The sequence below is a fragment of the Aeromonas sp. 25-AL00135 genome (assembly GCF_054052385.1).
In genome coordinates this window covers 1-114,838 of record NZ_JBSTYQ010000012.1, presented here as the reverse complement: position 1 = coordinate 114,838, position 114,838 = coordinate 1, and the positions used below count along the sequence as shown (strand labels likewise).

Sequence of the window (114,838 nt, the reverse complement as noted above, 5' to 3'; positions counted from 1 at the left end):
GGCCGGTGGAGAAACAGCGGGTGATGGAGGAGTTCAAGGCAGGCATACTGCAGCTGCTGGTCGCCACCACCGTCATCGAGGTGGGGGTGGATGTGCCCAACGCCAGCCTGATGATCATCGAGAACCCGGAACGGCTCGGGCTGGCGCAGTTGCACCAGCTGCGCGGTCGGGTTGGCCGGGGGGCGGTGGCCTCTCACTGCGTGCTGCTCTATCATGCCCCCTTGTCCAAGACGGCCCAGAGCCGACTCGGGGTGCTGCGGGAGACCAACGACGGCTTCCTCATCGCCCAGCGCGATCTGGAACTGCGCGGCCCGGGGGAACTGCTCGGCACTCGCCAGACCGGTCTGGCCGATCTCAAGATCGCCGATCTGGTGCGAGATCAGCCGCTTATTCCGCAGGTACAGAAGATGGCGAGATTCCTGATGGATCGTCATCCCAACCATGTTGAACCCTTGATCCGCCGCTGGCTCGGTCTGCGAGACCACTACTCAAACGCCTGACAACCAATCCCAAAACAGGAGGAAAGCACCCATGAATTCCTGGCTACGCGGCCTGCTCTACACCTTCGCCTTCCTGCTGCTGTTTGTCTGGGTTGCCCTCGGCCTGTTCGACGCCGAGCGCGCCAAAGGCCCCATTGCCAGCTGGATCAGCCAGCAGACCGGCGTGCCGGTCACCATAGGGCGGCTGGTGTTCAACCCGCTGCACCCTTACACCCTGCTGGCAGAGCAGGTGCGTTACGGCGATGCAGTCTCACTCGACAAGATCTATCTGGAAATCGAGAGCATCGACTGGCTGAGCCGCGACGTGCGCATCGCCCATCTCGATCTCATTCGTCCCGCCATCAAGCTGCCGCTGCCCAACCAGCTGCCGAACCTGCCGGTGCACTCCCTCACCATCAGTGACAGCACCATAGACCGGCTCAGTCTGGAGAGCCCCGAGCTGACCCTGCGCGGCCTCAATGCCACCCTGAGTGACTGGGAGCTGATCGACCCGAAACGGCAGCCACAGGCCAACCTGAGCCTCAACATAGGCCAGCTGGAGACCCCACAGTTCACCTTCGCCCGCCTCAGCCTGCAAGGAAGGCTGGAAGGGGAAGTGCTGCGCACCGACAAGCTGGTGACCAACCTGTTTGACGGTCTGCTGGAGAGCGGCATGGTGCTGGACTGGCCCGCTCGCACCCTGCAACTGCACGATCTCAAGGCACGCGGCATGCGGATAGAGCTGGGTGATCTGACACAGCAAGGCTTCCCGCAGCGCTTCCCGTTGCAAAGCGTGTCGCTGGATCGCGGTCAGCTGGACGGCATCAGCCTCAACGACATCAATCAGGAGCTCTCCTTCAACAACTTCAGCGGCCAGCTCACCGCCTTCAACTGGCAGGCGGGCAACCAGCCCACCGGCTATCTGAGCGGCACCCTGGGCGACATGGGTCGTGGTCTGTTCCAGCTGGAGGAGATCAAGGGCAAGCTCGCCTTCTCGCCCCAGCAGATCGACGGCGAACTGCAGGGCAAGGCCTATGAAGGGGAGTTCAATGTCGAGCTCTCCCTCGATAGCCAGCAGCAGAAGCTGACCCTGAAAGATGTGGCGCTGAGCGGCATGGATATCAGCCTGCCGCAAGGGTGGTGGCAGGATTGGCAGAGCTGGCGCCCGCAGCAGGTCGATATCCGCAAGCTGGCGTTCGACAAGCTCAAGGTGCTCTCCTTCGACGATTCCATCTCTCTGTCGCTGACCGGCTGGCAGCTCTATCTGAGCGATCTCGCCCTGCGCGATAACCAACCCGGCCCGCTGCTCGGCCGCGCCCGTATCGAGAGCAAGTGGTTCGAGCTGGTGTGGGATGGCCTCAGCGCCCGCAACGGCGAGCTGGATGGGGAGCTGACCCCCAGCTCCTGGCAACTGGGAAAACTCACCAGCTCGCTGCCGGATGAGGGTACCTTCAACCTGAGTGGCCAGTGGGGCCGCGAACCGGGCCAGAGCAGCCGCCTCCAACTGCAGGCGACCAAGCTGGATCTGCAGCAATGGGGCAAGATATTCCACTCCCCTGTCTCGTTCGCTGGCAAGGCGGACGTGAGCGCCGACCTGCAAGCCGAACATGGCAAAACGGCGGGCGAGTGGCGCCAGACCCTGCAGGGCAGCTTTGCCCTCGATGCCGACGAGCCGTTCTGGGACAAGGTGAAGATAGATCCGCTGCTGGATGAGTGGTTCAAGGGCGCGACCCCGCCCACCCTGACGCCGGATCAGCTGTGGCAGGCGATGCAGGAGGGTGACACCCCCTTCTACCGCATCAAGCTGCAGGGCAAGATCGACAAGGGGCAACTACAAGTCGAGCAGGCTGGCGCCTCCACCATCACCCATCTGCTGGCGCTGCAAGGGGGGATCGATCTGGTCAACGAGCAGTGGCAGCTGGATCTGGGGATCCTCAATGGCAACCGCTGCGCCGAGCTGCTCGGCCAGTGGCGCGGGCCGCTGACGGAACCCACACTGGCCTGGAGCTTCCCGCAGAAGCAGGACGCCTGCGGCTGGGAAGTGGGAGTACGCTATCCGCCGCAAGGCAACAGCGCCCCGCTCTGGCGACCGGCTCCCGCAACGAAAGCCCAAGCCCAAGTGCAGACCCAAGCCGGGCAGACAAGCGACAGCCAGCAAGGGTAAAAACAGACAAGGCCTCATGATGAGGCCTTGTTGTTTGATGGGGAAACGATGCGGTTACTGGCCCGGACGATGGGGCGGCTGCACCACGTAGTGGCCGCAGAACTCCGCAGCCAGTTTGCTGCCGCTGAACAGCTGGATCTTGAGGCTGAAGGTGGCAGGCTCACCCCGTTTGAGCGGCTGCAGCACGGCGGGCATCCCCTCGCGGGCCACTCGCGCCTCGGGCTCCTCATCGACCGGGCCATGATATTTGATGGAGCTCTCGGCCAGCACCGGCTCGCCCACCAGCCCCTCCTCTTTAAGCTGCAGCCAGATCAGCCCCCAGCCCGCCAGCACGCACTGGCTGTAGACACTGCCGGCAAACATGCTGCCATGCACGTTGAAGTTGGCCGCTAGATTGGCCTTGAGATGGAAGGTCTGGCCATCGTAGTGGCTGATGTGCATCCCCATCTTCTCGCTGATGGGCACCCCGCGCGACCAGCGGGTGGTGAGATCCTGACACCACTCCGGCCGGTACTGGATGGTCTGCAACGGGCTCAGGGATTTGATCATCTGGCGATGGGGAATCCGGCCAAAGGAGACGGGGCCGCCCCCCACTTCGAGAAAGCCGCACTTGCGATAGAACTCCACCGCCTCCTGACGGGCGTTCATCACCAGCCGTTTCACCTTCTCGCTGCGGGCCAGCTGCTCGAGATCCTCCACCATTTTGGCGCCCAGCCCCTGACCGCGATATTCCGGACGCAGCGCCATAAAGCGGATCTGCGCCTCGTCGCCGCCGATAAAGAGGCGCCCCACCGCGATGGGGGTACCATCGGGTGCCAGCATCAGCCGGTGAATGGCAACCGTGTCGTATTCGTCCCGCTCGGAACCGACGGGCAGATTGAAGGGTTTACGCAGAAGTTCCCAGCGCAACTGGTAGTAGGCATCCAGCTCGGCGACTGTCTGAGGGGTGACTACCCGGTACATAGTTTCATCCTTGAGTTACACTGGTCGGAAACCATCTTGCCGTGCAAATTCATGGACTTCAATCTGCAAGCGTACCAAGCCGATCACTTGTTGCACCTCAGCGTCAAACCCCAGCGCCGCCTCACGGTACAGGAAAATGACCAGCACCGCTGGCTGGAGATAGACGGCGTGGTGCAATCCGCCATGTCGCTCGCCGACCCCGCAGCCCTCTGTCTGCCCCATCAACGGGTCATCGCCTGCCTGCTGCCTGAACAGGCCGGGCAGATCCTCGAACTGGGGTTGGGTGGCGGCGATCTCACCCGCCATCTGAGTCAGCGCTGGCCCGATGCCCACCACGAGTGCGTCGATCTCGACGAAGAGGTGCTGACCGTTTATCAGCAATTTTTCCAGCATCAGGAGAGCGATGAACGCGCCGCTCCGGCACTCCATCAAGCCGATGCCCTCGCCTTTCTGGAGCAGAGCGAGCAGCAGTACGACCTCATCCTGCTCGATCTCTTCAGTCAGGATGGCAACCCGCTGCTGCTGTTTCAGGAGCGGCTCTACCGGGCGCTGGCTCCCCGCCTCTGCGGCACTCTAGTCATCAACCTGTTGCCGCGCACCGAACTGGAGCTAACCCACGCCCTGACGCTGATAGAACAGTGGATTGGCCCGGCTACCCCCTATCCGGTCGCAGGTTTCATCAACGTGATCGTCCACGTCATACCGCGGGATCAGGCATCCTCAGACCTGTAGCCAGAAGGTAACCGGGCCGTCGTTGACCAGCGCCACCTTCATGTCGGCGGCAAAACGCCCGGTTGCGGTCGGGATGCCGCTGGCAGCAGCCTTCGCCACGAAGTAGTCATAGAGGCGTTCGGCCTCGCTCGGGTGGGCACCGCTGGAGAAGCTCGGGCGCATCCCGCTCTTGGTGTCGGCCGCCAGGGTAAACTGGGAGACCACCAGCAGGCTGCCACCGATCTGGCTGACATTGAGGTTCATCTTGCCATTCTCGTCACTGAATACCCGATAGCCGCTCACCTTGTGCAGCAGTTTGTCGGCCTTGGCCTCATCATCCCCCTGCTCCACCCCGAGCAGCACCAGCAGTCCCTGACCGATGGCGCCGGTCACCTCCCCCTCGACAGTCACGCTGGCCTCGCTGACCCGCTGAATCAGTGCAATCACATCCCTCTCCTCTCAAAACAGAACGACCGCCCCGGCTCGATTGCAGGGGCGGTCGTCGATGCTACCAATAAACCGGTGGCCAAGGCGATGGCTTAGCCCAGCTCCTCGCTCGCCGGCTTCTCGTACTCGCCGAGGCAGGCGGTAGTCTCCGCACCAAGCAGCACCACCAGCCAACTCAAATAGACCCAGACAAACAGGATCGGGATGGTGGCCAGCGCACCGTAGATGGCCTGATAGGAGGGGAAGTTGGTGATGTAGATGGCAAAGCCGCGCTTGGCCAGCTCGAACAGGGTCGCCGCCACCAGCGCGCCGATAAAGGCGTGTGCCAGCCGCACCTTGCAGTTCGGCACCACGGTATAGACCAGCAGGAAGGTGAGCACCGAGAAGAGGAACGGCAAACCGCGCAACAGCAGATAACCGATACCGAACAGGCTCTCGGCGCCAAACAGCCGCAGCGAGAAGATATAGGAGGAGATGGCGATACTGGCCCCGATAAGCACAGGCCCCAGGGTCAGGATCATCCAGTACATGGCGAATGCCTGCGCCAGCGGGCGGCCCTGGGTCGAGCGCCAGATGTAGTTGAGGTTCTTGTCGATGGCGGAGATCAGCATCAGCGCCACCACCACCAGCGCCCCGATCCCCACAGCCGTGGTGTTGGTGGCATTGGCGACGAAGCCGTCGATGTACTCCTTGAGCATATCGCCCGCGGTCGGCACAAAGTTGTGGTAGACGAACTGCTCCATCGCCTGCTTGAGGCTCTGGAACACCGGGAAGGCGGACATCATGCCAAAGACCACGGCGATCATCGGCACCAGCGAAAGCAGGGTGACATAGGCCAGATAACCGGCGGTGACCGTCAATCTGTCCTGCTGGAAACGGCCCCAGACAAACTGGGCAAAGTGGCGACCATCATGGCGCAAGAAGGAGAGGGCGTGGGCCAAACGGCCGCTGACAGGCTGCTGCATCTTGATTCTCGTTAGCGTCATAGTGGCAATATTGTGTCAGAGGAGAGCGCTGTTTGACCACCTTTGCACCCGATTTGCCTCGATCTGCCCCAACCTGTCACCCAGTAGGCGTCTCTGGCTGTCGCCAGAAGCAGAAATAAAAACGGCCCCGCTATGGGGCCGTTTGCAATGCCGGATTACAGCATGTAGTCCGCGGGTAGCTCGATGCGGGCGACACCGGAGGCCACCGCTGCCAGCGCCACGGCGCGGGCTACGCACGGCAGCAGACGGGCATCCATCGGCTTGGGAATGACGTAATCCTTGCCGAAGGCGAGCTCGCTCACCCCGGCGGCGGTCAGCACCTCGGCTGGCACCGGCTCCTTGGCCAGCGCGCGGATCGCCTCGACCGCAGCAATCTTCATGGCATCGTTGATGCGGCTGGCACGGGCGTCGAGGGCACCGCGGAAGATGAAGGGGAAGCAGAGCACGTTGTTGATCTGGTTCGGGTAGTCGGAGCGGCCGGTCCCCATGATGAGGTCGCTGCGCACTGCGTGGGCCAGCGCCGGCTTGATCTCCGGGTCCGGGTTGGAGCAGGCAAAGATCACCGGGTTGGGCGCCATCAGGGCGACAGCTTCGGCGGGCAACACGTCGGGGCCTGAAACACCGACAAACACATCCGCCCCTTCGATGACATCCATCAGGGTGCGCAGCGGGGTCTCGTTGGCGAAGCGCTGCTTGTACTTGTTGAGATCGCTGCGGCCGGTGTGGATAACACCCTGACGATCCAGCATAAAGATGTTGTGCGCTCTGGCGCCACACTTGATCAGCAGATCCATGCAGGCGGTCGCGGCAGCCCCCGCCCCCATGCAGACGATGCGGCTGTCACTGATCTGCTTGCCCTGCACTTCCAGCGCGTTGAGCAGACCGGCTGCGGTGACGATGGCGGTACCGTGCTGGTCATCGTGGAACACCGGAATGTCGCAGCGCGCGATCAGCGCCTCTTCAATCTCGAAACACTCAGGCGCCTTGATATCTTCCAGATTGATGCCACCGAAGGTATCGGCGATGGCCGCCACCGTGTCGATGAACTGCTGGCTGGTCTCGTGCTTCACCTCGATGTCGATGGCGTCGATGCCGGCGAAGCGCTTGAACAGCAGAGCCTTGCCCTCCATCACCGGCTTGGAGGCGAGCGGCCCCAGATTGCCCAGACCCAGAATGGCGGTGCCGTTGGAGATGACGGCCACCAGATTGCCCTTGCCGGTATAGCGATAGGCATCGGCCGGGTTGGCAGCGATCTCGCGCACCGGCTCGGCAACACCCGGGCTGTAAGCCAGCGCCAGATCACGGGCGGTTTCGGCAGGCTTGGTCAGGGCGATGGCAATTTTGCCCGGTACAGGCAGGGCGTGGTAATCGAGTGCTTCTTGACGCAGATCGGACATGGGGGACCCCGATGTGGTTGGTGCAAATGAGGTGCCGACAGGGGGCACACAGAAGGGCGGGGATCATAAAAGAAAGCGGTGGGCATGCCCAGCAGATCATGCTACCGCCAGCCAGATCAGACCAGTTATTTCAGCACCTTACCCCACCCACACCTACCACTTTAGTTATAGATCCTGCTGTATGGGGTAAAAATGGTGCAAAAAGGGCGGCAAGTTGGCCTTGCCGCCCTTTCTGTCAGAGCTGTAGACCTGACTCAGTTGCCCAGATAGACCGGCAACAGATTTGCCATCGACAGGAAGTGGAACAGCGCGGTCGCCAATCCGAACAGGATCAGCAGCCAGGCCATCAGCTTGCCGCCGGGGGTGACGAAATGGGGGGTCACTTCGCCCCGCTCGGCCCGCGCCCGGGTGCGCAGCACCAGCAATGCCGGGATGATGCAGGTCCAGATGGTGGCGGCGGCACCGGCATAGCCGATGGCCAGCAGGAAGCCGAACGGGAAGAGCAGGGAGAGCACCAGCGGCGGCAGGAAGGTGACCGCCCAGGTCTTGCAGCGACCGGTGCGGCTGTTGTCGAACTTGAACAGATCAGCCAGATAGTCGAACACCCCGAGCCCCACTCCGATAAAGGAGGAGAGGATCGCCGCCATGGAGAAGCCGTTGATGGCGCTGGCCACCTTCTCCGATTCGATCACCCCTGAAAGCGCGGAGAGCAGCACACTCACGTCACCCCCCTTGGCAATCACCGGAGCAAAATCCTGACGGGGCAGGTTGCCGAAGATCCCCAACAGCCAGAGCACGTAGAGCGCCAGCGCGATCAGGGTTCCCCCCAGAATGGCCCATCTGGCCTGCTGCTCGTTCTGGTAGTAGGCACGCAGGGAGGCCACCGAGTGGTGATAGCCGAACGAGGTGAGCGCCACCGGCAGCATCGCCATGGCATAAGGGGCATAGCGACTCTCGCTGCCCGCCAGATCGAGCAGGGTCGGCAGCTTGATACTGCCGAGCAGACCGGCCACACCGAGGGCGAAACTGAGGATCATGAAGGCGATCAGCACCACCGAAATACGGTCAACGGCGCGGGTCGAGTGCCACACCACCGCAGAGAAGAGCGCCACAAACAGCACGGATGCAAGCTTGCTGTCGATCCCCAGTATCCCCTGCAGGATGGCACCGGAAGAGGTGATATAGGCGTAGAGCAGAATACCGCCAACAAAGTAGACCGAGAGGTTGTTGAGGAGATTGAGCTTCTCCCCCAGCAGCTCGCGAGTCACGGTATTGAAGGAGACCCGCATGTCGTGGTGCTGGAAGGATTCCAGCAGCATCCAGCCGGAGAGGGTCATCATCACCATGGTGACGGTCAGCGCCAGCACCGACCAGAGGGTCCAGGCCCCCGCCCCCGAACTCGGCAGACCGAGCATGCCAGCTCCCACGCAGACGCTGGCAATGATGCAGGCGCCCCCCAAAATTGACGGTTTTTTCTTCATAATCCCTTCTTTTTCTGACTGATTATCTATCCGCGGTAAACAAGACCGCGGCATGATGCCAGCCTTTGCCATGAGACGCCTACCACTATCTGCCATAACCGGGCATGGCCGCCGCATAAAAAGTGCCCCGAACGGGGCACTCTATCAGCGGGGATGGTGTGAATAGGGGTTAATCCATCACCGGGATACCTGCCCTCGCCTCAGCCTGACGGGCGATGGCCTCGGTCATCCCCTGAAAGATAAAGAGGTGGAACGGCAGCATGGCAAGCCAGTAGGCCAGCCCCCAGGCGCCCTGCGGGTGCCAGTGAGCGGTGACCCGGATGCGGGTCAACCCGGACTCCTCCGGCAGGATGTTGAACTCCAGCCGCCCGACGCCCGGGGCCTTCATGTTGAACAAGAGATCGAGCCTGCGCCCCTCATCCACACCGAGGATCTGCCAAGAGTCGAGCATATCTCCCTTCACGAAACGATCCGGATTGGTGCGGCCACGGGTGCGGGCCGGGCCGCCGATCAGGTGATCCATCCATTCGCGCACCACCCACAGCTCGTTCATGTAGAAGTAGCGCTGCTCCCCCCCCAACTGCTGCAACACCTGCCACACCACCTCGGGAGAGGCGAGGCAGATGGCCTCGCCGCTGGCGGTACGGTCGTAGAAGCCATATTCGGGATGGCGCCAGCGCAGGCCGAGCGGCGTCTCCTGCCCCTGCTGCTCGGCACCCAGCTTCTGCTCCAGCGCCAGACTCTCCGCCAGCGCCTCGTCGAAGCTGAGCAGAGTCTGCGGCAGCAAGGTGCGCAGCGGGCCATCATCGGCCGGGATATCGTGCTTGAGACCGCCCACCAGCGCCTTGGCCACCGGCTGCGGCACCGAGGTGACAAACTGCAGCCACCAGGCGGAGAGGCGCGGACTCAGAAACGGGATGGGAATGATGGGGCAGCGCTTGCCGATATGGGCGGCGAACTTCTGCAACTGCTGTTGATAGCTGAGCAGCTCGGGGCCGACCGCGTTGAAGATGCGGCCATCCACCTCGTCTGCCTCTACCAGCCCGCCCAGATAGTGCAGCAGGTTGGACAGCGCAATCGGCGGCGTGCGCGAGCGCACCCATTTGGGCGTCACCATCAGCGGCAGGTTGAACACCAGATCCCGCATCACCTCGAACGCCGCCGAACCGGGCCCGATGATGATGCCAGCGCGCAGCTCCACCGTCGGCACACCGGAGTCACGAAACAGCTCGCCGCAATGGCGGCGGGAGTTGAGATGGCGACTGTTGCACTGCTCCGGCTGGATTGCCCCGAGATAGATGATGCGACGCACCCCGGCAGCACGGGCGGCGGCAGCGAAGTTCTTTACCCCCTGCTGCTCCAATCGGTGAAAATCGGCCCCCGCCCCCATAGCATGTACCAGATAGAAGACGGTATCGATGCCCGCCAGCGCAGGCAGCAAAGTGATGGGTTTGAGGCTGTCAGCGAGGCGAAACTCCACCCCCTCAGGCAAGCGGCAGGGACGGCGCGCCCCGGCAATTACCCTGTAGCCCAAAGTTTGCAGGTGAGGCACTAGATAGGAACCGATATAGCCTGCCGCCCCCATCACCAGACAGTTACGCATGAGTGCAGCCCTCAGCATCATTGATGCAAGGAGCGCCAGACAGGAATCCACCATAGCCCGCCACACCCATCACCAGACAATTTCTCATGTAATTCTCCCTATCCTCACCGATGCCACTTGTCAGCCAGAGTGCGCAGCGCTACCTGAAAATGTTCAACCACTGCGCCACCATCCAGTCTCTTGCCATCCTGCCACGTCACCACCTTGCAACCTAGTACTAACCACCTCCCTGATTAGTCCGATTTGGTGTTAAGCCCTGCTCATCAATTGGTCGATAACTGACCAGATGTATAGCGCCGAGGGCGAACGTATGCGCATCGATCACTACGACCTCCAGGGGGAGGTGCAATACCGGCAACAACAGGCCCAGAGCCGCAAGGTGCGCAACCTCGGGCCAGTGCCACCCGCCGTCAATCCACCGGAGGGCAACAATACGGCAGCGGCCGGCGAACGCAACAGCCCCCTGACCCTCACCAGCGCCCTGACGCTGCAAACCGCAAGGCAATCCGCCCCCAGCCAGCAAGCGACAACACCTCCCGCCCCGCCCGCAGCGGACGTCGGCAAAGAGCAGGATGGTATTCCCGACGATGGACTGGATAACCGCCAGCGGCTGATCAAGCTGATGATCGAGGCGATGCTGGGCCACGAAATCGAGCTGCCCAAGCCGATCAACCCCTCCGAAGAAGGAGGCGATGGAGTGACCCAAGGAGACGGCGCGGCTCAAGCCGCCGAGCCGGATCAACTGGTGGAGGTGACTGACACCCTGCTGCAACAGGAGCAGCTCAACGTGGTGGCATCGGCCACCGTAGCGACTCGGGATGGTCAGACTATTCAGCTCGATCTCGGCTTTGTGCTCGACTGGCGCCAGCTGGAGGTGAGCCAGCGGCGCACCACCCTCAATGCCCTCAAGGATCCGCTGGTACTCAGTCTGGATGGCAAGATTGCCGATCTGACCGAGGCACGGGTCACTTTCGATATCGATCAGGATGGCAAGGAGGATAGCCTGCCGGGTCTGCGGGAAGGGAGCGGCTTTGTGGCGCTGGATCGCAATGGCAACGGCACCATAGACGATGGGGGCGAGCTGTTTGGTGCACGCTCCGGCAATGGCTTCGACGAGTTGGCAACCCTGGATGAGGATGGCAACGGGGTGCTGGATGAAGGGGATAGCCAGTTTTCAGCCCTGCAGTTCTGGCATCCGGAGCACGCACCTATAGCTCTGGTCGAACTGGGGATCGGCGCCATCCTGCTGCGCCCCCTCGACACCCCCTTCAACCATCTGGGGGAGAGCGGCAATCAGGGGGTGCTGCGCCAATCCGGCCTCTATCTCACCGAACAGGGTAAAGGAGGCTGGGTGCAGCAGATCGATCTGCGGGTCTGAGCCTTGAAATGAAATCACCCATCGGTCGCTGACGATAACTGCCAGCGACCGGCGCCGGTGCCACCATCAACTCAGCTCGGTGGGGTCGATATCCAGACTCCAGCGCACCCTTTTGGTCTCAGGCCAGCCTTCCAGCTCCTTCACCGCCCAATCCAGCAGTTGGGCCAGTGGTGCTCGATTCGGCCCCTGCACCAGCAACTGCATGCGAAACTTGCCCGCCTTGCGCTCCATAAAGCCGCTGATGGGCCCCAGCACCTGAACGTGGGGATAGCGGGCGCTGCGCAGGGTATCGGCGAGGCGGGCGAGGAACAGCTGCACCTCGTCACGGCCATTGGCCTCGGCGCGGAACAGCCCCTGATAGCTGAAGGGCGGCAGCCCCAGCAGACGACGCTCTTTCAACGCCGTATCGGCGAAGTGGCCGTAGCCATTCTGGGTCAGATCCTGCAGCAGGGCGTGCTCCGGATGGTGGCTCTGCAGCACCACCAGCCCGGGTTTGCTGGCGCGACCGGCGCGACCCGCCACCTGGGTGTAGAGCTGGGCAAGCTTCTCGGCGGCGCGAAAATCGGCGCTGAACAGGGCACCATCCACATCCAGCAGACCCACTAGCGTCACGTCCGGGAAGTGGTGGCCCTTGGCCAGCATCTGGGTGCCGATCAGGATCTTGTACTTGCCCGCCTTGATGTCGCCGAGGTGAGTCTCCAGCTCCCCCTTGCGGCGGGTGTTGTCCCGATCGATGCGCACCACCGGATATTGCGGGAACACTGTGGTGAGCAGCTGCTCCAACTGCTCGGTGCCCACTCCCGATCCGATCAGTTCGTTGCTGCCACATTCGGGGCAGTGGTGGGGTAGCGGGCGTACACTGTCGCAATGATGGCAGTGCAGCCGCCGTCCGGCCTGATGCCAGGTGTACCAGGCATCACAGCGCTCGCAGGCCGCGCTCCAGCCACACTGATGGCAGATAAGGGCCGGGGCATAGCCACGACGGTTGAGAAACAGCATCACCTGATTGCCCGCCGCCAAATGCTCTGCCATCAACTGCTCCAACTGGGGGGAGAGCCCGGCCTGCAACCGCACGTTCTTGATATCCAGGATCACCTGACGAGCGGTCTGGGCATTACCGGCGCGGCGGGTCAGGGTGAGGTGGTGATACTTGCCGGTGCGGGCGTTGTGCAGCGTCTCCAGCGATGGGGTAGCCGAGCCAAGCAGGATCGGAATACCGGCACGATGGGCCCGCATCACCGCCAGATCCCGCGCGTGGTAGCGAAAACCGTCCTGCTGCTTGAAAGAGCCGTCGTGCTCTTCGTCGATGATGATGATGCCGAGGTTGTGAAACGGGGTGAACACCGCGGAGCGGGTGCCGATCAGGATGGCGGCGGCGCCGTCACGGCAGGCGAGCCAGGCGTCGAGCCGCTCCCTGTCGTTCATGGCGGAGTTCATCGCCACCACCGGCACGTTGAAGCGGCGGCGGAAGCGGTTGATGGTCTGCGGGGTGAGGCCGATCTCCGGCACCATCACCAGCGCCTGCTTGCCCGCCTTGAGCAAGGGCTCAAGGATGCTTAAATACACCTCGGTTTTGCCGGAGCCGGTGATGCCATCCAGCAGGAAGGCACCGAACTTGTCGCTCTGGCTGGTAACGGCAGAGACAGCCAGCGCCTGTTCGCCGTTGAGGCGCAGCCCCTCACCCGGCTCAAAGCGGGCGGCCCAGTCGCCGTCATGGCTCGGCTCCAGCGAACGCTTCTCCAGCAATCCCTTCTTCTCCAGCGCAGTGAGTGCGGCACTCTGGATCTCCTCCTGTTTCAGGGCGGAGGGGGTCTGCGGCCCCTTGCGCAGCAGGGCGAGCGCTTGCTGCTGCTTGGCCGCCCGCTTGAGCTCGTTAAGGTCGATGGCCATGCCAGCCTCAGTTGCAAACCAGAACTCCAGTTCACGATAAGCGGCAGGCTCCCCCTTGCGCACCAGCACTGGCAGGGCGTGGGGCAGCACCTCACCCAACGGATGCTGGTAGTAGCTGGCGCTCCAGTTCATCAGCGCCAGAATATCCGGCCCCAGCACCGGCGTCGCATCGAGTACGCGCTTGATGGGCTTGAGCTTGTTGCGGGGCACCTGGCTGTCGGCCGGATGATCCACCACCAGCCCGACCAGGGTCTGGGGACCGAAAGGGATCTCGACCCGGCAACCGGGGGCAGGTAACGGCAGGGGAGAGAGATAGTCGAAGTGACGGCGTAACGGTACCGGGACAGCGACACGAACCAGATCCAGCGTTTGGGAAGAATTCACCAAGGGTTGCCTATTTTTTCTGCGAAGCCACTTGCCTGATCTCAGGCATTTCCTATATTATTCGCAGCCTTTGAAACTGTGTTCAACAATCGTGTGGTGTCCGACAAGAGATCGGATGGCGACACGGCCTATTAATTGAGGTTGTCCATGAAAGCTGGTATCCATCCTGACTACGTAGCCATCACCGCCAAGTGCTCTTGCGGTAACGTCATCAACACTTTCTCTACCATCGGTAAAGATCTGAACCTGGACGTGTGCTCCGAGTGCCACCCGTTCTACACCGGCAAGCAGAAAGAAGTTTCTAGCGGCGGCCGCGTAGACAAGTTCAACAAGCGTTTCGGTGCGATGACCACCAAGAAGTAATTTTACTTCTGAAGAATTCTGAAAAAGGCGCCCAATGGGCGCCTTTTTTACGATCCCTGTTTTTCATCCTTCATGTTCCCGCAGCCAGACGCACTCTCCCCTACTGGCCAAATCCTTTGGAACGACGCAAATAGACATACCCCTCACCCGGGCTACCCCAGCGCGGACTCCCTGCGTTGTCATAGGCGCGATCCAGCAATCTGACGCTATCGGGGCCAATCCAGATATGCTGCACCAGCGTTGTGGCACCACCAAAATCGGTGGAGCAATGGCCCACCCGGGTATGACCGGCATATTCGCCGGAGGGGGTACGGGTCAGCCAGATCTCGCAACCGTGGCGCAAGGAGAGCTGCTGCGGGGTCAGACTGTCGAGCAGGGCGGGATCATGCCAGGCACCGGCAAAATCGGTGGCACGGGGCATAGTCAGCTCTGCCATCAGGATCCGCCCGTCAGGAGCAGGTGAGAAGCGATAGATGCGCTGGCGGAAAGGACGGACGGAGCGCATGCTCAGATACTGCTCGGCATAGACCCAGCGATAGCCCTGATAGCCGGGCCAGATCTCCATCAAGCGCAGCTCGGCACTGGTAAAGCGGCTGTCGTAACTGGCCTGCTCCCGGCTCGTAAAGGCCCCGTTGAACCAGCTGAGTAGCGGCTCCATACCGGGCTTGAGTGGGGTAGCCTGAGGCGCCGATCCTGCCAACACCAGACAGGAACAGAGCAGCCCGAATACGGCCACCAGCAACTTTGCCATCGAATCCTTCCGAATCATCATAGTGGCGGCGATTATATGAGCGAATTTCCCCAATAACAGCCATTACGATCAAATCATTGCCACTCTGGTGCAAAAACCTCATAAGGATGCCAGTCCGCTCACTAAACCCGATATTTTGCCACCGCCTTGTTGAGCAGCTGGGCCTGCTCGTTGAGGCCCTCGCTGGATCTCGCATTTTCCTCTGCCATGATGCTCGACTCCTGGGCGATGTCGCGGATGTTGTTGACGTTGCGGTTCACCTCGTTGGCCACCAGACTCTGCTGTTCGATAGCCGCAGCAATCTGGGTGCTCATGTCCATGATGTTGGTAACATCCTGAGTGATCTGCCCCAGCAACTCCCCTGCGGTACTGGCCTGATCCGAGCTGCGGTTGCCTTGCTCGCGGCAGGTCGCCATTACCTCGACGATGCTGCCGGTCTGTTTCTGCAGCGAGCTGATGATGCCGGCAATCTCCTGGGTCGATTTCTGGGTACGGATGGCCAGATTGCGCACCTCATCGGCCACTACCGCAAAGCCACGTCCCTGATCCCCTGCCCTGGCTGCTTCTATGGCCGCGTTGAGGGCCAGCAGGTTGGTCTGCTCGGCAATACCACGGATCACATCGAGCACGGAGCCGATGGTTTCGCTCTCTTTTTGCAGTTGGCTCACCTCGCGGGATGAGCTCTCCAGATTGCCCGCCAGCGAGCGGATCTGCTCGACAGTATTCTCGACCGCAGTCCTCCCCTCCATCGCCTTGTTGTTGGTCGCCTGCGCATTGTTGGCCGCCTGCTCGGTGTTGCGAGCGATCTCTTCGATGGTGGAGCCCATCTCGGTGGACGCGGTCGCCACCATGTCGGTCTCCTGCAGCTGACGCGCCGCCCCTTCACTGGTGCGCTTGACGTTGGCCGAGAGGTGATCAGCCGCTTCGGTCAGGGTGTGCACGCTCTGCTTCACATCGCCAATCAGGTTGCGAAACCCGCCCAACATCACGTCGAGATTGCCTGCCAACTGGGCCATTTCATCTGCCCCGCGCAGCTCTATCTTCAGGCGCAGGTCATTATCCTGACGAATGCGGTTGACGGTATCATTCACCTGAGTAATGGGACGGTCGATGCTGCGCCCCAGCAACACGCTCATGATGCCGATCAGCACCACAATCACCCCGCCACAGACCAGCATCAGGCTGTTGAGGCGAGCGCTCTGCCGCTCCAGCTCAGCGACAATGTGCTGATCGACGGCGGCAAACCCCTGTTCGGTCTGATGCACCAGATCCCGCATCTGGTTGCGCAGCCCCTCATCCTCTTTCAGCCCCAGTACCTGCATCCCCTGCACCAGCGCCACAAAGTCCTGCCGGTACTGCTTGCTGGCCTGCTCCAGCTTGCCGCGACCCGCCTCCGGCAAAGTGGCAAGGCTATCCTGAAAACTCTTGTGCAAGGTTTCGAAACGCTCCAGATACTGGATATCGGAACGCAGCATGAAGTCTTTCTCCGCCCGCCTCAGTTGCAGCATGGTGATGAGCAGCCCCTGCTGATCCAGCTGCTTGAGCCCATTCTCCACCTCATGCACCGCCGCCCGCAGCTTGCCATAGAGCCCCTCCTCAGGCCCCAGACCAATCTTCTGCTGCTGGGCCACCAGATCGTTGAAGGCTTTGCCATAACCGCTGATCTGCTGATCCAGTCTGGTCAGCTCCCCCTCGACGGCCGCCAGATTGTCATCGGTCAGCAGCTCCCGATTGTGCTGGTGAAAGTCAGACAGCCCCTGATTGAAGCGCTCAACGAAGGTCATATCCTTGCGGATCAGAAAATCCTTCTCGGCCCGCCGCAGGTTGAGCATGGCGATCTCCAGCTGGTCGATATTGCGCTGAGCTTCGGTCAGGTGACGGTGCACCTGGCTGGAATAGATAAACAGGCCGCTCAGTACCAGCATGGCAACGGCAACCAGCACGGTATTCAGGATCAACTTATGACGGATAAGCACGATGGACCTCTCGCAAACAGGCAGTGAACTGCATTGAGCTTATGCAGAAAAGCGGCGACAGGTGATCTGTGCAAGGAATATTCATTGAAATGCCACACCCACTCCTTATACTGGTTGCACCTGTTTCCAGCCGTGGATTTGACACTATGGAATACAATACTTCTGAACTGTGCGACATCTATCAGGACATGGTGGATGTGCTTGAACCCATGCTCTGCTCCTTCGGCGGCCGTGCCTCTTTCGGCGGCGTCATCACCACCGTCAAATGCTTCGAATCGAATGGTCTTATCCGTGAACTCGTCAAAGAGAACGGACTGGGACGTGTCTTGCTGATCGATGGCGGTGGCTCCATGCGCCGAGCTCTGATCGACAGCGACATCGCCACCACGGCGGCCGAGAATGATTGGGAAGGGATTGTCTGCTACGGCTGCGTCCGCGAAGTCGATATTCTGGAAGATCTGGATATCGGCATTCAGGCACTGGCAGCCATTCCGGTCGGTGCCGACAGCAAGGATGTGGGGGAGACCGATCTGCCGGTCAACTTCGGTGGCGTGACCTTCCTGCCTGACGACCACCTCTACGCCGATACCACAGGGGTGATCCTCTCCCCCGAGGCACTCGATATCGAGTAAGCCACAGACAGCGTGACGACGGGAGCCTTGGCTCCCGTTTTTTATGCCTGCAACTTGCTGAAAAATGACAAAAAAAGAGGGCCAGATAAACTGGCCCTTAACTGGAAGCAATGTGAGCAATGTCGTGCCTTCACAAGAAGTCCATCACGTTGGAACGAATGAAGTCTTTCCCGGAAAACAAGTTAACAATAATCATTCTCATTTGACTAGGCAAGCGCTATTTGCAGAAAGTGCAAAAAAATTGACCACCGCAAAGGGTGGTCAATCTGGTCAGGCTTGCCGGGTGGCCGTTTGCAGGCTGGATAATCCGGCCTCGCCCACCAGCTTGCGGCTGAGGTAGCGCAACAAGACACCGTAGAGCGGCACGAATAAACCAAGGCTTATCAGCAACTTGAATACGTAATCGACGGTTGCGATCTCGACCCAGTGCTCTGCCATGAAAGGATCTGTGGTGCGCCAGAAGGCCACACTGAAGAAAGCGATGGTATCAACCAGATTACCGAACAGGGTGGAGGCCGCTGGCGCAATCCACCACTGCTTGAGCAGACGCAGGCGGTTGAACACCACCACATCCATGAACTGCCCTACCAGATAGGCCATAAAGCTGGCCAGTGCGATACGCGCCACGAACAGGTTGAACTCGGACAGATGACCAACGCCCTGGAAGCTTCCTTCGAAGAAGAGCACGGAGAGCGCATAGGAGACCGCCAGCGCAGGCAGCATCACGGTCTGGATAATCTTGCGCGCCAGACCGGCACCGAAGATCCGCACCGTCAGGTCGGTCGCCAGGAAGATAAACGGGAAGCTGAACGCACCCCAGGTGGTATGGAAGCCAAACACGGTGATCGGCAGCTGCACCAGATAGTTGCTGCTGGCAATGATCAGAATGTGGAACAACGACAGGCGAACAAGCGCCGTTTGGTACTGCGCAGGGGTCAGATTCATCTTGTGACCTTTTTGGTTAATGGGGTTAGGGAACCCATATCGCCACCATTGGCGATAATCGAGGGGCGAGATTATACGCCCCAAAACCGATAGTTCAATCTTTATGCGATTACGCTTGTCCAGGTTGGCCAGCGGCAGAGCAGGCCTTGTGGACGATAGTCACAGCTTGTGCTGTCTGGCGAGCCAGAGCAGCGCCTCCCGATCCGCCGGGCGCACCGCCTCCAGCCAGCAGCCGCTGTAGTGTTCGTACTCCAGCCGAAACTGGCTCCCTTCAAACTCCAGCAACCAGCTATGGCGGTCGGCCCCCGCATCCTGCTCGAGCGGCTGCAGCTCCCACTCTCGCAGCAAGGCCTGCGCCAACAGCGGAAAAGTGTCCCACTCGAGCGCCGGACAATCCAGCGTCACTACGCCAGCTTCGCTATCTACCTGTTTGATTTGCCAACTCATGCCCAATCTCTCAGCTACTGCAGGAGAGCTCACCACCGCAATACCATGCCGGAGTCGGGGTGGCGAGATCCTCATATTCGGGTTGTTCATCATAGGGGCGCTGCAAGGCGGTGAACAGCCGCTCAAACGGCTGCATATCCCCTGCGTCGGCGGCATCTATCACCTGCTGGGCCAGCGCATTGCGCAGCACATACTTGGGATTGATGCCATCCATCTGCGCCTTGCGCACGGCATCCTCGCTGCCTTCGCGCATCAGCCGCGCCCGATAGCGCTCCAGCCACGCCTGCCAACCCCGTGGTTCAGGCAACAGGGCCAGCAGAGATGCAGGCCACGCCCCCTCTTGCGCCACCTCACCGAGACGGCGCAGGAACAGGTGGTAATCCACCTTGTGGGCCGCCAGCAACCGGAACAGCTCGCGGAACAGCGCCGGGTCATCCTCCTCCCACACCGCCAGCCCGAGCTTGGCCCGCATCAACTCGGAGTAGTGCAACATCAGCTGCTGCTCGTACTGGGCCAACGCTGCAGCCAGCGCATCACCGTCTACATGGCCAGCCAGCGCCTGCGCCAGTTTTTGAAGATTCCAATAACCGACCGCAGGCTGCTGATCCAGCGCGTAGCGGCCCGCAGGGTCCGAGTGGTTGCAGACAAAATCGGGCACGTAGGCATCGATAAAGCCGTATGGCCCGTAATCCAGCGTCAGGCCGAGCAGCGACATATTGTCGGTGTTCATCACCCCGTGACAGAAGCCCGCCGCCTGCCATTTGGCAATCAGCCGCGCGGTGCGGCGCACTACCTCGGCAAACAGTTCGGCACCACTCTCCTGTTCGGGGAAGTGGTGGCGCAGCAGATAGTCGATGAGTGGCGGGATCTTCTCTCCCTGCCCGCTCCAGGCGAAATACTCGATATGGCCGAAGCGCAGATGGCTGGGGGCGGTGCGCAGCACGGTCGCTCCCGTCTCCACCTGCTCGCGGTAAACGGGCTCCTGACTCCCCACCAATACCAGCGCCCGCGTGGTCGGGATGCCGAGGGCATGGAGCGCCTCGGAGGCGAGATACTCGCGAATGCTGGAGCGCAGCACGGCACGACCGTCACCAAAACGGGAAAACGGCGTCTTTCCTGCCCCCTTCAGGTGCAGATCCCAGCGCTGACCATCCGGCGCCTGCTGCTCACCCAACAGCAGCGCACGACCATCTCCAAGCCGGGGGCTATAACCCCCGAACTGATGGCCGGCATAGACCTGCGCTACCGGCTGCATACCGGGCAGCACTTTTCCCTCGCCACAACAGGCGATCCAGTCAGCCTCGCTGACGCCTCCCAATCCCAGCTCATCCAGCAAAGTCCGGTTGAGATGAAGCAACCGGGGTTGCTGCAGCGGCTGGGGGACCACGGGTTCACAGGCCCAAGGCAGCTCGGTCGCAAAAGTGTTGATCAACTTCATGGTTGTGCCATTCGTCCCTGCGTATGCTCGTGTCACTCTTTATACTGCCGTCAGCCATGCTTGTGCTCACTGGCAACCATCATTTTTCAATTCAAGGAGAAGAAGATGCAAAAATGGGTATATGCCCTGCCCTTGCTGGCACTGGCGTGGGGTCATCAGGCCAAGGCTGCCGATATTGAAGCCGGCAAAGCCAAGGCGGCGGTCTGTGCCGCCTGTCACGGCGTGGAAGGCAAGGCGATGATCCCCAACTATCCCCATCTGGCGGGTCAGAATGCCGCCTATCTGGTGAAACAGTTGAAAGCGTTCAAGGATGGCACTCGCAAAGAGCCCTTGATGGACCCCTTCATGGCGCCGCTGACCGATGCGGATATCGACAATCTGGCCGCCTTCTACGCCAGCCTGAAATAACCTCGCGTCTGACCCCAGGTTCTTCCGAGCCGCGCTTACCCTGGTCGATTAGGCTGCCTAATCGACCCTAACGACGGCAGTAGTCGATGATCAGATCCATAAAGGCTTCGCCAAAGCGCTCCAGCTTGCGGTGCCCGACACCGTTGATAGCCAGCATCTCGTCTTCGGTCATCGGCATCAGCTGAGCCATCTCCACCAGAGTCGCATCGTTGAACACCACGTAGGGCGGCACCTCTTCGTCCTCGGCAATCTGCTTGCGCAGGCCGCGCAACTCCTTGAACAACCGCTTGTCGTAGTTGGCGTTATCGAGCAGACCGTTGCGCTTCTCCTTGCGGCTGGAGATAGGCTGCAGGCGGGGTACCGCCAGTTCCAGCTTCACATCGCCACGCAGTACCGGACGGGCCGCTTCGGTCAACTGCAGCACCAGATTGCGAGTGATGTTCTGGGTCAGCAGCCCCTTGTGGATCAGCTGGCGGATCACGCTCATCCAGTATTCGTGGCTCTGATCCTTGCCGATGCCGTAGGTCGACAGCTTATCGTGGCCATGATCCTTGATGCGCTGGTTCAGCGACCCGCGCAGCACCTCCACCACATAACCCACCCCGAAATTCTGGCCCACCCGCCAGACGCAGGAGAGCGCCTTCTGGGCATCTTCAGTGCCGTCATAGCTCTTGGGCGGATCGAGACAGATATCGCAGTTGCCGCACGGCTTGTCGTTGTACTCGCCGAAGTAGTTGAGCAGCACCTGACGGCGGCAGGTTTGCGCCTCGGCAAACGCCGCCATCACGTTGAGCTTGTACTGCTCCACCTGCAACTGCTGCGGGTTCTCGATGTTGTCGAGCAGGCGGCGCACCCGGCCGATATCGGCGGGATCGTAGAGCAGCAGCGCCTCGGCGGGGGTGCCATCGCGACCGGCGCGGCCGGTCTCCTGATAGTAGGATTCGATGTTCTTCGGAATGTCGTAGTGCACCACGAAGCGTACGTTGGGCTTGTCGATACCCATACCGAACGCCACCGTCGCCACCACTATCTCGATGTCATCCTTGAGGAAGGCATCCTGGGTCTGCTGGCGCAGCTCGAGCGGCAGCCCCGCATGATAGGGCGCCGCCTTGCAGCCGTGGCGGGATAACCGCTCGGCCACCTCCTCCACCCGGTTGCGACTGGAGCAGTAGACGATGCCACAGTTGCCCTTCTGGCTCTGCACGTAACGCAGCAGCTGCTCGGCCGCCTTGAACTTCTCCACCAGGCTGTAGCGGATATTGGGGCGATCGAAGCTGGCAGTGTGAATAAAGGGATCGTTGAGCTCCAAACGGTGGAGCATGTCGCTGCGGGTCGCCTCGTCGGCAGTGGCGGTCAGCGCCACCACCGGCACCTGCGGGAACCACTGTTTTAGCCGCCCCAGCGCCGCATACTCAGGCCGGAAATCGTGGCCCCACTGGGAGACGCAGTGCGCCTCGTCGATGGCGAACAGCCCGAGCGGCAGCTCGGCCAGTCGATCCATAAACTCGTGCTGCAACAAGCGCTCGGGGGAGACATAAACCAGCTTGATCTCGCCGCGACGCATGGCGGCAAAGTTCTGGATCATCTCCTCCCGACTGAGGGCCGAGTTGATGTAGACCGCCGCTACGCCGTTGGCGCGCAGGCTGTCGACCTGATCCTTCATCAGCGAAATAAGAGGAGAGACCACCACACCGAGCCCGGGCCGCAGCAGTGCCGGGATCTGGTAACAGAGCGACTTGCCGCCGCCAGTGGGCTTGAGCACCAGCGCATCGCGCCCCGCGACGATCTGCTCGATGATTTCGAGCTGACCCGGCCGAAACTGCTGATAGCCGAAGACCGCCTGCAGCAGGGCAAGCGGACTCTCTGGCTGAGGATCTGGCAGGGTTTCGGCAATCGCAGTCATGGGCTCTCCTTTGGGGTCGCCATTCTAAAGCAGCCGCCGCCCACAATAAACCTGCCATTGCGACTGTTAAGGAACTGTTGCAGACTGGCTGGAGTTTTTACTCGGCTTTGATGACAAGGATTGGGATCAGAGAATGAAACAGATGCTCAAGAAGATGGCGCTCAGTGGCATTGCCAACCTGTTTGCCGAGAAGATGCCGTTCAACAAGCTGATCGGCATGCAGGTGACCCACTACGACTTCGACAAGGTGGAACTGCGCATCAAGATGGACGACAAGCTGATCGGCAACCCTTTCCACAACATCCTGCACGGCGGCGTCACCGCCACACTGCTCGATGTGGCGGGCGGCATGATCGTCGCCGCCTCCTGCATCGACGAGCTGGAGGAGTTCTCCCCCAGCTATCTCAAGGAGCGCTTCGCCCGCCTAGGCACTATCGATCTGCGGGTGGATTACCTGCGCCCGGGACGCGGCAACGAGTTTATCGCCACCGCCCACATCATCCGGGCTGGCAGCAAGGTGGCCGTCGCCCGGATGGAGCTGCACAACGAAGAGGGCACCCACATCGCCTTCGGCACTGGTACCTATCTGGTGGGTTGAACCAAGTTAGTGCATAAAAACCACGCGGCTAATCTACTTTTAATCATTAGATTCCTTACCCCCTCTGGCCGAACAAGGTCCATACTGATAGTCGGGATTGTGTGCAGAGGGAGGATTGCAGGCGATGAGTGCGAAACTGGCCATCAAACCATCCAGAGCCTTGTTGACACAGCTCGAGTCCATGCTCGACGAGGTGCAGACACCCGAGTGTCGCCACTGGTTGGAACAGGAGCTTGAGGGGTATTCTCTCTCCTCACCCCTGCCTTGGTATCGCATCGTTCCCTGTCGGCAACGCGGTCACTTTCTGGACCTGAAAACGGGAAAATATTTGACCTGTCATATCAACAGTCAAACGCTATGCCAACGCGATCTGGCCCAAATTCAGTTCATTTATGCCCGTGAACCCGCCGCCCACTATTTGCTGCAACGCAATTCCGGTATTGAACCCTGGCCAGAACAGCTGCTGGAAGATTATCAGGAGCAGTTGATCCCCGGCCATCTATGCCTGCAAGCCTGGCATGAGCCCGTGATTTCATTACGTGCACAACTGATGGAGGGAATAGAACATTTCATTAGTGAGTACCCCAAGCACGCGGCCTTGCTGCCTCAACACAGTTTCAAGGCTTTGCGGCATCAGCACTGGCATATCTGAGTAAGCGCCTGGCGCGCAAGGAGGGCACCATAGACAAGACCCATAGCGAGATTGCCACAATCTAGAGTGCCGGAGTCAGGATCAGACTCCACCGATGGGCCACCGAGCGGTGGCCCTTTTAATGTCTGTGGGCTTGCTTCGACCCTGCATACTGCAAGTCAGATCACTTGGTCAGGTAACAGGTCAGCAGCTAAAGAAAATCGGGAAAACAGGAAGGATAAATGCAAAAAGGCCGCTCTATTGAGCGGCCTTTTCAAATTTGGTCGGTGTGAGAGGATTCGAACCTCCGACCCCTTCGTCCCGAACGAAGTGCGCTACCAAGCTGCGCTACACACCGATGTCTGCGGGACGGGAATTTACCGAAAGCCCAGACCCGACACAAGCCTTTTTTGCATTTGGCAGGAAAAAAAGTGCTGTTCGCTCAACTATTCAGCACTCTTTTCATCCGTTTACCGGGTTGCAGCCAGCTGGTGACATTCCGGCAACCGGCCGTCAGGCCAGGCGCAGGGATGCCGGCCCCAGCAGACGGCGCTGCCAGTCAGCCACAGTGCCATGCTCCAGCCAGTCGGCTGCATGCTGGCGCCAGTTGGGGGAGAGGGCCGGATTCTCCAGCAACATCAGCAGATCTGCTTCATTGCGCACCTGATTGAACAGGATATCCGCCGTGCGCTTCACCGTCAGTTCGGGATAGGGTCTGTCTACCAGCTCCATGGCCTTGTCAGGCGCGATCATGCCCTCCTCCAGCACCCGCAGCAGCCAGCCACAACGGCCATTCAGTTGCATCACCTGCGACATCTGGCCATAGCCAAAGCGCTGGTTGAGCTTGAAGCAGGGAGATCTTGGCTGACTTATCTGGATCAGCGCCTCGCCGAGTCGATAGACATCGCCAATGCAGGCTTGCGCCTCGGTCAGCCCGATACCGGAGAGGTTCTCGCCAAAGGCGGCAGGTTGCCAGGGTGTACGTGGCGCAGGCAAGCCCAGTGCGGTTTGCCAGGTCTGCCACCAGAGATAGTGATCGGCAGGATAGTAGTGGAGCGCCCGATCCGGGCCACCGTGGTGGCGCTGGTCACACTGTTCATCCCCTTCCAGACCGGCAAAGGTACAGCGAACTGGTGCAGAGATCGGTTGCTTGTGAATGGCGCTGGTGAGACCGGGCACCAGCTCGGTGCCACGACCGCTAAAAAGGGAGATCCGCATACTCATCCTCCAGGTTGACGAGAGTAGGCGGATCTTATCATGGCGTCAGACCACGGCCTGCATCTGGGTGGTCATGGCGATCTCGGCGCGACGGCGCTTCTCCGCCCTGGCCATCAGATACCAGCTGCCGAAGGTAAAGAGCGATACCGACAGCAGAATCAGGCTGGCCACCGCGTTGATCTCGGGTTTCACCCCAAGCCGCACTGCCGAGAAGACCTCCATCGGCAGGGTGGTGGAGCCCGGGCCGGAGACGAAGCTCGCCAGCACCAGATCATCCAGCGACAGGGCGAACGACATCATGCCGCCTGCGGCCAGCGAGGGGGCGATCATCGGGATGGTGATCAGGAAGAACACCTTCCACGGCTTGGCGCCAAGATCCATGGCCGCCTCCTCGATGGAGAGATCCAGCTCCCGCAACCGCGCCGACACCACGATCGCCACGTAGGCGGTACAGAAGGTCGTGTGGGCGATCCAGATGGTCAGCATGCCCCGTTCGGCGGGCCAGCCCACCAGCTGGGCCATCGCCACGAATAGCAGCAGCAGCGACAGACCGGTGATCACCTCGGGCATCACCAGCGGCGCCGTCACCATGCCACCGAACAGGGTGCGACCACGGAAGTGGGGAATTCGAGTCAGCACGAAGGCTGCCACCGTCCCCAGCGCCACCGCGGCGATCGCGGTGTAGAAGGCGATCTCCAGCGAGCGGAACACAGACCCGATCAGCTGCTTGTTGTCGAGCAGGCCGAAGTACCACTTGAGTGACCAACCGCCCCACACCGTCACCAGCTTGGAGGCGTTGAAGGAGTAGATCACCATGATGATCATGGGCAGGTAGATAAACAGCAGCCCCAGCCAGAGCATCAGTTTGGCAAAACCGAAACGCTTCATCATGCCTTGCCCTCCAGCTCTTTGGCCTGGTTACGGTTGAAGAGGATGATCGGAATGATCAGCACCGCCAGCATCACTACCGCCAGTGCAGAGGCAACCGGCCAGTCGCGATTGTTGAAGAACTCCTGCCACAGCACCTTGCCGATCATCAGGGTCTCCGGGCCGCCCAGCATTTCCGGGATAACGAACTCCCCTACCACCGGAATGAACACCAGCATGCAGCCGGCGATGATGCCGTTTTTGGAGAGCGGTACCGTGATCTGCCAGAAGCGGGTCAGGTTGCGGGCCCCTAGGTCAGAAGCAGCCTCCAGCAGGCTCTGGTCATGCTTGACCAGATTGGCGTAGAGCGGCAGCACCATGAAGGGCAGGTAGGAGTAAACGATGCCGATATAGACCGCCAGGTTGGTGTTGAGGATCTGCAGCGGCTCGTCGATCACCCCGATCCCCAGCAAGACGCTGTTGAGCAGGCCGTTGTTACTGAGGATCCCCATCCACGCATAGACCCGGATCAGAATGGCGGTCCAGGTCGGCATCATGATCAGCAGCAGCAGAACGGTCTGGGTCTCCTTGTTAGCCCGAGCGATGGAGTAGGCCATCGGATAGCCGATCAGCAGGCAGAGCAGGGTGCTGACGAAGGCCATTTTGAGGGAGCCCAGATAGGCCGCGATATAGAGCTCATCCTCCTGCAGCAGCAGGTAGTTGCCCATATTGAGCAGGATGGTGAGCTGATTGTCGGCCCAGCTCACCACGTCGGTGTAGGGCGGGATCGCCACATCCGCTTCCGCAAAACTGATCTTCACCACGATGACGAAGGGCAGCAGGAAGAAGAGGAACAGCCAGAAGAAGGGGATGCCAATCACCAGTCGGCGCCCCCCGACCCGCTTCAGTCGTTGCAAGAACTTCATGATTGCAGCACCACGCCGCTGTCATCTTCCCAGTAGAGGAATACCTGGTCATCCCAGGTTGGCCGCTTGCCGTGGCGTTCGGCATTGGCGATGAAAGCCTGAACGATTTTGCCCGAGGGCAGCTGGATGTGATAAACCGAGTGACCGCCCAGATAGGCGATGTCATAGACCTCACCCTTGGTCCAGTTGAAGTCCGGGTGCTCGATCTCCTCCGGTTTTTGCAGACTCATCAGCAGTTTTTCCGGCCGCAGGGCGTAGGTCACCTTCTTGTTTTCGGCGCGGGAGCTGATGCCGTGGCCCACATAGATGGGCTGCTCCAGATCGGCGCAGGCGATGGTGGCGTGGTCCTGCTCATCCTCCACCAGCAGGCCGTCAAACAGGTTGACGTTGCCGATGAACTCGCACACCAGCCGACTGGCCGGGGTCTCGTAGATATCCATCGGACTGCCGATCTGCTCGATGCAGCCGAGGTGCATGATGGCGATCCGCTCCGCCATGGTCATGGCCTCTTCCTGATCGTGGGTCACCATGACGCAGGTAACCCCGACCCGCTCGATGATCTCAACCAGCTCCAGCTGCATCTTGGAACGCAGCTTCTTGTCGAGCGCCCCCATGGGTTCATCCAGCAGCAGCAACTTGGGACGCTTGGCCAGGGAACGAGCCAACGCCACCCGCTGGCGCTGGCCACCGGAGAGCTGATGCGGTTTGCGGCGGGCATACTGGGTCATCTGTACCAGCTTGAGCATCTCCTCCACCCGGGCATCGATCTCGGCCTTGGGCAGGCCATCCTGCTTGAGGCCGAAAGCGATGTTCTGGGCCACCGTCATATGGGGGAACAGGGCGTAGGACTGGAACATCATGTTGATGGGGCGTTCATAGGGGGGCATGTCGGTGATGTCGACCCCGTCGAGGAACAGTCGCCCCTCGGTCGGGCGTTCGAAACCGGCCAGCATCCGCAGCAGGGTCGATTTGCCGGAACCGGAGCCACCGAGCAGGGCGAAAATCTCCCCCTTGTGAATATTGAGAGATACGTTATCGACCGCCAGCGTTTCGTCGAACTGCTTGCTTACCCGATCAATTTTCACCAGCACTTCTTTGCGCTGCTGACTGCCCTCGAGGGCTTTCTTGTAGGCACTGGAGGCTATCGCCATTACCAAACTCCCCAACGTGATACCGGCCTTGCGGCCGATTCATAAAAGCGATTTGGCGCCCCCGAACGGGCACCAAGGTTAGGTACCGGACTTGATCTTGGTCCAACTCCGGGTGATTAGACGCTGTACCGAGCGGGGATGTGCTTCCTGCACATAGAGTCGCTCCAGCACGGCCTGAGGGGGATAAACCTCCTCATTGTTGCGCACCGCCTCATCCATAAACTCGCCCGCCCTTGAGTTGGGATTCGCGTAGCCCACATAGTCGCTGACCTTGGCGATCACTTCGGGCTGCAGGACGTAGTTGATGAGGGCGTGCGCCTCTTTGACATTGGTGGCATCGGACGGGATCGCCATCATGTCGAACCAGAGATTGCCCCCCTCCTTCGGAATGCTGTAGGCAATTTTCACCCCCTTGCCAGCTTCATCGGCGCGGGCAGCGGCTTGCAGGATATCGCCGGAAAAACCGGCCGCCACGCAGATGTCACCATTGGCGAGATCGCCGATGTATTTGGAGGAGTGGAAGTAGGCCACATAGGGCCGCACCTTGAGCAGCAGCGCCTCGGCCTGCTTGATATCCCCCGTCGCATGACTGTTGGGATCGAGCCCGAGGTAGTTGAGGGCAGCAGGAATCATCTCGTCGGCAGAGTCGAGGAAGGCGACTCCGCAGCGAGAGAGTTTCGCCATGTTTTCCGGTTCGAAGATGGTGGCCCAGGAGTCAATCTTGTCGACTCCCAGCACCGCCTTGATTTTGTCGACGTTGTAGCCGATGCCGTTGGTCCCCCACAGATAGGGCACCGCGTACTGATGACCCGGATCCACCTTGTCGAGCTGCTTGAGCAACACGGGATCCAGGTTGGCCAGATTGGGCAGCAGGGATTTATCCAGTTTCTGGAAGGCTCCCGCCTTGATCTGCTTGGCCAGGAAATTATTGGAGGGCACCACCAAATCGTAACCGGTCCGCCCCGTCAGCAACTTGCCTTCCAGGGTCTCGTTGGAGTCAAACACGTCATAGACGGTCTTGATCCCGGTCGCCTGCTGGAAGTCGCTGAGGGTGGTCTCACCGATATAGTCAGACCAGTTGTAGAAGTGCAGCACAGGGGCAGCCTGGGCCACATTCGCCAATCCCATGGTCAGGGCTATGGTTAGCAATCTGGTTGTATTCACGGTGTCAGTTCTCCTGTTTCAGTGGTTGACCGTCTGCGCATCCATTCGCGCGGCCCATCCGGATGGATGGCATCACTACCCTCCCGGCCGAACTGCGGACCGGGAGGGGCATTCGTTACTTACTTGCCGGACTTGATCTTGGTCCAGCTGCGGGTCATCAGACGCTGCACCTTGGCCGGCAGATCCGGGAAGGTGTAGATCTTCTGCAGAGTCGCCGCATCAGGGTAGATACCCGGATCGGTGCGGATCGCCTCATCCACCAACGGGGTCGCCGCCTTGTTGCCGTTCGGGAACTGCACCACGTTGGTGATATTGGCGATCACCTCGGGCTTCATCAGGTAGTTGATGAAGGTGTGGGCCGCCTCGACGTTCTTGGCATCCGCCGGAATGGCGATCATGTCAAAGAAGCTGCCTGCCCCCTCTTTCGGAATGGTGTAGGTGAGCGCGATGCCATTCTTGGCCTCGGCTGCCCGCGCCTTGGACTGCTGCAAGTCACCGGAGTAACCGACCGCGACGCAGAGGTTGCCGTTGGCCAGATCCGAGATGTACTTGGAGGAGTGGAAATAGGCGGTATAGGGACGGATGGAGAGGAACAGCTCCTCAGCCTTCTTCAGCTCGGCCGGTTTCTGGCTATCCGGTTTGAAGCCCAGATATTGCAGGGCCGCCGGCAGCATTTCGGTCGGTGAATCGAGGAAGGAGACGCCACACTCTTTCAACTTGGCCATGTTCTCCGGCTTGAACACCAGATCCCAGGAGTTGACCGGGGCATCGGCCCCCAGCACGGCTTTCACTTTCTCGGCGTTGTAGGCATAGCCGATGGTGCCCCACAGGTAGGGGATGGAGTACTGGTTGCCCGGATCGCTCGGCTCGAGCGCCTTGAGCAGGTCGACATCCATATTTTGCCAGTTGGAGAGCTTGGACTTGTCCAGTTTCTGGAACACGCCCGCCTTGATCTGCTTGGCCAGGAAGGGGTTGGATGGCACCACGATGTCGTAGCCCGAACTACCCGCCAGCAACTTGGCTTCCAGTACCTCGTTACTGTCGAACACGTCATAGACCACCTTGATCCCCGTCTCCTTCTGGAAGTTATCCAGGGTATCCGGCGCTATGTAGTCGCTCCAGTTGTAGACGTGCAGCACCTTCTCTTCAGCCATTGCTCCGGCACTTGCCATGACCAGAGCCACAGAGGCAGCGATCACTCCTGTTTTGAAAGACATCATCCTTGTCTCCTAAGCAAATTGTATGCGCATGCCAACCTGCCCGACCCACCTCAACCCTTCAGCTTTGCGGCTGTCAGATCCAGACTGCGCCTGGCCAGATCGACCAATTCATCAACCTGTTCCTCGGTGATGACCAAGGGGGGCGATATGATCATGGTATCGCCTACCGCCCTCATCACCAAGCCATTGTTAAAGCAGAACTCCCGGCAAGTCATCCCCGCATTTGCCTGAGCCGGAAAACGCCGGTTGGTCTGCTTGTCCTCAACAATTTCCAGCGCGGCGACCAATCCTTTGCCACGGGTTTCTCCCACCAGCGGATGATCGGCCAGCTCCGCCCAGCGGCGCTGCAAATAGGGGCCGATAGTATCATGCACTCGCTTAACTATGCTCTCTTTCTGCATAAGCTGGATATTGGCCACCGCCACGGCGCAGGAGACCGGATGGCCCGAGTAGGTGAAGCCGTGGTTGAACTCGCCCCCCTCCTCCAGCAGCCCCTTGGCAACCCGGTCACTGACCATCACTGCGCCGAGCGGCAGATAACCGGAGGTGATCCCTTTGGCCAGACACATCAGGTCCGGCTTGATGCCAAACCCTTCGCTGGCAAACCAGTGGCCGGTGCGGCCAAAGCCGCAGATCACCTCGTCGGCGATCAGCAGGATGCCGTAGTGATCGCAGATGCGCTGGATCTCCGGCCAGTAGCTGTCAGGCGGAATGATGACGCCGCCAGCCCCCTGGATCGGCTCGCCGATAAAGGCAGCCACCTTGTCCACCCCCAGCTCCAGAATCTTCTGCTCCAGCTGACGGGCCCGCTCCAGCCCGAACTCGTGGGCGCTCATCCCCTGCCCCTCACCGAAGTGGTAGGGCTGATCGATGTGCACTATGCCGGGAATGGGCAGACCACCCTGGGCATGCATCCCCTTCATGCCGCCCAGACTCGCCCCCGCCACGGTGGAGCCGTGATAGGCGTTATGGCGACTGATAATCACCTGTTTGTCAGGCTGACCCTTGCTGGCCCAGTAGTGGCGCACCATCCGCAGCACGGTGTCGTTGCACTCGGAGCCGGAGCCGGTGAAGAAGACGTGGTTGAGATGGGCTGGCGTCACCTCGGCCAGCAGGGTCGCCAGCTCGATCACCGGCGGGTGAGCGGTCTGGAAGAAGAGGTTGTAGTAGGGCAACTGCTGCATCTGGCGGGTAGCGGCATCCACCAGCTCCTGGCGGCCATAGCCCATATTGACGCACCACAGGCCCGCCATGCCGTCGAGAATGCGTTTGCCCTCGGAATCTTCCAGATAGACACCGCTGGCTTTGGTAATGATGCGCGAGCCCTTCTTGTTCAGGGCCTGAAAGTCGGTAAAGGGGTGCAGGTGGTGGCTGGCATCCAGTTGTTGCCACTCACGGGTTGTCTGCTGCATTTGTTGCTCCTCGGTTCCTTCGATTTAGCAAGATTCAGTCGTCAAGCAGTCAGGTGGGTAGTCAGGCGGGCTTGCATGCTCGCAGCCACAACTACTCACAGGTGGCAGCCGCCACCTGACTCGCGTTCCGGTCTCTTCGATACAGGGATCGGGGAGGCCGACTCCGGCCTCCCCGTTACAGGGGGATCAAACGTTCAGCAGCAGGAACTCCCGCTCCCAGCGACTGATCACCCCGAAGTAGGTCTCGTACTCTTTGCGTTTGACCGCGACGAAGGCGCGGGTGAAGCGCTCCCCCAGCATCTCCTTGATGGGCTCGCACTGTTCGAGATGGCTGAGTGCCTCCTCCAGCGAGCGGGGCAGGCTGTAGGGCAGGTCATAGGCGCTCGACTTCATCTCCGGCAGCGGCTCCAGCTTCTCCATCATGCCGAGATAGCCACAGGCCAGAGTAGCGGCCAGCGCCAGATAGGGGTTGGCATCGGCACCGGCGAAACGGTTCTCCACCCGCCGCGCGCTCGGGTCGGAGAAGGGCACCCGCAGGCCACAAGTGCGGTTCTCGACCCCCCACTGGACGTTGCGCGGCGCGCTCTCGCCAAAGGTGAGGCGGCGGTAGGAGTTGACGTTGGGGGCCAGCAGGGCGGTCACCGCCGGGGTGTATTTCTGCAAACCGGCGATGAAGTGCATGAACTGTTCGCTGTTGCCGCCGTTCGGGGTACCGAACAGGTTGTAGCCGTTCACATCTTCCAGACTCTGGTGGATGTGCATGGCCGACCCCGGTTCATCGCTCATCGGCTTGGCCATAAAGGTGGCATAAATGCCGTGGCGGTGAGCGGCCTCACGCATGGTGCGTTTGAACAGGAACACCTGATCCGCCAGATCGATGGCATCACCATGCAGGAAGTTGATCTCCATCTGGGCGGCGCCCGACTCGTGGATCAGGGTGTCCACTTCCAGCTCCTGCGCCTCACAGTAGTCATACATGTCTTCAAAGATGGGGTCGAACTCGTTGACCGCATCGATACTGAACGACTGGCGGGCGGTCTCAGGGCGGCCGTTGCGACCGACCGGCGGCACCAGCGGATAGTCGGGGTCTTCGTTGCGGGTGACCAGATAGAATTCCAGCTCGGGCGCCACCACCGGCTTCCAGCCCTGCTTCTCGTAAAATGACAGAACCCGACGCAGCACGGAGCGCGGCGCGATGTCGATCAGCTTGCCGTTGACGTCGAAACAGTCGTGGATCACCTGTGCAGTGGGCTCCAGCGCCCAGGGGACAAAACGGATGGTGTTGGGGTCGGGATAGAGCTGCATGTCCCGCTCCAGCGGGTCGATCATGCTGTCGTCATCCGGATATTCGCCGGTCACCGTCTGGGTGAAAATCACCTCGGGCAGACGCATGCCCCCTTCACGCAAAAACTTGTTGGCTGGGATGATCTTGCCCCGGGCGTTGCCGGTGAAATCCGGGAACAGGCACTCCACCTCCGTGATGCGATTGCTCTCCATCCAGCCTTTGATACTGTCCATGTTAAACCCCGACTTTACGGTTGCCATTGGCAAGGGTGTCTAATATATGGAACACCCTTGTTATAAAATTGTAATCAACATCACCATAAAAGCCCGCCATCAAGGGCAATGTCAAGCGGGCGTGTTTAAAAAACTATAAATAACGGCGCATATAATGACCAAGGCGGCACCAAATACTAAACACTCAAATCCGTACGAAGCCCACCCTTCTCATCGCTGCAAAGGCGATGCCAACAGAGGGTGAGGCTGGCGCCAGATCCCGACCAATCCCCCGCAGGAACGGGCCATTTTTTTGCAAGGGCGCACAATCCTTATCCTATTTGCTTTGCTTGGCTGCATTTTTTTGGTACAAGGCCCGCCCTGATTTGCACTCTCTTGCATGAAACAGGTGCAAATCGGGATACAAGGGCTTGGTCTGTAGGCAGACAGCCCCCATAAACAGGGATAATTGGGTTAGTAAACTGACTGGTAGTTAATCGTATGTGTGATTTCATGACTGAAGACCAACTGGCCTTTTACAAGGGGCAGATCGAGCGACAGATCGTCGAGCTCGAAGAGCGCCTGAACTCCCAGGCCAGCCAGGCCATCGCCACCGACACCAACGAGATGGCTGATGAAATTGACCGTGCCAGTATCGAGGAAGCCCGCCGTCTGGAGCTGAACCGCATCGAGCACGACAAGCTGCACCTGCGCAAGCTGCGGGGCGCATTGAAGCGCATCAGCGAAGGGGATTTTGGTTACTGCGAATCTTGCGGTGACGAGATCTCCCTCAAGCGGCTGCATGCCCGTCCGGAATCCCGTTTCTGCGTCGAATGCCAGAGCACCAAGGAATTTAACGATACCCACGTGTTCCGTCGCGTCGCCTGATTCTTCGAAGAACCGTCACCATTCTGGTGCAACAGACGCCAGCAAGGCAGGGCCCCGCGCTCAAACCTTGCACAACGCCTCGCAGCAAGATGGTGACAAGTTCTGTTAGACTCCGGACACCTTCCGGAATCTACAGGAGAACAGAGAGTGAAATGGCTCATCAAGCTGTGTTTGTGCCTGCCACTGCTGGCACAAGCACAGGTTCTGACGGTCAAGGTCCCCAGCCGTCCCGTCAACAATCTTGACCAGGAGTACCAGTACAAGCTGCTGGAACTGGCCCTGACCCGCTCCGGGCAACCCTTTCGCATCCAGCCTGTCGAACTCGATCTCAACCAGTTCACCCTCCAGCAGCAGCTGAGCAAGGGAAAGACCATCAACGTCTTCTGGATGGGTACCTCCAGCACACTCGAATCCTCCCTGATTGCCGTCCCCATTCCGCTGTTTCGCGGGCTGGAAGGATTGCGGCTGTCGTTCATCCACGCGGATGCCCAAGAGAAGTTCAACCAGATCAATACCCTGGCCGACCTCAAACAGCTGAAGGCGGCGCAAGGGGTCGGTTGGGCCGATAACAAAATTCTGGAAAATGCGGGCATCCCGACCTTCTCCGGCCGATACAGCAGCCTGTTTCGCCTTATCAACGACGGCGACAAGATCGATTTCTTCCCGCGCGCCCTGGTGGAGATCTTCGCCGAGCGCAGCGAGCTGGTGGCGCAGTATCCCAACCTCGCTATCGAGCAGCATCTGCTGATCCGCTACCCCTTCGCCCAGTTCTTCTTCGTCAGCCCCGAATACCCCAAGCTGGCCAAGGCGATTCAGACCGGGCTGGAGCGGGCCTATGCCGATGGCAGTTTTATGAAGTTCTTCAATGACAACCCCAAGATCCGCGAAGCGCTCGCCAGCGCCAACCTCGATCAGCGGGTCACCATCGCCCTGCCCAATCCGGATATGACCTCGTTGCTAAAATCCATTCCGGCCCAATATTGGGAGTATCCACCGCAGGGATAAGCATCCCGAGCGCCTGACCACGAAGGTCAGGCAGCGAGAACACAGTGCGCCAGGGAGGTGCCATGAAAGGAATCCAGGAGTGGTTTGCGCAGTACGGCCAGAGCCATCGCCATCCGATAAACGTCGCCATCCACAAACTGGCGGTGCCGGGCATCTATCTCTGCTCGCTGGCGCTGCTCTGGTGTCTGCCACACGGGCCCTTGCCAGAGCCCCTCAACTGGGCGGCAGTGGCAGCCATTCCGGTGCTGCTGTTCTATCTGCAGCTGTCGTTTTCGCTGTTCGCGGGGATGGCCGGGCTGACCGCGCTCGGGCTGGCCTTCTGCCACCAATGGCAGGGGCCGCTGTTGTGGCCCGCCGTGGCAGCGTTCGTGCTGCTCTGGATAGCCCAGTTTGTCGGCCACAAGATCGAGGGCAAGCGCCCCTCCTTCCTCGCCGACCTGCAATTTCTGCTGATAGGCCCCGCCTGGGTGCTTGCCAGCCTCTATCGTCGCCTGGGCATTCCCTATTGAGGAGTGCCGGGCCAACAGGAGAGACCATGACACATAACCACACGCGACATAACGCCCTGCGCCGCGCCCTGCCCCTGCTGCTGGGGGCCCTGTTTGCTGACCCGGCGCTGGCCGACAAGGCCGACCCGGTCGGTGAAGTGAGCACCGCCTTCAAGCTGTTTGGCCCCAACCACAAGATCCTGGTGGAGGCGTTCGACGACCCGCGCATCGACGGCGTCGCCTGCTATCTGGCGCGCCCCAAGACCGGTGGTGTAAAAGGCGGGCTGGGACTGGCGGAAGATCCCTCCCACGCCTCCCTGTCGTGCCACCAGATCGGCCCCATCACCCTGCCCGAAAAGCTGAAGGCGGGAGAAGAGGTGTTCGATGTCAGCACTTCACTGGTGTTCAAGGAGCAGAAAGTGGTGCGTTTTTACGACAAGAAACGCAATGCACTGGTTTACCTGACCTACAGCACCAAACTGGTGGATGGTTCGTACAAGAGTGCAGTCAGCGCCGTTCCCATTATGCCGTGGGGACAATAACCAGCCGGTTTGTCCGGTGATAGCTGACCCATTTTGTTGTAATTTGACGACACACACGCTGCGGAGCACATACCATGAAAGTCGCCGTATTCAGTACCAAGAGCTATGACAAAGAGCATTTCAACCAGGCCAACAGCCAGTACGGCTTCGACCTGGAGTTTTTCGATGTGCGGCTGGAGGCCAAAACGGCCCGACTGGCTCACGGCTTCCCGGTGGTGTGTCTGTTCGTCAATGACGATGCTGACCGCGAGGTATTGACCGAACTGGCTGCCAACGGCACCCAGGTGATTGCCCTGCGCTGCGCCGGTTACAACAACGTGGATCTGGCGGCTGCCAAAGAGCTGGGGCTGAAAGTGGTGCGAGTACCCGCCTACTCCCCCGAGGCAACCGCCGAGCATGCTGTCGGCATGATGATGTGCCTCAACCGCCGCATCCATAAGGCTTATCAGCGCACCCGCGACGCCAACTTCTCGCTGGAAGGGCTGGTCGGCTTCAACATGCATGGCAAGACCGTTGGCGTCATCGGTACCGGCAAGATCGGTCTGGCCGCTCTGCGCATCCTCAAGGGCTTCGGGGTTCGCCTGCTGGTCAACGATCCTTACCAGAATCCGGCAGCCATCGAGCTGGGAGCCGAGTACGTGGATCTCGATACCCTGTTCCGCCAATCCGATATCATCAGCCTGCACTGCCCGCTGTTCAAAGAGAACTACCACCTGTTGAACAAGGAGGCATTTGCCAAGATGAAGGACGGGGTGATGATCATCAACACCAGCCGTGGCGGCCTGCTCGACTCCAACGCCGCCATCGAGGCGCTCAAGACCTCCCGTATCGGTGCTCTGGGGCTGGACGTCTACGAAGAGGAAGAGGATCTCTTCTTCTCCGACAAGTCCAACGAAGTGATCACCGATGACGTGTTCCGCCGCCTGTCTGCCTGCCACAACGTGCTGTTCACCGGCCATCAGGCGTTCCTGACCCGCGAGGCGTTGCACGCCATCGCCGATACCACCCTCGGCAATATCCGCGCCATCGAGAGCCAGGGCCGCTGCGACAACGAAGTGGAATAAGGGCTCGCCCTCTCTTCGTCACGCGCCGGGTTGGGCGCCCCGGCGCCTTCGGGTAGGCTAGCCCCCCTTTTTTATTCAGGAGTCTGGCGCCCATGTTTATCGGATTTGATTACGGCACCTCCAACTGTGCCGTGGCCGTGATGGAACAAGGTAGCCCCAGGCTGCTGAATCTTGGCGCATCCCGCTATCTCCCCTCCACCCTGCATGCCCCCCACCGGGATGCTATCGCCGGTCTGTTGGCCGAAGGGCTGGCCCCCGCCCAGCAGGCGGAGTACCTCAAGCTGCGTGGCCCCGTGGTCACCCGCGCCCAGATGGTTCGCCGCCAGATGCGCGAAGAGGGACTGATCGACGAGCTGAGCTTTGGCGGCGCTGCACTGGAGCGCTATCTGGAAGAGCCGGACGACGGCTACTACATCAAGTCACCGAAATCCTTCCTCGGTGCCTATGGCCTCAAGGCCCCCCAGATCGCCCTGTTTGAAGACATCGTCTGCGCCATGATGCTCCATGTCCGCCAGCAGGCTGAACAACAGCTCGGTGCACCGATCCGCCAGGCGGTGATCGGCCGTCCGGTCAACTTCCAGGGTCTGGCGGGGGAAGAGAGCAACCAGCAAGCTATCGCCATCCTGACCGAGGCGGCCCGTCTGGCCGGTTTCGAGCAGGTGGAGTTCCTCTATGAACCGGTGGCCGCCGGGTTTGAATTCGAGGCGCGCCTAACCGAAGACGCCGTGGTGCTGGTGGTGGATATCGGTGGCGGTACCACCGACTGCTCCATGCTGCGGATGGGTCCCAGCTACCGCGATCAGTTGGATCGCAGCGGCGATCTGCTCGGCCACAGCGGCCAGCGGATCGGCGGCAACGACTTCGATATCCGCCTGACGGTGGAAGGGATGATGCCGCTGCTCGGCATGCACGAGACCCTCAAGACCGGCAAGCCGCTGCCCCACCCGCTGTTCTGGGATGCGGCCGCCATCAACGACATCAGCGCCCAGAGCCGTTTCTACAGCCTCGACACCGCCCGCCAGCTGCAGGATCTGCAGCTCGACAGCCAACCCGGCAGCAAGCTGGGTCGTCTGGCCAGCCTGCGGGCACACAAGCTGAGCCACCAGCTGGTATGGCGTGCCGAGCAGGGCAAGATCGCCCTCTCGGAGCAGGAACTCAATCGCCAGTCGCTGGCCGAGCTGGAAAAAGGGCTTGAAGCGGAACTGACCCGCGAACAGCTGGCCAACGCCTCGGCCCTGCTGCTGGAGAAGATTGGCGAGCTGATGGACGAAGCGATTGCCGCCGCCGGTGTGCAGCCGGATCGCATCTTCGTCACCGGCGGTAGCGCCCGCTCGCCGCTGATCGCCAGCTTTATCCGCCAGAAGCTCCCCTCCATCCCGCTTGAGGGGGGGGATGACTTTGGCTCGGTGGCTGCGGGTCTTGCCCGTTATGCCGAGCGGCTGTTCGCCAACTGAGCCCTGAGATAGCGTAAATCGATGGCAACATCACCAATGTGTTGCCATTAAGCGACAGTCGTGCGGGACAAGGGGCGACAGAAGCGGTCGGTCGTCCCCTCTCCCGCCCTGCTCCCGACTGCCCAAAAAGGGTATTCTTGACGCTCCCCCAACCGGAGCCCCCTCATGCCCAGATTGCCCTTTTTGCTGATCCCCCTGTTACTGCTCGCTGGCTGCAGCTCGACCGCCTTTGTTCAGCAAGATCTGCAACACCACCACTGGGTACTGAGCAAACTGGATGGCGAACCGATCAAGGCCCCCCGCGACAATCCCCCCGATTTCGAGATCGGCGAGCACTTCACCGTCAACGGCATCGCCGGTTGCAACCGCTACTTCGGTCAGGGCCATCTGGAAGATGACAAACTGTGGGTCACCAGTCTGGGCAGCACCGAAATGGCCTGCATGCCGCCGCTCGACACTATCGAACAGGCCGTGCTGACCACCCTTACCGAGGGTGCAACCCTGAGCGGCACCAGTCAGAACCTGATCCTGCAGGGCAAACAGCACCGTTTGGAATACACCTTGCGCGACTGGGTGTTCTAGCGCTCACAAAGCCGCATCACAAACAGGAACATGTTGTCCGGCTGTGGCACAATATGAGGCAGAGTTCGCAACGGAGGCTGCCTCAGCCATGTCGATGGATCGCCTGTTTGACAAGATCAAACAACTCCCCACTATTCCCAAGCTACTGCACGAGTTGATGCAGAGCTTCAACGACGAGAATGCCCGCATCGACGAGATTGCGGCCAAGATCGCCATGGATCAGGTGATCAGCGTCAAGGTGCTGCGGATGGCCAACTCGGCCGCCCTGCGCCGGGGCAACGAAGTGACCTCCATCGAACAGGCGGTGATCCGGCTCGGCTTCAACCGGCTGCGCTCCGTGGTGGTCGCCTCCGGCATCATCGGTACCTTCAAGGCCCCGCCCAGCTTCGACAAGAACAAGTTCTGGACCGAGACCTTCCAGGTTGCCACCATCGCCAAAACCCTGGCGCAAGAGACCAAGGCACTGGATCCCGAAACGGCCTTTACCTGCGCCCTGATCCACAACATCGGTGAACTGCTGATCCAGAGCACCCTGCCGGAAGAGGCAGAACTGATCAATATGTCGATCCAGAACGGCAGTAGCCGGGTGGAGGCCCAGCGGGAAATGCTCGGCTACGACTATGCCCAGCTCGGCGCCGAGCTGGCGCGGCGCTGGAACCTCTCCGAGGCCTTCGTCGATGCCATCTCCCAACAGCTTGACCCGCTCTCCCACGATCCGGTCAGCAAGGAGGCGGTGCTGATCCGCCTCGCCGTGTTTATCTCCTTCGCCTGGAACGCGGGCGTGCCTGCCCAGGCCATCATCGCCCGCTTCCCCAAACCGCTCGCCGACCAGTTGGGACTGGATCCCAAGTCGCTGGCAGGCCAGCTCGAAACATTGCATGAACAGGGTAATGCCCTCGCCGATCTTCTGACTCAATAAGCATCATGACCCATCCGTTTCTGTTTCATCCCCAGGTGGCGCCCTGGTTCAAAGAGAGCGCCGACGCACTGCAATTGACCCTCTTTAGCGAGCTGGATGCGCCGATCCGCGAGGTATGGCTGCGCCACGAGCCGGATAACGAGGAGTACCTGATCCCGATGACAGCGGTCTCCACCCGCGATCGGCTGCAGGTATGGCAGGCGACCCTGCCGCTCATCAAAGGACAGGATATCCACCTCTACAGCTTCAAGTGCCTCACCGACGAGGAGCAGTGGTGGCTGCACGGGGCGGGCGTCAGCGCGTCCATGCCGCCACGGGAGCAGCATTTTCGCTTCAACAGCCTGCACCAGCCACCGGCCTGGGTGCAGGATCAGGTGTTCTACCAGATCTTCCCCGACCGCTTCTGCAACGGCGATCCGTCGCTGAGCGTCAAGCATCACGAGTACGAGTACCGTGGCAAAGCGGTGATCAGCAAGGCGTGGGGCGAGCCGGTCAGTCGCCACGAAGAGGGCCACGGCGCCTGCGAATTTTACGGCGGCGATCTGGCAGGCATCGATGCCAAGCTCCACTACCTGCAATCTCTCGGGGTGACGGCGCTCTACCTCAACCCCATCTTCGATTCGCCGAGCAACCACAAGTACGACACCCAGGACTACTTCAAGGTGGATGCCCACCTCGGCAGCAACGAGCAGTTCGCCGAGCTGACCCGCAACCTGCACCAGCGCGGCATGAAGATCATCCTCGATGCGGTGGTCAACCACACCTCTACCGAGCACCCCTGGTTCTGCCCGCCACTGGGAGCCCAGAGCAACCCGGACTCCCCGTGGCGCAGCTTCTACACCTTTGACAAAGAAGGGGATTACGTCAGCTGGAAGGGCATTCGCAGCCTGCCCAAGCTCGACTTCTCCTGCGAGAAGGTACAAGACGCCGTCTATCGGGCCGACGACGCCATCCTCCGTTACTGGATGCGCGCCCCCTACCAGATCGATGGCTGGCGCTTTGACGTCATCCACATGCTGGGCGAGCGCGGCACCGCCGAGGGCAATCGCAGTCATGTGCGTGCCATTCGCGGGGCAGTGAAGCAGGAGAACCCGGACGCCTATGTGCTCGGCGAACACTTCTTCGAGGCGAGCCAGTGGCTGCAAGGGGATCAGGAGGATGGCGCCATGAACTACTACGGCTTCGCTCACCCGATCCGCGCCTTCCTGGCGGGGCAGGATATCGCTTACCACCCCATCAAGATCAGCGCCGAAGAGCTGGATCGCTGGCTCAAGCTGGCGCGGGCCCACATCCCGTTCAAGAACCAGCTGGCCCAGTTCAACCTGCTGGACAGCCACGACACTGCCCGCTTCCTCCACCTGCTGGGTGAAGACAAGCAGCGGATGCAGCTGGCCGCCACCCTGCTGCTCACCTATATCGGTGTGCCGTCCATCTACTACGGCGATGAAGTGGGGCTCTCCGGCGGCAACGACCCGGACTGCCGCCGCTGCTTCCCGTGGGATACCACAGACTGGGATCATGTGCTGCACGACCACTATCGTCGGCTGATCCAGATCCGCCGCCAGCGCCCCTCCCTGCGCCGTGGCGATATCCAGACCCTCTACGCCGGGCCCCACAGCTATGTGTTCGCCCGTACCCTGCAAAGCGATCAGGTGGTGGTGGCCTGCAACCGCCATCCGAGCGAGCCGCGCACCATCAGCTTGCCCCTGTGGCAGACCGCCAGCCCTGCCAGCCGCTTCACCGACGCCTTCAACGGTGAGAAGTTTGAAGTGGTGCAGGGCGAGGTGCAGCTCACCATCCCCGCCAACTCGGCGAGAGTGCTGATCTCCAGCTGAGCGAGCAACTGACATGCTGATAAACAAAACCGGAGCCCAAGGCTCCGGTTTTTTATTCCGTTCAATCCACCATGACGTTTGGCTCTTTGCCTGCCGCCATCAGTAGTTGATGCTGACGTAGGGCACTTCCGGCACCTGCCAGCGCTGCTTGAGGTAGACGGTGAGCACGAAGAAGAAGTTGGCCAGCAGGTTGGTGAAGCGATAGAGAATGGGATCGAAGGCCACCTCGCTCTCTTCCAGCCTGACCAGCAGCCGCACCACCTTCTTGCTGCCGCAGCGGCACAGATGGAGGGTGGGAATGGGCTGCGGCCCCTGCGGCAGCACGAAACCGGTGACGCTGCCGCGACTCGCCTCGTTGTAGTGGTCGTAACGGGCCTTGAGCCACTCAAGATCTGCATCGAAGATCCCCAGCTTGCCGCGTACCGAGCCGTTTAGGTTATAGATAAGTCGCTGCAACGCCGCGAGATCCGCCATCACGGGCCGAGTATCCGCATCCGGCGCAAGGTGTGACAGCACTGCCCCGACCTGACAGCAGAGCTCGTCGGTGGCAATTTCAAAATCACATTTGAGCGAGGTTTCGAAGATAAAGGGGTAGCAGAGCTCGCGCTTGTCTCTTGGCTTCTTGGGGTTCATGGGGCAACCGGATTGGATAAAAGGCCAGTTTGCCAGCCCCGGGAAGGGCTGGCAAACGGCAGGACATTACTTGCGTTACGCGCTGTGGCTCAGGCGTTCTTACTGGCGGGCTCGGTGGAGGGCTGGAACTGGTTGATCATCCGCAGCGCCTCCAGCATCCGCCGGTTGAAACTGGTGAAGCGATCGACCTGTGCAGGTTCCCCTTCCCCTCTCGCGGCCAGCACGGCCGGGGTCAGCGCCTGTTGCTGGGATGGTGGCAGCAGGGTATCCGCCTGTTTCTGCACCTGGTCCAGCTTCGGCAGATAGTCGGCAAACGGCTTGATCAGATCCTGCAGGGAGTGCGCCCCCTGATAGGTCTGGCTCAGCTTGACGCTCTGCTTGAGCTTGAGGGAGTAGGAGGCCAGCTGGCTGTCATCCAGTTTCAGCTCGCCCGCCTTGTTCAGCAGATCCTCGAAGTTGCCGGAGAAGAAGTTCCCCGCCAGCTCGTCGATCCCCTTGACCAGCTTGCCGATGGACTCCATCTCGTCGCTGCTGAGATCTCCCTCCAGCGAGAAGCTGAAGCTCTGGCTCGATTTGAGGCTGAACTGGCTGCCGCTCTCGCTGCTCTGGGACTTGGTCTGCCAGCTATCGTTGAAGCGCAGCACCACCTTGTCGCCATCCTTGGTCTGGATCTCCAGATACCCCTGCTGGCGACTGGCCATCTCGGCCTGTCCCATGTCGGTCGGGGAGACCTTGCCGAAGAACTCCTTCTCGAACTCCTCGAGCCCTTTCTGGATCAGCTTGTAGCTCTGATCGATACCGGTTTTGATATCGTCGTTGTCAGTCGCCCACTTGCCGAGTTGCTTCTTCGCCTCGTCAAAGCCCTTGTCGACCCCCTTGCGGGCCTGCTCCATCATCCCGGTCAGGTCGTCGTCGGATTTGCCATCGGCTCGCGCGGCACCAAGCCGCCCGGTCACGAACTGCAGCACGTTGTCAGCCACCGACTGGAAGTCGAACAGGGTCTCCGGGGTGATCTCCTCGGGCTCTTTCACCTTCGGCGCCTGATAGCCCTGGCCGTTGATCTCCAGCGAGAACTGCAATGCCTGCTGGATCAGCACCTGCGCCCACTTGGGCGGCTTGTGCAAGGAGACCGCCTCCTCGCTCTTGACCTGTTTCTGCTCCGCCTGTTGGGGCGATTTGGGAGAAACACCCACTCCCTTGGGTTGGGCTGCGCCCACGCCTTCGATCTGCATAATGTGTCCTCCCACCATGCCTGTAGATCAGCTATCGGCCTGACTGAACACTTCTTGACCACAAAATGCTGGACAATCTGCGGCTGGCTTTTAAAATCGGGCCCCTTTGGGTGGCCTGTTGCCTTCCCCCGATTTCGACCCGGCCCGGCCGGTGTGCATGTGAGGTATTTATGACCCAATCCCAACAGCCTTCCGCGAACGCTCCGGCGCCTAGAGCCGCGGCCGACTATCAGGCCCAACTCGACGAAAAGCGCGCTCGCCTCACCGAGCTGTTTGCCGGCTTCACCCTCCCGGCGCTGGAAGTGCACAGCTCACCGGCGGAGTACTACCGGATGCGCGCCGAATTTCGCATCTGGCACGAAGGGGATGACCTCTTCCACTGCATGTATGCCCCGGCGACCAAAGAGATCATCAAGATAGACCACTTCCCTACCGCCAGCCGCCTCATCAACCAGTTGATGCCGCTGCTGCTGGAGGGGCTGCGCCCACACCCGGTGCTGCGCCGCAAGCTGTTCCAGATCGACTACCTCTCCACCCAGTCCGGCCAGATCATTGTCAGCCTGCTCTATCACCGCAAGCTGGAGGCCGAATGGCAACAGGCCGCCGAAGCGCTGCAGGCCGATCTGCGCGCCAAGGGGTTCGAGCTGCAATTGATTGGCCGCGCCCACAAGCAGAAGATCTGTCTGGGGGATGACTTCGTCATCGAACAGCTCAACGTGGCGGGTCGCCAGCTCATCTACAAGCAAGTGGAGAACAGCTTCACCCAGCCCAACGCCGCCATCAACGAACAAATGCTGGCCTGGGCGCTGGATGTGACCAAGGGGAGCGAAGGGGACCTGCTGGAGCTCTATTGCGGCAACGGCAACTTCTCCATCGCGCTGGCGCAGAACTTCCGCAAGGTGCTGGCCACCGAGATCGCCAAGCCGAGCGTCGACTCCGCCCAGTTCAACATCGCCGCCAACGGCGTCGACAACCTGATCATCCTGCGCATGTCGGCCGAGGAGTTCACCATGGCGATGCGTGGCGAGCGGGAGTTCAACCGCCTCAAGGGGGTCGATCTCAAGAGCTACCAGTGCAACACCATCTTCGTCGACCCGCCCCGCGCCGGTCTCGACGATGCCACCGTCAAGCTGGTGCAGGAGTACGACAACATCCTCTACATCTCCTGCAACCCCGAGACCCTGCAGGCCAACATGGCCGTGCTGGGCGAAACCCACGAGATCGCCCGTTTCGCCCTGTTCGACCAGTTCCCCTGGACCCATCACATGGAAGCCGGGGTCTATCTGCGCCGCAAGGCCGGTTGATTCAGGCAGACAGGAAAACAACAACAGGGCCGGATGGCCCTGTTTTGTTATTGACTCAACATCGGCCTCACTCCAGTCGGAAGTGACCCACGATCTCCCGCAGCCGGTCGTAGGTCTGCTGCATCGCCGCAGAGCTGGCAACCGTCGCTTCGCCATTGTGGGTCAGCTGGCGGATCACTTCAGCGATGGCGCTCATATTGCGATTGATCTCTTCGGCCACCGCGCTCTGCTGTTCCGCCGCCGTGGCGATATGGCTGATGAGATCGTTGATCTCCACCACTTCTCCCGCCATTAGATCCAGCGACTCGTTGACCCTGGTGGTGTTCTCGGCCGCCCCCTGACAGCTCTGCTTGGTGTTGCCCATGGCATCCACCACAGTTCGGGTGCCCCGCTGCAGACTGGCCAGCATGGTCTGGATCTCGGCTGTGCTCTGCTGGGTACGGGCCGCGAGGGAACGCACCTCGTCCGCCACCACCGCAAAACCGCGCCCCTGTTCCCCAGCCCGGGCCGCCTCGATGGCGGCATTGAGGGCCAGCAGGTTGGTCTGTTCGGCAATGCTGCCGATCACCCCGAGCACAGAGCCAATCTGCTGCACATCCTGCTGCATCGCTTCAATGGAGCGGGCAGTGGCTTCCACTTCGTCCACCAGCGCCATCACGCTGGCCATCGCCTGATCCACCACCTGACGGGACTGGCTTGCCAGCTGCTGGCTCTGGCCGGTGAGCTGGGCGGTGCTGGCCGCACTCTCGGAGACGGAGACTGCGGTGCGGCTCATCTCGTTGATGGCAGTCACCACCTGCTCGGTCTCGCGTACATGATCCGCCAGCAGAGACTGGGCGGCACCGGTCTGGCTGGCCAGCCCTTCTATACCACTGTTGAGCTGGCCGCTCGCCTGCCGCACCTCCCCCATCATCTCCTGCAGCCGCTCGATAAAGCGGTTGATCCCAGCCGAGATCTGGCCAAGGTCATCCTTGCTGGTCACCGCCAGCCGGCAGGTGAGATCGCCACTGCCACGGGAGAGCTCCAGCACCAGATCCCGCAACGAGAGAATGGGGCGATAGGCCACGTTGAGCGCCAGCATTGCCAGCACCATCACCACGATCGCCACGCCGCACAGCGCCATGATGATCTGGCCGTTTAGGGCCCGGGTCATGGCCCGGATGTAATCGAGGTCGATGTAGCCGGTCAGCGTCCAGCTGCTGCCACGAATATCCAGCTGGTTGGGGCGCGCTTCACTCTCCCCCTGCGGCTTGCTGTCATAGAGGCTGTTGCCCTGACTGTCGGCCAGCGTGAAGTAGCGGCCATCGCCACTCATCTTCTCCAGCAGGCTCTTGAACTCGCTCATGTCGAGGTAGTAGAGATAGGCGGAATCAGCACCGCGCGGCACCAGAATGGTGATGACCGGCTTGCCATCCACCTGTTGCAGCGGGCTGACGGTGATCTGGTTGTTGGCGGCGGGGATCAGCTTGCGCAGGGCATCGACTTTGGCGCTGTCGTTGATGACCCCGTTCACATCGAAGGCCATGTCGCCGATCACCTTGACGATGTTGTGAAAGCCGGTCTCTTGCAGGGTCTTCTTGACGTTGGTCACCCCGAAGTTGAGGTTGGCGGCCAACAGGATCTTCTGATTGATGTCGCTGGCCAGCTTCTCTTTGACCAGAGTGATCTGCTCGGTGATGTTGTGGGTGGCCTGAGTGCGAATGTAGCCACTGATGAAGTGATTCACGCTGAGTCCGGCGGTGCCGATGGTGACCAGAATGGCCAGTAGCAGCAAGAGGTAAATCTTGACCTTGAATGGCATGGGTTCCCTCCAGAAGAGAGGGCTGGCAACGCCAACCCTCCCTGCCAATCGTTATTTCTTCTTGGCGTACTTCATGGAGTCCAGGGCCACCGCCAGAATGATGATGCCGCCCTTGATGATGAACTGCCAGTAAGGGCTGACGCCGATATAGGTCAAGCCATAGTTGATCAGGGTGAAGATAAGTACGCCGGTGATCACACCCGCGACCGTTCCCACCCCGCCAGCAAACGACACGCCGCCCACCACGCACGCCGCAATGGCATCCAGCTCGTACATGAAGCCGAGGTTGTTGGTGGCGCTACCGATCCGGCCCGCTTCCAGCATGCCGCCGAAGGCGTAGAAGACCCCCGCCAGCGCATAGATCATCACCAGATTGACCGCCACGTTGACGCCGGAGACCTTGGCCGCCTCGGGGTTGCCGCCGATGGCGAAGATGTTCTTGCCAAAACGGGTCTTGTTCCACAGCACCCAGACGAACACGCTGGCGATGGCCGCGTAGAAGGTAAGATAGGAGAGCTTGAATCCTCCTATCCGGATAAACCCTTGGGCGAAGCTGGAGAAGCGGGGATCAAACCCGGCCACCGGCGAGGCCCCTACCGAGTCAAAGTAGAGGGAGTTGATACCGTAGACGATGATCATGGTGCCCAGGGTGGTAATGAACGGGGTAACGTTCAGGTAGGCCACAATGAGACCGTTGACCAGACCAATCAGCGCCCCCACCACACAGACCAGCAGGATCACCGCCGGAATGGGCACCTCTCCCAGCGTCGGGAACACCTTGTTGACGTTGGTCAGCGCCTGCAACATGGTTGCCGCGATGAGTGCCGCCAGACCAACCTGACGACCGGCCGAGAGATCCGTCCCCTGAGTGATGATGATGCCCGCCACCCCCAGCGCTATGATGACCCGCACCGAGGACTGGGTCAGGATGTTGCTGAAGTTGGTGAGGCTCAGGAAGGAGGGCTCCTGGATCACGATGACCATGAGCAGCACCAGCAGCACCAGATAGATGGCGTTTTCCTTGAGCGCCTGCATCAGATTGAAATTTTTAGCCGACTCCATAAATGTCTTCCTGTCTCTAGAGGTACAGAGATGCCAGGCGCAGTATCTCGCTCTGGTCAGTTTCTTTGGTATTGACGATCCCGGCGACCCGGCCGTTGCTCATCACCATGATGCGGTCGGTGATCCCCAGCAATTCCGGCATCTCTGACGAGATGATGATGATCCCCTTGTCCTTCTTCGCCAGCTCCAGGATGAGCTGGTAGATCTCGAACTTGGCCCCGACGTCGATGCCGCGGGTGGGCTCGTCGAGCATCAGGATCTCCGGCTGGGTCAGCAGCCAGCGACCGATGATCACCTTCTGCTGGTTGCCCCCGGAGAGGGAACCTATCTGGGTCTGCTGGGTCGGCGTCTTGACCCGCATGGAGTCGATCACCCACTGGGTATCGCTCTTCATCTTGTTGTCGCTGAGCAGCCCCATGGAGCCCTTGTAGCTGTCCATGTTGGCGATCAGGGAGTTGAAGGCGATATCGAGCCGGGAGTAGATACCGGTGGAGCGGCGCTCTTCCGTCACCAGCGCAAAGCCGTTGCGGATCGCTTCGTGGGCGTTGTGGTTGGCCACCTCTTTGCCGTGCAGCTTGATGCTGCCCTGACTGCGATCGCGAATACCGAACAGGGTCTCGACGATATCGGTGCGCTTGGCCCCCACCAGTCCGGCGATGCCGAGGATCTCCCCCTTGTGCAGGTTGAAGGTCACATCCTGAATGGAGGGCTGGTTTTTCGCCGTCAGGTGTTCGATCTCGAGGATCACCTCTTTCGGCTGGTTGGTCTTTTCCGGGAAACGCTGAGTCAGTTCACGGCCGACCATCATGCCGATGATCTGATCCATGGTCATGCCCTTGAGCGGCTGGGTTGCCACCCACTGGCCATCCCGCAATATGGTGATCTCGTCACAGAGCTGGAAGATCTCCTCCATCTTGTGAGAGATGTAGACGATGCCGCACCCCTTATCCTTCAACTTGTTGATGATCTTGAAGAGGTGGTTCACCTCTTTCTCGGTCAGGGAGGAGGTGGGTTCGTCCATGATGACGATCTTGGCGTCGTAGGAGAACGCCTTGGCGATCTCGATCATCTGCATCTGGGAGACCGACAGGGTCGCGACCTTCACCTTGGGATCGATGTCGATATCCAGCTCATCGAAGATGCGCTTGGTGTCGTCATACATCTTGCCGTGGTCGATAAACCACCCCTTGGTGGGGTAGCGGCCGAGCCACATGTTGTCCATCACGGTACGCTGCAACACCAGGTTGAGCTCCTGATGCACCATGGAGACGCCATTTTCCAGCGCCTCTTTGGAGGAGGTGAAGTTGATCTCCTGCCCCTTGAAGAAGATCTTGCCCTGATCCTTCTCGTAAATGCCGAACAGGCACTTGAGCAGTGTGGATTTTCCCGCTCCGTTCTCGCCCATCAACGCATGCACAGAATGAGGACGGACCCGTAAATTGACATTATCGAGTGCCTTGACGCCAGGAAAGCTCTTACTGACGTCAATCATCTCCAACAGCCATTCTGATTGTTGCTGTGTTGTCATATCAGCCATCACATCTGGTTGAAAAAAGGGCAAGGGGATCTCCCTTGCCCTGGAGGAGGGAATTACTCGAATTGGGACAGGTTGTCTTTATCCACACCGACGTAGGCAACACGTACTACCTTGTCGACGATATTCCACTTGGTGCCTTCACCGGCCGGTTTGCCTTCAGCCAGGTTCTTGGTCAGCTCGAAGGTGGCTTTGGCCTGGTTGGCCGCATCGTTCAGCACGGTACCCGCCATGGCACCGCTCTTGACCATGGCCAACGCTTCCGGCAGCGCATCGACGCCGAATACCGGAATGGCAGTCTTGCCCTGGGCTTTCAGTGACTCGACTGCACCCATTGCCATGCCGTCGTTGTTGGCGATGACCACTTCGATCTTGTTGGCGTTGGGGCCGGAGATCCAGGCGTCCATCTTGTCTTTCGCCATGGCGGTATCCCACATACCGGTATCCATGTGCAGTTGTTCAGTCTTGACGCCGCCATCGTTCAGGGTCTTGACCACGTAGGAGGTGCGCGCTTCAGCATCCGGGTGGCCCGGCTCCCCTTTCAGCAGCACGAACTGGATCACGCCATCCTTGTTCAGATCCCACTCCGGATGGGCTTTCCAGTGTTTGGCAATCAGCTGACCCTGGATGATCCCTGACTCCTTGGAGTCGGTGCCCACGTAGTAGGCCTTGTCGTAGCTGGCCAGATCGGTAGCGCTCGGCTCCTTGTTGTAGAAGACCACCGGGATATCTTCGCCACGGGCTTTCTCAATCACCACCGGTGCCGCAGCCGGGTCAACCAGGTTGATGGCCAGCGCCTTCACCCCTTTGGCCAGCAGCACGTCGATCTGGTCGTTCTGCTTGGACTGGTCGTTCTGGGAGTCGTTCATCAGCAGTTCCACCCCCGGAGTGGCTGCCGCCTCCTTCTCGATGGCCTTGCGCACGACCGCCATGAAGTTGTCGTCGTATTTGTAGACGGTTACCCCGATACGGGTGTCAGCCTGGGCGTTGGCTCCAGCCATCATGCCCATCAGCAGGGCGGCAACTGTGGTCAGTTTTTTCATTATGTGTGCTCCGATGTGTCTATCTGTGTTGTAGGGTGGCGAGCAATTGAGCAAGCGCCAATCAATGTAATCAGTTTGTTGTCATTTCTTCTGTGATCATGACGACAAAATGAAAACGATTACACTCTGTTACATTGAAAATTTGTTTTTATTTTTCAAATACATATAAATTAAAATCAGATTTGAGACTCAATCTTTCCCACAGCATTGAGGCTAGTCGTTACTGGTCTGTTGTCAAAATGGCGCACTGGCTCGACAGTCGCTTCAATAGCTGGATTAACGGAGAGTGCAGCTCCAACGGTAACGGCGCTCAAGCAGTTGATACTCGGGACGCACGCTCTGACTCCAGGAGTCATCCCCGCCCACCCCCATATGGGCGCCATCGAGACAGACCCACAGCCCTGCTTCAGCCACCAGATCGCTCTGGTGACGGGCGGCGGCCAGCTGCTGCTGACTGAAGCGGCTGGCACTGAAATGGAAGCAGCCGTTCACCATCGTGCTGCCCAGCTGCAACTGGCGGGTATCGCAGCGCAAGCCGTTGTCACTCGGGAAGATATAAGGTGTATGCATCGCCTCCAGCGGCAGACTCCAGCGCCCCAGATCGGCGCCCAGCAGGCGATCCGGATAGTTTTCGTGCGGCCCACGCCCCAGCCATTCGGCTCGCGCCGGTACCTCGGCCAGATGAAGCAGCAGGCCAATCCGCGGCAGCGACGGCAGCACCTGTGCCAACTCGGTCTCTATCTCCAGGCTCATGGCACCATCGTCGGTAAAGTGGTGATGCCAGTGACTCACCAGCAGCAGCTCATCGTGGTGGAAGTAGCCATGACTGACCCGGATATCCCCTCCGGCGACCGAAATCCCCAGACAGCGGTGCTGCCACTGACCGAGACCACAGCCCTGCCAGCGAGCAATCCAGGAGTTGGGGTCGGCGTGATCCGCTTCGCTAGTGCCAATGTCGTTGTCGAGCGGTGCGCGATAGAAGTGATCCATGATCGGCGCCAGCAGCTGCTCCTGCCCCGATTTTTGCCAACTGGTGATGCGGCAGCTCAGCTTGTCGAGCCACCACTGGCTGTTTGCGGCAGTGATCCGCCAGCCATCCGGCTGCTCGCTCAGGGTGGCGGCAGCGACCGGCGCTGGCAGGGCAAGGGGGGGCGGCAGGGTGAACTGCTGACGGGCGACCTTGTGATCCGCCTGCGACCAGAGAGTGGCCTGTGGCTGAACAATGGCCAGATCGAGCCAGGCCAGTGAGCCTGCCGCAAAGGCGGGCAGTGTCTCGCTCAGGGTCAACTCGACCACCCCCTGTGGCGCCAGCTCAAGGGAGAACTCCCCCTGCTGCTGCACATGGCCGTTCTCACACAGCTGCCAGCAAAGCCGCTCGTTGTCGGTTTCCCGAAACAGGTATTCGCTCTCGATCCTCACCCGCAGCGGGGTGTGCTCAAGCAGAGTGAAGCGGAACGGCTGCTGGGCACGCTTTGCCTCGCACAGGGCTGGATGGGGGGTGCGATCCGGGAACAGCAGGCCGTTGCAGCAGAACTGGCGATCGTTTTGCACATCACCAAAATCGCCGCCATAGCCCCAGTAGTGGCGGCCATCGGCGGTGTATTTGTCGAGCCCCTGATCGACCCAATCCCAGACAAAGCCGCCTTGCAGACGTGGATGATCGCGAAACGCCTGCCAATAGTGGGCGTAGCCCCCGAGACTGTTGCCCATGGCGTGGGCATATTCGCAGAGGATCAGCGGTCGGTGCTCGCCGGGCAGGCCGATCCACTTGGCCAACGCCCACTTGGGCACCGCCGGGAAGGGCTGATCCTGATGGGTTCTGGCATACATGGGGCAGATGATGTCGGTCGCCGGGGTATCTGCCCCTCCCCCCTCGTACTGCACCGGACGGCTCGGGTCGCTGCGCTTTATCCAGCCATACATGGCATCGTGAGCCGGGCCGTAACCCGACTCGTTACCCAGCGACCAGATGATGATGGAGGGGTGGTTGAAATCCCGTGCCACCATGCGGGTCGCCCGCTCCAGAAAGGCGTTGCTCCAGGCGGGATCCCGCGCCAACCGCCCCATAGGGGTCATGCCGTGGGTCTCCAGATTCGCCTCGTCCACCACATAGAGACCGAGCCGGTCGCAGAGGCGATAGAAGTCGGGGTGATTGGGGTAGTGGGAGCAGCGCACCGCATTGAAGTTGTGCCGCTTCATCAGCAGCAGATCCCGCTCCATGGTGGCGCGATCGATGGCATAACCCTTGGCGGGATGGTGTTCATGACGGTTGGCACCGCGAACAAGCAGCGGCTGCCCGTTGACCCGCAGCAGGCCGCCACGGATCTCCACCACCCGAAAGCCCACATCGCACGCCTCGCTCTCGATGGCGTGGCCCTGCTCGTCCAGCAGGGTCAGAGTCAGGCGACAGAGATGAGGCGTCTCGGCGCTCCACTTGCGCGGCGCAGCCACATCGAGCCACAGCTCGGCGCGATCGTCGTAAGCTCCTTTCTCATCAATTGCTTGGGTGCCGATCGGCTGGCGCAGGGTCGCAACCCGCTCGCTGCCGTCATAGAGATTGGCCTCTACCGAGAGGCCAGCCCCATTGGCGACCTGCAGGGCAATCTTTAGACGGCCATCCCGATAGCAGGCGTCCAGCTCGGGGGTCACCCGCATGTCCATCAGATGGCGGGACGGTTTGTGCAGCAGGCTGACGGAGCGGAAGATCCCCGACAGCCACCACATATCCTGATCTTCCAGATAGGCGCCGTCGGACCAGCGCAGTACCAGCACCGCCAACCGGTTGCGACCGGCTTGCAGATAAGGAGTCAGATCGAACTCGGCGGGCAGCCGGCTGTCCTGGGAGTAGCCGACCCAGCGGCCGTTGCAAAAAAGGTGGAAGGCACTGCTCACCCCGTCAAAGATGATCCGGCTCTGGCCACTGGCCAACCAGTCGGCAGGAAGTTCGAACTCACGGGAGTAGCAACCGGTGGGGTTCTCTGCCGGTACTCGCGGTGGATCGCAGGGAAAGGGGTACTTGATATTGGTGTAGATGGGGCCATCGGTGAGCGGCCGCGCAGCCGGATAGGCGGCATCCAGCTGCCAGTTGCCCGGCACTGCAATGGGGCAAGCATCAACCAGATCCTGCGCCAGCCAACTCTCGGGCACCAATTCGGGAGCGGCAAAGAAGGAGAAGCGCCACTCGCCATCGAGCAAGAGACGGGAGGAAGAGGCCAGATCCCCCCTGGCATCCGTTTCGCTGCGCCAGCTGAACATGGGGGTATGGGCAGCCAGCCGGTTTACCGATGTAATGGCCTGAGTCTGCCAATCCTGACGCGCCACTATCTCCCTGAGCATTCACTCTCTCCCTGCTGATTGGAAAACGTATTCAGTCTAGAGAAGTATGACGCTGGGAACGGCGATCTCGCTCACACAGATGTAAACGATTACACTGATTTTGTTAAGTAAAGCGGAGTAAAAATGATTAAAAATAGGTAAAACAATAACTGTGCAATAAACAGCCTCGAACAGGGCCGCAAAAGGGGGTTATCCGGCCCGAACCGGTGCAACCGAGTGGCGATTGATCAGGGTGGGGGTATAGATCCGGCTCTGGGTCGCGTCACTCTCCCCCGCCGCCAGCTGAATGGCCAGCTTGGCCGCCTGTGCCGCCATCAACTCGATGGGATAGCGCATGGTGGAGAGCTTGGGGCGCAAATATCTGGCATAGATGATGTCATCGAAGCCCACTACCGAGACCTCCTCCGGCACTCGCAGACCGTTGTCCGCCAACACGGAGATGGCGCCCGCCGCCATGGCATCGTTATAGGCAACTACGGCGGTCACCTTGAGCCCCTTGGCCAGCAGATTGAGCATGGCGCGCTCGCCCCCCTCCTCGTTTGGCGTGCCGCTCTCGATAAGCTCGGGATCGGCTGCCAGACCGGCTTCCATCAGTCCATCCTGATAGCCCTGCAGCCGCAAGGTGGCATCCTCGATGGCGTGATCCGAGCTGATAAAGGCGATATGGCGGTGACCCAGTTCGATCAAGTGGCGAGTCGCCGTAGCCGCACCCAGCCGATTGTTGAGAGCGATGCAGCGTCCCTTGAGGGCTGGAATATCGCGGTTGATCAGCACCATACCGGGCACCCGCATGGCGTAGTCGTAAAGTTCCTCGTCGCTAAGCGCCTTGCTGTGCACCACCAGCGCCTCGCAGCGCTTGCCGATCAGCAGCTCGATCGCCTCACGCTCCTGACGCGCCTTGTGAAAACCGTTACCCATCAGCAGGTGGAGGTTCTGCTCGACGGCGATGCCGGAGACCCCCTTCACCAGTGCACCGAAGAAGGGATCGGCCACGTCACCGACCACTACCCCCATGGTGTCGCAGGTCTGGCTGACCAGTGCCCGCGCGTTGGCGTTGGGGGTGTAGCCCAGTTCAGCCATGGCCTTCTGCACCACTTCGCGAGACGCGGCGCTGGCCTTGGGGGAGTTGTTCATCACCCGTGAAACCGTTGCCACTGACACATTGGCCAAACGGGCGACATCCTTGATGGTGCTCATACTGTTTTCACTTCTTTCACTGTGCAATAGAGCGCCATTATACCCAGCAAACCCATTGAAAACAGGGGTGAAACGCATATCTGCCGTCAGGATGACCATAAAAACGGTGTAATCGTTTACACTGTTTTGCAAGCAAGCTCACAGTTTGGTCGCCACACCCTCGGCTAGACTGCTTCCAGACACTTTTCAGTGGAGAGCAAGATGAACGTTCTGGTCACCGGCGGTTGCGGATATATCGGCAGCCACACCTGTCTGGCCCTGCAAGCGGCAGGCATGAATCCCGTGGTAGTCGACAACCTCGGCAACAGCAAGCGCAGCGTGCTGGCGCGAATCGCCGCCATCAGCGGCCAGCAACCCGTGTTTTATCAAGGGGATATTCGCGATGCGGCCCTGCTTGACCAGATCTTTGCCGAGCAGCAGATCGACGCAGTGATCCACTTTGCCGCCCTCAAGGCGGTCGGTGAGTCGACTCGCATTCCACTGGATTACTACGAGAACAACCTCGGCGGCACCCTCACCCTGCTACAGGCGATGAAACGGGCCGGGGTGCACAATCTGGTGTTCAGCTCCTCGGCCACCGTCTACGGTGATCCGGCCAGCCTGCCAATCCGCGAAGATTTCCCCCGCAGCGCCACCAACCCCTACGGACGATCCAAGCTGATCATCGAGGAGATCGTCGAAGATCTGCAGCTGGCGGAGCCCCACTGGAGCATGACCCTGCTGCGCTACTTCAATCCGGTCGGCGCCCACGAATCGGGCACTATGGGTGAAGACCCGCAAGGGATCCCCAACAATCTGATGCCCTATATCACCCAGGTGGCCATCGGCCGTCGCGACTGCTTGTCTGTCTTTGGAAACGATTACCCCACCCCGGACGGCACCGGCGTGCGCGACTACATCCATGTAATGGATCTTGCCGAAGGACACGTCAAGGCGCTGCAACACTGCGTAGGCAAGGGTGGCGTGCACACCTACAACCTGGGCACAGGTCAGGGCCAGAGCGTGTTGCAGCTGGTCGCCGCTTTCTCTGCCGCCTGTGGCAAGCCGCTGCCATTTCGCATCGAACCGCACCGCCCGGGCGACATCGCCGCCTGCTGGGCCGATCCGGCCAAGGCGCAGCGTGAGCTGAGCTGGCAGACGACCCGCAACATCGACGCCATGTGCGCCGACAGCTGGCGCTGGCAATCCGCCAATCCGAACGGTTACGAGGAGTAGGTCTGCCTGCTCCCCGGTAATAAACGACTTTATTTTTCAATACATTATTCAGGAGAGATGATGTTCAACCCCGTCGATCATCCCCATCGCCGCTTCAACCCGCTGACCGGCCAGTATGTGCTGGTCTCCCCCCATCGGGCCAAACGCCCCTGGCAGGGACAGGTGGAGAAGGTGAGTCAGGCCCCCAAACAGGCCCACGATCCCGACTGCTTCCTCTGCGCGGGCAACACCCGGGTCACTGGCGACATCAACCCCGACTACAAGGGCACCTTTGTCTTTACCAACGACTTCGCCGCCCTGATGCAGGATACCCCGGCCGCCGATAGCGCCAGCGATCCCCTGCTGAAACTGGAAGCCGCCCGCGGCACCAGCCGGGTCATCTGCTTCTCGCCGGATCACGGCAAGACCCTGCCCGAGCTGCCGCTGCCCGCCATCGAGGGGGTGATCACCACCTGGATGGCTCAGGTCGCCGAGCTGTCGGCCCAGTGGGAGTGGGTGCAGGTCTTTGAAAATAAAGGGGCCGTCATGGGCTGCTCCAACCCGCACCCCCACGGCCAGATCTGGGGCAGCGACTTCCTGCCCAACGAGATCGCCCGCGAAGAGCAGCACCAGCGTGACTGGCTGGCCGAGCATGGCCGCCCCATGCTGCTGGAGTATGTAGAGCGGGAGCTGGCGGATCGCTCGCGTATCGTGGTAGAGACCGAGCACTGGCTCGCCGTGGTTCCCTTCTGGGCCGCCTGGCCGTTCGAAACCCAGCTGCTGCCCAAGGCGCACGTCCCCTCCATGCTCAACCTGACCAAGACCCAGCAACAGGATCTGGCGGTGGCGCTCAAGGAGCTCACCAGCCGCTACGACAACCTGTTCGAGTGCAGCTTCCCCTACTCCATGGGCTGGCACTTTGCGCCACCCAAATCGGATTGCCCCGAGGCGTGGCAGTTGCATGCCCACTTTTATCCGCCACTGCTGCGCTCCGCCACCGTGCGCAAATTCATGGTCGGCTTCGAGATGCTGGCCGAAACCCAGCGCGACCTTACCCCCGAGCAGGCTGCCGAGCGGCTGCGTACCCTGAGCCCCATTCACTACACCCAGACCAGCCACACCAATGAGGAGGCCCTATGACCCCCAGCCAACGCGTCAGCACCGTTTTTGCCGAGCAATTTGCCAAAGCGCCCGATCTGCTGGTGCGCGCCCCCGGCCGCGTCAACCTCATCGGTGAACATACCGACTACAACGACGGCTTCGTGCTGCCCTGCGCCATCGACTACGAGACCTGCGTCGCCATCGGCCTGCGCGATGACTGGCAAGTGCAGGTGATCGCCGCCGACTACGACAACCAGCGTGACCAGTTCGACCTCGACCAGCCCATTGAACACCACCCCAGCCAGCGCTGGAGCGACTACATCCGCGGCGTGGTGAAGTATCTGCAGGAGCGTGGCTATGCCCTGCGCGGCCTCGATCTGGTGGTCTCCGGCAACGTGCCGCAGGGGGCGGGGCTCTCCTCCTCCGCCTCGCTGGAAGTAGCCATCGGTCAGGCCTTCAAGGAGGCGCTGGGGCTCGACATCAGCCAGGCCGAGATCGCCCTCAACGGCCAGCAGGCGGAGAACAAGTTCGTCGGCTGCAACTGCGGCATCATGGATCAGATGATCTCCGCCAGCGGCAAAACCGATCATGCCCTGCTGCTCGACTGCCGCTCGCTGGGGACCCGTCTCATCCCCATGCCCAGCGATCTGGCGGTGCTGATCGTCAACTCCAATGTGCGTCGCGGTCTGGTGGACAGCGAATACAACACCCGCCGCCAGCAGTGCGAAGCGGCCGCCCATCACTACGGGGTCAAGGCGCTGCGCGACCTCGATCTGGCCGGACTGGAAGCGGGCAAAGCCGGGCTGGATGAGGCCTGCTATCGCCGTGCCCGCCACATCGTCGGTGAAAACGCCCGCACCCTGGCGGCCGCCGATGCACTGGCGAGCCACGACCTGACCCGCCTCGGCGAGCTGATGGCCGACTCGCACTCCGCCATGCGCGATGACTTCGAAATTACCGTGCCCGCCATCGACGGTCTGGTGGAGATCATCAAGGCCAGGATCGGCACCGAAGGCGGTGTGCGGATGACTGGCGGCGGCTTCGGCGGCTGCGTGGTCGCCCTGCTGCGCCCCGAGAAGGTGGCCGAGGTGATCGCCGCGGTCGAAGCCGAGTATCCGACCCGCTTCGGCCTCAAGGCTGACTGCTACGTCTGCTCTGCCAGCGCCGGTGCAGGCAAGCTATGAGCAGCGCCATGACGCCATTCGAACTGGAAAACGAGGAGGGGCTGCGCCTGCGCGGCCTCGACTTCGGCGCCACCCTCACCTCCCTCACCCTGCCGGTAGCGGGCAAACGGCGCGAAGTGCTGCTGGGTTGTGCCGACGACGCCTATCCCACCCAACAGGTGTGGCTGGGCGCGGTAGCGGGGCGTTTCGCCAACCGCATCGGCGGCGCCGAGCTGCTACGCGATGGCCAGCGCTGGTCGCTGGATGCCAATCAGGCACTTAACTGCCTGCATGGCGGGCAGGCGGGCTTTCATCGCCAGCGGTGGCAGATCAAGGAGCTGGAAGCGGATCGGGTCAAACTGACCTTGCTCTCCCGAGCGGGGGATCAGGGATTTCCCGGCAATCTGCGGGTAACCCTGGAGTACCGGCTGGAGCAGAGCGATCTGGTGGTGGATTTCATCGCCAGCACGGATGCCGCGACGCCGATCAGCCTCACCAGCCATGCCTACTTCAATCTCGATGACAACCCGAACGGCGGCGATGTGCGTGACCACCTCATCAGCATCAATGCCGACCACTTCCTGCCGACCGACCCGAGCGGCCTGCCGATCGCCATCACTCCGGTGGAGGGGCCGTTCGATCTGCGCCGCGAGCGCCTGATTGGCCAAGATTGGCTGAGCCATCCCCAGCAGCAACAAGCCAAGGGGTACGATCATGCTTTTGTGCTCAACGGCCCGGCGCAAGAGTGGGCAGCTCGCGTGGTATCGGGTGACAGAGAGCTGGCGATGGAGGTCTATACCAACCAACCTTCGCTGCAGTTCTACACCGGTAACTGGCTGAGCAATACCCGGAACCGCAGCGGCCAGTCGCACCGGGATCACGACGGCTTCTGTCTTGAGGCGCAGCAACTGCCCGACAGTCCGAACCGGCCCGAGCTGGGCAACCCCTGGCTACTGCCGGGCGAGCGTTATCACCATCAGACCCGCTACCGCTTTATCCGCGACTGACTTAAAGGTTTCATGATTTTTACATAGCCTCAGTAGTCACAATCGAGCAAGATAAGCCGCCCCGAGACCCTCTCGGGGCGTTTTTACATCAACGAAGTTAAGGATTGTTTGTTCGATGACTGACACTTATAGCCTGCTGGTCGCCTTTATTCTGGGCGTCGTCGAGGGGCTGACCGAGTTCCTCCCCGTCTCCTCCACCGGCCACATGATTATCGTCGGCCATCTGCTGGGCTTTGAAGGGCCCAAGGCTGCCACTTTCGAAGTGGTGATCCAGCTTGGCTCCATCCTCGCCGTGGTCGCCGTCTTCTGGCGTCGCCTGTTTGGCCTGATTGGCATCCACTTTGGCCAGAAGCCGTCCCGGGATCACGCCACCCTGTCGCTGATCCACGTCATCCTCGGCATGATGCCCGCCATCGTGGTCGGTCTGGCCATCCACAGCTGGATCAAGGCCAACCTGTTTGGTCCGCAAACCGTCATGTACGCGCTGGTCGCGGGGGGCATCCTGCTGATCATCGCCGAGAAGTTCCGCCCTGCAGTCACAGCCGAAACCCTGGATGACATCAGCTACAAGCAGGCGTTCGGCATCGGCCTGTTCCAGTGTCTGGCCCTGTGGCCCGGCTTCTCCCGCTCCGGTGCCACCATCAGTGGTGGCATGCTGATGGGGATCAGCCGTCACGCCGCCGCCGAGTTCTCTTTCATCATGGCAGTGCCCATGATGGTGGCGGCCAGCGGGCTGGATCTCTACAAGAGCCGCGATTTCCTCTCGATGGCCGACTTTCCGATGTTTGCTGTGGGCTTTATCACCGCCTTCGTGGTGGCGATGTTTGCGATCAAGACCTTCCTGACATTGATCCGCCGCATCGACTTCATCCCGTTCGCCATCTACCGCTTTATCGTGGCATTCGCCGTCTATCTGGTGTTTGTCGCCTGACCGACAGCCATGAAATGACAAAAGGGACCAATCTGGTCCCTTTTTCTATGGCGTCATGGTGCTCAGTAGAGGTGCTGGCTGATGCCGTTCAGCAGTCGCGACAGCCCCTTGGTGAACTGCACCGGCGCATCCTGCACCGTGTAGCAGAGGCAGCCATCGGGCGTATGCGGACTATGGGAGTGGCTGGCATCACGCCAGATGAAATCCCCCGCCTTGTAAAGGGTATCGCCATCCTGAATGTTGCCAGCCAGCAGCAGGGTCAGCTCATAGCCCTGATGGGTGTGCTCAGGGATGCGACCGCCCGCTTCGATATGGAGCAGACTGGCACGCGCGCCCATCTCGTCCAGCAGCAGACTCTGCTGACGAATGGCCCCGATATGGCGCCACTTGGGCGAACGATAACGGGCCAGCACCCGCGGCAAACGGTAGGCCTGACCGGCCACCTCCAGCTCGCCGGGCTGGGCTCGGGGCTGGTCATATGTTGGCTCGGAGAAGGGCTCTGCCAGCGGCTGCGCCAGAATCTCCGCCAGCATGGCGTCGAACCCGGCGTCCAGTCCCGCTTCATCGCGGGAGTCCAGCTCGGGCTCTGCTGGCGAGGCAAGATATTGCTGCGCCAACTCCTCTTCGAATGTCTTCAGTCGGGCAGCACAATCGGGGCAGAGTTCACAGTGGGCGGAGAGCCCCACCGCCAGCGGCAGAGGGAGCTCGTCGGCGGCGAAGGCACGCAGCATAGGGTCGGTCGGATGGGCTTTAATCATGGCCTTGCTCCACTTGCTCTTTCAGTTTCTGTAACGCCAACCGGAGGCGGGACTTGATGGTGCCGAGCGGCACGCCGAGTCGCTCCGCCAACTCCTGCTGGGAGAACTCCTGCAGATAGATGCCGCGCACCACCTGCTGTTGCGGCTCCGGCAGGGTGCCCAGATAATGGGCCATCTGACGGGTCAGCACCGCATCCTCCCCCCCGCTCAGATGCTCCTCTTCGGCCTGAAACTCCAGCACCGGCCACAGCTCCTCGGCACAGAGATCCTCCTTGCTGGCGCGACGACGGCGCAGCATGTCGAAGCACTGGTTGCGCATCACGGTGTAGATCCAGGTGGTTGGCGCCCCCTTCTCGGGGTGGTAGAGACGCGCCTTCTGCCACACCAGCAGCATGGTCTCCTGCACCAGCTCCATGGCGTTGGCTTCGCTGCCGAGGTGGCGCAGGCCGTAGCTGCGAATACGCGGCGCAAAGTGTTGGAACAGGCGGGCAAAAGCAGCCTTGTCGGCCTGCTCTGCCACCCTGATCAGCAGAGATTTGAGGTCGCCATCCGGGTTATCCATCACGGGCGAGGTCCTGCGTATGGTCGAGTGTGGTTGGCCAGTATATGCCATTGCGCCATCCCTTTGGTGTGCTGTCGAACATGCTGTGGTGATGACTTGTACGGCGCTGCGGCAGTGGCGGATCAGCGGGTCAGAAAAAATCAGTGGCTGGCCACCAGCACCCCCTTGAGCAGGGCGATGGCGGGCTGATTGTCGGCAGCGGCCAGCAGCAGCTGCTTCTGTTCAGGGGGGATCGGCAGCACCTCCAGCCAGCGCTGGGCCACCCAGTTGCCATCGTCCCAGCGGGGGGCGGGATAGAGGGCGGCGTAGTCGGGATAATCGGCAAACACCTCCCGCAGCGCATCAACCAGCGGTTGCTGATCGGGATGGAGCCGGCGGGGCGGCCAGGCCGTCAGCGGCGTCACCTCGCCGATACGCAGGCCATCCTGCTCCTGCCACAGATCCTCTATCTGCACCCGCTCCATCCCCAGCACCGTGATCCCCAGCATGCCGTCCGGCAGCCGGTCGAAATCGATGATGGTGACTCGGGTGGCGATGGGCAGCATGTTGCGCAGAGCGTCGGGCTGGCGAGGGTCCACCATGCAGAGGGCAAAGCCGGGCTCCCCCGCCTCGGCAATCATCCGCTGGTATCTCGGTTCGAAGATCCGCAGCGGCATGACGCCGCCGGGCAGCAGGTGGGCAGATAGGGGAAACAGCGCCAGTCGCATCGCAAACTCCTCGGTTGGGAACGTATGTTGATACGCTGGGCCAGAGGGAGGAGATCATTCCCGTCAGCGGAAAGGAAAAACCCTTAACAATCAGGGGAAAATAGCCTGGACAAGCCGCTTCGATATGCAGTAGAAATGGATAAGCACCGTAATTTCCGCCCAATATTCTGGAATATGGTGCTAAACGCAGTGAAATATCCGCCCGACAGCGAGCGACGGGTCATCCCTATAGTTTTCTCGGGCCGATGCGGGTAAAATTCACGCCCTTATATATCAGTCATTTTTCGACGCGCAACCTTGGTGGTCAGTTATGAAAGAGCATATTCATCATCTACTTGAACAAACGGTAGCCAATCTCAAGTCAGCAGGCGTCCTGCCGGCGGACCTGGAAGCCCGCGTGCAAGTAGACCGATGCAAGGAAAAAGCTCATGGCGACCTGGCTACCAACCTGGCCATGCTGCTGGCCAAACCGGCCCGCAAGAATCCCCGTGAGCTGGCGGCTGCCATCATCGAGCACCTGCCTGCCTCCGACCTGATCGCCAAGGTCGAGATCGCCGGTCCCGGCTTCATCAACTTCTTCTTCGACCAGCGCTGGCTGGCCGGTCAGGTCGAGGCCATGGTGACCTCTGCCAACGCCAACGTACGGTTGCCCGCGCCACAAACCGTGGTGGTGGACTACTCCGCCCCCAACGTGGCCAAAGAGATGGCGGTGCACCACATCCGCTCCACCGTACTCGGTGACGTGGCTGCGCGCGCGCTGGAGTTCCTCGGCCACAAAGTGATCCGCGCCAACCACATCGGCGACTGGGGCACCCAGTTCGGCATGCTGATCGCCTATCTGGAGAAGATGGCCAACGAGAACGCCTCCGACATGGAGCTGCGCGATCTGGAAGCCTTCTACACCCAGGCCAAGCGTTGCTACGACGAAGACGAAGCCTTCGCCGAGCGCGCCCGTAACTACGTGGTCAAGCTGCAGGGCGGCGACGAGTACTGCCGTACCATGTGGAAGAAGCTGGTCGACATGACCATGGAACAGAACCAGATCAACTACGACCGCCTGAATGTCTCCCTGACCAACAAGGACATCATGGGCGAGTCCATGTACAACGACATGCTGCCGGAGATCGTTGCCGACCTGAAAGCCAAGGGGCTGGCGGTCGAGAGCGAAGGCGCCACCGTTGTCTTCCTGGACGAGTTCAAGAACAAGGATGGCGAGGCCATGGGCGTCATCATCCAGAAGAGCGATGGCGGTTTCCTCTACACCACCACCGACATCGCCTGTGCCAAATACCGTTACGAGACCCTGGGCGCCGACCGTGTCATGTACTTCATCGACTCCCGTCAGCACCAGCACCTGATGCAGGCTTGGACCATCACCCGCAAGGCGGGCTATGTACCGGAATCCGTCCCCCTCGAGCACCACGCCTTCGGCATGATGCTGGGCAAGGATGGTCGTCCCTACAAGACTCGTTCCGGTGGCACCGTCAAGCTGGTTGACCTGCTCAACGAAGCGGAAGAGCGCGCCGCTGCCCTGCTGGAGAGCCGCAACAGCGACCTCTCTGCCGAAGAGAAGGCCAACGTGGTCAACGCAATCGCCATGGGCGCGGTCAAGTATGCGGATCTCTCCAAGAACCGCACTACCGACTACATCTTCGACTGGGATCTGATGCTGTCGTTTGAAGGCAACACCGCCCCTTACCTGCAGTATGCCTACACCCGTATCCAGTCCATCTTCCGCAAGGCTGGCGTCGATGCCGCTACCCTGACCGGCAATGTGACCCTGAACGAAGAGGCCGAAGAGGTGCTGGCCCAGAAGCTGATCCAGTTCTCCGACGCGGTCAATGGCGTGGCCGACAAAGGCATGCCGCACCTGCTCTGTACCTACCTGTACGAGTTGTCCGGCAACTTCATGACCTTCTATGAAGCCTGCCCGATCAACAAGGATGGCGTGGACGAGGCAACCCGTCAGAGCCGTCTGCTGCTTTGCGCCGCCACCGCCAAGGTGCTGAAACTGGGCCTCGGCGTACTGGGCATCCATACCCTGGAGCGCATGTAATAGATGGCAACCCGGGATTATGTCGGCAGCCGCCCACGACGTCGGGCGGGTGGTCGAAACAGCAAGAAAGCGGCCCCTCGCCGCTTTCCTGTTATTCCAGTGCTGCTGGTCGTGGCACTGCTGGCAGGCTTTGGTGGCTTCCTTTACATGATCAATGGCAAGGGCAGCGACGCCCCCACCATCGAAGAGCAGGTAAAGGCCAACAAGCCAAAACCACAGAACAACGGGTTGCCACAGGAGAAGTGGAGCTACATCGAACGGCTTGAGAACAAGCAGGTCGATGTTATCGAGCCACCGCCCCAGCCGGGCGTGCTGCCACCGCCCCCCGCCGATACTCTGACCCTGCAGCCGGAAAAGCTGCCGCAACCGGTACCGACCGACATTCCCCAACCGGGGACGCCCATCGGCCAGTCCAAACCCTATCAGACCAATCCGGCGACCACCCCTTCCACCTCCGGAGCGCCGGTTGCCAGCGCGCAAGAGCAGGTGATCGACCGCAAGGCCGAACGGGAACGGATGGAGCGAGAGATCCGTGCCGAGCTGGAACGGGAGCGCGCCGAAGCGGCCAAGGCCAAAGCGGCCACTCCGCCAGCCCAGACCGCAGCCGCCGACAGCGGTCGCTATATGATGCAGTGCGCCGCCCTGCGCTCGCAGGATTCTGCAGAGTCGCTCAAGGCGCGTATCGCCTTCACCGCCGGCCTCTCTTCCAGCCTGCAGGTGATCAATGGCGCCAACGGCACCGTCTACAAGGTGATGGTCGGCCCCTTCAACGGCAAGGCGGCCGCCGACGCGGCCAACAGCAAGCTGCAGAGCTCCGGCATCAGCGGCTGCATTCCCAAGAAAGGGTAATCCGCTTACCGATGACGCAGGGCCGGGTGGCAACACCCGGCCCTGTTCTTTTGGTGCCACTCGCACCCACGCTCTTTACTACCCCGTTTATCCCGACCAAAGGCAGGGTTGAAAAGCCCGTTTGCCATCCCCATCTTTCTTGCCATGCACAGTCAGGCCGTCATTCGGCTCAAGCGAGGTAAGTAAAGTGACTACCATAGTTTCAGTTCGCCGCAACGGTCAGGTCGTCATCGGTGGCGATGGCCAGGTCTCTCTTGGCAACACCGTCATGAAGGGCAACGCCCGCAAGGTTCATCGTCTCTATAACGGCAAGGTGCTGGCCGGTTTCGCTGGCGGTACCGCCGACGCCTTCACCCTGCTCGAGCGTTTCGAAGCAAAACTGCAGGCCCATCAGGGTAATCTGGAGCGCGCCGCCGTGGCGCTGGCCAAAGATTGGCGCACCGATCGCGCCCTGCGCCGCCTCGAAGCGCTGCTGGCCGTGGCCGACGAACACAAATCCTTCATCATCACCGGCAACGGTGACGTGGTGCAGCCGGAGCACGATCTCATCGCCATCGGCAGCGGCGGCAACTTCGCCCAGTCCGCCGCCATCGCGCTGCTGGAAAACACCGAGCTGGATGCCAGGACCATTGTCGAGAAGTCCCTCAAGATTGCGGGCGACATCTGCGTCTTCACCAACGGCAACCACACCATCGAAGTGCTGGACTATTCGGCGAAATAAGGCCACCAGCCAAACCCCATTTCCCAAGGGGTGGGCACTGCCCGCCCCGGATACAGGAACACCATCATGTCCGAGATGACCCCGAGAGAAATCGTCCACGAGCTGGATCGTCACATCATTGGTCAGGCCGATGCCAAGCGCGCCGTTGCCGTTGCCCTGCGCAACCGCTGGCGGCGGATGCAGCTCAACGAAGAGATGCGCCATGAAGTGACCCCGAAAAACATCCTGATGATCGGCCCGACCGGTGTCGGCAAGACCGAAATCGCCCGTCGTCTGGCCAAGCTGGCCAACGCCCCCTTCATCAAGGTGGAAGCGACCAAGTTCACCGAAGTGGGCTATGTCGGCAAGGAAGTGGACAGCATCATCCGCGATCTGACCGATGCCGCCATCAAGCTGGTGCGCGAAACCGAGATGGAGAAGATGAAATACCGCGCCGAGGAAGCCGCCGAAGAGCGCATCCTCGACGCCCTGCTGCCCAACCCGCGCAACACTTGGGGTGAGGAAGAGAAGGCCGACAACTCCAACACCCGCCAGATCTTCCGCAAGAAACTGCGGGAAGGTCAGCTGGATGACAAAGAGATCGAGCTGGAACTCTCCGCCTCCCCGATGGGCGTCGAAATCATGACCCCGCCGGGCATGGAAGAGATGGCCAACCAGCTGCAGGGGCTGTTCCAGAACCTGGGCCAGAACCAGAAGAAGAAGCGCAAGATCAAGGTCAAAGAGGCCATGAAGGCGCTGATCGAAGAGGAAGCGGCCCGTCTGGTCAATCCGGAAGAGCTGAAGCAGAAAGCGATCGCCGCGGTCGAGAACAACGGCATCGTCTTCCTCGACGAGATCGACAAGATCTGCAAGCGCGGCGAGAGCTCGGGCCCCGATGTCTCCCGTGAAGGGGTACAGCGCGACCTGCTTCCGCTGGTTGAAGGTTGCACCGTCAACACCAAGCACGGCATGGTCAAGACCGACCACATCCTGTTTGTCGCCTCCGGCGCCTTCCAGATCGCCAAGCCGTCTGACCTCATCCCCGAGCTGCAGGGCCGTCTGCCGATCCGGGTCGAGCTGACCGCGCTGACCACCGATGACTTCGAGCGCATCCTGACCGAACCGAATGCCTCCCTGACCGATCAGTACAAGGCGCTGATGGCCACCGAAGGGGTCAACATCGAGTTCACCAAGGATGGCATCCGCCGTCTGGCCGAAGCGGCCTGGCAGGTCAACGAGCGTACCGAGAACATCGGTGCCCGTCGTCTGCACACCGTGATGGAACGCCTGATGGAAGACATCTCCTACGACGCCTCCGAGAAGTCCGGCGAGACCTTTGTCATCGACACCGACTACGTCAACGCCCACCTCGGTGCGCTTGTCGAGGATGAAGATCTGAGCCGCTTTATTCTGTAACAGACTGATCATAATCTGCGGGGTTGAAGATCCTGTAAGCGAACCGCTCAACTCCATAGCAAGACGCCTCCTCCACGAGGCGTTTTTTCTGCCCGCTGCACTGGCCGTCCTTCCCCATAACAAGAGGGGGTAGGTCTGTTATCCTATGGCTATTCGGCCTTATGGCCACCAGCTCAGGAACCTCTTCATGTCTCTTCCCATCAAAAACAGCGCCAGGCAGCGTGCGGAAGACAGATCCCGCATTCTCACCCTGCTGCTGCGCGATGACGCCCTCACCGACAGCCTGCTCGACCCGCAGGCGGTGCAGGATGCCGAACAGCGCGACCAGACCAGCGAGCTGACCCGGCTGGTCAACAGCTTGCCCGCCGCCGACGTCGCCGATGCGCTGGAGTCGCTGCCGCCGGATGAGCGCCACGTGTTGTGGGCGCTGGTGAGTGAAGAGAAGCGCGGCCAGACTCTGGTCGAAGCGTCGGAGACGGTGTGGGACAGCCTTATCAGCGGCATGAGCGACAAAGAGCTGCTCGATGCCCTGCGCACCCTGGATATCGACGATCAGATCTATCTGGGCCAATACCTGCCGCGCAACCTGATGGGACGGCTGCTCACCTACATGGCTCCCGCCGACCGGGATCGGGTGCGCGAGGTGATCCGTTACGGCAAGCACACCGTCGGCGCCATGATGGATTTCGAGATCATCACCATCCGCCCCGAGGTGACACTCGCCACCGTCCAGCGCTATCTGCGGCTGCGCGGCAAGATCCCCGCCAACACCGACAAGCTGTTCGTCATCGACCGGCGCAACCACCTGCTGGGGGAGCTGGCCCTCACCACAGTACTGCTGCACAAGCCCGCCACCCTGGTGAGCGACGTGATGGAGCGTGATCCGGTCACCTTCGATCCGGAGGATAACGACGAAGCAGCGGCTCGCACCTTCGAGCGGGATGACCTGCTCTCCGCCGCCGTGGTGGATGGCAAGGGCAAGCTGATGGGCCGCCTCACCGTCGAAGAGGTGGTGGATCTGGTCTATGAGGAGAGTGACACCGACCTGCGCCGGATGGGGGGTATCAGTGAAGAGGAGGATGTGTTCGCGCCCGTCTCCAAGGCGGTCAAGACCCGCTGGGCCTGGCTTGCCATCAATCTCTGCACCGCCTTTGTCGCCTCGCGGGTGATCGGCCTGTTCGAGCACACCATCTCGCAACTGGTGGCGCTGGCGGCCCTGATGCCCATCGTCGCCGGGATCGGCGGCAACACCGGCAACCAGACCATCACCATGATAGTGCGGGCGCTGGCGCTGCAGCACATTCAGGCGGGCAACCTTTCCTTCCTGCTGCTGCGCGAACTCGGGGTGGCGCTGATCAACGGGCTGGTGTGGGGCGGCACCATGGGGGTAGCCACCTTCCTGCTCTATCAGGATGCGGCGCTGGGCGCCGTGATGACGCTGGCCATGGTGCTCAACCTGCTGGTGGCGGCGCTGATGGGGGTCATTATCCCCATGACCATGAACCGGCTCGGCCGCGATCCGGCCGTGGGCGCCAGCGTGATGATCACCGCCATCACCGACACCGGCGGCTTCTTTATCTTCCTCGGTCTGGCGACCCTGTTCCTGCTGTAAACCGTGCGTTGCAAACAACAAGGGAGCCACTGGCTCCCTTGTTGTTTCAGGCGCGTTTGCCCGCCCCTGCCGTTGGGCTGCTTATCGCTTGTCAGCGGTGATCAGCAGGCCATTGGTGTCGGGGAAGCCGATGACCAGCGCCTCTTTTTTGGCATCCGTGGTAAAGGTGGTGACATAGGCGACGCGGTTATCCATCGCCCGGGCCAGAGCGGCATTCCAGAGGTTTTCGATCGGCGTGGCGGCAGCGGATTGCTTGAAGTTGCACTTGCCAAACCCGGTCATGGTCAGCTTGCTCAACCCGGCAGTGGCACTCCCCTCACCCACCAGCGTACAACCTGCCGCCGGGAACTCGATCGCCACCGTCAGCTTGCCGCCGTTGTTGGTGGTATCCACCTTGCCCACCATGTCGCTGCTGAAGCCATCGCTGTCCGTGGCACTCCAGCTGGCCGTGGTCACCGCTTTGGTGGTCAGGGCCGTCACCGCCACATGACCGCTGAAACCGGAATAGATGGGGGAGTTGTCGGAGAACTTGGTGCCGGTGCGGGTGAAATCAAAAACCCAGCGCTTGATCTCCTTGCCCTGCAGATCGATGACCGGCTGATCCTGGAAGGTGATGAGGTTGTGGTCGTTGGTCACCGAGCTGAGCGCCGTGCTGGTGCCGAGCCGTTCGCTGTTGCGGATCAACTGCACCGGGTAGATCCCGTCTTTGTCGGCTTTCTGGTCAGCCTGACCCAGCCACTGGCTGTTGGTCTCGACCTTGCCCACCTGATGATCCACCCAGACACCCCAGTGCTGCACGGTTTCACCCTTCGGGTAGACCAGCGCCAGACCATCCAGATCCTTGATCATGCGCGGCGTCGCCTTGTCGCCGTCGCGGCTCATCAGATTCGCCTGGTAAAGACCCGCCTCCGGCAGAGCCAGCGGCACCCGTTTGGCGATGCTGTTGGCAGCTTTTTCGCTGTCACAGGCAGACAGGGCCGCAGCGCAGGCGATGGCCAGCAGCGCTTTGTTGTGCATTTTCATGAGGTTTTATTCCTTGCTGTCGCTTTGTAATTTTTTAGATGCAATCAATCGCCGCTGAATTTAAGGGAAAGGTCATCTATCAGTCGAATGGAGATCTGTAACCAACCATTACAGCCTCGCAGAAGCGCTTGGCCACGCAGCTTGCCCCGACCGTATAGCGGTGACGACAGGGTGACTCACGGCGGAAAAGCAGCGAGGGTAGCGAACCCAAAAAACAGATGAAAATCAGAGTCATAACTCTATTAACAGGAGGGTAATTAGCCCGAATTGCCAGCCTGCTCACAATCGGATTCTTTTGCTGTCGATAGAATGCACCACGCTGGCATACCCATAACAAGAGAATCCAACAATGAAAACCACCCTCAAACTGAGCGCGGTGGCAGTTATCTTTTTGCTGTCCGGCTGTGACGACAACAACTCTCAGGCCCCCGGTGATCTCACCCTGCGGCTGATCGAAACCTCTGATATCCACTCCAACCTGCTGAGTTACGACTACTACCAGAACAAGCCGGATGCCTCGCTGGGCTTTGCCCGCACCGCAGTGCTGATCCGCAAGGCCCGCGAAGAGAACGCCAACAACTTGCTGATCGACAACGGCGACCTGATCCAGGGCACCCCGCTGGCCGACTATATCCACGACCAGCAGGTCAAACAGCAGTGGCTGAGCAAGCAGACCCACCCCGCCATCAAGGCGCTCAACACCATGAGCTATGATGTCGGCAACCTGGGCAACCACGAATTCAACTTCGGTCTCGACTTCCTCTCAGAGACCCTGAAAGGGGCCAACTACCCCTACATCAACGCCAACGTCTTCCAGGCCGATGCCTTCAGCCGTGATGGCAAGGGCACCATCGACTGGAGCAAACAGAAGTTCAAACCCTATGTGGTGCTGGATCGTCAGGTGAAGGATGCCAACGGCAATACCCAGACCATCAAGGTCGGGGTGCTGGGGCTGACTCCGCCCCAGATCACCCAGTGGGACAAACGCAATCTGGAAGGCAAGGTGGTGGTGGCCGATATGGTCGAGACCGCCGAGCACTATGTACCCGAAATCCGCGCCAAGGGCGCAGACATCGTCGTGGTCGTGGCCCATACCGGCATCATAGGTGACCCGCGCGAACCCATGATGGAGAACGCCGCACTGCCGCTGGCCAAGGTGAAGGGGGTCGATGCCCTGCTGCTGGGCCACGCCCACCGCACCTTCCCGGGCGACTACCCCAACATGACCGACGTGGACAACGAGAAAGGCACCCTGGCGGGCGTACCGACCGTGATGCCGGGCGTCTGGGGCAATCACCTCGGCATCATCGACCTGCACATGACCTGGAAAGAGGGTCTCTGGGAAGTGGCCTCCAGCCAGTCCCAGCTGCGCAAGATCGACAGTAGCGCCACCAGCACCGAAGATCAGGCGGTAGTCGATCAGGTCATTGCCGAGCACGAGCAGGCCAACCAGTGGCTGGACGAGCCCCTCAGCAAGATCACCAAGCCAATCCACAGCTTCTTCGCACTGGTGCAGGATGACCCCTCCATCCAGATCGTCAGCGACGCCCAGCTATGGCATGCCAAGAAGCTGCAACAGGATGGTCAGCTCAAGGAGAAATGGCCCATCCTCTCCGCCGCCGCGCCATTCCGGGGCGGTCGCAACGGTCCGACCGACTTCACCTATGTACCGGCTGGCGATATCTCCCTGCGCAACGTGGCCGACCTCTATGTCTACCCCAACACCCTGCAGGTAGTCGCCATCAATGGCGCGACCGTACAGGAGTGGCTGGAGAAGAGCGCCGTCCAGTTCAACAAGATCGATGCCGCCAGCACCGCCACCCAGTGGCTGGTGAACGAGAAGTACCGCACCTACAACTTCGACGTGATCGACGGGGTGAACTATCAGGTCGATGTGACCAAACCTGCCCGTTACGATGTGGATGGCAACAAGGTGAGCGACAGCTATCGCATCACCAACCTCACCTATCAGGGCAAGGCAATCGACCCGGCCCAGATGTTCTACGTGGTGACCAACAACTACCGCGCCAGCGGTGGTGGCAACTTCCCGGGCATCAACGCCAAGGTGATCGTCCATGAAGATCAGTTCGAAACCCGCGAAGTGCTCTCCGAATACCTCAAGGATCTGGCAGAGAAGAATCCGGCCGGTTTCGAGCCCCCGGCAGACAACAACTGGCAGCTGGCCCCCCTGCCCGCCAATCTGGATCTGCGCATCTACAGCTCGCCACGCAGCGAGGCGCAAGCCCTGACCGGTGGCAAGCTGAACTATGTAGAGACCCTGCCGCCCACCGATGCCAAACACCCCGGCTTTGGCGTCTACAAGCTGGTGCTGGCTCCCTGAGCCTCAGGGTTAATCCGGCAATAACCTCTGCAACCCCCTCCTGATACGAGGGGGTTTTTGATGGTGTTGGCAAGGGGGTCAACTCTTGTACGCCAGCCGCTCCCCGCAGCAACTCACGTAGCCCCTTTATCCCTTCACGCCACCATCCCCCTCTATCACACCATCCAGATCCCGGCTGGTCTGCCCCATCCCGCCCATAAAAAACAGGCCCACCGAAGTGGGCCTGCAGTTATTTGCGTGGGCGGGAGTATCGCGATAGAGGGCGCTACTCCCGCTCCTTCACATAAGGTGTACCAAGTGCCTTGGGGGCCACCGCGCGGCCGATAAAACCGGCCAGCAGGAACACGGTCAGAATGTAGGGCAGTGCCTCGATGGCCTGCACCGGAATGGCGAAGCCACCGATGCTGACCCCTTGCAGCCGGATGGCGACCGCATCGAGGAAGCCGAACAGCAGACAGGCGGCCATGGCATTCCAGGGGCGCCACTTGCCGAACACCAGCGCCGCCAGTGCCATAAAGCCCTTGCCCGCACTCATGTTGGGGATGAACTGGGCCGTCTGGGCCACCGCCAGATAGGTGCCACCGATACCGGCCAGCAGGCCGCCGATGAGGAGCGCGGTGTAGCGCATCCGCACCACAGAGATACCAGCGGTATCGACCGCTGCCGGCGCCTCACCCACCGCCCGCAGACGCAGACCGAAGCGGGTACGGAACATCACCCACCAGGCCAGCGGCACACAGGCAAATGCCACATACTCCAGCAGGGAGTGGCCGCTCAGCAGCTCGCTGTAGAGCTGGCCGATCACCGGCACATCCCACAGCTCCTTGGCATAGGGCAGATCGATGGGGGCGAAACGGGCATCACCGGAGAGTGCCGGAGTCTGGCCACCCTGATCGAACCAGTAACGGCCCAGGGTGACGGTCAGACCGGCCGCCAGAATGTTGATGGCCATGCCGCTCACCACCTGATCACCGCGGTGGGTGATGGTGGCAAAGCCGTGCATCAGAGCAAACAGGATAGAGACACCCACCCCGGCACCCAGACCTATCCAGGCAGAACCGGAGACCGCCGCCGCCGCACCACTGGCGAACGCTGCCGCCAGCAGTTTGCCTTCCAGCGCGATATTGACCACCCCGGAGCGCTCGCAAAACATGCCCGCCATGGCGGCGAGAATGAGGGGCGGCGCGGTACGGATGGTCGCATCCAGCATCAGGATCAGAATTTCAAACATGATCAGACTCCTTTAGCTTGTGCGGCTGAGCGGTTGGCAAACGCCAGATAGAGCTGCTCGATACGCGGACGCATCATGTGCTCAAGGGCGCCACAGAACAGGATCACCAGGCCCTGCAGCACCACCACGATGTTGCGGTCGACACCGAACTCGAAGCTGAGCTCGGCGCCCCCCTGATAGAGGAAACCGAACAGCAGGCTGGCGATGATGACCCCAACCGGGTGGTTGCGCCCCATCAGCGCCACCGCGATACCGGTGAAGCCGAACCCTTCCACAAAGTTGAGCTTGATCTGGTGCAGCTCACCCTGCAGCACGTTGAGGGCGAAAAAGCCCGACAGCATGCCGGAGATGACCATGGCCAGGATCACCACCTTGGGATAGGAGATACCGGCGTAGGCGGAGGCGCTTTGGCTGGCGCCGACCGAGCGGATCTCGTAACCCCAGCGGGTGTGCCAGATAAAGACCCACACCAGCGCCGCACAGATCAGCGCCCAGAAGAAGCTGATATTGAGCGGGCTGTTGGGGATCTCCATCCCGAACAGGCTCGCCAGCCCGCTCATCTTGGGCAGCCAGCTTGCCTCGGCAAACACCTTGCTCTCGGTCGCCATCGAGCCCGCCGGCTTGAACACCTCCACCAGCAGATAGGCCATCAGGGAGGCGGCGATGAAGTTGAACATGATGGTGGTGATCACGATATGGCTGCCGCGCTTGGCTTGCAGCCAGGCCGGAATAAAGGCCCAGGCCGCACCGAACAGACCACCGGCAATGATGGAGAGCGGCAACAGCAGGGCAAACGGCAGCACATCGCCGAGCATCAGACAGACCAGACCGACACCGAGCCCGCCGATATAGGCCTGACCTTCACCACCGATATTGAACAGACCGGCGTGGAAGGCGACCGCCACCGACAGACCGGTAAAGATAAAGCCGGTTGCGTAGTAGAGGGTGAAACCAACCCCTTCACCTGTGCCGAACGCGCCGTACCACATGATCTTGGCGGCATCGACCGGGTTGATGTCGAGGTAGTAGAACAGAATGGCCGACACCAGGAAGGCCAGCAGGATGTTGACCGCAGACAAGACGCCTACGGAGACCCAGGCAGGAATACGTACTTGGCTCATCAGTGGGCCTCCTTGGCAACTTCGTCCGGCACTATGTTCGCCATCATCAGACCAATGGTGCGCTCATCCGCCTTGGCACCATCCAGCTCGCCGACGATGCGACCATCGGCAATCACCAGAATCCGGTCTGCGAGGCTCATGATCTCGTCCAGCTCCACCGAGACCAGCAGCACCGCCTTGCCCTTGTCACGCATGGCGATGATCTGCTGGTGGATATACTCGATGGCGCCGATATCGACCCCGCGGGTCGGCTGGCCGATCAACAGCACATCCGGGTCCTGCTCCACTTCACGGGCGATCACCAGCTTCTGCTGGTTGCCACCGGAGAAGTTGGCGGTCTTGTGATCGGGATGGGGCGGGCGCACGTCCCACTTCTCCATCTTGGCCTGACAATCCTGCTGGATCGCCTCCTTGTTCTGCAGCCACCCCTTGTTGTATTGCGGACGGCGGTGATAACCGAGAATAAAGGCCTCTTTCGCCTCGAAGCGGTTGATAAGCCCCATCTTGTGGCGATCTTCGGGCACATGGCCGAGGCCGTAGTTGCGCACCAGCTCGGGATCGGCCGGGTGCTCCGCGCTCACCTTGTGCACACCGCTGCGGCTGCTGATGGTGAAGCTGCCCTTGCTCGGCTTGAGAATGCCGCCAAGCAGGCTGAGCAGTTCGGACTGACCGTTGCCGGAGACCCCGGCGATGCCAACCACTTCACCGGCCCGCACCTCGAAGCTGACCGATTTGACCCGCTCCACCTTGCTGGCGTCGACGTAGCTGAGCCCTTCGATCTTCAGCTTGGCGTCACCGGGCTGGGTTGGCCCCTTGTCGACCTTGAGGCGCACCTTGCGGCCCACCATCAGTTCGGCCAGCTGCTCCTTGTCGGTATCCTTGGTGGCGACGTGTGCCACCATCTCGCCACGGCGCATGATGGAGACCTGATCGGTAATGGCCAGGATCTCCCGCAGCTTGTGGGTGATAAGGATGATGGTTGCCCCCTGATCCCGCAGCTTTTTCAGCACCTCGAACAGGTGATCCGCCTCTTGCGGGGTCAGTACCCCGGTCGGCTCGTCGAGGATCAGGATGCGGGCGCCGCGATAGAGCGCCTTGAGAATTTCGACCCGCTGTTGCAAGCCAACCGGCAGATCTTCGACCTTCTCGTGCAACGGCACGTCGAGGCCATAATCCCGCGCCAGTTCGCCAAGCAGCTTCTCTGCCGACGCCACGCTCTGCTGAAGGTGCCAGCCATTTTCAGCGCCGAGGATGACGTTTTCCAATACGGTGAAGTTATTGACCAGCATGAAGTGCTGGTGAACCATGCCCACCCCTGCGGCAATCGCATCTTGTGAGCCATGGGGTTTGAAAGGATTCCCATCGATCAGCATCTCGCCTTTGTCGGCATGGTAGAAACCATAAATGATGCTCATCAGGGTGGACTTACCGGCGCCATTTTCGCCGACAATGCCGTGGATACTGCCTTTGCGAACCTTAAGGTCGATCAGCTTGTTGGCGTACACGTCGCCGAACCGCTTATCGATACCTCTTAATTCGATGGCATAGCGATCTGTCTGGTCCATGATGCAGCCCTGCGTTTCATGAAATAAGACTAAAAACCGGCCCGTGCGGGCCGGTGGTGCGTTGAGAGTCGTAGCAGCTATCTAATTAGTATTTGCAGGTGTTATCGCTCATGTAGTCATGAACTTTGACCTTGCCAGCGATGATTTCAGCCTTGATGGCATCTACCTTGGCTTTCATTTCCGGGGTGATCAGCTTCTCGTTGTCCTTGTCGAGTGCCCAATCCACACCACCTTCGGCCAGACCCAGGTTCTTGATACCCGGCTTCCACTCGCCTTTGGCAGCGTCATCCCAGGTCTGGTAAGCGGCCAGACCCACAGACTTGACCATGGAGGTCAGCATGGTGCCCGGTTGCAGGTGGTTCTGGTTGGAGTCCACACCGATGGCGAACTTGCCGCTGTCCTTGGCTGCCTGATAGACACCGATACCGGTACCGCCAGCTGCGGCGTAAACCACGTCAGCACCTTTGGCGAACTGGGACTTGGCCAGCTCGGCACCTTTCGCCGGGTCAGCAAACGCGGCCGGGGTAGAGCCCGCCATGTTCTGGAACACTTCGATCTTCGGATTGACGAACTTGGCACCCTGCTCGTAACCGCACTGGAATTTGCGGATCAGCGGGATATCCATGCCGCCCACGAAGCCGACCTTGCCGCTCTTGGAAGCGATGGCAGCCAGCGCGCCCACCAGGAAGGAACCTTCATGCTCTTTGAAGATGACGGACTGGACGTTCGGCTTGTCGACCACCATGTCGATGATGGTGAACTGGGTTTTCGGGAATTCGGTCGCAACCTTCTCTACCGCAGAACCCATGTTGAAACCGACCGCCACGATCGGGCCGTTGCCACGGCTGGCCAGACGACGCAGACCCTGCTCGCGCTGGGCTTCGTTCTGGGGTTCAAACTCTTTGACCTTGACGCCCTTGTCCTTGTTGTAGAGCTCGACGCCGTTACGGAACACGGCTTCGTTGAATGATTTGTCATACTTGCCCGCGGTGTCATAAATGACGGCTGGCTCGGAAGCAGCCTGAGCAGAGAGAGCAGCGAGAGTGAGGGAGGCCACGGTGGCCAGCTTGAGCACTTTAGTCACGATCGTATCCTTGATTGTTATTAAGTGAGGGAACTTGCTTGCCTGTCAGAGCAGGCTATCTAGCACGCAGGCTTACTCTAAGTCAGCCCCGATGCGGGTCAAGCAAATGATAAGGGAAAAACGTTTGCGTTAACGGTTTGAATTCTAAGCAAATAACCTTATAAGCAGTTGTTTTTTAGCTACTTTTCAGTTTTTTATGCTAACAACCAAAAGACCCAAACGACATTTCTCTTATTGTTCAGCAAGTTACTGTAAACCGTTTTCCCCTGTTATTCATCCAGCCCCCCGGCAAGCCCGTGATCCGGCTCGCAAAATCCCCACAAACCGCGCGAGCAAGGATTGGCTACAGCTGGGAACGACCAACACTCACAGACCCTCTCTCTAATACTCTCCAGTCAACATTCCCTAACCAACAATGAGCCCCCACCTCCACTTTGTTGAGCAAGCTCACAATTCATATGAACTCGAGATCCAGATCAAGTTGAAAACCATATGAGCCCCTGTATGATGCCCGCCGCACGGATCTCAAATGAAACTAATAAAAACATCAATTGGGCTTCTTTTGCATCAATTCATGCCACCCATTCTGACTTCCTCAGCCAGGTGCCGGTGACATATGCATCGTTGTTTCAGGGAAATAAAAATGAAAAAAAATGTTCTGGCTTTATCGGTTGTGGCAGCGTTATCCAGCTTGGCACTGGCAGGTTGTGGCGGTGGTGGCGATGGTGCCAGCACAGATAATGGCAATAACAGTGGCAATGGTGGAAACGCCACCAAACCTGCGTTGACTGCCACCTTTATTGATAGTGCGGTAGCAGGTTTGAACTACAAATGCGGCAATTACAGCGCGTTAACCAATGAGCAAGGCCAGTTCCTCTTTAATGACGGTGACACCTGTACATTCAAACTGGGCTCAATCCCGCTTGGGGAAACTCAGGTTAAAAAGGGCCAGACCCTGGTAACCCCATATACCATCGCAGAAAAGGGTGACAAAGATCGCGCCATTCGTATCGCTGCACTGCTGCAAACTATGGATGCGGACGGTGATGCAAGTAACGGGATTACTCTGAAAACAGAGGATGTGGTCAAGCTAGGCAACACTCTTCGTTTTGGCAGCGATAACGAGTTTAACACTAGCCTGAATGAAGCCCTGAAACAGGCGCAGATCGACAAAAAAGTGGTTGATACCAAAGCAGCCGAAGCACATATGAATGACTCGCTGGCCAAAGCTAATGGCAAATCTGCCGCCGTAGATTATGTGCTGCGCGACCTGGTGGAACAGAGCAAGCATTGGGAACAGACTGACTTCGAAAATACGCTGCGCGGCTATAAAGATCGCTTAAGCACCGAAGCAGATGAGCAAGGCAAAGCCGATCGCCAGATCATGCTGGCGATTATCGCCATGATGGAAGTGACCAACGACCCAATCGTCAGCAAGCGCTTCGATGTTACACCGTCACAGGCTGGCCAGAGTTATACCACCATGCTGGCGAAAGTGCTGGATGCAGTGGTTAACCATGCTCGCCTGACCGCTAAAGAGGCCACTGGCAATACCAAGGACGTAGCAGACCTGCTGGCAAAATATGCCGTCAAGATGCAGGACACCGCCAATAGTCTGGGCAATATTGTTAACCCGGAGTACAAGGCAGCCTACGGCGATAGCGATAAGCTGACGCTCTCCTACGATCAGGTTCGCGCCCTGCGTGCCAGCGCCATCGCTATGGCTTCTGGTCTGAATATCATGGCCGCATACCACTATGGTGATGATCGCCACCTGCAGCCCAAAACGGAAGATCTGTCTGTACCCATTCTTAATTTTGAAGAGACTGGCATTGCGCACATCTACGGCAATCCAGCCTATCCATGGTTTCAGGGGAATCAAAGTAGCTGGAAATTTTCTCTCCTGAATACACAGATCACCGCAGAGTACACTGATGCAGATGTGAATCCAGCTCTGCTCTGGCAAGACCCCCAATTTTTTGTAATCAATCAGGCCGACCATCTAAAGCTGGCTCGTACCCAACTGGCTGAAGCCGCCAAGCTGACTGCCAATCTGGGGAATGCCCTGACATCTCTACATCTCGATGCAGAAGAGGCCAAGAACACCCTCAAGCTGGCTGAAGCACTGGATAAACACCTGAACGGTCAGCAAGCGAGCGTCATCGTCGATTCCACCAATGGTAACGGCATCTCCGTCAAACTGGATTTGAACCCCTTCTTCAGCGAAGGGCTGGATCGTAATGACGTCGATGTACTCGTTGGCGCAGGCACCTGCGAAGGTAACATGGGTTCCTACTCCGAAGAGTACTCCAAGATGATGGGCAACCCGGTTTGTGGGTTGAGTCCAGCAGAAGTTGCTGCCATTCAGGAGAATCGCTTCTGGATCATGCCGCAACTGAGTTTCAAAGTTGAATACACCTCAGACTTCGTCCAAAACGAGTTCGACCAAACGGCAAGCTACATCATGCACGTCACTCGGGCACCGGTCGTTCCCTACCATACCGAGGTCACTCTGAAACCCCGCGAAGGCTCTACCTTCGGCAAGGTCTTCCTGGAGTGCCGCCGTACCGAAAACGGCCAGTCTGATGTCGTAGATTGTGCTGCGCTTCAGTAACCTCAACAGCCCGAGCATTGTGGCACTGCTTGCCACAATGCTTATCAGCTTCACTCCGGGCGCCTTGGCGCTCGGAGTCACAGAACACTACCGTGACTATTCGAACGCTGTATACGATGATCAAGGGATACTTGTTTATCGTATTTACGCCCGCGAATTTCATCGTGAACTCCTTCCCAAGAAGCTCTCGCTGCTCAGCCTATTCTCCATGCGTGCCGTCAATAACCAGCGATCACACTACGAGCAAGGTGTATTACTGCTGGGCGACTGCCCGCTCTATTTTGAAAAAGCTTATCTGAACGAAATGAAACTGCGACTCTATCGAGTTCACGGCACGCTGCCCGAAGGTAACGTGGTCGCAGCCGAGATGAGTTATCAGATAGCCACCCATGAACTGGCAGGAGAAGACCTCACGCTCACCCCAACAGGTGAACAACGGCTGCTCCGAAAACGCCACTATCAAAAACAGCAACCTGTGCCACCTCGGGAATCATGCATTTCAGGATCGACGGAACTTCCGTATAATCCCCGCCTGTATAAATAAACAGGAGTGGTGATGGACGTTTCAACCCTGCTCGACGGGCTCAACGACAAGCAAAGAGATGCCGTTGCGGCGCCCCGCAGCAACCTGCTGGTGCTGGCCGGTGCCGGTTCGGGCAAGACCCGGGTGCTGGTGCACCGTATCGCCTGGCTGATGCAGGTGGAACGCTGTTCACCCTTCTCCATCATCGCGGTCACCTTTACCAACAAGGCGGCGGCCGAGATGCGCGGCCGGGTCGAAAAAGTGATTGGCGACGGCGTACGCGGCATGTGGATCGGCACCTTCCACGGCATCGCTCACCGCTTGCTGCGGGCCCACCATCTGGATGCGGGCTTGCCGCAGGATTTCCAGATCCTCGACTCCGACGACCAGTACCGCCTCATTCGCCGGGTGCTCAAGGCGCTCAACCTCGACGAGAAGCACTGGGCCCCGCGCGCCGTGATGGGCTACATCAACGGCAAGAAGGACGAAGGGCTGCGCCCCGGCGACATCGACCTCTACGGCGATCCCGTCACCCGCACCTATCAGCAGATCTACAAGACCTATCAGGAGACCTGCGATCGCTCCGGTCTGGTGGACTTTGCCGAGCTGCTGCTGCGCGCCCACGAGCTGTGGCTCAACAAGCCGCACATCCTCGAGCACTACCGCGACCGCTTCCAGAACATCCTGGTGGACGAGTTTCAGGATACCAACGGCATCCAGTACGCCTGGCTGCGGATGCTGGCGGGCAACAGCGGCAAGGTGATGATCGTCGGCGACGATGACCAGTCCATCTACGGCTGGCGCGGCGCCAAGATCGAGAACATCCAGCGCTTCCTGACCGACTATCAAGGCGCCGAAACCATCCGCCTCGAGCAGAACTACCGCTCCACCGCCAATATCCTCAAGGCTGCCAACAGCGTCATCGCCAACAACGCCGAGCGCCTTGGCAAGGAGCTGTGGACCGAAGGGGCCGAGGGCGAGCCGATCTCCCTCTACGCCGCCTTCAACGAGGTGGACGAAGCGCGCTTCGTGGTCGGCCGTCTCAAGGATTGGAAAGAAAAGGGCGGTCTCTTGGCCGACTGCGCCATCCTCTATCGCTCCAACGCCCAATCGCGGGTGCTGGAAGAGGCGCTGATGCAGGACGCCATGCCGTACCGCATCTACGGCGGCTTGCGCTTCTTCGAGCGGCAGGAAATTAAAGACGCCATGGCCTACCTGCGGCTTATCAACAACCGTGGCGATGACGCCAGCTTCGAGCGAGTGGTCAACACCCCGACCCGCGGCATCGGCGATCGCACCCTCGAGATCCTGCGCGGCAACGCCCGCGATCAGGGGCTCAACCTGTGGCAATCGGCCAAGGCCCTGCTCAACGACAAGGTGCTGACCGGTCGCGCCGGAAACGCGGTGCGCGGCTTTGTCGAGCTGATCGACGCGCTGGAGGAGCAGGTCGCCATGCTGCCGCTGCACCAGCAGGCGGATATCGCCATCCAGAACTCCGGCCTCAAGGCGATGTATCTGGCGGAAAAGGGCGAGAAATCCCAGGCGCGGGTAGAGAACCTGGACGAACTGGTCACCGCCTGCCGCCAGTACCAGCGCCCGGACGAGCTGGAGGATATGAGCGATCTCTCCGCCTTCCTCGCCCACGCGGCGCTGGAGTCCGGCGAGAATCAGGCGGACGAATATGCCGACGCGGTGCAGCTGATGACCCTGCATAGCGCCAAGGGCTTGGAGTTCCCGCTGGTGCTGCTGGTCGGCGTCGAAGAAGGCATGTTCCCCAGCCAGCAATCCACCGAGGAGTCGGGCCGGCTGGAAGAAGAAAGGCGCCTGTGTTACGTCGGCATGACCCGCGCCATGGAGAAGCTCTACATCTGTTATGCCGAGAGCCGCCGCATCTATGGCCGCGAGATGTTCCACAAGCCGAGCCGCTTTATCCGCGAAATGCCCGCCGAATGTCTGGAAGAGATCCGGCTGCGCACTCAGGTCAGCCGCCCCACCCAGTACGGCCGCTTTAGCCAGAACGAGGTGCAGCAGAGCTTCGACGCCAGCGGCATCAAGCTCGGCCAGCGGGTGCTCCATCCGAAATTCGGCGAAGGGGTGGTACTCAACTTCGAAGGGGTCGGCCAGCAGAGCCGGGTGCAGATCCAGTTCGACGACGTCGGCGCCAAGTGGCTGGTAACGGCGTATGCGAGATTGGAAGCGCTTTGATTTTTCCTACCTTTTGATACAACCAACCCGGCTTAGGCCGGGTTGGTGTATGGTGTCGTCTTGATGAACTCAGCTAGCTAATATCCATTCGCCAACTTAATTAAAACCATATATATTTTGCCATCAAAAATATATATCTCCTCAAAACTTAGTTAAGTTGCAAGTCAGTTTCTAAATGGTCAGATATTGATTCAATAATAGTATTAGCAGTATCATCATCTGCACAATCTTCTATCCAAACTCGACACATAGCCCTCCATAACTCCTCGCTTCCCAATATAACTCTATCACTTACAGATTTTATCCAGTCATGATGATCTGAAAGTGTCATTGCATTCTCAGCAGCATTTACGAAGTCTGAGTGGGAACGATTAATTAAAGATGACACACCATTCCAACCTATACTTTGAAGATCTTCAAAAATACAACGCTCTGGCGCATCATCTCCAGGTAGGATAAGGCAGCCTGGTGCAGGGTCTTGGTCTCCATCAAGTATGACTATTGTCGGCCTTGAAAATCTTTGGCCTTCAACCATCAGCCCCAATGCCTTTCCTACAGATGCAGACCCAAAGGCTGATATAGAGCATCTTCCAAGATACTCAAGTGCTTTTCGAGCTAAAATTTCTTCCATAAGAATTCTTGCTGAATCATCTTCAACATAAACATCTATTTCTGGGTGAGTTTCTTCATCCATCTTAGATAGCGCAAATTCAGGGCTCACGCCAGGGACCACTGCTTTATCTGTACCCTGTTTAAAAACATACACCCTCGCTGATGGAGGCAGTTCTTCTAATATATAAGGGGAGTGAGTTGTAACAATAAATTGAATCATTTTCAATCTGGATATTTCAGCTAGATCTCTTATTAATCGTCTTTGAGCTCTAGGGTGCAGTGATGTTTCAATTTCATCAATTAAAACAATGCTATATTGTGGTATGTCTATTGCTATCAAATCTGCAATTGTTGCTTCCCCAGCACCTTGGTGAAAACCTGAGTATTCACTTCCTCCTTGTGAAACAACAGGGACATTTCTCGTTGCATCAAGATTTGTTGTCGCTTGCCTTGCTGCTGAATATTGTTTTCCAATTATACTTGATAATCTTGATAGCGCCTCACCAGCGAAACTTTGTGAACCAGCCTCACTTAATGCAGGCTTAGCTAAACGTGCGTAGCCTGTTTTCGCGGAAATAGGTTGTATACGTCTAAGGTCCAAATATTTTACTGGTCGTTTTCTTCTATTTTCATTACCGCGCCATCTTGTTGTTGGCTTACGAATAGATACTTCCGTGGAATTAGGCCCCTCCTTGATAGATGCTTTTATTAGAACACCAGAAAGAGAGTCCCATGCAGTATCAGGGAAAAATGTTGAGGCAAAATGGGTCTCATCTGAAGTTGAGTCATAGATGCTTGCAGCAGCTTGGATTATTGTGCTTTTACCGGCGCCGTTTTCTCCACAGATCGCAACTATTGGAAAATTTAGATCAACTCTTTGTCCTGTCCACCCTCTTAGACCATCCAATTCTATCCACTCTAAATGTTTTGGAAAGTCACCACGTTGCCACTTTGCTGCTAATCTTCGTACTTCTCTACTTAACGATGACATAAATAACTCCTTAATAATCTGTTTAATGTAATGTCATGAGATAACTTATAAATTATTTCTGTAAGTGCTTATAATAATTGACACATAGGATACCAACCGTTATTGAAGCGCGATAAGTAGACGATTTATCGGCACCTAATCGATGTGTATCCCAACGTAGACACTTTTTCCACCAGCCACCCGTAGTGGCTGGGACTTAACTCAATTCACTTAACCAACTTGCTCTCCATCACCCCTTGCTTGCCCTCCTCTTCACTGACCTGACTCAGCTTGGAGCGGGCCATCAGCAGGCCCATCTTGACCTCCTGCCAGACGTAGTAATTTTTACCCGCCTCGGTGCTGAGGGTCAGGGTGGCATCGTTCTCCGACTTGGAGGTGATGGTGTGGCTGCCCGGCGTCACCTGCTTGAGGATATAGCTGTGGGCCACGGTATCGCCGACCGCCACGCCATCCACCAGCACCGGCATTTTCACGGCCGTGCCGAAGGTCTCGTTGCGATAGATATAGAGATTGGCCGCATCCTTGGGCGCCACAAACTGCTTGGCCTGAGCGTCTGCGGTGGCATCAGCCATGGGTACGGAAGCACAACCGGGAAGCAGCGTTGCCGACAGCAGGGCGGCACTCATCATTATTTGCCTGAACATAGTCGTTATTTTTTAGTGGGTTAACGGGATTAAAAGGTTCGCATGAGCCTGCACTGGCTGACAATCGCTCAAATCGAGCGGGGTGTGACCCGGTTCAATTTTCCAGCATTTGGTGGGATGAAGGGGGGAACTCAGAAACCCGGCCGCCAGATGGTCTCGGCGGTCGGGTGAATTGTAAAGAGTAGGGTGACAGGGAAAGGGATCAGCCTAGTCTAATCAACTCGATGGGGGCGTAGCGCTCCCCGGAGTTTGCCAGCAGCACGCACTTCTCGTGCTCCGCCTGATAGGGAGTCATGTTGTCGGTATGAGCCTCTTTCAGGAAGGGCCGTAGGTTCGATTAGCGAAGCGTAATCGGACAATCGCGTGAGACGTTCGCGTTATCGGACGCTTTCAACGGAACAACCCTTTTAGGGGTTTACTCCAATCCCCCCAACACCCCATCCACCGACCCGCACCAATCCGGCGGATAGACGCCGCTCGCCACATAACGATGGAAGGTGGAATACGGCCAATCGGCCACCCGCGTGACATGACCATGCTTGCGCGGGTTGATATGGACGTAATCCATATGGCGGCGGTAATCCTGCTCATCCCGGATCAGATGTTCCCAATAATGGCGCTGCCAGATGCCCCGCTCCCCGTGGCGTAACCGGGTCTGGCTGCGCCGCTCGTTCAGCGGCAAGGCACGGGAAAAGTGGCTTTTGATCAGCCGCCACCGCAGGGGGAAATCGGTGTCCCCTTCCGGCAAAGAGAGAATGCAGTGGAGATGGTCTGGCAACACCACCCATGCGTGAATGGCAAAGGGATGAGCCTGTTGCACCTTGGTAACGCTTTGACGCAGCAGGTCAATCTGCTCCACCAGCAGCCGGTTGTTGCGCCGCTCCAGCAGGTTGACAGTAAAGAACCAGGTTCCGCCGGGCCACCATGCCCGCCGCCAGTTGGCCATCCCTTTCCCCTCATCGAGACCGAAAAGCCAAGCATAGCCTTGCCTCACTTCGATCTGCTTGCAGGCGTGATGGTGCGGATGTTCCATTACGCGGATGTTCGCTTACGCGATCGTCCGATTACGCTTCGCTAATCGAACCTACATGATGACTCAAAGCGGCTTGCAGCGATGCGTTAGAAGAGTAGGCAAAACAGGTAGGGGGAACTCAGAAACCCGGCCGCCAGATGGGGCGCGGCGGCCGGGTGAATTGTAAAGAGTAGGGTGACAGGGAAAGGGATCAGCCTAGTCTAATCAACTCGATGGGGGCGTAGCGCTCACCGGAGTTTGCCAGCAGCACGCACTTCTCATGCTCCGCCTGATAGGGGGTCATATTATCGGTGTGGGCCTCTTTCAGAAAATCGACTGCGCCGGTGGCGGCAATCATGACGCGCTGACCCTGGTTCAGCACATTGCGGTTACGGTCATAGATCTTCATCTCATTCTCCTTTTCTTGTGTCCTGGCGAATGCGCAGGCGCGTGTCCAGGACAACCGCATTCAGCCTACGCCCCTGAAAAAAGGTGATTTATGTCACAGATCAAAAAAGGGGCGATAAGGGACTCACAGGTTCAGAAAGCGAGCATGGCCCCTTGGCCAGCGGTTGTCGCGCGAAGTAGCGCTGCCCTGCCCTTTTCATCGTAGCGGGCTCGAACCCGGCAGCGGTTGGGGTATATTGGTGGCCGATTAGCCAGTCTCATTCACCGTGGCCGCGCAAGCGGGCCGCTGTTTCAACAAGATGGAGAGTGCTCATGAATCGCGACATTACCGCCCAGTTCATCAAGATGCTGACCAATCTGGATCACTGTCTGGCCAAGGCCGAGGCCCACGCCGCGGCGAAGCAGTTCAACGTGGAGAACTTCTTCGGCGATCGGCTGATCGTCGATATGCTGCCGCTGTCCAAGCAGGTGCTGATCTGCTGCGATTCGGCCCGCGCCGTGGTGGCCACCGCCAGCCACAGCGAGCTGCCGGCCATGGGCGATGACCCCAAGACCATCGCCGATCTGCGCGCCCATATCGGCAAGACCATCAGCTATCTGCAAGGCAAGCTGGACGCGGACTACAGCCAGTATGCCAGCGGCCGTTACCTGCCCCACTGGGCGGGCGGCAAGGGGATGGATGGCCATACCTGCGTCCATGAGTACGGCATTCCCAACTTCTACTTCCACCTCACCATGGCCTACGCCCTGCTGCGCCGCGCCGGGGTCGATCTCGGCAAGCGCGACTATCTGGGCGGGCTCAACCTGCAATAAGCGCCGCTCGCTACAGGCGGCAAACAGATAGCAAAAGCCTGCCACGCGGCAGGCTTTTTTATATCGGGTGGTGCAGATCTGGTGCGCAGAAGGGCTGCGCTCTAGAAGGGGCCGTTGCTCTCGCGCAGCTTGTCGGGCAGGCCGTCGTGATCCCCCAGCTCACGCTCAGGCACGTCATCCCAGTGCAGCTTGCCGAGGGTGATATTGCGCTCGGGGTGCACGGCGTAGTGGATGCGGTTGTCCTCCCGATCGGTATCGCCGATGCAGAGCAGCCGGACAGTCTCTTCGGTGTTGTTGATAAAGGCGTGGGACAGCCCGTCACCGGCCTTGAAACCGACCGAGTCACCCGGTTGCAGCCGATAGAGCACGCCGTCGAGCCAGACATCCGGAGTCCCTTCCAGCACGTGGACAAACTCGTCTTCGGTCTTCTCGGCATGGGGCCAGCTGGTGCGATGGCCGGGTTCGACAATCTCGTGGTGAATGCCGATGCGGCTAAAGCCGAAGTGCTTGCCGAGGGCGCAGCCGCGAGAAAGGGGCTCCTGACTGCCGGAGTAGTAGCGCGGCGTCTGCTCTTGCAGCTCGCTCCAGTGTTTGATGCAGGGGTGGCGATTCATAGCGGTTCCTTTTCTATGAGGATGCAGTCACGGGAGGGGTCATCCTGACTGTCAGAATGCGGGGAGAAAAGCAGAAATTTTCTGGTCAGATGAGCCCCTCTGATGAGGGGCTCAACAAGCAGGAATTACTTGGCCTTGACGCAAGGCAAGGGAGGAAGCTCGCCCTGTGCAGCCGGGCGGGTCATCTGGTAGTTGCCGGCAAGATCCCGATAGACACGGGTGTTCCACACCTCTCCGTTGTCGAGCTGGAACTCGATGTCGTAGTTGACCCCGGAGACCACCTGGCTGCGCACCTCGCGGATGCTCTGCAGTTTGGCGGCCGTGTTCATGCGAGCCAGCACGCTGGCCAGCGCAGCCTCCCCTTCCGCATTGGGCAACGGCTGACTCTGCCAGCCACCCGCCATCGGTGCACACTCCGGCGTGGGTGACGAGGTGCTGCAGGCACTCAACAGGCCAGCAACAAGGATGGGTAACAACACGCGTTTCATATCATTTTCTCCTGCCTGCAAAATGACCACCTTATCAACATCTTGCCATTATTGCAGCCCAAAAGGCTCCCGCTGCGCCCCGCTTGGACGCACCAATCGATCAGCGCCCCAGATTGTCCGCCAGCTGTTTGGCACGGCTGGCCGCCCACTGGTCGATCATCTTCTCCATCTCCTCGGCGGTGATGGGCTCATCCTTGTGGGTGGTATCCGTGCTCTCACGGGCATCCATCACCCGTACCAGCAGCTTGCCACTCTGGGAGTCGAGCAGCTGGGCCATGCTGCCCACCTTGAGCAGATAAGGCTCCTTGCCGATCACTTCGCGGGTGACGTTGATGGCGATCTTGGCCGGCAGCAGGTCACGCAGCTTGGGGTCGGGGCGGGTCAGGTCGAAGTTGGTGACAGCGGCCTGGATCCGCATGACCTTCGGGCCGGGGGCGGTGGCGATCTTGACGCCCTGCTTGATCAGCTCGCTTTGGAACTTGTCGTGGTAGTAGCGGCCAATCTGGTTCTGTTCGTTGGCGGTCAGCAGATACCACTGGCCGTTCTCCTGCCGGATAAACTGCAGCGGATCGAGCAGCACCTCATTGTATTGGCGCAGGTCAACGCCCGGCTCCTTGTAGACGCGCTGATTGGGGTTGCTCTCGCTCTGCTGGAAGGCAGTCAGCGGGATCGCCTGCAAGCTGTGGGATACCTGATTCTTGACGGCGCAGCCACCCAGCAGGGCCGCAGCCACGGCAACCATCACGACCTTTTTCATATTTGCTCCTGCATTTTACTGTTTGTTTTTGCTGTGGATTTCGCACCACATGGCTGGAGAACCCGTACCGGATGCCACCAATGTCACAGAGAAATAACCTATTCATCACCTTCCCACAAGCAACAGATCAGGATTGTTCAGCTCACATCCAAGTTGTCACAATTGCGGTGCTTTTATACAGGGTCAGCCAGGGTACGAACGGCGATCTGGCGAGGGTTCGGTTGTTTAATCCGGCTAAATGGGGCTGCGGAAAGCGCTCAGTTTTTTCAAACGATGGGGGCCCGCGGGCGGCATGAGTTGAAGGGGGAAATGCCCTGGAACGGGCGATGACCGATCATCAGCCATCTTGCGCAAACTTGCCTGCCGCCGGAGAAGCGGCAGGCTCATTCATCAGTTATCGAGATCCCAGGGGCACTGCTTGACCAGCCCCTCTTTGCCGCTGGCGACAATCGCCTGCTGCACCATCCGTTTGTAGCGATTCTTGATATGGGCGGGCAACGCGGGCACCAACAGCCGCTCGTCAAACTCCGGCAGCGGGCGATCCGGCAGCACCGCCTGCTCCTGCGGGCTGAGGGGCGGCCGGGAGGCAATATTGCTGGCCGAGATGGTGGGCGTGCCCACCAGCATCTGGCGTTGCAGCGGCGCACTCAGCAGAAAATCCACCAGCAGGTAGGCGGCCTTGAGCCGCGCAGGATCATCGCCGACATGGCGGGCGATGGAGATCGCATCGAGGGCATAGATGGCCCCCTCCTGCACCATGGCGATCCGCCACTGCTGCTCGTTCTGCTTGTTGCACTCCACCAGTTCCAGCCCCCAGGTGGTGGCAAAGGTCTGCTGGCGCAGATCCTCGCAGCGGTTGGCCTGATTGAACCAGAAGCCGCGACTGGCTCGCAGCCGCTGCGAGAGCTGCTGCTCCACCTCTTGCTGCAAGGTCTTGTCGGCCAGCATCTCGCCACTGGCAAACAGGGCGGGCGACTTGCCCAGCGAGAGCAGCACCGAAAAGAGCAGCGGCTCGAACTGGTCGCAGAACTCGGCAAACTGGCCCGACGGCGAGCTGTTGGCGAGCACCTGCCAACTGGTGGGCGCTTGCGGCACCTGCTTGCTGTCATAGGCGAGGCTGAACATGGCGTAGGAGAAGGGTACCGAGTAATTGCGCTCCCCCTGCTTGTCATACTCGGTGTTCTTGAGGGCGGGCTTCACCTCGGCGTAGTGCTGCAGGCGACTGAAATCGATGGGGAGCAGCAGTTTGAACAGCGGCTGGTGATGGGCCTTGTAGAAGTAGCTGGTCGGCAGCACCACATCGGCGCTGCGGGTGCGCAGGGCGCGGTAGACGCTGTCGAAATCGGTCAGCAGCGGCTCGATCCGGCTGACCGTCGCCTCCACCCCATGGGCTTTGGCGTAGTCGGCAAACTGTTGTTCATAACCCGCAGGCAGATAGCCCCACTCCAGCAATTTGAGCTGAACCGGGGCCGCCAGCGCCGGGGTCATCCCCAACAACCAGCAAAGAGGCAGTAGACGCATGGCCGGGTACTCCTGACAGGTAAACCTTGTTGGAGTATAGGCCCATGCGCCGACTCGTCAGGCCACCAGCTCGGCCCCCATGCTCACCAGAATGGAGAGGCTGACCACCGCAAACAGCACGCCTGTCACCAGATTGAGTGGCCGCTGCACCCGCAGCAGCAGGCGCTGGGCACGCTCGGTGGAGAGGCTCCACGCCAGCAGCCCGAACCAGCAGAGGGAAATGATGAAGAGCTCGCCCACCAGCAGGCTGCGGGTCATTCCATCCACCTCTGGCGTCACCATGGCGGCCAGCAGACCGATAAAGAACACCAGCGCCTTGGGGTTAAGCAGATTGGTCGCAAGGCCAGTGCGCACGCCCCTGCCCCAGCCGCGCAGCTCGTTGGCGGCGCTGGCCATCAGGGTGCTGCTCTGCTGGCGAGCCGCCATCAGGGCGCCCCACCCCAACCAGCCCAGATAGAGGGCGCCGCAGCACTTGATCACCATAAACAGCAGCGGGTGACTGGCGATCAGCATGCTGATCCCGGTCAGGCTCAGGGTGGCGTGCACCATGATCGCCAGCGAGATGCCCAGCGCCGCGCCAAGGGCGGTCGGCCGGTGCAGGCTGGTGCGCAGGATCAGGGCGAAATCGGGGCCGGGGCTGGCCAGTGCAATCAGGTGCATCAGGCCGAGGGTAACGAACAAACTGGTCAGCATAACAACTCTCGCTTTAACGACGGAGAGCCAGCATGGCGGATCAGCGGGGGGCGCGGCTTGTAAAAGATTGCATCTGGGCACGAAATTCGGCGGGTGTCAGACCGAATGCCTGGCGAAAGCCGTGATGGAAGTGACTCTGATCGAAGAAACCGACCGCCAGCGCCACCTCGCTCACCGCCATGCCGCTCGCCAGCAGCCGCTTGCCCTGCTCCAGCCGCAGCCGTTTCAGCCAGGCATAAGGGGTCATGCCGCTGCGCTTCTTGAACTGGCGTAGGAAGGCGAAACGGTCAAGCCCGAGCAGCCCCGCCAGCTCTTCCAGCGAGTGGGGCTCGTCGAGGGCCGCCATCAGGTAGTCGCGCAGAAATCGCAACTGGGGATCCGCCAGCTGGTGTACCTCGGGGGCCAGATGCAGCAGCTCCCCCAGCAGGGCGAGCAGCTGGCTCTCGATCAGCAGGCCATCGGCCTTGGGGTTGTCGAGATAGCCGTGCAGTTGGGCAAAGCCCTGATAGAGGTCGGGGCGGCTCTGCAATCCCTTGTCGAAAAAGGGTTCCGGCTGCTCCGGCAGCCAGAGCGCCAGCTGCTGCGGATCGATGGCGAAGACCCGTACCTCATACCCTTCCGGCAGCAGGCTGAGGCCGTCGTGCACCTCGTCCGGGTTGACGGTAGAGAGCACCCCGCGCACCAGATGGTGGCTATTTCCCTTATGGATAAACTTCTGGCCACCCCGCTGCACCAGCCCGATATGGTAGTCGAGATGGACATGGCGGCCGTAGCTGAACGCCCTGTGGTGAGAGTGCGACAGCTCGACCCCCGGCAGGTGCGGGGATTGCCAGTAGCGGATAAGGGAATCGGTGGTATTCATGGGTTATAGATACACCAGAAGCGGGCCTTGGACTTGTAGATTATTGCACGCAACCCCCTCTCAACGCCCCCACAGCCGCGGGGTTGACTCCACCAGCGAGGCGAGCGGCACCCGCTCCACCATCTGACGCATACGCTGCACCAGTTCGGGATTGCCATCCCCCAACGACTTGTTCAGCACGATATGCACCTGCAGCGGGGTGACCGGCAGGTAGATGAGGCGGGTCGCCGCAGGAAGCTTGGCACGAAAATGGTTGGCAGAAATATCGTTGGAGAAGAGCGCGGCATCAATCCGCCCGCGCAGCAACTTCTGCATGTTGCCATGCTCCCAGCTGAGCTGGGAGAGGGTGTCGATGTGGATCTGCGGATGCTGCAACAGCGGCGGCACGATCGCCTGGCTCGACCAGCCGATGGTGGTGCCGTAGAGATCCTCCTGCCGCTCAACCGCATGAAGTCGCGATGGTACCAGTACCACCAGCACCGGCCGCAGCAGCAACAGGTGGGGGTCGATATAGCGGAAATGACGAGCACGCTCGGGACTGTAACTCAGCAACGGGGTCAGATCGCACTCGCCGCTCTCGAGGTTGCTGAGCAGCCGCGCTACATTGAGCCCCTGCCACTCGATGGTGCGTCCGATTACGGGTTCGATATGACGGCGAAAGTAGTCGATCACCGGCCCGGAGACCTTGCCCTGCTGATCAATGGTGACCAGCGGCGCCAACTGGAAGACACATCCCCGCAGTGGCGCGTTGATCGCCACGGCTTGGCTGATGGGTATAAGAGGGAGAAGAAGTGTCGATAGCAGTAATACCAAACGCGTGCCCGAACGAGAGATGCCCATAAGTGCCGACCCGATGCCCTGATAGCCATCAGCATGGCACAAGGCAGTAGGGCGGGCTATCCGCTCCCGCCGCGCTTCGGCCTCTTGCCCCCCCTACTCCCATGACCAATGGGCCCCCGTTTTATTGAAGTGAAAATCAATAATTCCGCGGCTTTGATGGATTTTGGTCTCTTTGAGATATAGTGCGGCCCCATTCATCAAACCGGCGGGTGAGCGCCAAGCCGGACAGGTAAAATCATGAGACTGTTTTTGCTGTTGTTGTCGTTGTTTGCCACGACCGTAAATTCTGATGAAAAGCCGCGCCTGCCCTATTACGACTGGGGTCGCTGCCCGTTTGAGGGTTGTACCTATCAGTCGTGGACCACCAAGCAAGAGGTGATCGTCAGAGCCGAACCATCCCTGACGGCCAAAGCGCTGTTCCGGCTACCTCGCGGCCAGCAGGTGGAAGGGCTGACCGGGGTCGTCATTACCGAACAACCAGGGATCGTCGAGATACTCAGGTCGGTCAAGCTGGGCTATAGCAAGGAGGGAAAAGGGCCGCTGCTGAATATGAAGGCAGGGGAAACGCTTTATATCCTCGGCGGACTGGGCGAAGGCAATAGCCTGTTCTGGTACAAGGGCAAAACCTACATTCTCGATTATGACTATGCGCGCAAAGAGATCAGATACGGCCGGTCACCGCAGAACCAGTGGTGGGTAAAAATTCGGGACAAGCAGGGGCGTGAGGGTTGGGTTGCCGAAGCCAAAAACTTCGCCCATATGGACCGTTTCGAATAGTGACAGCCAGCCCACCGAGATCGGGGAGCTGGCCGTGGATGACTCACTGCTTGGGTTGCAGCTTCATCTCTTGCAGATACTCCAGCACCTGGGTTTTGTAGTCCGCCTGATAGGAGAACTTGGTGCTGTCGCACGCCGCGATCAGGTTCACAGCGGTGCAGAACAGGGTGGCTGCCAGCAGCCCCTTGCCAACCCACTGAGGATGGTTGCGGCTCCAGCTAACCAGCAACAGCAGGATCGGGAACAGGGCATAGGGGAATATCAGCATCAGGTGCCAATAGTTGAAGATGATGGGCGAGAGCGCCGCACTCACCAGCACAGCCAATACGGCCGCCAGCGCATAGAGGCCGAGCCAGCTTTCACCATCCACTGGAGCACGGTCGCTGCGCAGCAGACGCGGCTTGAGTTCACGCCACAGCTGCCAGTTGGCCTTGGCCGCCAGCAATACGGTCGCCGAGCCTACCCCGTAAATCACCACCCGCCACAGCCAGACTGCCGCCATCTGCAGGTATTCGTGCCCAGCCAGCCAGATGAACTGGGTGTCGTTGACCAGCTTGCTGGCAAACAGCCAGGAGCCGTAACGCAGCCAGTAGAGCACTGATTTCAGCACCGGATAGACATGCACCAGCCCCCAGCCGATATAGCGCTGGCGCGCCTCGGGATCGACGTTCTGGGTAATATGGCTGTTGCTCATCACTTCCATGGCGTAAGGGATCAGGGAGGCACCGATCAGCAGGGTAGCCACCACCACCCCGCTCCAGCTCACCTTGAGAATGCGGCGCCAAAACAGATAGGTGGACATCACCGCCAGCAGCGGCCAGGAGTAGTGCAGTTGCATCGCCATACCGATGGCCAGCAGGTGAACGATCATGTGCCAAAAGGAGGCCCGCTCGCGCATATGCCAGGCAGACCAGCAGTGCATGGCCGAGAAGAGGAACAGATAGGAGGGGTTGTAGAGCAGACTCTCGTACTGGAACCAGGGGTTGAGCCAGCAGAGCACCAGAAACAGCAGACGCACCCTGTCATCAAACACCTGACGGATCACCGCATCAAACAGCAGGAATCCGACCAACCGCATCGCCAGCAGCAACACCATGGGAGCATAGGGAGAATCCCACAGCAGCAGCGGCCCGCCAATCAGCCAGGCCGACAAGCTCCCCGGCACATTGCCCACCGCACTCGCCGCATTGCCATAGCTGAGCCAGACCCCCTCATAAGCCCCAAGGTAACCCTTGTAGAGCATTTGGGTCTGGTCGCCGGTGAGGAGTTGGTGATCGGAAAACAACCAGGAAAGCAGCAGCCCGGCAAATATACAGGCCGCGAATAATGCGTTATGGTAGCGCCCACTAAGACCAATCATTGATCCACACCTATTGAAAAAATTGCTAACGACTTTAACAGTTGCCACCTGATTTTGCTCGTTTACGATTCACATTTTTAGTAGATTTACCAGTCAGTTATGAGACCCGCGGAGCAGTTATGACCCCACCAGTTAAAAAGTTTTTATTCATTGTTGAAGACTTGTATGGTGGTGGTGCGGAAAAGGTTCTGCTCAATACCGCATCCTTGCTAAAAGATGCCGGTGCAGATGTAACTTTGTTTACCTTGCGGGAAAAAATAGACCATACGCTACCTGACAACATTCACCCGATTAATCTTGGCATTGTCACAAAGCTGACTAAAGCCATATCCAATGTTGCGGTTGAAAAAATACAAGCATCTCTGATCTTTAAAAAAGTCAAAGAGATCTCGCCTGACGTAATTATCTCATGCTCATGTGACAAAATTACCAGACACCTGCCTGATACACTGAATATTTATTACTGGATCCACGGGAATGTCACCGGCTTTGCCAAAGACAATGCCAAAGGATATGAAAAATTCAAGCGCTTCTATAATGGCAAGAAACTGATCTGCGTATCTCGTGGCATCGCGGACGACATTTTGCAAAATGTAAAAGCTACACCCAAATCGTGTCAGGTTATCTATAATCCGTTTGATATCGAGAAAATTCAGGCGTTGGCCAATGAGCCTTTCAGCAAGCCATTCGACAAGTATTTTATCCATGTTGGCACCTTCGAAGAACGAAAACGCCACGATCGTCTCTTGCAGGCATATCAGCTAAGTGGCGTTGATACGCCACTCGTCCTGATGGGCAAAGGGGATCGACGCCCTCACATTGAGGCCATGATCGCGGAGATGAATCTTGCCAACCAGGTGAAGATAATCGACTTTCAGAAGAATCCATATCCCTTTATCAAAGCTGCGCAGGCACTTATCCTGACATCCGATGCTGAAGGACTGCCAACAGTGCTTATTGAAGCACTTATCTGCCACACCCCGGTTATCAGTGTGGATTGTCCGTCTGGGCCGGCAGAGATATTGACGAAACCACTCGATAAATTTCTAATCCCGATGGAAGATATCAGTGAACTTGCCATGGCAATTACAAGTGTTGATCAAATAAGAATTTCCATTAATTCGAACTGTTATCAACCATTTTCTAGTGAAAGTGTGACAGAACAGTTTATATCTTTATGAGAAAGAGTTGGGGAAAACCCCAACTCTCTATAGATAATCAGCCACCCATTTGTTGAATACTGTTTTAAATTCAGCAACGTTTATAAAATTTACGTCTTGTTGTGCAGACCTGGTTTCTGCGTAGATAACACTTGAGCGAGGATTATTTGGATGCCACTCCACATTTTCTGGCATCCCGAAATTATCATTGTAAATACCAAGAACAGGTTTATTCAAACCTGTTGCAATATGCACTGTTGCAGTATCCACCGATACCATACCGGCACAATGCCTTATCTGTGCAAAGAGCGCAGCCAAAGATGGTTTCTCATGATCACTAACAACCCTGGTTGGGTCACAAACATGAGATAAAATTCGTTCAACGTCCCTCTCACGCCCAGGTGGATACAAGAGACAAATGTTGTAATTTGATGAATCAAGCATCGTGTTAATTAACGCTATGGTTTTCTCAACACTGAAACAACGGGATGTCCCACTGCCATATGGATTGAAGCACAACGTTTTATTACTTGGCCACCAAGAGCCAACCCTGTCCTCGGCCCCCTGACACGAAGGTACTATATAACTGGTATCAGGGTTAGCAATCCCCATATGCTCCAGCAGCACCTTAAATTTCTTAGCGAAGTGCATCTCTGCTGTTTTTTGGCCCAACTTGATATTAATACAGTCAAGCTCATCATCGAGTCCTGCTACATTTTTGCTCCCAACTTTGGAGATGAAATAAAGGTCTTTCATCTTCATCTTTTGGCTAAAATGCACAAGATAATCTACATTCCCAATTTCATTGGCTAATTTTTTGAGCTCCATATAGCCAGCCCTCTTGGGTATTTCAAAGACGCAATCAAAGTTAAAAAAATCTCTAAACAATGGCGCCATTTCAGAGCTGGTAATGACATAGACTTTCCGCTCCGGAAATTTATTTTTAATCTCCCTTGCCACCCAGGAAGAGACGATTGCATCACCAAGCTTAGCATCCCACCTAACAAAAACAGTGGCACCATGTGATGACGATCTCACTGATGAATGACGATCAAAAAGTAAAATACCCAGCTTGCGGCGAAGGACGTCCCTCCATAATTGAAAGGTTTTAATCATAGCAATCACCTCCATCACTCTATATGCTGACCATAATTTCTGTCATCAATCGTCGATTGGAATAGTCCAACATCCAGACAGCACGGCTCCACACCAGCGGCACTCAATTTATTCCACTGCAGCCGTCCAGTGAGGTAATCAGCAGGCATTCTGATTGGATAAGCTATTTTCAGCAGCTTGTGAGCGCCAGCCAATGTAAGAATATATCCACCTGTAGATATAATTCCTCTTGGTGAGTTTCTACTAGGTGTTAAATATTTTGCTAAACGATACCCCTCTGGCAAAGATGAGTATATTGGGAAGTGTTTCGCCTTGCCATGATGCAAGAATACAATGTCAGAGCTATTTTTATTAATAACCTCGTTAACGATAGCTTTGAAATGCATGTGGACGTATATATCATCTTCTAAAATTACACAGCGTGGGATATTTCTCTCCACCATCACTTCATATATATTGATATGACTCATGGCACAACCGACCTCACCCAAGCTAAGATCATGACCGCAAGTCTCTCTTGCCAGATTGAAATCCACTTTCGCCAAGCGATCTGATGGTAATGATTTACCATCTACAGCATCGAAAAACTCAAAGTCAATCCCCAAATGAGACATCTGGCGCTCTACCATGGCCCGTCTGTCAGCACTACGGGTCAAACTAATAATAAATACGGGTATCATAGCTATGATAAATCCTGCTTGAGTTCATGACAAAATAAAATAAAAATCAGACTTAATGAGTATAAATACATCATACTTTGGTGTTCAAAAGGCACATCAAACACTGCTCCGACAGCGAATGATATAGGGATAAAGACGCCTGCAGACACAAACCCCATTTCTTTCGCAAAAAATATTGCCGGCAATATAAGTATACCCAGTAAGAAAATGAATCCTATACCACCCCGAACAACTAAAGTCTGTAAATACTGATTGTGTGCATGCGCAAGTTCGGGGTTTAGCAACGCTTGTGGCACAAGACCCTGCTTCACTTGCTCTTGCTTTAACGCATCAAAACCTTCAGTGCCCACACCTATTAATGGCGAGTCGATAAAACCCAACCAAGCGCTTTCCCATGCTACCGCTCTTAGCCCAAGAGATGTGCTGTAATTTCCATTCTCCATGTTTACAACATCAGAAAGTCCAGCATCTATTCTATTTTTCACGATACTGCTGTTTAAACATAGCATTCCGAATGCCAAGAACAGCCCTAGCGTGATTGAAGTATATTTCAAGGGTTTTCTTTTCATTTTGAATAATAACACACATGTAATCACAACTATGAATGCTAGCCAAACACCGCGACTTTGTGAAAGATATAGTGCACACAGCGAAAATAGTGCCGAAATGATATAAAGTCCTTTTTCAAGGCGATTTTCTGAGAAATAAGTTGAAAACCAAAAATTGAGAATTGCCAATGTCATAGCTGCTTGAGAAAAAATTATCGCGTTTGTGAAACCCTCTACTCTAGCTACTCCATGACTATACTGCCATATACTAATGGCCCCCAAGCCAAACCCACCAAAAATAACACCATAACAACCAGACTTTAATAAAAAGACATGTCGTGGTATCAAAAATGTAAAAAATATGACATAAATTATGGCACGCATAATGCCATATTGATCACCATGAACTTGTCTATTTATCAATAGATAAATGGCATAGGATAATAAAATCCATATTATATAACGATTTTTAAACCCCACCGGATAACGATGTATGTAAAAAGAAATCATGCCAATTATGGATGCCACGACAATGAGGTTAGATAGATATGTTTTTCCATCAGTAAAGAAAAACATTCCGCTGAATGCAAAAATCAGGGTAAATGAAAAGATCAGAAGAGCAAATCGCTCCATGCTTATGACACTTTTTGATATCAATTTGATTTCCTGAACACATAATTCCCGCGGATCTTGCGCCACAATCCAAACACATCTGTGCGGGGAAAAATGGCAATCCGGCGGATCTGGAAAGGGTCCTGGTGCATTGCTTTGGGGCCACTATTGGTAGCAACGGCAAAACGATACCCGGCGGTGATAGCCTGCTCCTTGGCACTCTCGTTCATATCTCCGTAAGGGTAGGCAAACGAGAGCAACGGATGGCCAAGCAGGGCCTCCAGTTGGCGTTTATTCTCCTGAATTTCATGGGCTTGTTGTTCGGGTGTGAGCTTGCTCAAGCGGGGGTGAGTCAGGGTATGACCACCAATTTCCACATGACCGCTGGCGGCCAGCGCCTTGACCTGCTCACCACTCATCAATGAGACCTTGGTGTCCGGATTGGTCGGATGCTCCACATCCCAACGGTTATAGCCTTCACCGGTGACCACGTACACCACGGCTTTATAACCATATCTTTCCAGCAGCGGCAGCATGCGGGTCAGGTTGTCCTGATAGCCGTCATCGGCAGTGATCATCAGGTACTTCTTGCCGTATTGCAGACGGTGGATAAAGCCTTTGTCCGCCAAATCACGGAACGTCAGGGTTTCGTAGCCGAGCCACTTCATCAGGCGCAGATGCTTCTCGAACATGGCGATCGGCATCCAGGTGCCATGCACCCCTTTCTCGCTATCCTGCTCGATAAAGCGGTGGTACATGATGACCGGCATCTCGCGGCGCAGTGTTTCGACTACGGCATCCTGATAGATGGTTTCGAGGCCAGATACTACCCCCTGCAAGCCATACTCATCCTGAATGCGTTGCCGAATGGCTTCCGGCACCGTCTTGCTGGTCAAAGCGGTCTCGATTTCTCCCTTAAGGGCAGCAAAATCGATAGCCAGATCCTTGGGGCCGATATCGCCAAAATTGCTGGCCAGCGCCTCATCCAGATTTCGTTCCGTCACCAGACCAATGGCCCTGGCTTCACCAATGGCAAAGGCGGGCCGACCGCAGAGCAGTGCTTCCATCGCTACCCGACCGGCACCAATTACCAGATCGCAACCCGCCAGCAGAGCGGGCACATCGTCGACATAGCCAACAAACTCGGCACGGCCTTCGAAACGGGCAAAGCGCTCCGGTACCTTGGTACCGCTGACAATCCGCACCCGACAGGCATCCAGATCGAGCACTTCATCGAGCAGACGGTAACAGAGCGCCCCTTTGGGGCCGCTCAAACGGCCAATGATGGCAATCACCGGCTTTGGATTATCCGGCGCAGGCACAGGCTGGAATTTGTCGGTTTCGATACCGTTGCGCAGCACCTGCACAATCGCGGGATCGACCCCCAGATTGTCGACTATCTGATGGGCAATATCTTCACAAACGGCAACCGCCCGATAGCCGAGAGCATGGAAGGCTTTGCGCGAAGCGTGCACCGGCTGGCGACCATGAACCGTAGTGATCATCGGGGTGCCAGTCAACTTGCAGGCCACATAACTGCTCCAGCCGGAGGCGCGGGAGTGAGCATGCACCAACTGAATATGATGCTTCTTGATGAGGTAGATGAGGTAGAAGACGTGCCAGAAGCGGCGCAGAATGCTGCGCTTATTGAATCTCAGCTTGAAGACGGGGCCAAGCGTCGGCTTGGTCAGGGTATCTGACACATAAAAGACATTGTGACCACGCCGGGTCAGTTCGTTACCGACCGTGGTGGCATAGACCTCAGCTCCCGTTACCTCGAGCTGGGAGAGTGCCATCAATATATTCACCCTACGCCTCCGTTAGCAAGTTTTGAATGATCAACACAACTGGAAGAAAGTTTGCTCTCCCCATCTAATAATTGCTCGATCTGCATCATACTCTCTCGGAGATTGAAAATCTTGGCTCGTTCTTTCGATAAGGAACTATATGTTGATAGCATTTTTTTATTTTCAATCATTTTTCGTATTGCCAATGCAAGCGCATTTGCATCCCCGACAGGAACGAGAACACCATATTTCCCGCCATCGAGAGCTTCCTTAGGTCCAGTACAATTTGTTGATACAATGGCCTTCCCCAACGCCATTGCTTCTACGAGTACAACCGGGTACCCCTCATAATGTGAGGACATAACGAATAGATCGCCATCAGCAAGATATGGATATGGATTTTCCTTGAATCCAAGTAATTTCGCACTATCACCAATATTATTAATATTGATAAATGACTCTAAACCAGCTCTATCATCACCTTCTCCCAAAATAGTAAGGTGATATCTAACTCCTGCATCAATATTTATTTTATGAGCAGCCAGCAAGATGTCGAATCCTTTTTGGGCATTGCATAGTCGTCCAATAGCAATAACTTTTATTTGCCCCTCACTCGTAATAGGCTCATGACTTTTCCGCATTATGCCTTCTATATCAACAGGGTTATAAACCACTTGAGTATATGGTTTCACTTCAGGATACAATTTCAATAATGCATTCTGTGCACCTTTAGAGACACAGACAATGTTATCCATTCTTTTATAAACGGTACGCTCAACTTTTCTGGAGAGAATTTGATGGCACAACAAGTCTATATGGACCCATGCTATCTTTCGAACAACAGAATTCAGATGCGATAACAACAGAGAGCTATTCCCTTCCAAAAATGCGATACCAACATCATATCGTTCATTAAATATGACATTTGCTAACCACTTTCTATTTAAAACGAAATTCCACCAGCGTTTTTTAATAGAGAAAAAAATTCTACGCTGAAACAACCCCGATGGTTCGGTCGGCAACAGAAATTCTACTTTTACATTTTTCGGAACTTGAGATAAATATACACCCTCACGCCTTAATAACAGCAGCGTAATAGCGTATTTACTAAAATCCAAACGCTTAAGCGTTTCAATAAGGACCTTTTCGGCGCCTCCTCCGCCCAATGTTTCCATTATAAATAAAACTTTTTTCTTCATGCTAACCACATAGGAAATAATGAAAAAGCCGCCTCATTGGCGGCCATTCCGCAATAGCGAACAGTCAGACCCGGTTGAGCCAGGCCATGTAATCCGCTACCCCTTCGGCAACGGTTTTGAACTCGGCGTCATAACCCACGCTGCGCAGCTTGGTCATATCAGCCTGGGTGAAGCTCTGGTAGCGGCCCTTGAGGTGATCCGGGAAGGGAATGTACTCAATGGCTCCCTTCTGATGATGCTTGATCACTGCTTCGGCCACGTTCTGGAACGGCTCGGCACGGCCGGTACCACAGTTGAAGATGCCGGAGTGCTGCGGGTTCTGCCAGAACCAGAGGTTTACCTTGCAGACGTCGTCAATATAGATGAAGTCACGCATCTGACCACCGTTCGGGAAGCCATCGCAACCTTCGAACAGCTTGGGATTCTCGCCCTTCTTCACCTGGGTGTTGAGATGGAAGGCAACGGAGGCCATGGAGCCTTTATGCTGCTCGCGCGGGCCGTAGACATTGAAGTACTTCAGGCCAACGACCTGAGAGTTGATCTCCGGCATCCAGCGGCGCACGTACTGGTCAAACAACTGCTTGGAGTAGCCGTAGACATTGAGCGGCTGTTCAAACTTGGGATCTTCGATGAAGTTGTCGTTGCGGCCACCGTAGGTCGCGGCAGAAGAGGCGTAAATGAACGGGATTTCACGCTCGATGCAGTAGTGGAACAGATCCTTGGAGTACTCGTAGTTGACCTCCATGATGAACTTGCCGTTCCACTCGGTGGTGGCAGAGCAGGCGCCTTCGTGGAAGATCACCTCGATACCGTTGTCCCACTCTTCAAACTCGTCGCCGGAGACGATGCGCGCCTGAAACTCGTCCTTGTCCATGTAGTCAGCGATGGTCAGATCGACCAAGTTGACGAACTTGGTGCCGTCGGTCAGGTCATCAATGACCACGATATCGGTCCGTCCTTGAGCGTTCAGCTGCTTGACCAGATTGCTGCCGATAAAGCCAGCACCGCCAGTTACTACGATCATGGAGTTTGCCTCTCGTACGTTGATGGCTACATGTGACTGCTTGTTAAAGCTGTGTATAGTGAGCCAATTTGAAATTGCCGAAAAGTTTATCACGGGCCGTCCGGGGATTCGACCTTGTTCAAAGCTGCCCCGAGCGGAACCTGTTGGAGGAATGAGTGATGAAAACCAGAGACAGGATCATTCACAGCGCGACCGAGCTGTTCAACGATCAGGGTGAACGCAACATCACCACCAACCACATTGCGGCGCACATGGGTATCAGCCCGGGCAACCTCTACTACCACTTCCGCAATAAAGAAGACATCATCCACTCCATCTTCGACCAGTATGCCCGTCACCTTAGCGAGAGCTTCGTGCCGACCCGCAACCGTGAAATCACCCTGCAGGATCTGATGGGCTATCTCGATGCCATCTTCTATCTGATGTGGCAGTTCCGCTTCTTCTACGCCAACCTGCCGGACATCCTGAGCCGTGACGAACCGCTGCAACAGAAGTACCTCAAGGCCCAGGAGCAGATGCGCTCCTCCGTGGTCGCGCTGCTCAGAAGCCTGCGCGAAGGGGGCATCATAGATGTCAGCGATGAAGACCTGCCGGATCTGGGCCAGACCATCAAGATGGTGGTGACCTGCTGGATCCCGTTCCAGATCGCTCAGGCTCCCAACACCCGCATCACCAAACCGCTGCTCTATCAAGGCGTGTTGAAGGTGCTGTTCCTGCTGCGCCCCTATGTGCAACCCCAGGTGGCCGGACAGATCCAGCAGCTGGAACTTCACTACCGTCAGCTGGCCCAACCAGCTGGGTGAGATCTGTTTCACATTTGTTGAATATCAGCACAATCATTTGAATTTACCGCAACAGATTGCAGTAAAATGTCGCCCTCTGTTGATACGCAGCTGAAATAGCCAATAAGGATCGAGGATGTCTAACGGATTCTATCGTCACCTGACCGAGCAACTGAACCAGGTGCAAGCTGAAGGGTTGTACAAGCAGGAGCGCATCATCACCTCCGCCCAGCAGGCCAGCATCGCCGTCGGCGGTGAGCAGGTACTGAACTTCTGTGCCAACAACTATCTTGGGCTGGCCAACCACCCGGATCTGATCGCCGCCGCCCATCAGGGACTCGACAGCCACGGCTTCGGCATGGCCTCGGTGCGCTTCATCTGTGGCACCCAGGACCAGCATAAAGCGCTGGAGCAGAAGATGTCTGCCTTCCTCGGCACCGAAGACACCATCCTCTACTCCTCCTGTTTCGATGCCAATGGCGGTCTTTTTGAGACCCTGTTCGGCGCCGAAGATGCCATCATCTCCGATGCCCTCAACCACGCCTCCATCATCGACGGCGTGCGGCTGTGCAAGGCCAAGCGCTATCGCTACGCCAACAACGACATGGCCGAGCTGGAAGCCCAGCTCAAGCAGGCTGACGCCGATGGCGCCCGCTTCAAACTGATCGCCACCGACGGTGTCTTCTCCATGGATGGGGTCATCGCCGACCTCAAATCCATCTGCGATCTGGCAGACAAATACGATGCGCTGGTGATGGTGGATGACTCCCACGCCGTCGGCTTTATCGGCGAGAATGGTCGTGGCACCCACGAATATTGCGGCGTGATGGATCGGGTCGACATCATCACCGGCACCCTGGGCAAGGCGCTCGGCGGCGCATCCGGCGGCTATACCTCCGGCAAGAAAGAGGTGATCGACTGGCTGCGTCAGCGATCCCGCCCGTACCTCTTCTCCAACTCGCTGGCCCCCTCCATCGTTGCCGCCACTATCAAGGTGATCGACATGCTGGCGGAAGGTCACGACCTGCGCGCACGTCTGAAAGAGAACAGCCGTTACTTCCGCGAGCGAATGAGCGCCGCCGGCTTTACCCTGGCCGGTGCCGACCACGCCATCATTCCGGTGATGCTGGGGGATGCCAAACTGGCCTCCGAAATGGCAAGCCGCATGCTGGCAGCCGGCATCTATGTGGTGGGCTTCTCCTTCCCGGTCGTGCCCAAGGGTCAGGCCCGCATTCGCAACCAGATGTCTGCCGCCCACACCCGCGAGCAGCTGGACAAGGCGATCGACGCCTTTATCCGCATCGGCCGTGAACTCGGCGTTATCTGATTTGAATCAAGGGGCTGCAGCCCCTTTTTTCTGCATTCATATTGAAGGAACAGCCATGAAAGCACTCTCCAAACTGCACAAAGAGGTCGGCATCTGGATGACGGATGTCGCGGCCCCCGAGCTCGGCCACAACGACCTGCTGATCAAGATCCGCAAAACCGCCATATGCGGCACCGATATCCACATCTACAACTGGGACGAGTGGTCCCAGAAGACCATTCCGGTACCCATGGTGGTCGGCCACGAATATGTCGGCGAAGTGGTCGCCATCGGTCAGGAGGTGCGCGGCTTCGCCATCGGCGATCGGGTCTCCGGTGAAGGACATATCACCTGTGGTCACTGCCGCAACTGCCGCGCAGGGCGCACTCATCTGTGCCGCAACACCATTGGCGTTGGCGTCAACCGTCCGGGTGCCTTCGCCGAGTATCTGGTGATCCCCGCGTTCAACGCCTTCAAGCTGCCGGACAACATCCCGGACGAGCTGGCTGCCATCTTCGACCCGTTCGGCAATGCGGTGCACACCGCCCTCTCCTTCGATCTGGTGGGTGAGGATGTGCTCATCACAGGTGCAGGCCCCATCGGTATCATGGCTGCCGCCGTCTGCCGTCACGTGGGTGCGCGCCACGTGGTGATCACCGACGTCAACGAATACCGGCTGGAGCTGGCCCGCAAGATGGGCGCCACCCGCGCGGTCAACGTCAGCAAAGAGAAGCTGGCCGACGTGATGAGCGAGCTGGGCATGACCGAAGGGTTCGATGTGGGGCTGGAGATGTCCGGCGTCCCGAGCGCCTTCCAGGAGATGCTCGACAAGATGAACCACGGCGGCAAGATCGCCATGCTCGGCATCCCCCCCTCCACCATGGCCATCGACTGGAACAAGGTGATCTTCAAGGGGCTGTTTATCAAAGGGATCTATGGCCGCGAGATGTTCGAGACCTGGTACAAAATGGCCAGCCTGATCCAGTCCGGGCTGGATCTCTCCCCCATCATTACCCACAGATTCCACATCGACGACTTCCAGCAGGGGTTCGATGCGATGCGCTCCGGCCACTCCGGCAAGGTGATCCTGAGCTGGGACAAATAACCCATTTCACCCCTTGGTTACCTGAAACCCGGCGAATGCCGGGTTTCTTTTTATCTCCACCGCCTGAATTGCCGTGATATCGCCCAAAACTTTGTACGCAGAGTGTTTAACACTTCACACACAAGCGTTTAAATGGCTGTAACTATTCGGTTATAATCCCGTCGTTTACATGGATAATAAAAGACTGCTGGGAGTATATGAGCGTGTTGAAAAAACTGAGCTATTTGCTGGCTGTCGGGATGACGGCCGCCAGCTTGTCTGGGGCAGTGCTTGCTGCCGATGATATGTCACCGGAAGCCATTGCCGAGCGGATCAAACCAATCGGTCAGGTCTATACCGCCAAGGATCTGGAAGGTATTGCCGGCGCGAGTGCTGCACCGACGGCGGCCGCCTCTTCCGGTCCCCGCGATGGCGAAACGGTATACAAGGGCGCCTGCTTTGCCTGTCACGACACCGGCGCCGCTGGTGCCCCCAAACGGGGTGACAAGGCAGCCTGGGATCCTCGCATCGCCCAGGGCATTGATACTCTCAAGAAACATGCCATTGAAGGCTTTACCGGCAAGTCCGGCATGATGCCTCCGCGCGGCACCTGTGCGAACTGTAGTGATGAAGAGATTGAAAACGCCATCCACTACATGATCGACAAGCTGTAAGTATTTGAAAGGGCCGCAATTGCGGCCCTTTCAATCTATCGGCTTCCGACTACTCTTGTAAGGTAGACATATCGGGAGTTGCACATGTCGTCCCAATCCATCGAACCCCACTACTCAACTCCTCTGTTGGCGTTGGTCTCTGCCATTATGGACTTCCCGGCGCCACAAACCGCCACGTCTGACGATTACGATTCCCTGATCCAGCAGATTGACCAACTCTGCCCGCTGCAACATTTCGGCATGCTGGGCCTCTCCGATACCGGTCTGAACTGGCTTTACGCCTACAAGGTCAGCGACATCTTCAAGCAACAGCTGGGCCGGGAGCAGTCCCGCATCACCGATCAACTCACCCAGCTGGATGAGGCCGAAGGGTGGTGCGTCTTCCCCATCGAGCATGGCCAGATACAGTGGTTGCTGGCGCGTGGCACCCCCGCCGACCTGCCAACCCTGCGTCTGCTGCTGGAGTGCCTAGCCAAACGGCTGACCGAAACCCAGGCGGGATCCCATCTCACCGAGCTGCCTTCGCCGCTGATTCGCAAAGACCCGAACTGGAAAAAGAAAATCGAGAGCATCAGCCGCATCATGCGGCTCGCCAATACCCTGCCGGCTCAGGCGCTCTTCTCCCAACTGGAAGCGGTACTGCGCCAGATGCTCACCATCGAGGACATGCTGCTGGTCAGGTTAACCAGTCAGAAGCTGGAAAAGATCTACCCTGCCCATCCCCATCAGGGAGACGAGTTCATCAGCGGCTTGTGCCACAGCACCAGCAATATCGAGGTGAGCAGGGAGTCCCGCTACTGGCACAGCATGCCGCTGCGGCTGCAACAACAGTACTTCGCCCACTTCATCATCAGCACGGCTCAACCGCTGGAGACCGATGACAAGCTGTTTCTCGACTTCCTGCGTGGTCAGCTCACCCTGCTGCTGGAGCTGAGACGGATCCGCCAGCAGCTCAACGATATCAATACCGAAGACTCCATCAACCAGCGGCTGCAACAGCTGCGTCAGACCAACCTCAGGCTGCAAAAGCAGCTCAAGCAGCATCAGGAGCTGGAACGGCGGCTGCAATTCGATGCGCTTCACGACCCGCTGACCCAGCTGCCCAACCGCGCGCTGTTGATGAACCACCTCAACCATGCCATGACCCACTACAACCGCTACAAGTCGCCGGGATTTGCGGTGATTTTTATCGATGTGGATCACTTCAAGCAGATCAATGACACCCTGGGCCACAGTGCTGGCGATCAGCTGCTCAAGGAGGTGAGCCGCCGCCTGCAAACCTGCATCCGGCAAAACGATCTGGTGGCCAGACTGGGGGGCGATGAGTTCGTCATCTATCTGGACAGCAGCAAGAGCGACGATGACATCAGCCCGGTGCTCAACCGCATTATCAGCCGTCTCTCCTACCCGTTCCGGCTACTCGGCAACGAGCTGAGCATTACCGTCAGCCTTGGGGTATCGAGCGTCTCCGAGCAAACCTCAGATATCAGCCAGCTGCTCCATCAGGCCGATCTGGCCATGTATCAGGCCAAACGCAATGGTCGCAGTCGCATCGTCAGCTACTCGGATGATTGCATCAACCAGAACTGGAATTCGCCGGAAGAGATGCTGGCCAGAGCCCTGCGGGAGGGGCGTATCGTCCCCTACTTCCAACCGGTGATCCGGCTGCAGGATAGCCGCCTGACCGGACTGGAGGTGATGGCGCGCTGGCTGACCGAGGAGGGGATTCTGAAGGATGCGTTCGACTTTATTCCGCTGGCGGAGCAGTGCGGCCTGATTCTGGAGCTGGATTACCAGATCCTGCGCCACACCTGCCAACAGCTGAAGAACTGGCTGCCAATCTCCGGGCAGGGCAAGTTCAAGATCGCCATCAATCTGTCGGGCAAGCATCTGGTCAACCATGACCACATCATGCGGCTGATGGGAATTATCGAAGAGGAGGGGGTCGCCCCCGGCTATCTGATTTTTGAATTCAACGAGCGGGAGCTGTCGCGGCAAGATTCCGATGCGCTGGCATCCCTGCACGAGCTGCGCGCCAAGGGCATCCAGATCAGCCTCGACGATTTTGGGACCGGCTTCTCCTCTCTCAACGCCCTGTTCCACTTCCCGGTGGACTACATCAAGGTGGATGACAGCTTTACCCAGCGCATGTTGCAGTCCCCCAAAGACCTCGCGCTAATCCGCGCCATGCGCGACATCTGTCAGGATCTGGATTACACCTTGGTGGTGGAAGGCATAGAAAACCAGCAGCAATTGCAGAAACTGATCGATATTGGCTGCCGGATGGGACAGGGCCGTTATATCTCACCGCCCATGCCGGGCACAGACATAGTACCGCTGCTCACCCCGGCCAGCACTTAGGGTTAATCCTTCTTGAACATGGCGCGCAGATTGGCCACCGCCATCTGCCCCTTCTGCTGGCGCTCCTCGGCAGTCACCTTCTTCTGGTTTTCCCATTCAAGGTCATCCTGCGGCAGCTCCAGCAGGAAGCGGCTCGGCTCGGGCCGTACCGACTCGCCAAACTGACGCCGCTCCTTGCAGAGGGTGAAGGTCAGTTCGGTCTGAGCCCGGGTGATCCCCACGTAGGCGAGACGCCGCTCCTCCTCCACATTGTCCTCGTCGATGCTGGTCTGGTGGGGCAGCAAGCCCTCCTCCATCCCCACCATATAGACATAGGGGAACTCCAACCCCTTGGAGGCATGCAACGTCATCAACTGCACCTGATCGGCGTCGTCCTCCCCCTCGTTGCGCTCCATCATGTCGCGCAGGGTGAGGCGAGTGACCACCTGAGCCAGCGTCATCGACTCCTCCAGCTCATCCCCCTCCAGCATCTCGGTGATCCAGCGATAGAGGGTGGAGACGTTCTGCATCCGCATTTCGGCCGCTTTAGGGCTGGGGGAGGTCTCGTAGAGCCACTCTTCGTAGTGGATCTCCTTGATCATATCCCGCACCGCCTCCACCGGGTTGCCGCGCAGCGCCTGATCGCCAAGGCGTACCAGCCAGTTGCTGAAGGCCTGCAGGGCCACGAGGCCGCGGCCGGAGAGGTGCTGCTCGAGCCCCAGCTCGAAGCTGGCGGCAAACAGACTCTTGCCACGTTGGTTGGCGTATTGGCCAAGCTTTTCGAGGGTGGTGGGGCCAATCTCGCGGCGCGGCAGGTTGACCACCCGCAGAAAGGCGGTGTCCTCATCCGGATTCACCAGCAGCTTGAGGTAGGCCATGATGTCCTTGATCTCGGTGCGGGAGAAAAACGAGGTACCGCCCGAGATACGGTAAGGAATCCGGTTGGTCATCAACGCCTTCTCGAAGATGCGCGACTGATGGTTGCCCCGATAGAGGATGGCGTAATCCTTGAACCGGGTGCGGTTCATAAACTTGTGGCCCATCATCTCGGCAGCGATCCGCTCCGCTTCGTGCTCCTCGTTCTTGGCGAACAGCACCTTGACCGGCACCCCGTAATCGAGCTCGGAGAAGAGCGCCTTGTCGAACACATGGGGGTTGTTGGCGATCAGGATGTTGGCGCACTTGAGGATGCGCCCCTTGGAGCGGTAGTTCTGCTCCAGCTTGATGAGCCGCAAGTTCGGAAAGTCTTCATTCAGCAGCACCAGATTCTGCGGCTTGGCACCTCGCCAGGAGTAGATGGACTGGTCATCGTCCCCAACCACGGTGAAGCGGGCACGCTCACCGACGATCTGCTTCACCAGCTCGTACTGGCTGGTGTTGGTGTCCTGATACTCGTCGACCAGCAGGTAGCGGATCTTGTTCTGCCAGCGGGTGCGCACCTCCTCGTTGCTCTTGAGCAGCAGGGTCGGCATCACGATGAGATCGTCAAAATCCAGCGCGTTATAGGCCACCATCTGGCGGTGATAACGCTCGTAGAGCTGGGCCATCAACACCTCTTCCGGCCCGCGAGCGATGCGCATGGCGCGGGCTGGCAGGATAAGGTCGTTCTTCCAGTTGGAGATTTGGCTGATAAGGGCCGAGAGCTTGTCCTTGTCGTTGTCGAGCTCGTCTTCAGTCAATTCTTTCAGCAGCGCCAGCTGGTCGGTGTCATCGAATAGGGAGAAGTTCGCCTTGAGATTCAGGCTCTTGTGCTCACGACGAATGATATCGAGACCCAGGGTATGGAAGGTGGAGACCATCAGCCCCCGCGCCTCCTTGCGACCCAGGGTCTGGCCGACCCGCTCCTTCATCTCCCGCGCCGCCTTGTTGGTAAAGGTGACCGCAGCGATGTTGCGGGCGCTGTAGCCGCACTGCTGCACCAGATAGGCAATCTTGTTGGTGATGACGCGGGTCTTGCCCGATCCGGCACCCGCCAGCACCAGGCAAGGGCCGGAAACATACTTGACCGCTTCATTCTGATTGGGGTTGAGCTTCATGGGCCGGATCTCTTGGCTTATGATGAGGGGCGGCATTGTACCAGAAATCACCCGATGAGCCGTACCTGCTGCACGGCAGGCAACCGCCAATCGGGCTTATCGCGCCTTGTGTTCGGGCGCTATTTTCAGGATCATGGCCGACCTTTCGAGATGATGACTTTTTCCAGATGATGAGGGGAGCATGAATCAGCAACAGCACAACCAACTGCGCAGCCAGTTTCCGGCCTTGGCGCAGGAGGTAAACGGCCACCCTCTGGTCTATCTGGACAACGCCGCCACCACCCAGAAACCACAAGCGGTACTGGATGCCATCGCTCACTACTATGGGGTCGACAACGCCAACGTGCACCGCGCCGCCCATGCGCTGAGTGGTCGCGCAACCCGCGCCTTCGAGGCCGCCCGCGAAACGGTCGCCCGCTTTATCAATGCGCCTCGCTGCCAAGAGGTGATCTGGACCCGTGGCACCACAGAAGCGATCAATCTGGTGGCCCAGAGCTGGGGGATGAGCGAGCTCAAGGCGGGGGACGAAATTATCCTCAGTACCCTGGAGCACCACGCCAATATCGTCCCGTGGCAACTGGTCGCCCAGCGCACCGGCGCGGTGATCCGGGTCATCCCGCTCGATAAGCGGGGCGATCTCGATCTGGCCGCCTATCATGCCATGCTGGGGCCACGCACCCGGCTGGTGAGCGTAGCCCACGTCTCCAATGCCCTCGGTACCGTCAATCCGGTCGATCGGATAATAGTAGCAGCCGCCAAAGCTGTGGGTGCCGTTACGCTGATCGACGGCGCCCAGGCGGTGGCTCATCTCGAGGTGGATGTGCAAGCCATCAGTTGCGACTTCTACGCCTTCTCCGGTCACAAGCTCTATGGCCCGACCGGCATCGGTGTGTTGTGGGGCCGCACCGAACTACTGGAGCGGATGTCGCCCTGGCAAGCCGGTGGCGAGATGATCGATCGGGTCAGTTTCAGCGGCACAACCTTCAATACCCTGCCCTTCAAGTTCGAGGCGGGCACCCCCCATATTGCTGGCGCTATCGGCCTCGCCGCCGCCATCGACTTTGTGATGGCGCAAGATAGGGAATGGCTCGCCCAACATGAGCAGGCACTGACCGACTATCTGGTAGCTGGCCTGCAACAGGTGCCGGGGTTGCGTCTGGTCGGCGAACCCAATCAGCGCGCCGGTGCTGTCTCTTTCTTGCTCGACGACATCCACCCGCAAGATGCCGCTACCCTGCTCGATATGCAGGGGATCGCCCTGCGAGTCGGCCATCACTGCGCCATGCCACTGATGGAATCGCTCGGGATCGGCGGTACCATGCGCGCCTCGCTGGCCTGCTACAACAATCGGGATGATGTCGACGTCCTGCTGGCCGCCCTGCACAAACTCAGTGACTTCTTCTAAGGCAGACAACCGAATGAGTGACCTCGCAAGCTATACCCAGATTGGCCTTGAGCCCAACGCCGACACCATCCGCCAGCAGTTTGCCGCCGCCCACGGCTGGGAGAACCAGTACCGGCTCATCATCCAGCTCGGCAAGCTGTTACCCGTGCTACCCAGCGAATGGCAGCAGGAGGAGTTCCGCCTCAAGGGGTGTGAAAGCCTGGCCTGGCTGAAGGGGGAACAAAGCGAAGATGGTTGCTGGCACTTTGCCTGTGATTCCGATGCCCGCATCGTTCGGGGCCTTATCGTCATCGTGCTGGCGGCGCTCAACCACCAATCGTCTGCGGCGATCCAGGTTTTTGATATGGAAGGCTATTTCACCGAACTGGGGCTTGAGAAACACTTGAGCCCGTCACGAGGTAACGGGCTCAGAGCGATCGTACTGGCGATCCGGGAGCTGGCAGTCTAAGCCGCCTTGTTCAGCGGTCGATTAGGCTTCGCCAATCGACCCTGTTTCTTCATTCCCGGCCTCTTTCTCGGCACGGGCGCCCCGCTCGGCAATCTTCTTCAATACCCGGGAAGCGGCAACCAGCCCAAAGGTGGCCGTCACCGGCGTCACGGCGCCGAAGCCAGAGGCGCAATCCATCTTCATATTGCCGTCGCTGGCCGCCTTGGCCTGACAGGTGCCACCATTACCATCCGGATAACTCAGCTGCTCGGTTGAGAAGACACACTCAACCCCGAACTTGCGCGCCGGATTCTTGCTGAAGTTGTGCTGCCGACGCAAATCGGAGCGCACCTTGGCCGCCAACGGATCCTGAATAGTCTTGGCCAGATCGGCCACAGTGATCTGGGTCGGATCCATCTGTCCGCCGGCACCACCCGCCACAATCACCGGGATTTTATTGCGCTTGCAGAAGGCAATCAGCGCCACCTTGGCCTTGACCGAGTCGATGGCGTCCACCACATAGTCAAACTCCCGCTTGATATACTCGGCCAGATTATCGGCGGTGACGAAATCGTCTATCTCGATCACTTCGCAATCCGGATTGATGGCGCGAATGCGCTCGGCCATCACCTCGATCTTGAGGCGACCAACCGTCCCCTGCATGGCGTGGATCTGACGATTGGTGTTGGTGATGCAGATATCGTCCATGTCGATCAGGGTGATCTGGTTGATACCGGCGCGGGCCAGCGCCTCCGCCGCCCAGGAGCCAACGCCACCGATCCCCACCACACAGACCTTGGCCTGGCTAAAGGAACGCAGGGCATTCTGACCATAAAGACGGGCAATGCCCCCGAATCGCTGTAGATATTCTGCTTTCATACCACCACCTTGCTTGAGGGCGGCCATTATAACGGCAACCACCGCCAGCCGCGATGGCATAACCGGAGAAAATCGGGGAGGAAAAACAGGGAAAACGACAGAGAAGAGGGAATAAAAGGTCAATTATCAGACGATTTTCTGAATTGCAGGCAATAAAAAACCCCGCTCGATGAGCGGGGTTCTTAAATTGGGTGCCTGGCAGTGTCCTACTCTCGCATGGCGAATGCCACACTACCATCGGCGCTACCGCGTTTCACTTCTGAGTTCGGCATGGG

Annotated in this window: 100 protein-coding genes, 1 tRNA gene, 1 rRNA gene and 1 pseudogene (1 of these 103 cut by a window edge); 43 read left to right on the top strand and 60 right to left on the bottom strand. The window is 58.8% G+C overall.

What is annotated here, in order from left to right; all coding sequences use genetic code 11:
* Together recG and ACW5XC_RS12875 are read left to right on the top strand one after the other, a co-directional pair.
* Positions 1-500 carry the end of an ATP-dependent DNA helicase RecG gene (gene recG / locus ACW5XC_RS12880; protein ID WP_042054230.1) on the top strand. 1,570 nt of this gene lie to the left of the window's left edge, so 500 of the gene's 2,070 nt are visible here — the last part of the coding sequence; the start codon falls outside the window, past its left edge; its stop codon occupies positions 498-500.
* Between the two features lie 31 nt (positions 501-531).
* Entirely contained in the window at positions 532-2,643 is a 2,112-nt protein-coding gene (locus tag ACW5XC_RS12875) for an AsmA family protein (RefSeq protein WP_042054231.1), read from the top strand.
* A gap of 54 nt (positions 2,644-2,697) precedes the next feature.
* On the opposite strand, the gene ACW5XC_RS12870 is transcribed toward ACW5XC_RS12875, so the two are convergent.
* Positions 2,698-3,606, bottom strand: a complete 909-nt coding sequence (locus ACW5XC_RS12870) for a bifunctional GNAT family N-acetyltransferase/hotdog fold thioesterase (protein ID WP_042054232.1) — start codon at positions 3,604-3,606, stop codon at positions 2,698-2,700.
* A 51-nt stretch (positions 3,607-3,657) separates the two neighbouring features.
* On the opposite strand from ACW5XC_RS12870, the gene ACW5XC_RS12865 reads away from it, so the two are divergent.
* Entirely contained in the window at positions 3,658-4,338 is a 681-nt protein-coding gene (locus tag ACW5XC_RS12865) for a spermidine synthase (protein ID WP_042054306.1), read from the top strand.
* Here the strand turns inward: ACW5XC_RS12865 and dtd are convergent.
* From dtd to ACW5XC_RS12840, 5 genes are all read right to left on the bottom strand, one after another.
* On the bottom strand, positions 4,327-4,764 hold the full coding sequence (dtd, locus tag ACW5XC_RS12860; protein ID WP_042054233.1) for a D-aminoacyl-tRNA deacylase: 438 nt from the start codon (positions 4,762-4,764) through the stop codon (positions 4,327-4,329). The two genes, ACW5XC_RS12865 and dtd, sit on opposite strands and share 12 nt — an antisense overlap.
* A 92-nt stretch (positions 4,765-4,856) precedes the next feature.
* Complete coding sequence (locus ACW5XC_RS12855; RefSeq protein ID WP_042054234.1) at positions 4,857-5,729, bottom strand: virulence factor BrkB family protein; 873 nt, start codon at positions 5,727-5,729, stop codon at positions 4,857-4,859.
* Positions 5,730-5,905: 176 nt separating this feature from the next.
* Positions 5,906-7,147 carry a malic enzyme-like NAD(P)-binding protein gene (locus ACW5XC_RS12850; RefSeq protein ID WP_042054235.1) on the bottom strand — a complete coding sequence of 414 codons (1,242 nt, stop codon included), beginning with the start codon at positions 7,145-7,147 and terminating at the stop codon, positions 5,906-5,908.
* Positions 7,148-7,401: 254 nt separating this feature from the next.
* Positions 7,402-8,628, bottom strand: coding sequence for an aromatic amino acid transporter (locus ACW5XC_RS12845; RefSeq protein ID WP_042054236.1), 1,227 nt, complete (start codon positions 8,626-8,628; stop codon positions 7,402-7,404).
* A 169-nt stretch (positions 8,629-8,797) separates the two neighbouring features.
* The gene (locus ACW5XC_RS12840) at positions 8,798-10,231 is read right to left on the bottom strand and encodes a DUF2867 domain-containing protein (protein ID WP_042054237.1); all 1,434 of its coding nucleotides are present in this window, start codon (positions 10,229-10,231) and stop codon (positions 8,798-8,800) included.
* 286 nt (positions 10,232-10,517) lie between these two features.
* Between ACW5XC_RS12840 and ACW5XC_RS12835 the strand changes: the two genes are divergently transcribed.
* Positions 10,518-11,609 (top strand): hypothetical protein, encoded by a 1,092-nt coding sequence (locus ACW5XC_RS12835; RefSeq protein WP_042054238.1) that lies wholly within the window; start codon positions 10,518-10,520, stop codon positions 11,607-11,609.
* Between the two features lie 66 nt (positions 11,610-11,675).
* Here the strand turns inward: ACW5XC_RS12835 and priA are convergent, their stop codons facing one another.
* Complete coding sequence (priA, locus tag ACW5XC_RS12830) at positions 11,676-13,883, bottom strand: primosomal protein N' (protein WP_042054240.1); 2,208 nt, start codon at positions 13,881-13,883, stop codon at positions 11,676-11,678.
* Positions 13,884-14,030: 147 nt separating this feature from the next.
* On the opposite strand from priA, the gene rpmE reads away from it, so the two are divergent.
* Positions 14,031-14,246: a 50S ribosomal protein L31 gene (gene rpmE, locus ACW5XC_RS12825; protein ID WP_005340673.1), complete on the top strand. Its 216-nt coding sequence runs from the start codon at positions 14,031-14,033 to the stop codon at positions 14,244-14,246.
* 100 nt (positions 14,247-14,346) lie between these two features.
* Here rpmE and ACW5XC_RS12820 read toward each other — a convergent pair whose 3' ends face one another.
* Both ACW5XC_RS12820 and ACW5XC_RS12815 read right to left on the bottom strand, forming a co-directional pair.
* Positions 14,347-14,997 (bottom strand): chromophore lyase CpcT/CpeT, encoded by a 651-nt coding sequence (locus ACW5XC_RS12820; protein WP_021230765.1) that lies wholly within the window; start codon positions 14,995-14,997, stop codon positions 14,347-14,349.
* Between the two features lie 122 nt (positions 14,998-15,119).
* Positions 15,120-16,973 (bottom strand): methyl-accepting chemotaxis protein, encoded by a 1,854-nt coding sequence (locus ACW5XC_RS12815; protein ID WP_042054241.1) that lies wholly within the window; start codon positions 16,971-16,973, stop codon positions 15,120-15,122.
* A gap of 146 nt (positions 16,974-17,119) precedes the next feature.
* Here ACW5XC_RS12815 and rraA point away from each other — a divergent pair, with 146 nt between their 5' ends.
* Positions 17,120-17,605, top strand: a complete 486-nt coding sequence (rraA, locus tag ACW5XC_RS12810; RefSeq protein ID WP_005340678.1) for a ribonuclease E activity regulator RraA — start codon at positions 17,120-17,122, stop codon at positions 17,603-17,605.
* Positions 17,606-17,875: 270 nt separating this feature from the next.
* On the opposite strand, the gene ACW5XC_RS12805 is transcribed toward rraA, so the two are convergent.
* The 3 genes from ACW5XC_RS12805 to ACW5XC_RS12795 form a co-directional block, all read right to left on the bottom strand.
* Positions 17,876-18,550, bottom strand: a complete 675-nt coding sequence (locus ACW5XC_RS12805) for a 7-cyano-7-deazaguanine/7-aminomethyl-7-deazaguanine transporter (protein WP_042054242.1) — start codon at positions 18,548-18,550, stop codon at positions 17,876-17,878.
* A gap of 159 nt (positions 18,551-18,709) precedes the next feature.
* Entirely contained in the window at positions 18,710-18,997 is a 288-nt protein-coding gene (locus ACW5XC_RS12800) for a DUF3630 family protein (RefSeq protein ID WP_042054243.1), read from the bottom strand.
* Positions 18,998-19,007: 10 nt separating this feature from the next.
* A complete protein-coding gene (locus tag ACW5XC_RS12795; RefSeq protein ID WP_042054244.1) occupies positions 19,008-20,435 on the bottom strand; it encodes a protein adenylyltransferase SelO in 1,428 nt (475 codons plus the stop codon).
* A 105-nt stretch (positions 20,436-20,540) separates the two neighbouring features.
* On the opposite strand from ACW5XC_RS12795, the gene ACW5XC_RS12790 reads away from it, so the two are divergent.
* Positions 20,541-20,843 (top strand): c-type cytochrome, encoded by a 303-nt coding sequence (locus ACW5XC_RS12790; RefSeq protein ID WP_005340687.1) that lies wholly within the window; start codon positions 20,541-20,543, stop codon positions 20,841-20,843.
* A 67-nt stretch (positions 20,844-20,910) separates the two neighbouring features.
* On the opposite strand, the gene recQ is transcribed toward ACW5XC_RS12790, so the two are convergent.
* Positions 20,911-22,746, bottom strand: coding sequence for an ATP-dependent DNA helicase RecQ (gene recQ, locus ACW5XC_RS12785; RefSeq protein ID WP_042054245.1), 1,836 nt, complete (start codon positions 22,744-22,746; stop codon positions 20,911-20,913).
* Positions 22,747-22,879: 133 nt separating this feature from the next.
* Here recQ and ACW5XC_RS12780 point away from each other — a divergent pair, with 133 nt between their 5' ends.
* Entirely contained in the window at positions 22,880-23,344 is a 465-nt protein-coding gene (locus ACW5XC_RS12780) for a thioesterase family protein (protein WP_042054246.1), read from the top strand.
* 124 nt (positions 23,345-23,468) lie between these two features.
* Positions 23,469-23,996 (top strand): AbiTii domain-containing protein, encoded by a 528-nt coding sequence (locus ACW5XC_RS12775; RefSeq protein WP_005356927.1) that lies wholly within the window; start codon positions 23,469-23,471, stop codon positions 23,994-23,996.
* 260 nt (positions 23,997-24,256) lie between these two features.
* Here the strand turns inward: ACW5XC_RS12775 and ACW5XC_RS12770 are convergent.
* The 9 genes from ACW5XC_RS12770 to ACW5XC_RS12730 all read right to left on the bottom strand — a co-directional run bounded on the left by ACW5XC_RS12770 (position 24,257) and on the right by ACW5XC_RS12730 (position 33,451).
* Positions 24,257-24,333 (bottom strand) — tRNA-Pro (locus ACW5XC_RS12770).
* A gap of 155 nt (positions 24,334-24,488) precedes the next feature.
* Positions 24,489-25,193 (bottom strand): MOSC domain-containing protein, encoded by a 705-nt coding sequence (locus tag ACW5XC_RS12765; protein WP_042054247.1) that lies wholly within the window; start codon positions 25,191-25,193, stop codon positions 24,489-24,491.
* Between the two features lie 45 nt (positions 25,194-25,238).
* Positions 25,239-26,084, bottom strand: coding sequence for an ABC transporter permease subunit (locus ACW5XC_RS12760; protein ID WP_005355472.1), 846 nt, complete (start codon positions 26,082-26,084; stop codon positions 25,239-25,241).
* Positions 26,081-26,986, bottom strand: coding sequence for an ABC transporter permease subunit (locus ACW5XC_RS12755; RefSeq protein WP_005340703.1), 906 nt, complete (start codon positions 26,984-26,986; stop codon positions 26,081-26,083). The genes ACW5XC_RS12760 and ACW5XC_RS12755 overlap by 4 nt, the downstream gene beginning before the upstream one ends.
* Entirely contained in the window at positions 26,983-28,137 is a 1,155-nt protein-coding gene (potA, locus tag ACW5XC_RS12750; RefSeq protein ID WP_005340704.1) for a polyamine ABC transporter ATP-binding protein, read from the bottom strand. Before potA ends, ACW5XC_RS12755 begins: the two co-directional genes overlap by 4 nt.
* A gap of 78 nt (positions 28,138-28,215) precedes the next feature.
* The gene (locus ACW5XC_RS12745; protein WP_005355476.1) at positions 28,216-29,301 is read right to left on the bottom strand and encodes a polyamine ABC transporter substrate-binding protein; all 1,086 of its coding nucleotides are present in this window, start codon (positions 29,299-29,301) and stop codon (positions 28,216-28,218) included.
* A gap of 119 nt (positions 29,302-29,420) precedes the next feature.
* A complete protein-coding gene (locus tag ACW5XC_RS12740) occupies positions 29,421-30,518 on the bottom strand; it encodes an extracellular solute-binding protein (protein ID WP_080771396.1) in 1,098 nt (365 codons plus the stop codon).
* Positions 30,519-30,571: 53 nt separating this feature from the next.
* Complete coding sequence (locus ACW5XC_RS12735; protein WP_042054249.1) at positions 30,572-31,933, bottom strand: aspartate aminotransferase family protein; 1,362 nt, start codon at positions 31,931-31,933, stop codon at positions 30,572-30,574.
* Positions 31,934-32,119: 186 nt separating this feature from the next.
* The gene (locus tag ACW5XC_RS12730; protein ID WP_042054250.1) at positions 32,120-33,451 is read right to left on the bottom strand and encodes a glutamine synthetase family protein; all 1,332 of its coding nucleotides are present in this window, start codon (positions 33,449-33,451) and stop codon (positions 32,120-32,122) included.
* Between the two features lie 480 nt (positions 33,452-33,931).
* Here ACW5XC_RS12730 and ACW5XC_RS12725 point away from each other — a divergent pair, with 480 nt between their 5' ends.
* The 9 genes from ACW5XC_RS12725 to malZ all read left to right on the top strand — a co-directional run bounded on the left by ACW5XC_RS12725 (position 33,932) and on the right by malZ (position 42,207).
* The gene (locus tag ACW5XC_RS12725; protein WP_005356952.1) at positions 33,932-34,318 is read left to right on the top strand and encodes a TraR/DksA family transcriptional regulator; all 387 of its coding nucleotides are present in this window, start codon (positions 33,932-33,934) and stop codon (positions 34,316-34,318) included.
* A 147-nt stretch (positions 34,319-34,465) separates the two neighbouring features.
* Positions 34,466-35,323, top strand: coding sequence for a type 2 periplasmic-binding domain-containing protein (locus ACW5XC_RS12720; RefSeq protein ID WP_042054251.1), 858 nt, complete (start codon positions 34,466-34,468; stop codon positions 35,321-35,323).
* 62 nt (positions 35,324-35,385) lie between these two features.
* On the top strand, positions 35,386-35,832 hold the full coding sequence (locus ACW5XC_RS12715) for an Mpo1 family 2-hydroxy fatty acid dioxygenase (RefSeq protein ID WP_042054252.1): 447 nt from the start codon (positions 35,386-35,388) through the stop codon (positions 35,830-35,832).
* 26 nt (positions 35,833-35,858) lie between these two features.
* Positions 35,859-36,353 carry a CreA family protein gene (locus ACW5XC_RS12710; RefSeq protein ID WP_042054253.1) on the top strand — a complete coding sequence of 165 codons (495 nt, stop codon included), beginning with the start codon at positions 35,859-35,861 and terminating at the stop codon, positions 36,351-36,353.
* A gap of 74 nt (positions 36,354-36,427) precedes the next feature.
* Positions 36,428-37,417, top strand: a complete 990-nt coding sequence (locus tag ACW5XC_RS12705) for a 2-hydroxyacid dehydrogenase (protein ID WP_005340720.1) — start codon at positions 36,428-36,430, stop codon at positions 37,415-37,417.
* A 92-nt stretch (positions 37,418-37,509) separates the two neighbouring features.
* Positions 37,510-38,871: a molecular chaperone gene (gene yegD / locus ACW5XC_RS12700; protein ID WP_042054254.1), complete on the top strand. Its 1,362-nt coding sequence runs from the start codon at positions 37,510-37,512 to the stop codon at positions 38,869-38,871.
* Positions 38,872-39,036: 165 nt separating this feature from the next.
* Positions 39,037-39,453: an META domain-containing protein gene (locus ACW5XC_RS12695; RefSeq protein WP_005340725.1), complete on the top strand. Its 417-nt coding sequence runs from the start codon at positions 39,037-39,039 to the stop codon at positions 39,451-39,453.
* Between the two features lie 88 nt (positions 39,454-39,541).
* Positions 39,542-40,372 (top strand): HDOD domain-containing protein, encoded by an 831-nt coding sequence (locus ACW5XC_RS12690; RefSeq protein ID WP_042054255.1) that lies wholly within the window; start codon positions 39,542-39,544, stop codon positions 40,370-40,372.
* Positions 40,373-40,377: 5 nt separating this feature from the next.
* Positions 40,378-42,207, top strand: a complete 1,830-nt coding sequence (gene malZ, locus ACW5XC_RS12685; protein WP_005356962.1) for a maltodextrin glucosidase — start codon at positions 40,378-40,380, stop codon at positions 42,205-42,207.
* Positions 42,208-42,306: 99 nt separating this feature from the next.
* On the opposite strand, the gene ACW5XC_RS12680 is transcribed toward malZ, so the two are convergent.
* Together ACW5XC_RS12680 and ACW5XC_RS12675 are read right to left on the bottom strand one after the other, a co-directional pair.
* Positions 42,307-42,840, bottom strand: a complete 534-nt coding sequence (locus ACW5XC_RS12680; RefSeq protein ID WP_042054256.1) for an ATP--cob(I)alamin adenosyltransferase — start codon at positions 42,838-42,840, stop codon at positions 42,307-42,309.
* An 89-nt stretch (positions 42,841-42,929) separates the two neighbouring features.
* The gene (locus ACW5XC_RS12675) at positions 42,930-44,072 is read right to left on the bottom strand and encodes a DUF5610 domain-containing protein (RefSeq protein WP_042054257.1); all 1,143 of its coding nucleotides are present in this window, start codon (positions 44,070-44,072) and stop codon (positions 42,930-42,932) included.
* Positions 44,073-44,242: 170 nt separating this feature from the next.
* On the opposite strand from ACW5XC_RS12675, the gene trmA reads away from it, so the two are divergent.
* Positions 44,243-45,376 carry a tRNA (uridine(54)-C5)-methyltransferase TrmA gene (gene trmA / locus ACW5XC_RS12670; RefSeq protein ID WP_042054258.1) on the top strand — a complete coding sequence of 378 codons (1,134 nt, stop codon included), beginning with the start codon at positions 44,243-44,245 and terminating at the stop codon, positions 45,374-45,376.
* Positions 45,377-45,443: 67 nt separating this feature from the next.
* Here the strand turns inward: trmA and ACW5XC_RS12665 are convergent, their stop codons facing one another.
* The 6 genes from ACW5XC_RS12665 to ACW5XC_RS12640 form a co-directional block, all read right to left on the bottom strand.
* On the bottom strand, positions 45,444-47,177 hold the full coding sequence (locus ACW5XC_RS12665; RefSeq protein ID WP_042054260.1) for a methyl-accepting chemotaxis protein: 1,734 nt from the start codon (positions 47,175-47,177) through the stop codon (positions 45,444-45,446).
* 51 nt (positions 47,178-47,228) lie between these two features.
* Positions 47,229-48,239, bottom strand: coding sequence for a galactose/methyl galactoside ABC transporter permease MglC (gene mglC / locus ACW5XC_RS12660; RefSeq protein ID WP_005342585.1), 1,011 nt, complete (start codon positions 48,237-48,239; stop codon positions 47,229-47,231).
* A 16-nt stretch (positions 48,240-48,255) separates the two neighbouring features.
* A complete protein-coding gene (mglA, locus tag ACW5XC_RS12655; RefSeq protein WP_033136359.1) occupies positions 48,256-49,776 on the bottom strand; it encodes a galactose/methyl galactoside ABC transporter ATP-binding protein MglA in 1,521 nt (506 codons plus the stop codon).
* Positions 49,777-49,829: 53 nt separating this feature from the next.
* A complete protein-coding gene (mglB, locus tag ACW5XC_RS12650) occupies positions 49,830-50,816 on the bottom strand; it encodes a galactose/glucose ABC transporter substrate-binding protein MglB (protein WP_005340747.1) in 987 nt (328 codons plus the stop codon).
* Positions 50,817-51,092: 276 nt separating this feature from the next.
* Positions 51,093-54,152, bottom strand: a complete 3,060-nt coding sequence (locus tag ACW5XC_RS12645) for a beta-galactosidase (RefSeq protein ID WP_042054261.1) — start codon at positions 54,150-54,152, stop codon at positions 51,093-51,095.
* 189 nt (positions 54,153-54,341) lie between these two features.
* Positions 54,342-55,349 carry a substrate-binding domain-containing protein gene (locus ACW5XC_RS12640; RefSeq protein WP_041915397.1) on the bottom strand — a complete coding sequence of 336 codons (1,008 nt, stop codon included), beginning with the start codon at positions 55,347-55,349 and terminating at the stop codon, positions 54,342-54,344.
* Between the two features lie 201 nt (positions 55,350-55,550).
* On the opposite strand from ACW5XC_RS12640, the gene galE reads away from it, so the two are divergent.
* The 5 genes from galE to bacA all read left to right on the top strand — a co-directional run bounded on the left by galE (position 55,551) and on the right by bacA (position 60,745).
* On the top strand, positions 55,551-56,564 hold the full coding sequence (gene galE, locus ACW5XC_RS12635; protein WP_042054263.1) for a UDP-glucose 4-epimerase GalE: 1,014 nt from the start codon (positions 55,551-55,553) through the stop codon (positions 56,562-56,564).
* A 60-nt stretch (positions 56,565-56,624) separates the two neighbouring features.
* Entirely contained in the window at positions 56,625-57,683 is a 1,059-nt protein-coding gene (locus ACW5XC_RS12630) for a UDP-glucose--hexose-1-phosphate uridylyltransferase (RefSeq protein WP_042054264.1), read from the top strand.
* Positions 57,680-58,828, top strand: a complete 1,149-nt coding sequence (gene galK / locus ACW5XC_RS12625; RefSeq protein WP_042054265.1) for a galactokinase — start codon at positions 57,680-57,682, stop codon at positions 58,826-58,828. The genes ACW5XC_RS12630 and galK overlap by 4 nt, the downstream gene beginning before the upstream one ends.
* On the top strand, positions 58,825-59,814 hold the full coding sequence (gene galM, locus ACW5XC_RS12620; protein ID WP_042054266.1) for a galactose-1-epimerase: 990 nt from the start codon (positions 58,825-58,827) through the stop codon (positions 59,812-59,814). Before galK ends, galM begins: the two co-directional genes overlap by 4 nt.
* Positions 59,815-59,929: 115 nt before the next feature.
* Positions 59,930-60,745: an undecaprenyl-diphosphate phosphatase gene (gene bacA, locus ACW5XC_RS12615; protein WP_021230740.1), complete on the top strand. Its 816-nt coding sequence runs from the start codon at positions 59,930-59,932 to the stop codon at positions 60,743-60,745.
* A 62-nt stretch (positions 60,746-60,807) separates the two neighbouring features.
* Here bacA and ACW5XC_RS12610 read toward each other — a convergent pair whose 3' ends face one another.
* The 3 genes from ACW5XC_RS12610 to ACW5XC_RS12600 all read right to left on the bottom strand — a co-directional run bounded on the left by ACW5XC_RS12610 (position 60,808) and on the right by ACW5XC_RS12600 (position 62,772).
* Positions 60,808-61,503 (bottom strand): ChrR family anti-sigma-E factor, encoded by a 696-nt coding sequence (locus ACW5XC_RS12610; protein WP_042054267.1) that lies wholly within the window; start codon positions 61,501-61,503, stop codon positions 60,808-60,810.
* Positions 61,496-62,065: a sigma-70 family RNA polymerase sigma factor gene (locus ACW5XC_RS12605; RefSeq protein WP_005355542.1), complete on the bottom strand. Its 570-nt coding sequence runs from the start codon at positions 62,063-62,065 to the stop codon at positions 61,496-61,498. The genes ACW5XC_RS12610 and ACW5XC_RS12605 overlap by 8 nt, the downstream gene beginning before the upstream one ends.
* A 140-nt stretch (positions 62,066-62,205) precedes the next feature.
* Complete coding sequence (locus ACW5XC_RS12600) at positions 62,206-62,772, bottom strand: LON peptidase substrate-binding domain-containing protein (RefSeq protein ID WP_042054268.1); 567 nt, start codon at positions 62,770-62,772, stop codon at positions 62,206-62,208.
* A 310-nt stretch (positions 62,773-63,082) separates the two neighbouring features.
* Between ACW5XC_RS12600 and argS the strand changes: the two genes are divergently transcribed.
* From argS to mgtE, 5 genes are all read left to right on the top strand, one after another.
* The gene (argS, locus tag ACW5XC_RS12595; protein ID WP_042054269.1) at positions 63,083-64,828 is read left to right on the top strand and encodes an arginine--tRNA ligase; all 1,746 of its coding nucleotides are present in this window, start codon (positions 63,083-63,085) and stop codon (positions 64,826-64,828) included.
* Between the two features lie 3 nt (positions 64,829-64,831).
* Positions 64,832-65,677, top strand: coding sequence for an SPOR domain-containing protein (locus ACW5XC_RS12590; protein ID WP_042054270.1), 846 nt, complete (start codon positions 64,832-64,834; stop codon positions 65,675-65,677).
* Positions 65,678-65,864: 187 nt separating this feature from the next.
* On the top strand, positions 65,865-66,398 hold the full coding sequence (hslV, locus tag ACW5XC_RS12585) for an ATP-dependent protease subunit HslV (protein ID WP_005340772.1): 534 nt from the start codon (positions 65,865-65,867) through the stop codon (positions 66,396-66,398).
* 66 nt (positions 66,399-66,464) lie between these two features.
* Positions 66,465-67,793 (top strand): HslU--HslV peptidase ATPase subunit, encoded by a 1,329-nt coding sequence (gene hslU / locus ACW5XC_RS12580; protein ID WP_005340773.1) that lies wholly within the window; start codon positions 66,465-66,467, stop codon positions 67,791-67,793.
* A 187-nt stretch (positions 67,794-67,980) separates the two neighbouring features.
* A complete protein-coding gene (mgtE, locus tag ACW5XC_RS12575; RefSeq protein ID WP_042054271.1) occupies positions 67,981-69,405 on the top strand; it encodes a magnesium transporter in 1,425 nt (474 codons plus the stop codon).
* An 81-nt stretch (positions 69,406-69,486) separates the two neighbouring features.
* Here the strand turns inward: mgtE and ACW5XC_RS12570 are convergent, their stop codons facing one another.
* Positions 69,487-70,428 (bottom strand): hypothetical protein, encoded by a 942-nt coding sequence (locus ACW5XC_RS12570; protein WP_042054272.1) that lies wholly within the window; start codon positions 70,426-70,428, stop codon positions 69,487-69,489.
* Positions 70,429-70,777: 349 nt separating this feature from the next.
* Between ACW5XC_RS12570 and ACW5XC_RS12565 the strand changes: the two genes are divergently transcribed.
* The gene (locus tag ACW5XC_RS12565) at positions 70,778-72,769 is read left to right on the top strand and encodes a bifunctional 2',3'-cyclic-nucleotide 2'-phosphodiesterase/3'-nucleotidase (RefSeq protein ID WP_042054273.1); all 1,992 of its coding nucleotides are present in this window, start codon (positions 70,778-70,780) and stop codon (positions 72,767-72,769) included.
* Between the two features lie 265 nt (positions 72,770-73,034).
* Here the strand turns inward: ACW5XC_RS12565 and ACW5XC_RS12560 are convergent, their stop codons facing one another.
* The 4 genes from ACW5XC_RS12560 to ACW5XC_RS12545 form a co-directional block, all read right to left on the bottom strand.
* Positions 73,035-74,000, bottom strand: coding sequence for an ABC transporter permease (locus tag ACW5XC_RS12560; RefSeq protein ID WP_021230728.1), 966 nt, complete (start codon positions 73,998-74,000; stop codon positions 73,035-73,037).
* A gap of 2 nt (positions 74,001-74,002) precedes the next feature.
* Positions 74,003-75,121 (bottom strand): ABC transporter permease, encoded by a 1,119-nt coding sequence (locus ACW5XC_RS12555; RefSeq protein ID WP_042054274.1) that lies wholly within the window; start codon positions 75,119-75,121, stop codon positions 74,003-74,005.
* Entirely contained in the window at positions 75,121-76,686 is a 1,566-nt protein-coding gene (locus ACW5XC_RS12550) for an ABC transporter ATP-binding protein (RefSeq protein WP_042054276.1), read from the bottom strand. Before ACW5XC_RS12550 ends, ACW5XC_RS12555 begins: the two co-directional genes overlap by 1 nt.
* Positions 76,687-76,771: 85 nt before the next feature.
* Positions 76,772-77,770 carry a BMP family lipoprotein gene (locus ACW5XC_RS12545; protein ID WP_005340803.1) on the bottom strand — a complete coding sequence of 333 codons (999 nt, stop codon included), beginning with the start codon at positions 77,768-77,770 and terminating at the stop codon, positions 76,772-76,774.
* Between the two features lie 643 nt (positions 77,771-78,413).
* Here ACW5XC_RS12545 and ACW5XC_RS12540 point away from each other — a divergent pair.
* Genes ACW5XC_RS12540 through uvrD form a run of 3 tightly spaced genes read left to right on the top strand, consistent with a single transcriptional unit; the run spans position 78,414 to position 83,112 of the window.
* Positions 78,414-80,384: a hypothetical protein gene (locus ACW5XC_RS12540; RefSeq protein ID WP_042054278.1), complete on the top strand. Its 1,971-nt coding sequence runs from the start codon at positions 78,414-78,416 to the stop codon at positions 80,382-80,384.
* Between the two features lie 19 nt (positions 80,385-80,403).
* A complete protein-coding gene (locus tag ACW5XC_RS12535) occupies positions 80,404-80,928 on the top strand; it encodes a hypothetical protein (protein WP_143182577.1) in 525 nt (174 codons plus the stop codon).
* Between the two features lie 12 nt (positions 80,929-80,940).
* Complete coding sequence (gene uvrD / locus ACW5XC_RS12530) at positions 80,941-83,112, top strand: DNA helicase II (protein ID WP_041209786.1); 2,172 nt, start codon at positions 80,941-80,943, stop codon at positions 83,110-83,112.
* A 148-nt stretch (positions 83,113-83,260) separates the two neighbouring features.
* Here uvrD and ACW5XC_RS12525 read toward each other — a convergent pair whose 3' ends face one another.
* The 5 genes and pseudogenes from ACW5XC_RS12525 to ydfZ (ACW5XC_RS12505) form a co-directional block, all read right to left on the bottom strand.
* Positions 83,261-84,715, bottom strand: a complete 1,455-nt coding sequence (locus ACW5XC_RS12525) for an ATP-dependent nuclease (RefSeq protein ID WP_074042667.1) — start codon at positions 84,713-84,715, stop codon at positions 83,261-83,263.
* A gap of 206 nt (positions 84,716-84,921) precedes the next feature.
* Positions 84,922-85,359: a DUF2846 domain-containing protein gene (locus ACW5XC_RS12520; RefSeq protein ID WP_042054281.1), complete on the bottom strand. Its 438-nt coding sequence runs from the start codon at positions 85,357-85,359 to the stop codon at positions 84,922-84,924.
* Between the two features lie 202 nt (positions 85,360-85,561).
* Positions 85,562-85,678, bottom strand: a pseudogene (ydfZ, locus tag ACW5XC_RS12515) (putative selenium delivery protein YdfZ); the annotation flags it as partial.
* Positions 85,679-85,774: 96 nt separating this feature from the next.
* On the bottom strand, positions 85,775-86,305 hold the full coding sequence (locus ACW5XC_RS12510) for an REP-associated tyrosine transposase (RefSeq protein WP_042054308.1): 531 nt from the start codon (positions 86,303-86,305) through the stop codon (positions 85,775-85,777).
* Positions 86,306-86,582: 277 nt separating this feature from the next.
* Positions 86,583-86,780 carry a putative selenium delivery protein YdfZ gene (gene ydfZ / locus ACW5XC_RS12505; protein WP_005357022.1) on the bottom strand — a complete coding sequence of 66 codons (198 nt, stop codon included), beginning with the start codon at positions 86,778-86,780 and terminating at the stop codon, positions 86,583-86,585.
* A gap of 311 nt (positions 86,781-87,091) precedes the next feature.
* Here ydfZ (ACW5XC_RS12505) and ACW5XC_RS12500 point away from each other — a divergent pair, with 311 nt between their 5' ends.
* Entirely contained in the window at positions 87,092-87,592 is a 501-nt protein-coding gene (locus ACW5XC_RS12500) for a DUF1993 domain-containing protein (RefSeq protein ID WP_042054282.1), read from the top strand.
* Between the two features lie 101 nt (positions 87,593-87,693).
* On the opposite strand, the gene ACW5XC_RS12495 is transcribed toward ACW5XC_RS12500, so the two are convergent.
* From ACW5XC_RS12495 to ACW5XC_RS12465, 7 genes are all read right to left on the bottom strand, one after another.
* Positions 87,694-88,206, bottom strand: a complete 513-nt coding sequence (locus tag ACW5XC_RS12495; RefSeq protein WP_040095029.1) for a cupin domain-containing protein — start codon at positions 88,204-88,206, stop codon at positions 87,694-87,696.
* Positions 88,207-88,331: 125 nt separating this feature from the next.
* The gene (locus ACW5XC_RS12490) at positions 88,332-88,694 is read right to left on the bottom strand and encodes a cystatin domain-containing protein (protein ID WP_042054283.1); all 363 of its coding nucleotides are present in this window, start codon (positions 88,692-88,694) and stop codon (positions 88,332-88,334) included.
* Between the two features lie 100 nt (positions 88,695-88,794).
* A complete protein-coding gene (locus ACW5XC_RS12485) occupies positions 88,795-89,451 on the bottom strand; it encodes a DUF3313 domain-containing protein (protein ID WP_040069930.1) in 657 nt (218 codons plus the stop codon).
* Positions 89,452-89,841: 390 nt separating this feature from the next.
* Positions 89,842-90,972 carry an ABC transporter substrate-binding protein gene (locus ACW5XC_RS12480; RefSeq protein ID WP_042054284.1) on the bottom strand — a complete coding sequence of 377 codons (1,131 nt, stop codon included), beginning with the start codon at positions 90,970-90,972 and terminating at the stop codon, positions 89,842-89,844.
* 57 nt (positions 90,973-91,029) lie between these two features.
* Complete coding sequence (locus ACW5XC_RS12475) at positions 91,030-91,665, bottom strand: LysE family translocator (RefSeq protein ID WP_042054285.1); 636 nt, start codon at positions 91,663-91,665, stop codon at positions 91,030-91,032.
* A 40-nt stretch (positions 91,666-91,705) separates the two neighbouring features.
* Complete coding sequence (locus ACW5XC_RS12470) at positions 91,706-92,527, bottom strand: helix-turn-helix transcriptional regulator (RefSeq protein ID WP_005357044.1); 822 nt, start codon at positions 92,525-92,527, stop codon at positions 91,706-91,708.
* Positions 92,528-92,587: 60 nt separating this feature from the next.
* Positions 92,588-93,286 (bottom strand): substrate-binding periplasmic protein, encoded by a 699-nt coding sequence (locus ACW5XC_RS12465; protein ID WP_236727577.1) that lies wholly within the window; start codon positions 93,284-93,286, stop codon positions 92,588-92,590.
* 318 nt (positions 93,287-93,604) lie between these two features.
* On the opposite strand from ACW5XC_RS12465, the gene ACW5XC_RS12460 reads away from it, so the two are divergent.
* Entirely contained in the window at positions 93,605-94,144 is a 540-nt protein-coding gene (locus ACW5XC_RS12460; RefSeq protein ID WP_042054287.1) for a hypothetical protein, read from the top strand.
* A 43-nt stretch (positions 94,145-94,187) separates the two neighbouring features.
* On the opposite strand, the gene ACW5XC_RS12455 is transcribed toward ACW5XC_RS12460, so the two are convergent.
* On the bottom strand, positions 94,188-95,387 hold the full coding sequence (locus tag ACW5XC_RS12455) for a 3-deoxy-D-manno-octulosonic acid transferase (RefSeq protein WP_080771397.1): 1,200 nt from the start codon (positions 95,385-95,387) through the stop codon (positions 94,188-94,190).
* A gap of 236 nt (positions 95,388-95,623) precedes the next feature.
* Between ACW5XC_RS12455 and ACW5XC_RS12450 the strand changes: the two genes are divergently transcribed.
* Positions 95,624-96,685: a glycosyltransferase gene (locus ACW5XC_RS12450; protein ID WP_019444994.1), complete on the top strand. Its 1,062-nt coding sequence runs from the start codon at positions 95,624-95,626 to the stop codon at positions 96,683-96,685.
* 27 nt (positions 96,686-96,712) lie between these two features.
* On the opposite strand, the gene ACW5XC_RS12445 is transcribed toward ACW5XC_RS12450, so the two are convergent.
* From ACW5XC_RS12445 to rfaD, 6 genes are all read right to left on the bottom strand, one after another.
* A complete protein-coding gene (locus tag ACW5XC_RS12445; protein WP_236727578.1) occupies positions 96,713-97,780 on the bottom strand; it encodes a glycosyltransferase family 9 protein in 1,068 nt (355 codons plus the stop codon).
* A gap of 14 nt (positions 97,781-97,794) precedes the next feature.
* Entirely contained in the window at positions 97,795-98,460 is a 666-nt protein-coding gene (locus ACW5XC_RS12440) for a glycosyltransferase family 25 protein (protein WP_042054290.1), read from the bottom strand.
* 2 nt (positions 98,461-98,462) lie between these two features.
* Entirely contained in the window at positions 98,463-99,641 is a 1,179-nt protein-coding gene (locus ACW5XC_RS12435) for an O-antigen ligase family protein (RefSeq protein WP_042054311.1), read from the bottom strand.
* Between the two features lie 20 nt (positions 99,642-99,661).
* On the bottom strand, positions 99,662-101,428 hold the full coding sequence (locus ACW5XC_RS12430) for a polysaccharide deacetylase family protein (RefSeq protein ID WP_042054291.1): 1,767 nt from the start codon (positions 101,426-101,428) through the stop codon (positions 99,662-99,664).
* Positions 101,425-102,606 (bottom strand): glycosyltransferase, encoded by a 1,182-nt coding sequence (locus ACW5XC_RS12425; protein ID WP_042054292.1) that lies wholly within the window; start codon positions 102,604-102,606, stop codon positions 101,425-101,427. Before ACW5XC_RS12425 ends, ACW5XC_RS12430 begins: the two co-directional genes overlap by 4 nt.
* A gap of 64 nt (positions 102,607-102,670) precedes the next feature.
* A complete protein-coding gene (rfaD, locus tag ACW5XC_RS12420) occupies positions 102,671-103,630 on the bottom strand; it encodes an ADP-glyceromanno-heptose 6-epimerase (protein ID WP_042054293.1) in 960 nt (319 codons plus the stop codon).
* A gap of 158 nt (positions 103,631-103,788) precedes the next feature.
* Between rfaD and ACW5XC_RS12415 the strand changes: the two genes are divergently transcribed.
* The 5 genes from ACW5XC_RS12415 to ACW5XC_RS12395 all read left to right on the top strand — a co-directional run bounded on the left by ACW5XC_RS12415 (position 103,789) and on the right by ACW5XC_RS12395 (position 109,837).
* Positions 103,789-104,433, top strand: coding sequence for a TetR/AcrR family transcriptional regulator (locus tag ACW5XC_RS12415; RefSeq protein ID WP_042054294.1), 645 nt, complete (start codon positions 103,789-103,791; stop codon positions 104,431-104,433).
* A 115-nt stretch (positions 104,434-104,548) separates the two neighbouring features.
* Complete coding sequence (locus ACW5XC_RS12410; protein ID WP_042054295.1) at positions 104,549-105,739, top strand: glycine C-acetyltransferase; 1,191 nt, start codon at positions 104,549-104,551, stop codon at positions 105,737-105,739.
* A 55-nt stretch (positions 105,740-105,794) separates the two neighbouring features.
* On the top strand, positions 105,795-106,823 hold the full coding sequence (tdh, locus tag ACW5XC_RS12405; protein WP_042054297.1) for an L-threonine 3-dehydrogenase: 1,029 nt from the start codon (positions 105,795-105,797) through the stop codon (positions 106,821-106,823).
* Between the two features lie 197 nt (positions 106,824-107,020).
* Positions 107,021-107,476, top strand: coding sequence for a c-type cytochrome (locus tag ACW5XC_RS12400; protein ID WP_042054298.1), 456 nt, complete (start codon positions 107,021-107,023; stop codon positions 107,474-107,476).
* Positions 107,477-107,560: 84 nt separating this feature from the next.
* Positions 107,561-109,837 carry a putative bifunctional diguanylate cyclase/phosphodiesterase gene (locus ACW5XC_RS12395; protein ID WP_042054299.1) on the top strand — a complete coding sequence of 759 codons (2,277 nt, stop codon included), beginning with the start codon at positions 107,561-107,563 and terminating at the stop codon, positions 109,835-109,837.
* A 2-nt stretch (positions 109,838-109,839) separates the two neighbouring features.
* On the opposite strand, the gene rep is transcribed toward ACW5XC_RS12395, so the two are convergent.
* Complete coding sequence (rep, locus tag ACW5XC_RS12390; RefSeq protein ID WP_042054300.1) at positions 109,840-111,852, bottom strand: DNA helicase Rep; 2,013 nt, start codon at positions 111,850-111,852, stop codon at positions 109,840-109,842.
* 181 nt (positions 111,853-112,033) lie between these two features.
* Here rep and ACW5XC_RS12385 point away from each other — a divergent pair, with 181 nt between their 5' ends.
* Both ACW5XC_RS12385 and ACW5XC_RS12380 read left to right on the top strand, forming a co-directional pair.
* A complete protein-coding gene (locus ACW5XC_RS12385; RefSeq protein WP_042054301.1) occupies positions 112,034-113,257 on the top strand; it encodes a cysteine desulfurase in 1,224 nt (407 codons plus the stop codon).
* A gap of 13 nt (positions 113,258-113,270) precedes the next feature.
* Positions 113,271-113,705, top strand: a complete 435-nt coding sequence (locus ACW5XC_RS12380) for a SufE family protein (RefSeq protein ID WP_042054302.1) — start codon at positions 113,271-113,273, stop codon at positions 113,703-113,705.
* A 21-nt stretch (positions 113,706-113,726) separates the two neighbouring features.
* On the opposite strand, the gene tcdA is transcribed toward ACW5XC_RS12380, so the two are convergent.
* Positions 113,727-114,563, bottom strand: a complete 837-nt coding sequence (tcdA, locus tag ACW5XC_RS12375) for a tRNA cyclic N6-threonylcarbamoyladenosine(37) synthase TcdA (RefSeq protein WP_042054304.1) — start codon at positions 114,561-114,563, stop codon at positions 113,727-113,729.
* A gap of 193 nt (positions 114,564-114,756) precedes the next feature.
* Positions 114,757-114,838: ribosomal RNA gene (rrf, locus tag ACW5XC_RS12370) — 5S ribosomal RNA — on the bottom strand; the annotation flags it as partial.

What these genes read in the sequence shown, in the direction of transcription:
- malZ (WP_005356962.1), top strand. Translation starts at nt 40,378, where the DNA reads ATGACCCATCCGTTTCTGTTTCATCCCCAGGTGGCGCCCTGGTTCAAA.
- rfaD (WP_042054293.1), bottom strand. Translation starts at nt 103,630, where the DNA reads ATGATCGTAGTAACTGGCGGTGCTGGCTTTATCGGCAGCAATCTGGTC.
- ACW5XC_RS12865 (WP_042054306.1), top strand. Translation starts at nt 3,658, where the DNA reads ATGGACTTCAATCTGCAAGCGTACCAAGCCGATCACTTGTTGCACCTC.
- ACW5XC_RS12565 (WP_042054273.1), top strand. Translation starts at nt 70,778, where the DNA reads ATGAAAACCACCCTCAAACTGAGCGCGGTGGCAGTTATCTTTTTGCTG.
- ACW5XC_RS12555 (WP_042054274.1), bottom strand. Translation starts at nt 75,121, where the DNA reads ATGAGCCAAGTACGTATTCCTGCCTGGGTCTCCGTAGGCGTCTTGTCT.
- ACW5XC_RS12675 (WP_042054257.1), bottom strand. Translation starts at nt 44,072, where the DNA reads ATGCAGATCGAAGGCGTGGGCGCAGCCCAACCCAAGGGAGTGGGTGTT.
- recQ (WP_042054245.1), bottom strand. Translation starts at nt 22,746, where the DNA reads ATGACTGCGATTGCCGAAACCCTGCCAGATCCTCAGCCAGAGAGTCCG.
- ACW5XC_RS12840 (WP_042054237.1), bottom strand. Translation starts at nt 10,231, where the DNA reads ATGCGTAACTGTCTGGTGATGGGGGCGGCAGGCTATATCGGTTCCTAT.
- ACW5XC_RS12665 (WP_042054260.1), bottom strand. Translation starts at nt 47,177, where the DNA reads ATGCCATTCAAGGTCAAGATTTACCTCTTGCTGCTACTGGCCATTCTG.
- ACW5XC_RS12850 (WP_042054235.1), bottom strand. Translation starts at nt 7,147, where the DNA reads ATGTCCGATCTGCGTCAAGAAGCACTCGATTACCACGCCCTGCCTGTA.
- ACW5XC_RS12425 (WP_042054292.1), bottom strand. Translation starts at nt 102,606, where the DNA reads ATGAAGAAAAAAGTTTTATTTATAATGGAAACATTGGGCGGAGGAGGC.
- ACW5XC_RS12680 (WP_042054256.1), bottom strand. Translation starts at nt 42,840, where the DNA reads ATGAACCCCAAGAAGCCAAGAGACAAGCGCGAGCTCTGCTACCCCTTT.
- ACW5XC_RS12725 (WP_005356952.1), top strand. Translation starts at nt 33,932, where the DNA reads ATGTGTGATTTCATGACTGAAGACCAACTGGCCTTTTACAAGGGGCAG.
- ACW5XC_RS12480 (WP_042054284.1), bottom strand. Translation starts at nt 90,972, where the DNA reads ATGCGTCTACTGCCTCTTTGCTGGTTGTTGGGGATGACCCCGGCGCTG.
- ACW5XC_RS12450 (WP_019444994.1), top strand. Translation starts at nt 95,624, where the DNA reads ATGACCCCACCAGTTAAAAAGTTTTTATTCATTGTTGAAGACTTGTAT.
- ACW5XC_RS12795 (WP_042054244.1), bottom strand. Translation starts at nt 20,435, where the DNA reads ATGAAGTTGATCAACACTTTTGCGACCGAGCTGCCTTGGGCCTGTGAA.
- galE (WP_042054263.1), top strand. Translation starts at nt 55,551, where the DNA reads ATGAACGTTCTGGTCACCGGCGGTTGCGGATATATCGGCAGCCACACC.
- bacA (WP_021230740.1), top strand. Translation starts at nt 59,930, where the DNA reads ATGACTGACACTTATAGCCTGCTGGTCGCCTTTATTCTGGGCGTCGTC.
- ACW5XC_RS12805 (WP_042054242.1), bottom strand. Translation starts at nt 18,550, where the DNA reads ATGAATCTGACCCCTGCGCAGTACCAAACGGCGCTTGTTCGCCTGTCG.
- ACW5XC_RS12600 (WP_042054268.1), bottom strand. Translation starts at nt 62,772, where the DNA reads ATGCGACTGGCGCTGTTTCCCCTATCTGCCCACCTGCTGCCCGGCGGC.
- ydfZ (WP_005357022.1), bottom strand. Translation starts at nt 86,780, where the DNA reads ATGAAGATCTATGACCGTAACCGCAATGTGCTGAACCAGGGTCAGCGC.
- ACW5XC_RS12715 (WP_042054252.1), top strand. Translation starts at nt 35,386, where the DNA reads ATGAAAGGAATCCAGGAGTGGTTTGCGCAGTACGGCCAGAGCCATCGC.
- ACW5XC_RS12870 (WP_042054232.1), bottom strand. Translation starts at nt 3,606, where the DNA reads ATGTACCGGGTAGTCACCCCTCAGACAGTCGCCGAGCTGGATGCCTAC.
- hslU (WP_005340773.1), top strand. Translation starts at nt 66,465, where the DNA reads ATGTCCGAGATGACCCCGAGAGAAATCGTCCACGAGCTGGATCGTCAC.
- ACW5XC_RS12735 (WP_042054249.1), bottom strand. Translation starts at nt 31,933, where the DNA reads ATGCAGCAGACAACCCGTGAGTGGCAACAACTGGATGCCAGCCACCAC.
- ACW5XC_RS12455 (WP_080771397.1), bottom strand. Translation starts at nt 95,387, where the DNA reads ATGCTCTACAAGGGTTACCTTGGGGCTTATGAGGGGGTCTGGCTCAGC.
- ACW5XC_RS12445 (WP_236727578.1), bottom strand. Translation starts at nt 97,780, where the DNA reads ATGATTAAAACCTTTCAATTATGGAGGGACGTCCTTCGCCGCAAGCTG.
- ACW5XC_RS12510 (WP_042054308.1), bottom strand. Translation starts at nt 86,305, where the DNA reads ATGGCCAACTGGCGGCGGGCATGGTGGCCCGGCGGAACCTGGTTCTTT.
- ACW5XC_RS12460 (WP_042054287.1), top strand. Translation starts at nt 93,605, where the DNA reads ATGAGACTGTTTTTGCTGTTGTTGTCGTTGTTTGCCACGACCGTAAAT.
- ACW5XC_RS12820 (WP_021230765.1), bottom strand. Translation starts at nt 14,997, where the DNA reads ATGGCAAAGTTGCTGGTGGCCGTATTCGGGCTGCTCTGTTCCTGTCTG.
- ACW5XC_RS12765 (WP_042054247.1), bottom strand. Translation starts at nt 25,193, where the DNA reads ATGCGGATCTCCCTTTTTAGCGGTCGTGGCACCGAGCTGGTGCCCGGT.
- ACW5XC_RS12590 (WP_042054270.1), top strand. Translation starts at nt 64,832, where the DNA reads ATGGCAACCCGGGATTATGTCGGCAGCCGCCCACGACGTCGGGCGGGT.
- trmA (WP_042054258.1), top strand. Translation starts at nt 44,243, where the DNA reads ATGACCCAATCCCAACAGCCTTCCGCGAACGCTCCGGCGCCTAGAGCC.
- ACW5XC_RS12380 (WP_042054302.1), top strand. Translation starts at nt 113,271, where the DNA reads ATGAGTGACCTCGCAAGCTATACCCAGATTGGCCTTGAGCCCAACGCC.
- ACW5XC_RS12705 (WP_005340720.1), top strand. Translation starts at nt 36,428, where the DNA reads ATGAAAGTCGCCGTATTCAGTACCAAGAGCTATGACAAAGAGCATTTC.
- mglB (WP_005340747.1), bottom strand. Translation starts at nt 50,816, where the DNA reads ATGAAAAAACTGACCACAGTTGCCGCCCTGCTGATGGGCATGATGGCT.
- ACW5XC_RS12835 (WP_042054238.1), top strand. Translation starts at nt 10,518, where the DNA reads ATGTATAGCGCCGAGGGCGAACGTATGCGCATCGATCACTACGACCTC.
- ACW5XC_RS12410 (WP_042054295.1), top strand. Translation starts at nt 104,549, where the DNA reads ATGTCTAACGGATTCTATCGTCACCTGACCGAGCAACTGAACCAGGTG.
- ACW5XC_RS12520 (WP_042054281.1), bottom strand. Translation starts at nt 85,359, where the DNA reads ATGTTCAGGCAAATAATGATGAGTGCCGCCCTGCTGTCGGCAACGCTG.
- ACW5XC_RS12645 (WP_042054261.1), bottom strand. Translation starts at nt 54,152, where the DNA reads ATGCTCAGGGAGATAGTGGCGCGTCAGGATTGGCAGACTCAGGCCATT.
- tcdA (WP_042054304.1), bottom strand. Translation starts at nt 114,563, where the DNA reads ATGAAAGCAGAATATCTACAGCGATTCGGGGGCATTGCCCGTCTTTAT.
- ACW5XC_RS12500 (WP_042054282.1), top strand. Translation starts at nt 87,092, where the DNA reads ATGAATCGCGACATTACCGCCCAGTTCATCAAGATGCTGACCAATCTG.
- ACW5XC_RS12490 (WP_042054283.1), bottom strand. Translation starts at nt 88,694, where the DNA reads ATGAAACGCGTGTTGTTACCCATCCTTGTTGCTGGCCTGTTGAGTGCC.
- ACW5XC_RS12710 (WP_042054253.1), top strand. Translation starts at nt 35,859, where the DNA reads ATGACACATAACCACACGCGACATAACGCCCTGCGCCGCGCCCTGCCC.
- ACW5XC_RS12760 (WP_005355472.1), bottom strand. Translation starts at nt 26,084, where the DNA reads ATGATGAAGCGTTTCGGTTTTGCCAAACTGATGCTCTGGCTGGGGCTG.
- ACW5XC_RS12695 (WP_005340725.1), top strand. Translation starts at nt 39,037, where the DNA reads ATGCCCAGATTGCCCTTTTTGCTGATCCCCCTGTTACTGCTCGCTGGC.
- ACW5XC_RS12525 (WP_074042667.1), bottom strand. Translation starts at nt 84,715, where the DNA reads ATGTCATCGTTAAGTAGAGAAGTACGAAGATTAGCAGCAAAGTGGCAA.
- ACW5XC_RS12690 (WP_042054255.1), top strand. Translation starts at nt 39,542, where the DNA reads ATGTCGATGGATCGCCTGTTTGACAAGATCAAACAACTCCCCACTATT.
- rraA (WP_005340678.1), top strand. Translation starts at nt 17,120, where the DNA reads ATGGAATACAATACTTCTGAACTGTGCGACATCTATCAGGACATGGTG.
- ACW5XC_RS12570 (WP_042054272.1), bottom strand. Translation starts at nt 70,428, where the DNA reads ATGAAAATGCACAACAAAGCGCTGCTGGCCATCGCCTGCGCTGCGGCC.
- argS (WP_042054269.1), top strand. Translation starts at nt 63,083, where the DNA reads ATGAAAGAGCATATTCATCATCTACTTGAACAAACGGTAGCCAATCTC.
- ACW5XC_RS12640 (WP_041915397.1), bottom strand. Translation starts at nt 55,349, where the DNA reads ATGAGCACCATCAAGGATGTCGCCCGTTTGGCCAATGTGTCAGTGGCA.
- ACW5XC_RS12855 (WP_042054234.1), bottom strand. Translation starts at nt 5,729, where the DNA reads ATGCAGCAGCCTGTCAGCGGCCGTTTGGCCCACGCCCTCTCCTTCTTG.
- ACW5XC_RS12485 (WP_040069930.1), bottom strand. Translation starts at nt 89,451, where the DNA reads ATGAAAAAGGTCGTGATGGTTGCCGTGGCTGCGGCCCTGCTGGGTGGC.
- ACW5XC_RS12400 (WP_042054298.1), top strand. Translation starts at nt 107,021, where the DNA reads ATGAGCGTGTTGAAAAAACTGAGCTATTTGCTGGCTGTCGGGATGACG.
- ACW5XC_RS12470 (WP_005357044.1), bottom strand. Translation starts at nt 92,527, where the DNA reads ATGAATACCACCGATTCCCTTATCCGCTACTGGCAATCCCCGCACCTG.
- ACW5XC_RS12800 (WP_042054243.1), bottom strand. Translation starts at nt 18,997, where the DNA reads ATGAGTTGGCAAATCAAACAGGTAGATAGCGAAGCTGGCGTAGTGACG.
- rep (WP_042054300.1), bottom strand. Translation starts at nt 111,852, where the DNA reads ATGAAGCTCAACCCCAATCAGAATGAAGCGGTCAAGTATGTTTCCGGC.
- ACW5XC_RS12755 (WP_005340703.1), bottom strand. Translation starts at nt 26,986, where the DNA reads ATGAAGTTCTTGCAACGACTGAAGCGGGTCGGGGGGCGCCGACTGGTG.
- galM (WP_042054266.1), top strand. Translation starts at nt 58,825, where the DNA reads ATGAGCAGCGCCATGACGCCATTCGAACTGGAAAACGAGGAGGGGCTG.
- yegD (WP_042054254.1), top strand. Translation starts at nt 37,510, where the DNA reads ATGTTTATCGGATTTGATTACGGCACCTCCAACTGTGCCGTGGCCGTG.
- ACW5XC_RS12605 (WP_005355542.1), bottom strand. Translation starts at nt 62,065, where the DNA reads ATGGATAACCCGGATGGCGACCTCAAATCTCTGCTGATCAGGGTGGCA.
- ACW5XC_RS12385 (WP_042054301.1), top strand. Translation starts at nt 112,034, where the DNA reads ATGAATCAGCAACAGCACAACCAACTGCGCAGCCAGTTTCCGGCCTTG.
- ACW5XC_RS12780 (WP_042054246.1), top strand. Translation starts at nt 22,880, where the DNA reads ATGAAACAGATGCTCAAGAAGATGGCGCTCAGTGGCATTGCCAACCTG.
- ACW5XC_RS12845 (WP_042054236.1), bottom strand. Translation starts at nt 8,628, where the DNA reads ATGAAGAAAAAACCGTCAATTTTGGGGGGCGCCTGCATCATTGCCAGC.
- ACW5XC_RS12550 (WP_042054276.1), bottom strand. Translation starts at nt 76,686, where the DNA reads ATGGACCAGACAGATCGCTATGCCATCGAATTAAGAGGTATCGATAAG.
- ACW5XC_RS12875 (WP_042054231.1), top strand. Translation starts at nt 532, where the DNA reads ATGAATTCCTGGCTACGCGGCCTGCTCTACACCTTCGCCTTCCTGCTG.
- mgtE (WP_042054271.1), top strand. Translation starts at nt 67,981, where the DNA reads ATGTCTCTTCCCATCAAAAACAGCGCCAGGCAGCGTGCGGAAGACAGA.
- tdh (WP_042054297.1), top strand. Translation starts at nt 105,795, where the DNA reads ATGAAAGCACTCTCCAAACTGCACAAAGAGGTCGGCATCTGGATGACG.
- ACW5XC_RS12395 (WP_042054299.1), top strand. Translation starts at nt 107,561, where the DNA reads ATGTCGTCCCAATCCATCGAACCCCACTACTCAACTCCTCTGTTGGCG.
- mglC (WP_005342585.1), bottom strand. Translation starts at nt 48,239, where the DNA reads ATGGAGTCGGCTAAAAATTTCAATCTGATGCAGGCGCTCAAGGAAAAC.
- ACW5XC_RS12790 (WP_005340687.1), top strand. Translation starts at nt 20,541, where the DNA reads ATGCAAAAATGGGTATATGCCCTGCCCTTGCTGGCACTGGCGTGGGGT.
- rpmE (WP_005340673.1), top strand. Translation starts at nt 14,031, where the DNA reads ATGAAAGCTGGTATCCATCCTGACTACGTAGCCATCACCGCCAAGTGC.
- ACW5XC_RS12630 (WP_042054264.1), top strand. Translation starts at nt 56,625, where the DNA reads ATGTTCAACCCCGTCGATCATCCCCATCGCCGCTTCAACCCGCTGACC.
- ACW5XC_RS12560 (WP_021230728.1), bottom strand. Translation starts at nt 74,000, where the DNA reads ATGTTTGAAATTCTGATCCTGATGCTGGATGCGACCATCCGTACCGCG.
- potA (WP_005340704.1), bottom strand. Translation starts at nt 28,137, where the DNA reads ATGGCGATAGCCTCCAGTGCCTACAAGAAAGCCCTCGAGGGCAGTCAG.
- ACW5XC_RS12435 (WP_042054311.1), bottom strand. Translation starts at nt 99,641, where the DNA reads ATGGAGCGATTTGCTCTTCTGATCTTTTCATTTACCCTGATTTTTGCA.
- ACW5XC_RS12740 (WP_080771396.1), bottom strand. Translation starts at nt 30,518, where the DNA reads ATGTCTTTCAAAACAGGAGTGATCGCTGCCTCTGTGGCTCTGGTCATG.
- ACW5XC_RS12475 (WP_042054285.1), bottom strand. Translation starts at nt 91,665, where the DNA reads ATGCTGACCAGTTTGTTCGTTACCCTCGGCCTGATGCACCTGATTGCA.
- mglA (WP_033136359.1), bottom strand. Translation starts at nt 49,776, where the DNA reads ATGGCTGATATGACAACACAGCAACAATCAGAATGGCTGTTGGAGATG.
- ACW5XC_RS12610 (WP_042054267.1), bottom strand. Translation starts at nt 61,503, where the DNA reads ATGATTAAAGCCCATCCGACCGACCCTATGCTGCGTGCCTTCGCCGCC.
- ACW5XC_RS12495 (WP_040095029.1), bottom strand. Translation starts at nt 88,206, where the DNA reads ATGAATCGCCACCCCTGCATCAAACACTGGAGCGAGCTGCAAGAGCAG.
- ACW5XC_RS12775 (WP_005356927.1), top strand. Translation starts at nt 23,469, where the DNA reads ATGAGTGCGAAACTGGCCATCAAACCATCCAGAGCCTTGTTGACACAG.
- galK (WP_042054265.1), top strand. Translation starts at nt 57,680, where the DNA reads ATGACCCCCAGCCAACGCGTCAGCACCGTTTTTGCCGAGCAATTTGCC.
- ACW5XC_RS12415 (WP_042054294.1), top strand. Translation starts at nt 103,789, where the DNA reads ATGAAAACCAGAGACAGGATCATTCACAGCGCGACCGAGCTGTTCAAC.
- ACW5XC_RS12730 (WP_042054250.1), bottom strand. Translation starts at nt 33,451, where the DNA reads ATGGACAGTATCAAAGGCTGGATGGAGAGCAATCGCATCACGGAGGTG.
- ACW5XC_RS12540 (WP_042054278.1), top strand. Translation starts at nt 78,414, where the DNA reads ATGAAAAAAAATGTTCTGGCTTTATCGGTTGTGGCAGCGTTATCCAGC.
- ACW5XC_RS12440 (WP_042054290.1), bottom strand. Translation starts at nt 98,460, where the DNA reads ATGATACCCGTATTTATTATTAGTTTGACCCGTAGTGCTGACAGACGG.
- uvrD (WP_041209786.1), top strand. Translation starts at nt 80,941, where the DNA reads ATGGACGTTTCAACCCTGCTCGACGGGCTCAACGACAAGCAAAGAGAT.